82 protein-coding genes, 1 tRNA gene and 2 pseudogenes (1 of these 85 only partly in view) are annotated in these 88,045 nt (G+C 72.6%); 45 read left to right on the top strand and 40 right to left on the bottom strand.

Annotation, left to right across the window (positions count from 1 at the left end):
* The 4 genes in view from ACZ6S4_RS25740 to ACZ6S4_RS25755 are tightly spaced (at most 54 nt apart) and all read left to right on the top strand, a layout consistent with a single transcriptional unit that may run on beyond the window.
* A protein-coding gene (locus ACZ6S4_RS25740) for an AfsR/SARP family transcriptional regulator (protein ID WP_465477359.1) crosses the window boundary here: on the top strand, positions 1 to 2,349 show its 3' portion. The gene continues 615 nt to the left of window position 1, outside the view; only the last 2,349 of its 2,964 coding nucleotides appear in the window; the start codon falls outside the window, past its left edge; the stop codon is at positions 2,347 to 2,349.
* Positions 2,342 to 2,911, top strand: coding sequence for a hypothetical protein (locus tag ACZ6S4_RS25745; protein ID WP_465477360.1), 570 nt, complete (start codon positions 2,342 to 2,344; stop codon positions 2,909 to 2,911). The genes ACZ6S4_RS25740 and ACZ6S4_RS25745 overlap by 8 nt, the downstream gene beginning before the upstream one ends.
* Positions 2,912 to 2,965: 54 nt before the next feature.
* A complete protein-coding gene (locus tag ACZ6S4_RS25750) occupies positions 2,966 to 3,592 on the top strand; it encodes a bifunctional 4-hydroxy-2-oxoglutarate aldolase/2-dehydro-3-deoxy-phosphogluconate aldolase (protein WP_465477361.1) in 627 nt (208 codons plus the stop codon).
* Positions 3,589 to 4,605, top strand: a complete 1,017-nt coding sequence (locus ACZ6S4_RS25755; RefSeq protein ID WP_465477362.1) for a sugar kinase — start codon at positions 3,589 to 3,591, stop codon at positions 4,603 to 4,605. The genes ACZ6S4_RS25750 and ACZ6S4_RS25755 overlap by 4 nt, the downstream gene beginning before the upstream one ends.
* A 66-nt stretch (positions 4,606 to 4,671) precedes the next feature.
* Here ACZ6S4_RS25755 and ACZ6S4_RS25760 read toward each other — a convergent pair whose 3' ends face one another.
* Positions 4,672 to 5,805 (bottom strand): PQQ-binding-like beta-propeller repeat protein, encoded by a 1,134-nt coding sequence (locus ACZ6S4_RS25760; protein WP_465477363.1) that lies wholly within the window; start codon positions 5,803 to 5,805, stop codon positions 4,672 to 4,674.
* Between the two features lie 138 nt (positions 5,806 to 5,943).
* Here ACZ6S4_RS25760 and ACZ6S4_RS25765 point away from each other — a divergent pair, with 138 nt between their 5' ends.
* The gene (locus tag ACZ6S4_RS25765; protein WP_465477364.1) at positions 5,944 to 6,858 is read left to right on the top strand and encodes a hypothetical protein; all 915 of its coding nucleotides are present in this window, start codon (positions 5,944 to 5,946) and stop codon (positions 6,856 to 6,858) included.
* Between the two features lie 47 nt (positions 6,859 to 6,905).
* On the opposite strand, the gene ACZ6S4_RS25770 is transcribed toward ACZ6S4_RS25765, so the two are convergent.
* On the bottom strand, positions 6,906 to 7,628 hold the full coding sequence (locus ACZ6S4_RS25770) for an SDR family oxidoreductase (protein WP_465477365.1): 723 nt from the start codon (positions 7,626 to 7,628) through the stop codon (positions 6,906 to 6,908).
* A 118-nt stretch (positions 7,629 to 7,746) separates the two neighbouring features.
* Between ACZ6S4_RS25770 and ACZ6S4_RS25775 the strand changes: the two genes are divergently transcribed.
* Both ACZ6S4_RS25775 and ACZ6S4_RS25780 read left to right on the top strand, forming a co-directional pair.
* On the top strand, positions 7,747 to 8,343 hold the full coding sequence (locus tag ACZ6S4_RS25775) for a cysteine hydrolase family protein (RefSeq protein ID WP_465477366.1): 597 nt from the start codon (positions 7,747 to 7,749) through the stop codon (positions 8,341 to 8,343).
* Positions 8,340 to 9,248, top strand: coding sequence for a GlxA family transcriptional regulator (locus ACZ6S4_RS25780; RefSeq protein ID WP_465477367.1), 909 nt, complete (start codon positions 8,340 to 8,342; stop codon positions 9,246 to 9,248). Before ACZ6S4_RS25775 ends, ACZ6S4_RS25780 begins: the two co-directional genes overlap by 4 nt.
* 96 nt (positions 9,249 to 9,344) lie before the next feature.
* Here ACZ6S4_RS25780 and ACZ6S4_RS25785 read toward each other — a convergent pair whose 3' ends face one another.
* A complete protein-coding gene (locus ACZ6S4_RS25785) occupies positions 9,345 to 10,217 on the bottom strand; it encodes a pyridoxal-phosphate dependent enzyme (protein WP_465477368.1) in 873 nt (290 codons plus the stop codon).
* Between the two features lie 23 nt (positions 10,218 to 10,240).
* Here ACZ6S4_RS25785 and ACZ6S4_RS25790 point away from each other — a divergent pair, with 23 nt between their 5' ends.
* Positions 10,241 to 10,921 (top strand): HAD family hydrolase, encoded by a 681-nt coding sequence (locus ACZ6S4_RS25790; protein WP_465477369.1) that lies wholly within the window; start codon positions 10,241 to 10,243, stop codon positions 10,919 to 10,921.
* Here ACZ6S4_RS25790 and ACZ6S4_RS25795 read toward each other — a convergent pair.
* The 6 genes from ACZ6S4_RS25795 to ACZ6S4_RS25820 all read right to left on the bottom strand — a co-directional run bounded on the left by ACZ6S4_RS25795 (position 10,908) and on the right by ACZ6S4_RS25820 (position 18,843).
* A complete protein-coding gene (locus ACZ6S4_RS25795; RefSeq protein ID WP_465477370.1) occupies positions 10,908 to 12,692 on the bottom strand; it encodes a vWA domain-containing protein in 1,785 nt (594 codons plus the stop codon). The genes ACZ6S4_RS25790 and ACZ6S4_RS25795 overlap by 14 nt on opposite strands.
* A 1-nt stretch (position 12,693) precedes the next feature.
* Entirely contained in the window at positions 12,694 to 13,737 is a 1,044-nt protein-coding gene (locus tag ACZ6S4_RS25800; protein ID WP_465477437.1) for an ATP-binding protein, read from the bottom strand.
* A gap of 88 nt (positions 13,738 to 13,825) precedes the next feature.
* The gene (locus ACZ6S4_RS25805) at positions 13,826 to 16,111 is read right to left on the bottom strand and encodes an N-acetylmuramoyl-L-alanine amidase (protein WP_465477371.1); all 2,286 of its coding nucleotides are present in this window, start codon (positions 16,109 to 16,111) and stop codon (positions 13,826 to 13,828) included.
* Between the two features lie 135 nt (positions 16,112 to 16,246).
* Complete coding sequence (locus ACZ6S4_RS25810; protein ID WP_465477372.1) at positions 16,247 to 17,164, bottom strand: DUF389 domain-containing protein; 918 nt, start codon at positions 17,162 to 17,164, stop codon at positions 16,247 to 16,249.
* A 19-nt stretch (positions 17,165 to 17,183) separates the two neighbouring features.
* On the bottom strand, positions 17,184 to 18,284 hold the full coding sequence (locus tag ACZ6S4_RS25815) for an XdhC family protein (protein ID WP_465477373.1): 1,101 nt from the start codon (positions 18,282 to 18,284) through the stop codon (positions 17,184 to 17,186).
* Positions 18,277 to 18,843, bottom strand: coding sequence for a nucleotidyltransferase family protein (locus ACZ6S4_RS25820; protein WP_465477374.1), 567 nt, complete (start codon positions 18,841 to 18,843; stop codon positions 18,277 to 18,279). The genes ACZ6S4_RS25815 and ACZ6S4_RS25820 overlap by 8 nt, the downstream gene beginning before the upstream one ends.
* A gap of 76 nt (positions 18,844 to 18,919) precedes the next feature.
* On the opposite strand from ACZ6S4_RS25820, the gene ACZ6S4_RS25825 reads away from it, so the two are divergent.
* Positions 18,920 to 20,251 carry an FAD-dependent oxidoreductase gene (locus ACZ6S4_RS25825; protein ID WP_465477375.1) on the top strand — a complete coding sequence of 444 codons (1,332 nt, stop codon included), beginning with the start codon at positions 18,920 to 18,922 and terminating at the stop codon, positions 20,249 to 20,251.
* Here ACZ6S4_RS25825 and ACZ6S4_RS25830 read toward each other — a convergent pair.
* Positions 20,232 to 21,665, bottom strand: a complete 1,434-nt coding sequence (locus ACZ6S4_RS25830; RefSeq protein ID WP_465477376.1) for a hypothetical protein — start codon at positions 21,663 to 21,665, stop codon at positions 20,232 to 20,234. The two genes, ACZ6S4_RS25825 and ACZ6S4_RS25830, sit on opposite strands and share 20 nt — an antisense overlap.
* A 112-nt stretch (positions 21,666 to 21,777) precedes the next feature.
* On the opposite strand from ACZ6S4_RS25830, the gene ACZ6S4_RS25835 reads away from it, so the two are divergent.
* From ACZ6S4_RS25835 to ACZ6S4_RS25850, 4 genes are read left to right on the top strand one after another with little or no spacing between them, the layout of a single operon-like run.
* Positions 21,778 to 22,659 (top strand): hypothetical protein, encoded by an 882-nt coding sequence (locus tag ACZ6S4_RS25835; protein WP_465477377.1) that lies wholly within the window; start codon positions 21,778 to 21,780, stop codon positions 22,657 to 22,659.
* Between the two features lie 55 nt (positions 22,660 to 22,714).
* Positions 22,715 to 23,143 carry an ABA4-like family protein gene (locus ACZ6S4_RS25840; RefSeq protein ID WP_465477378.1) on the top strand — a complete coding sequence of 143 codons (429 nt, stop codon included), beginning with the start codon at positions 22,715 to 22,717 and terminating at the stop codon, positions 23,141 to 23,143.
* A 10-nt stretch (positions 23,144 to 23,153) separates the two neighbouring features.
* The gene (locus ACZ6S4_RS25845) at positions 23,154 to 24,314 is read left to right on the top strand and encodes a sensor histidine kinase (RefSeq protein WP_465477379.1); all 1,161 of its coding nucleotides are present in this window, start codon (positions 23,154 to 23,156) and stop codon (positions 24,312 to 24,314) included.
* Entirely contained in the window at positions 24,311 to 24,937 is a 627-nt protein-coding gene (locus ACZ6S4_RS25850) for a response regulator (protein WP_465477380.1), read from the top strand. The genes ACZ6S4_RS25845 and ACZ6S4_RS25850 overlap by 4 nt, the downstream gene beginning before the upstream one ends.
* Before the next feature lie 200 nt (positions 24,938 to 25,137).
* Here ACZ6S4_RS25850 and ACZ6S4_RS25855 read toward each other — a convergent pair whose 3' ends face one another.
* Both ACZ6S4_RS25855 and ACZ6S4_RS25860 read right to left on the bottom strand, forming a co-directional pair.
* Entirely contained in the window at positions 25,138 to 25,974 is an 837-nt protein-coding gene (locus ACZ6S4_RS25855; RefSeq protein WP_465477381.1) for an alpha/beta fold hydrolase, read from the bottom strand.
* Positions 25,975 to 26,090: 116 nt separating this feature from the next.
* Positions 26,091 to 26,213, bottom strand: a complete 123-nt coding sequence (locus tag ACZ6S4_RS25860; RefSeq protein ID WP_015624451.1) for a ribosomal protein bL36 — start codon at positions 26,211 to 26,213, stop codon at positions 26,091 to 26,093.
* A 69-nt stretch (positions 26,214 to 26,282) separates the two neighbouring features.
* On the opposite strand from ACZ6S4_RS25860, the gene ACZ6S4_RS25865 reads away from it, so the two are divergent.
* Together ACZ6S4_RS25865 and ACZ6S4_RS25870 are read left to right on the top strand one after the other, a co-directional pair.
* Positions 26,283 to 26,669, top strand: a complete 387-nt coding sequence (locus ACZ6S4_RS25865; protein ID WP_465477382.1) for a hypothetical protein — start codon at positions 26,283 to 26,285, stop codon at positions 26,667 to 26,669.
* A complete protein-coding gene (locus ACZ6S4_RS25870) occupies positions 26,669 to 29,119 on the top strand; it encodes a DUF4132 domain-containing protein (RefSeq protein ID WP_465477383.1) in 2,451 nt (816 codons plus the stop codon). Before ACZ6S4_RS25865 ends, ACZ6S4_RS25870 begins: the two co-directional genes overlap by 1 nt.
* Before the next feature lie 153 nt (positions 29,120 to 29,272).
* Here the strand turns inward: ACZ6S4_RS25870 and ACZ6S4_RS25875 are convergent, their stop codons facing one another.
* Genes ACZ6S4_RS25875 through ACZ6S4_RS25885 form a run of 3 tightly spaced genes read right to left on the bottom strand, consistent with a single transcriptional unit; the run spans position 29,273 to position 31,100 of the window.
* Positions 29,273 to 29,749 carry a hypothetical protein gene (locus ACZ6S4_RS25875; protein WP_465477384.1) on the bottom strand — a complete coding sequence of 159 codons (477 nt, stop codon included), beginning with the start codon at positions 29,747 to 29,749 and terminating at the stop codon, positions 29,273 to 29,275.
* Positions 29,750 to 29,796: 47 nt separating this feature from the next.
* On the bottom strand, positions 29,797 to 30,435 hold the full coding sequence (locus ACZ6S4_RS25880; protein WP_465477385.1) for a LysE family translocator: 639 nt from the start codon (positions 30,433 to 30,435) through the stop codon (positions 29,797 to 29,799).
* Positions 30,432 to 31,100 carry a DUF2238 domain-containing protein gene (locus ACZ6S4_RS25885; RefSeq protein ID WP_465477386.1) on the bottom strand — a complete coding sequence of 223 codons (669 nt, stop codon included), beginning with the start codon at positions 31,098 to 31,100 and terminating at the stop codon, positions 30,432 to 30,434. Before ACZ6S4_RS25885 ends, ACZ6S4_RS25880 begins: the two co-directional genes overlap by 4 nt.
* A 72-nt stretch (positions 31,101 to 31,172) precedes the next feature.
* On the opposite strand from ACZ6S4_RS25885, the gene ACZ6S4_RS25890 reads away from it, so the two are divergent.
* A complete protein-coding gene (locus ACZ6S4_RS25890; RefSeq protein WP_465477387.1) occupies positions 31,173 to 31,601 on the top strand; it encodes a hypothetical protein in 429 nt (142 codons plus the stop codon).
* A complete protein-coding gene (locus ACZ6S4_RS25895) occupies positions 31,598 to 32,311 on the top strand; it encodes a hypothetical protein (protein WP_465477388.1) in 714 nt (237 codons plus the stop codon). Before ACZ6S4_RS25890 ends, ACZ6S4_RS25895 begins: the two co-directional genes overlap by 4 nt.
* On the opposite strand, the gene ACZ6S4_RS25900 is transcribed toward ACZ6S4_RS25895, so the two are convergent.
* Genes ACZ6S4_RS25900 through ACZ6S4_RS25925 form a run of 6 tightly spaced genes read right to left on the bottom strand, consistent with a single transcriptional unit; the run spans position 32,286 to position 36,939 of the window.
* Entirely contained in the window at positions 32,286 to 32,600 is a 315-nt protein-coding gene (locus tag ACZ6S4_RS25900) for a hypothetical protein (protein WP_465477389.1), read from the bottom strand. The two genes, ACZ6S4_RS25895 and ACZ6S4_RS25900, sit on opposite strands and share 26 nt — an antisense overlap.
* Positions 32,601 to 32,627: 27 nt before the next feature.
* Entirely contained in the window at positions 32,628 to 33,092 is a 465-nt protein-coding gene (locus ACZ6S4_RS25905) for an NADPH-dependent FMN reductase (RefSeq protein ID WP_465477390.1), read from the bottom strand.
* Positions 33,089 to 34,150, bottom strand: a complete 1,062-nt coding sequence (locus tag ACZ6S4_RS25910; RefSeq protein WP_465477391.1) for an LLM class flavin-dependent oxidoreductase — start codon at positions 34,148 to 34,150, stop codon at positions 33,089 to 33,091. The genes ACZ6S4_RS25905 and ACZ6S4_RS25910 overlap by 4 nt, the downstream gene beginning before the upstream one ends.
* A complete protein-coding gene (locus tag ACZ6S4_RS25915) occupies positions 34,151 to 34,666 on the bottom strand; it encodes a flavin reductase family protein (RefSeq protein WP_451908768.1) in 516 nt (171 codons plus the stop codon).
* Positions 34,667 to 34,675: 9 nt separating this feature from the next.
* Positions 34,676 to 35,776: an LLM class flavin-dependent oxidoreductase gene (locus tag ACZ6S4_RS25920; RefSeq protein ID WP_465477392.1), complete on the bottom strand. Its 1,101-nt coding sequence runs from the start codon at positions 35,774 to 35,776 to the stop codon at positions 34,676 to 34,678.
* A complete protein-coding gene (locus ACZ6S4_RS25925) occupies positions 35,776 to 36,939 on the bottom strand; it encodes an acyl-CoA dehydrogenase family protein (RefSeq protein WP_465477393.1) in 1,164 nt (387 codons plus the stop codon). Before ACZ6S4_RS25925 ends, ACZ6S4_RS25920 begins: the two co-directional genes overlap by 1 nt.
* Positions 36,940 to 37,050: 111 nt before the next feature.
* On the opposite strand from ACZ6S4_RS25925, the gene ACZ6S4_RS25930 reads away from it, so the two are divergent.
* The 10 genes from ACZ6S4_RS25930 to ACZ6S4_RS25975 all read left to right on the top strand — a co-directional run bounded on the left by ACZ6S4_RS25930 (position 37,051) and on the right by ACZ6S4_RS25975 (position 48,181).
* On the top strand, positions 37,051 to 37,902 hold the full coding sequence (locus ACZ6S4_RS25930) for an ABC transporter permease subunit (RefSeq protein ID WP_433720587.1): 852 nt from the start codon (positions 37,051 to 37,053) through the stop codon (positions 37,900 to 37,902).
* Complete coding sequence (locus ACZ6S4_RS25935) at positions 37,899 to 38,858, top strand: aliphatic sulfonate ABC transporter substrate-binding protein (protein ID WP_360823875.1); 960 nt, start codon at positions 37,899 to 37,901, stop codon at positions 38,856 to 38,858. Before ACZ6S4_RS25930 ends, ACZ6S4_RS25935 begins: the two co-directional genes overlap by 4 nt.
* Entirely contained in the window at positions 38,855 to 39,565 is a 711-nt protein-coding gene (locus tag ACZ6S4_RS25940; RefSeq protein ID WP_465477394.1) for an ABC transporter ATP-binding protein, read from the top strand. The genes ACZ6S4_RS25935 and ACZ6S4_RS25940 overlap by 4 nt, the downstream gene beginning before the upstream one ends.
* On the top strand, positions 39,562 to 41,766 hold the full coding sequence (locus ACZ6S4_RS25945; RefSeq protein WP_465477395.1) for a molybdopterin-dependent oxidoreductase: 2,205 nt from the start codon (positions 39,562 to 39,564) through the stop codon (positions 41,764 to 41,766). Before ACZ6S4_RS25940 ends, ACZ6S4_RS25945 begins: the two co-directional genes overlap by 4 nt.
* Positions 41,763 to 42,185, top strand: a complete 423-nt coding sequence (locus tag ACZ6S4_RS25950; RefSeq protein WP_465477396.1) for a cupin domain-containing protein — start codon at positions 41,763 to 41,765, stop codon at positions 42,183 to 42,185. The genes ACZ6S4_RS25945 and ACZ6S4_RS25950 overlap by 4 nt, the downstream gene beginning before the upstream one ends.
* Positions 42,186 to 42,199: 14 nt before the next feature.
* Complete coding sequence (locus tag ACZ6S4_RS25955) at positions 42,200 to 43,285, top strand: LLM class flavin-dependent oxidoreductase (RefSeq protein WP_465477397.1); 1,086 nt, start codon at positions 42,200 to 42,202, stop codon at positions 43,283 to 43,285.
* Between the two features lie 353 nt (positions 43,286 to 43,638).
* Positions 43,639 to 44,196 (top strand): winged helix-turn-helix domain-containing protein, encoded by a 558-nt coding sequence (locus ACZ6S4_RS25960; RefSeq protein ID WP_465477398.1) that lies wholly within the window; start codon positions 43,639 to 43,641, stop codon positions 44,194 to 44,196.
* Between the two features lie 205 nt (positions 44,197 to 44,401).
* The gene (locus ACZ6S4_RS25965) at positions 44,402 to 45,670 is read left to right on the top strand and encodes an FAD/NAD(P)-binding protein (RefSeq protein WP_465477399.1); all 1,269 of its coding nucleotides are present in this window, start codon (positions 44,402 to 44,404) and stop codon (positions 45,668 to 45,670) included.
* A 211-nt stretch (positions 45,671 to 45,881) separates the two neighbouring features.
* On the top strand, positions 45,882 to 46,925 hold the full coding sequence (locus ACZ6S4_RS25970; protein ID WP_465477400.1) for a S1 family peptidase: 1,044 nt from the start codon (positions 45,882 to 45,884) through the stop codon (positions 46,923 to 46,925).
* Positions 46,926 to 47,005: 80 nt separating this feature from the next.
* Positions 47,006 to 48,181 (top strand): cytochrome P450, encoded by a 1,176-nt coding sequence (locus ACZ6S4_RS25975; protein WP_465477401.1) that lies wholly within the window; start codon positions 47,006 to 47,008, stop codon positions 48,179 to 48,181.
* A gap of 46 nt (positions 48,182 to 48,227) precedes the next feature.
* Here ACZ6S4_RS25975 and ACZ6S4_RS25980 read toward each other — a convergent pair whose 3' ends face one another.
* Positions 48,228 to 50,075, bottom strand: coding sequence for a lectin (locus ACZ6S4_RS25980; RefSeq protein ID WP_465477402.1), 1,848 nt, complete (start codon positions 50,073 to 50,075; stop codon positions 48,228 to 48,230).
* Positions 50,076 to 50,306: 231 nt separating this feature from the next.
* Between ACZ6S4_RS25980 and ACZ6S4_RS25985 the strand changes: the two genes are divergently transcribed.
* Positions 50,307 to 51,470, top strand: a complete 1,164-nt coding sequence (locus tag ACZ6S4_RS25985; protein WP_465477403.1) for an outer membrane protein assembly factor BamB family protein — start codon at positions 50,307 to 50,309, stop codon at positions 51,468 to 51,470.
* A gap of 510 nt (positions 51,471 to 51,980) precedes the next feature.
* Entirely contained in the window at positions 51,981 to 52,409 is a 429-nt protein-coding gene (locus tag ACZ6S4_RS25990) for a hypothetical protein (RefSeq protein ID WP_465477404.1), read from the top strand.
* Here the strand turns inward: ACZ6S4_RS25990 and bla are convergent.
* The 3 genes from bla to ACZ6S4_RS26005 all read right to left on the bottom strand — a co-directional run bounded on the left by bla (position 52,360) and on the right by ACZ6S4_RS26005 (position 57,301).
* Positions 52,360 to 53,241: a class A beta-lactamase gene (gene bla / locus ACZ6S4_RS25995; RefSeq protein ID WP_465477405.1), complete on the bottom strand. Its 882-nt coding sequence runs from the start codon at positions 53,239 to 53,241 to the stop codon at positions 52,360 to 52,362. The genes ACZ6S4_RS25990 and bla overlap by 50 nt on opposite strands.
* 61 nt (positions 53,242 to 53,302) lie before the next feature.
* Positions 53,303 to 56,368 (bottom strand): glycosyl hydrolase, encoded by a 3,066-nt coding sequence (locus tag ACZ6S4_RS26000; RefSeq protein ID WP_465477406.1) that lies wholly within the window; start codon positions 56,366 to 56,368, stop codon positions 53,303 to 53,305.
* A 195-nt stretch (positions 56,369 to 56,563) separates the two neighbouring features.
* The gene (locus ACZ6S4_RS26005) at positions 56,564 to 57,301 is read right to left on the bottom strand and encodes a hypothetical protein (RefSeq protein WP_465477407.1); all 738 of its coding nucleotides are present in this window, start codon (positions 57,299 to 57,301) and stop codon (positions 56,564 to 56,566) included.
* A gap of 101 nt (positions 57,302 to 57,402) precedes the next feature.
* Here ACZ6S4_RS26005 and ACZ6S4_RS26010 point away from each other — a divergent pair, with 101 nt between their 5' ends.
* A complete protein-coding gene (locus tag ACZ6S4_RS26010; RefSeq protein ID WP_465477408.1) occupies positions 57,403 to 58,335 on the top strand; it encodes a serine hydrolase in 933 nt (310 codons plus the stop codon).
* On the opposite strand, the gene ACZ6S4_RS26015 is transcribed toward ACZ6S4_RS26010, so the two are convergent.
* Genes ACZ6S4_RS26015 through ACZ6S4_RS26030 form a run of 4 tightly spaced genes read right to left on the bottom strand, consistent with a single transcriptional unit; the run spans position 58,332 to position 61,076 of the window.
* Entirely contained in the window at positions 58,332 to 58,925 is a 594-nt protein-coding gene (locus tag ACZ6S4_RS26015) for a DedA family protein (RefSeq protein WP_465477409.1), read from the bottom strand. The genes ACZ6S4_RS26010 and ACZ6S4_RS26015 overlap by 4 nt on opposite strands.
* Entirely contained in the window at positions 58,922 to 59,698 is a 777-nt protein-coding gene (locus ACZ6S4_RS26020) for an MBL fold metallo-hydrolase (RefSeq protein ID WP_465477410.1), read from the bottom strand. Before ACZ6S4_RS26020 ends, ACZ6S4_RS26015 begins: the two co-directional genes overlap by 4 nt.
* Positions 59,695 to 60,201: a DUF1990 family protein gene (locus ACZ6S4_RS26025; protein WP_465477411.1), complete on the bottom strand. Its 507-nt coding sequence runs from the start codon at positions 60,199 to 60,201 to the stop codon at positions 59,695 to 59,697. Before ACZ6S4_RS26025 ends, ACZ6S4_RS26020 begins: the two co-directional genes overlap by 4 nt.
* Positions 60,198 to 61,076, bottom strand: a complete 879-nt coding sequence (locus ACZ6S4_RS26030; protein WP_465477412.1) for a YndJ family protein — start codon at positions 61,074 to 61,076, stop codon at positions 60,198 to 60,200. The genes ACZ6S4_RS26025 and ACZ6S4_RS26030 overlap by 4 nt, the downstream gene beginning before the upstream one ends.
* A 102-nt stretch (positions 61,077 to 61,178) precedes the next feature.
* Here ACZ6S4_RS26030 and ACZ6S4_RS26035 point away from each other — a divergent pair, with 102 nt between their 5' ends.
* Genes ACZ6S4_RS26035 through ACZ6S4_RS26050 form a run of 4 tightly spaced genes read left to right on the top strand, consistent with a single transcriptional unit; the run spans position 61,179 to position 65,569 of the window.
* Positions 61,179 to 62,150 carry a diacylglycerol/lipid kinase family protein gene (locus ACZ6S4_RS26035; protein WP_465477413.1) on the top strand — a complete coding sequence of 324 codons (972 nt, stop codon included), beginning with the start codon at positions 61,179 to 61,181 and terminating at the stop codon, positions 62,148 to 62,150.
* Positions 62,147 to 63,220: a YihY/virulence factor BrkB family protein gene (locus ACZ6S4_RS26040; protein ID WP_465477414.1), complete on the top strand. Its 1,074-nt coding sequence runs from the start codon at positions 62,147 to 62,149 to the stop codon at positions 63,218 to 63,220. The genes ACZ6S4_RS26035 and ACZ6S4_RS26040 overlap by 4 nt, the downstream gene beginning before the upstream one ends.
* A gap of 46 nt (positions 63,221 to 63,266) precedes the next feature.
* Positions 63,267 to 64,793, top strand: a complete 1,527-nt coding sequence (locus ACZ6S4_RS26045) for a phosphatase PAP2 family protein (protein ID WP_465477415.1) — start codon at positions 63,267 to 63,269, stop codon at positions 64,791 to 64,793.
* Positions 64,790 to 65,569 carry an endonuclease/exonuclease/phosphatase family protein gene (locus ACZ6S4_RS26050; protein ID WP_465477416.1) on the top strand — a complete coding sequence of 260 codons (780 nt, stop codon included), beginning with the start codon at positions 64,790 to 64,792 and terminating at the stop codon, positions 65,567 to 65,569. The genes ACZ6S4_RS26045 and ACZ6S4_RS26050 overlap by 4 nt, the downstream gene beginning before the upstream one ends.
* Here the strand turns inward: ACZ6S4_RS26050 and ACZ6S4_RS26055 are convergent.
* Positions 65,564 to 67,150, bottom strand: coding sequence for a diguanylate cyclase (locus ACZ6S4_RS26055; protein WP_465477417.1), 1,587 nt, complete (start codon positions 67,148 to 67,150; stop codon positions 65,564 to 65,566). The genes ACZ6S4_RS26050 and ACZ6S4_RS26055 overlap by 6 nt on opposite strands.
* A 105-nt stretch (positions 67,151 to 67,255) precedes the next feature.
* Entirely contained in the window at positions 67,256 to 69,709 is a 2,454-nt protein-coding gene (locus tag ACZ6S4_RS26060) for a hypothetical protein (protein WP_465477418.1), read from the bottom strand.
* 96 nt (positions 69,710 to 69,805) lie between these two features.
* Here ACZ6S4_RS26060 and ACZ6S4_RS26065 point away from each other — a divergent pair, with 96 nt between their 5' ends.
* A complete protein-coding gene (locus tag ACZ6S4_RS26065) occupies positions 69,806 to 70,726 on the top strand; it encodes a hypothetical protein (RefSeq protein WP_465477419.1) in 921 nt (306 codons plus the stop codon).
* Positions 70,727 to 70,741: 15 nt separating this feature from the next.
* On the opposite strand, the gene ACZ6S4_RS26070 is transcribed toward ACZ6S4_RS26065, so the two are convergent.
* The 4 genes from ACZ6S4_RS26070 to ACZ6S4_RS26085 all read right to left on the bottom strand — a co-directional run bounded on the left by ACZ6S4_RS26070 (position 70,742) and on the right by ACZ6S4_RS26085 (position 73,119).
* Positions 70,742 to 70,915 carry a DUF4236 domain-containing protein gene (locus ACZ6S4_RS26070; RefSeq protein ID WP_212988815.1) on the bottom strand — a complete coding sequence of 58 codons (174 nt, stop codon included), beginning with the start codon at positions 70,913 to 70,915 and terminating at the stop codon, positions 70,742 to 70,744.
* A gap of 66 nt (positions 70,916 to 70,981) precedes the next feature.
* Positions 70,982 to 71,437, bottom strand: a complete 456-nt coding sequence (locus ACZ6S4_RS26075) for an RrF2 family transcriptional regulator (RefSeq protein WP_212988814.1) — start codon at positions 71,435 to 71,437, stop codon at positions 70,982 to 70,984.
* Positions 71,438 to 71,509: 72 nt separating this feature from the next.
* Positions 71,510 to 72,442: a helix-turn-helix domain-containing protein gene (locus ACZ6S4_RS26080; RefSeq protein ID WP_465477420.1), complete on the bottom strand. Its 933-nt coding sequence runs from the start codon at positions 72,440 to 72,442 to the stop codon at positions 71,510 to 71,512.
* 245 nt (positions 72,443 to 72,687) lie between these two features.
* Positions 72,688 to 73,119, bottom strand: a complete 432-nt coding sequence (locus ACZ6S4_RS26085; RefSeq protein WP_014446635.1) for an SsgA family sporulation/cell division regulator — start codon at positions 73,117 to 73,119, stop codon at positions 72,688 to 72,690.
* 317 nt (positions 73,120 to 73,436) lie between these two features.
* Here ACZ6S4_RS26085 and ACZ6S4_RS26090 point away from each other — a divergent pair, with 317 nt between their 5' ends.
* Positions 73,437 to 73,862, top strand: coding sequence for a TIGR02611 family protein (locus tag ACZ6S4_RS26090; RefSeq protein WP_465477421.1), 426 nt, complete (start codon positions 73,437 to 73,439; stop codon positions 73,860 to 73,862).
* Between the two features lie 60 nt (positions 73,863 to 73,922).
* A tRNA-Val gene (locus ACZ6S4_RS26095) sits at positions 73,923 to 73,994 on the top strand.
* A gap of 50 nt (positions 73,995 to 74,044) precedes the next feature.
* On the opposite strand, the gene ACZ6S4_RS26100 is transcribed toward ACZ6S4_RS26095, so the two are convergent.
* On the bottom strand, positions 74,045 to 74,497 hold the full coding sequence (locus tag ACZ6S4_RS26100) for a response regulator transcription factor (protein ID WP_465477422.1): 453 nt from the start codon (positions 74,495 to 74,497) through the stop codon (positions 74,045 to 74,047).
* A gap of 204 nt (positions 74,498 to 74,701) precedes the next feature.
* On the opposite strand from ACZ6S4_RS26100, the gene ACZ6S4_RS26105 reads away from it, so the two are divergent.
* Together ACZ6S4_RS26105 and ACZ6S4_RS26110 are read left to right on the top strand one after the other, a co-directional pair.
* The gene (locus ACZ6S4_RS26105; RefSeq protein WP_465477423.1) at positions 74,702 to 75,469 is read left to right on the top strand and encodes an SMODS-associated NUDIX domain-containing protein; all 768 of its coding nucleotides are present in this window, start codon (positions 74,702 to 74,704) and stop codon (positions 75,467 to 75,469) included.
* Positions 75,470 to 75,491: 22 nt separating this feature from the next.
* Complete coding sequence (locus tag ACZ6S4_RS26110; RefSeq protein ID WP_465477424.1) at positions 75,492 to 79,781, top strand: tetratricopeptide repeat protein; 4,290 nt, start codon at positions 75,492 to 75,494, stop codon at positions 79,779 to 79,781.
* Positions 79,782 to 79,787: 6 nt separating this feature from the next.
* On the opposite strand, the gene ACZ6S4_RS26115 is transcribed toward ACZ6S4_RS26110, so the two are convergent.
* Entirely contained in the window at positions 79,788 to 80,012 is a 225-nt protein-coding gene (locus tag ACZ6S4_RS26115; protein ID WP_465477425.1) for a hypothetical protein, read from the bottom strand.
* Between the two features lie 392 nt (positions 80,013 to 80,404).
* Here ACZ6S4_RS26115 and ACZ6S4_RS26120 point away from each other — a divergent pair, with 392 nt between their 5' ends.
* Both ACZ6S4_RS26120 and ACZ6S4_RS26125 read left to right on the top strand, forming a co-directional pair.
* Positions 80,405 to 80,944: a DNA-binding response regulator gene (locus ACZ6S4_RS26120; protein ID WP_465477426.1), complete on the top strand. Its 540-nt coding sequence runs from the start codon at positions 80,405 to 80,407 to the stop codon at positions 80,942 to 80,944.
* Between the two features lie 208 nt (positions 80,945 to 81,152).
* A pseudogene (locus ACZ6S4_RS26125) lies at positions 81,153 to 81,335 on the top strand (peptidoglycan-binding domain-containing protein); the annotation flags it as partial.
* A 261-nt stretch (positions 81,336 to 81,596) separates the two neighbouring features.
* On the opposite strand, the gene ACZ6S4_RS26130 reads toward ACZ6S4_RS26125, so the two are convergent.
* Both ACZ6S4_RS26130 and ACZ6S4_RS26135 read right to left on the bottom strand, forming a co-directional pair.
* Positions 81,597 to 82,628, bottom strand: coding sequence for a lytic polysaccharide monooxygenase (locus ACZ6S4_RS26130; RefSeq protein ID WP_465477427.1), 1,032 nt, complete (start codon positions 82,626 to 82,628; stop codon positions 81,597 to 81,599).
* A gap of 102 nt (positions 82,629 to 82,730) precedes the next feature.
* Positions 82,731 to 83,243, bottom strand: a complete 513-nt coding sequence (locus ACZ6S4_RS26135; RefSeq protein ID WP_465477428.1) for an SMI1/KNR4 family protein — start codon at positions 83,241 to 83,243, stop codon at positions 82,731 to 82,733.
* Positions 83,244 to 83,492: 249 nt separating this feature from the next.
* Here ACZ6S4_RS26135 and ACZ6S4_RS26140 point away from each other — a divergent pair.
* The 3 genes and pseudogenes from ACZ6S4_RS26140 to ACZ6S4_RS26150 form a co-directional block, all read left to right on the top strand.
* A pseudogene (locus tag ACZ6S4_RS26140) lies at positions 83,493 to 84,356 on the top strand (RNA polymerase subunit sigma-70); the annotation flags it as partial.
* Between the two features lie 22 nt (positions 84,357 to 84,378).
* Positions 84,379 to 85,149 carry an isocitrate lyase/PEP mutase family protein gene (locus ACZ6S4_RS26145; protein ID WP_465477429.1) on the top strand — a complete coding sequence of 257 codons (771 nt, stop codon included), beginning with the start codon at positions 84,379 to 84,381 and terminating at the stop codon, positions 85,147 to 85,149.
* Positions 85,150 to 85,348: 199 nt separating this feature from the next.
* Positions 85,349 to 85,753: a DUF6223 family protein gene (locus tag ACZ6S4_RS26150; RefSeq protein ID WP_465477430.1), complete on the top strand. Its 405-nt coding sequence runs from the start codon at positions 85,349 to 85,351 to the stop codon at positions 85,751 to 85,753.
* Here the strand turns inward: ACZ6S4_RS26150 and ACZ6S4_RS26155 are convergent.
* Positions 85,750 to 86,034 carry a hypothetical protein gene (locus tag ACZ6S4_RS26155; RefSeq protein ID WP_465477431.1) on the bottom strand — a complete coding sequence of 95 codons (285 nt, stop codon included), beginning with the start codon at positions 86,032 to 86,034 and terminating at the stop codon, positions 85,750 to 85,752. The genes ACZ6S4_RS26150 and ACZ6S4_RS26155 overlap by 4 nt on opposite strands.
* A 286-nt stretch (positions 86,035 to 86,320) precedes the next feature.
* Between ACZ6S4_RS26155 and ACZ6S4_RS26160 the strand changes: the two genes are divergently transcribed.
* Positions 86,321 to 87,901 carry a DHA2 family efflux MFS transporter permease subunit gene (locus ACZ6S4_RS26160; protein ID WP_465477432.1) on the top strand — a complete coding sequence of 527 codons (1,581 nt, stop codon included), beginning with the start codon at positions 86,321 to 86,323 and terminating at the stop codon, positions 87,899 to 87,901.
* The last annotated feature ends 144 nt before the right edge of the window (positions 87,902 to 88,045 follow it).

Here is an 88,045-nt window from a genome sequence, read left to right on the forward strand (position 1 = left end):
GAAACGCTCGGACTCGACCCGTCACCCGCGGTCCGCGAGCTCCAGGCCGAGCTCGCCCGCGGCGGCCGTCGGCCCGCCACCCAAGCGGTGGGCGTGGGCGCCGGGAGACCGGGTGCTGGTGCTGCCGGCGTCGCGGGCACGGGCGGTGGAGATCGGGACGCGGCGGCCGGGACGGGCTTCAGCCCGGCGGGGGCGCAACGGCCTCGGCCTGGTCCGGAGGCCGCCTTGCCGGGGCGGGACGTGGCTGTGGGCGTACCCCGGTATGCCTCATCCTTCCTCGGTCGCGACCGTGAGCGGGCCGCGTTGGTCGCCGCCGGCGGGTTGGTCACCGTGGCCGGGCCGGGAGGGGTCGGCAAGACCCGGTTGGTCGCCGAGGCCGTGCGCGGGCTGGCCGTCGCGTGGGTCGACGCGGCCGCGGTCCGGGGCCGGGACGATTTCCTGCAAGCTGTCGCCGCCGGTACGGGCGCCCGGCCGGCCCCCGGCGACGACGTCGTGCGGGCCATCGCCGCCGGCTTCCCGGGTCGGTCCGGGAGCGACGTGCTGGTCCTGGACAACTGCGAACACGTTCTCGCGCCCGCCGCCGACGTCGTCGAGGCCATTCTCGCCGCCGCGCCCGCCACCCGGATCGTCGTGACCAGTCAGGAGCGGCTGCGGATCGACGGCGAGCGGGTCCTCGTCCTGCCTCCGCTGCCCGCGGGCGCGGCCGCCGCGCTCTTCGCCGACCGGGCCGGTGGCGCGGTCGACCTCGGCGATCCGGCCCAGGCCGAGGCCGTCGGCGCGGTCGTCGCCGCCCTCGACGCCCTGCCGCTGGCCATCGAGCTGGCCGCCACCCAGGCCCCCGCGCTCGGCGTTGCCACTCTGCGTGACCGGCTCGACGACCGGCTCGACCTGCTGACCCGCGGCCGGCGCACGGGCGCGCCCCGGCAGCGGACCCTGCGGTCGGTCGTCGACTGGTCGTTCGGGCTGCTCGGCGACGACGAGCAGCAGGTGCTGGTGCGGCTCGGGGTGTTCGCGGGCCCGTTCACCGTGGCGCTGGCCGAGGCCGTCGTCGCGGATGCCGAGCTGCCGCGTTCGCAGGTCGCGCCGGCCCTGGCCGCGCTGGTCGACCGCTCGCTGGTGAGCCGGGCCGGTGCCGGGCGCTTCCGGCTGCTGGAGACCGTGCGGGCCTATGTCCGGCAGCAGCCGGCGAGTGCCGACCTGCGCCGGCGGCATGCCGAGGCCGTCGTCGCGGCGGCCGAGGAGCTCGACCTCGCGCTGCGCGGACCGCGGGAGGCCGAGGCCGCGCGGGACCTGGACGCTCTGCTGCCCGACCTGCGGCAGGCGGTCGAGATCGCCCGCGACGATCCCGCGCTGATCGCCCGGCTGGCCGCCGCCGTCTACCGGTACGGTTACCTCGGTCAGCGCTACGAACTGCTGGCCTGGGGTTACGCCGCCAGATCGACCGGCTCGGCGGGCGCCCTGGCCGCGGCCGCGACCCACGCGTGGGGGCGCGGGGACCTGACCGCCGCCCGTAAGCTGCTCGCGGCCGCCCCGCCGCATCCCGCCGCTCACGAAGTCCTCGGCGACATCGCGCTCGTCGCCTGCGACGGTGCCGCAGCGCTCAGCCACTACCGGGCCATGACCGCGCTGGCCACGGACGCTGCTGTTCGTGCCTCCGGCCTGGCCAGCCAAGCGCTGGCGCTGGCCTGGACCGAGCAGCCGGAGGAGGCCGTCGCGACCGGTGAGGCCGCGGTGGACGTGGCCGACCTGACCGGCAATCCGACCGCCCGCGCGATCGCCCGGTACGCGCTCGGCGAGGCGCTCGGTGATCTCGACCCGTCCCGGGCCGTCACCCTGCTCGACGAGTCCGCCGCGCTGGCCCGCAGCGTCGACAGCCGGCTCTTCATGGGCGCGTCCATGGCTGCCGCCGTCGCCATCCGGTCCCGGCACGCCGACCCGGCGGAGGCCCTGCGGAGCTTCCGCGAGGTGCTCACTCTGTGGCGCGAGGCGGGTAACGACACTCTCCAGGTGGCCGCGCTGCGCAACCTGGTCGTGCTGCTCGCCCGGATCGGTGCCGACGACACCGCCGCCCTCGTCGATGCGGCGCTGCCCGACGCCCAGGTCTATCCGGCCGAGGCCACCCGCCTGCTCCGGGCCCGGACCGCCGTCGCCGAACGGCTGGGCCCGGACGGGCTCGCGGCCGCCCGGCGCCGGGCCGCGGTGCTGACCAGTGGCCAGGTGGTCGAGGCGGCGCTGGCCGCGATCGACGCCGACCTGGCCCATCGGCCGGAACCGGCGGACGCGAGGTCACGATCCGGCCCTCGCCCGGGACCCGGCGGACCGGCATCGCTACCGTTGGCGGGTGTCTGAGATCCCCTGGTGGGCGTTACCCCTGGTCGCCGTCGTGTTTGCGCTGGCCGGGGCCGGTGTGACCCTGCTCGTGTCGGCCCGCGACGAGTACGCCCGCAGCCGCGCCAAGCGCACCAAACGGTGGTACGCCGAGCGCAAGGAGGCCTACATAGCCCTGATGACGGAGTTCGAACGGGCGGCCTACCGGCTGCGCGCGGCGTACGACAGCGGTCAGTCCCCACCCGGACCGTTCACCTACGTCGACGCCGTCGGACCCGCCCTCATGCAGGTCCGGTTACTGGCCTCGGGGCAGGTCCGCAGCGCCGCGCTGGCCGTGCACCTGCTGATCGAGAAGCTGTACGGCGAGCGTCCCACCCCGCCGATGGGCGTCGACCCACAGAAGTCGGTCCGGGAGATGCTCGGGCACGTGCCGCTGGTGATGCAGCAGTTCGAGGCGGCGGTCCGCGAGGAACTCGGCATCGAGGCCACACCGCCTCCGCCGCCGGTGGAGCCACCGTCGCGGGGACTGCGCTCGTACATCCGCCGCGACGCGACGCCGGCGGAGTCCCGCGTCACTGGTTGATCTTGCCTGACCCGGGGAGTATGGAGCCAACGGCGGATCCTGGGGAGGCGTCCAATGTCAGACTCGGTCACCGAGGCGGTTGTCCGGAGCGGTGTCGTGGCCGTGCTGCGCGCGCCCACCGCGGATGCCTTCGCCGCGGTCAGTGATGTGCTCGTCGAGGCTGGCATCACCGCCCTCGAAGTGACCCTCACCTCCCGCGGCGCCCTCGAAGCGATCGCCGGGCTGCGCCGCCAGCTGCCGGCCTCGGTCGCGGTGGGGGCCGGGACGGTGCTCACCCTCGACGACGCGAAGGCGGCCGTGGACGCGGGTGCCGCCTTTCTGGTGTCCCCGGTGTGGGTGGCAGCGCTCGACGGTTTCCCGGTGCCGGTCTACCCGGGGGCGTTCACTCCGACTGAGATCTTCAACGCCAGCCGGGGTGGGGCGCCGCTGGTCAAGCTCTTCCCGGCGGGGGCGGTCGGGCCTCGCTTCCTCAAGGATCTGCGGGGGCCGCTGCCCGACGTACGGATCATGCCTACCGGGGGGATCGAGATCGCCGACATCGCCACGTGGTTGACGGCCGGGGCGTCGGCGGTCGGGCTCGGTGGTCCGCTCATCGGGGACGCGGCCAGTGGTGGCAGTTTGGCTCAGCTGGCGGTGCGTGCTCGGCGGGCCGTTGACGCGGTTGCGTTCGCCCGCTCATGAACGGCGGCTCGCTCAACGACGGCGGCCGGGTGCCGGGCCGCGAGACCGGCGGCGGTCTGGTTCCGGGCGGCGAGACCGGCGGCGGCCTTGTCACGCTCGGGGAGACCATGGGGCTGGTCGCCGCTGAGGGGGTCGGCCCGCTGGAGCATGCGCGCGGCTTCCGGTTCGGCATCGGCGGCGCGGAGAGCAACGTGGCGATCGGCGTGGCCCGCCTCGGCGGCCGGGCCACCTGGGTGGGCCGGATCGGCCCCGACGCGACCGGCGACCTGATCGAGCGCCGTCTGCGGGCCGAGGGTGTGCACACCGTGGCCGTTCGCAACCAGGCCTACACCGGCCTGATGGTCCGGCACCGCCGCACGGGCGCGCTGACGACCGTCGACTACCACCGCGCGGGCAGCGCGGGCTCGCGGCTCGGCCCCACCGACGTCCCCGTCGACCTCGTGCGGTCGGCCGGGATCCTGCACGTCACCGGCATCACCCCGGCGCTGAGCGACACGGCCCGGGCGGCGGTCTTCCAGTCGGTCGAGACGGCCCGCGCGGCCGGGGTGACGGTAGCTGTCGACATCAACTACCGGGCCAAGCTCTGGTCCCGGTACGACGCCGCGCCCGTCCTGCGCGACCTGGTCTCGCGAGCGGATGTGGTCTTCGCGGGCCCGGACGAGGCAGCCCTGGTGCTGGGAGCGAGCGAGGCAGTGGCCGACGGGCTGGCGGCGCTCGGTCCCGGTGAGGTGGTGATCAAGGACGGTCCGCGCGGCTGCACAGGGTTGATCGACGGGGAGCGGTATGCGCTCAAGGCCCTCGACGTGACGGTGGTGGACCCGGTGGGGGCGGGGGACGCGTTCGTCGCGGGATATCTGGCGGACCGGCTCGCCGGGGCGGCGCCGGCTCAGCGGCTGGCCACGGCTGTGGCGGTGGGCGGGTTCGCGGTCACGGTCCCGGGGGATTGCGAGGGGCTGCCGTCCCGGGCTGATCTCGCTGCTCTGCTGTCGGCCACCGACGACGTGGCGCGTTAGACGGGCCGTCTCGCGCCGGCCAGCCATCAACCGCCGGGCCGGAGATCCGGCCCGGCGGCGCGACGGTCAGTTGAAGAGAGCGAAGCGTTCCCGCCCCGCACCCCCGATCCGCGTAAAGGCCCCACCAGCAGCAATACGATGCCTCGGCGGATAGGTAGTCAGCACGTGCGTCCCGATCGTGCCGTTGGCCCGCGGGTTCCACCCGGTCAGCCGCCCGCGCCCGTCCAGCGCAGCCAGCTTCACCCGCGCCGTGTAACCCCCGAGGCAGCCGAGCTGACGCACCGTGCTGGTCCGCCGGCAAGCCCGGTCGAAATGCCCCCCGACGTAGGCGATCCCGCCCATCACGGCGATCGTGTGCACATCGCCGTCGAAGAGGTGGGTCCAGCGGATCGCCCCGGAGGACGAGTATCCGACCGCCCGGCCGCCCGGTCCGCCGGTCGCCGTGTAGACCCCGCGGGCGTCGGCGGCCACGTCCATCACGTTCGCGGGTGCGTGCGGCCGGAAGCCGCGTACCAGCGAGCCGCTGGACGGGTGCACGGCCGCCAGTCGGTCCGCCGAGCGAGAGCCGTTGACCTGGTGGAACTCCCCGCCGAGGTAGATCCGGCCGCGGGTGACCGCCAGCGACCGGACCCGGCCGCCGGTGCTCGGCCGCCACGACCGGTCCAGGGCGCCGCTGCTGTGCGAGAAGGCGGCGACGTTGCGCCGGGTGACGCCGTCGACGGTGGAGAAGCTGCCGCCGATGTACACGCGTCCGTTGCCGATCGCGAGCGTGGCCACCTCGCCGGTCACGCGGTGGGCGAAGCGGGTGGGCCGGCCGGTCGAGGCGTCGATCCGGGCGACCGCGTCGCGGCTCTGCCCGGAGATGGTGTCGAAGTCGCCGGCGGCGTAGACCGCCGGGCCGGCGACCGCGAGGGCGCGGACGGTGCCGTCCGCGGCGGGCTGCCAGCGCAGGACCGCACCGGTACGGGCATCGAGCGCTGCGAGCCGCCGGCGTTCGAAGCTGCGGCCCCGATAGGTCACCGCGGTGAACGACCCTCCGACGTAGACGACGTCGCCTCGGAACGCGATCGCCCAGACCGTGCCGTTGAACGAGGGTGCCGCCTGGGCGCGCGCACCGACAGCGGCCGCTGGTGTCGCAGCCGGGACAGCGCCGCCGACGAACGCGCAGACCAGTGCCAGAAAGACCGACAACTTTCGCATACCGTGATCAACTGAGCGGCGCGCAGAAAGTGTCGGCAGGGGAACCGGCGTACGTTCGGCACCGTCGCAGGAAAGGGTGAAGACGCGGCGCGGAGGTGCGCGATGGGTCGTTGTGGTGTGTCATTTGTGGTCGTAACAGTGCTTCTCGGGGCGGTCGCCGGGTGCGCGGGCCAGGCGGCTGAACCGGGGAAGCCGAAGGTCGAACCGGCCTGGATCTCGTGTGCGGCAGCGGGCGCGGCGTCGTCCGGTCCCGCCTCGGGCGGCGGCGACCTTGCCGAGCTCCCGCCGCTCGACGACAGCTTCCAGCCGGTGGCGGCGGTGGTGTGCAACTCGGCGCCGCTGCGCCGGGCCGACGGTGGCGAGGACCTGACCGCCACGGAGAGCCGCGCCGACGACGTGACGGCGCTGGTCGCCGCGCTGCGGCTGCCGGACGAGCCGCTGTCCGGCGGCGCCTGCACCCTCGAGCTGTACCTTCCGCCGTTCTTCGCCCTGCTCGACGCGCAGGGCCGCTGGATACGTCCCGGCGTTCCCCACGACAGCTGCGGCAAGGTCCGCTCGGAGGTTCGCGAGGCTCTCGGCGGGCTGCGGCTGACGCCGGTCTCGTCGCGGCCGATCCGGGAGATCGAGTCGTCGGAGGCGGCGGCGGCCGGTTGCACCCAGCAGTGGGCGGACATGGTCTGGGTCTCGGCGCAGTGGGGGACCAAGGGTGAGCCGGCCGTCGTCCCCGCGGGCTTCGACGGCCCGGTGCAGGTCCGGCTCTGCGCCTACCGCGTGCCGGCCGATCAGCAGCGCACCGGCAAGCCGGCCGGTGAGTTCGTCTCCGGCCGTTACCTCAGCGAGCAGCAATGGGCCGCCGTCCGGAAAGAGGTCGAGGCCGCCGCGCCCGCACCCGCGTGCACGAGCCCGGCGAGCGAGTTCGTCGTGCTGCACCTGGGGTCCGGGCAGATCTATGTGGAGCGGGACGGCTGCCGCCGGCTGCTGGCCCAGGCGGCGGACGGGCGCGACACCATCCGCCAGGCCTCGCCGGCACTGCTCGCATCGCTAGCCGGCTGACCGTAGGGCCTGTCCTGCCGCTCAAGACGGCCTGCACCGGAGAGGCCCTAGGCCAGTCCACCGCCGGCGTGGATGTTCTGGCCGGTGATCCAGCGGCCGTCCGGGCCCGCGAGGAACGCGACCACGTCAGCGATGTCCGCCGGCTGGCCGAGCCGGCCCAGCGGCGTCATCCCCGCCGCCATCTCCAGCGCCTCGGCGCTGTTGGTCGAGCGCAGCAGCTCGGTGTCCGTGGCGCCGGGCGAGACCGTGTTCACCGTGATGCCACGGGCGCCCAGCTCCCGGGACGCCACCGCGCTGAACTGTTCCACCGCACCCTTGCTGCCCACGTAGAGGCTGCCGCCCGGGGCGGGGGACGTTGTGTTCAGAGTGGAGATGGTGATGATGCGGCCGTTGTCGCGCATGTGCCGGGCCGCGTACCGGATGGCCTGGAATGTTGCCTTGGCGTTGACCGCGAAAATGCGGTCGTAGTCCTCGTCGCTCACCTCGGCGATCGGCGCCGGTGCGAAGCTCGCCGCCGCGTTGGCGACCAGGATGTCCAGGTGGTCGGCGCATTCGAGCAGCTCGCGGACCGCCCCGGGCTCGGCCAGGTCGGCCCGGAAGCCGCGCGCCGTGGGGACCGCGTCCTCGACCGCCTTGGCCTCGTCGTCGCGGCTGCGGTAGCCGAAGATCACCGTGGCGCCGTCGCGCGCCAGCCGTTCGACGATCGCCCGGCCGATGCCCCGGGAGCCGCCCGTCACCACTGCCGTCTTCCCCGTCAGAGGCCCTGTCATGCCTGCCGACCTTACCGGCCGGAACCGATCTCCGTCCGGCCTCGCGTGACCGGATCGTTCCGGTCCGGGGCGGGTCGGTGCCTTGGCCCGGTGCCGTCCCGGCCGCCACGATGGCAGCATGACCAACGCACTCGTCGTGATCGACGTCCAGGAGTCCTTCCGGGTCCGGCCGCTCTGGCAGGCCGTCTCCAACCCCGCCGTCGTGGAGCGGGTCGGTGTCCTCGTCGACGCCGCCCGCGCGGCCGGCGACCTCGTCGTCTGGGTGCTGCACGCCGAACCGGGCAGCGGCGGCGAGTTCGACCCGGCGCGCGGGCACGTGCGGGTCATGGCCGGGCTCGAGCCGGCGCCCGAGGAGCCGATCATCACAAAGACCTCGCACAACGCGTTCACCACGACCAATCTGCAGCAGGTCCTGACCGAGCGCGGGATCCGCGACCTGACGGTCTGCGGGATCCGGACCGAGCAGTGCGTCGAGACCACGGCGCGGGTCGGGTCCGATCTGGGGTACGCCGTCACGTTCGTCACGGACGCAACGGCGACCTTCCCGATCCCGCACTGGGAGGCCCCGGCCGGCCAGACCGTCGCCGAGTTGCTGGCCGACCCGCGTACGCTGGCCGCCGAGGACGTGGTGACCCGGACCGAGTACGCGCTGGCCGGCCGGTTCGCCACCGTCCGGACCGTCGCCGAGCTGACCGGGAGCTTGACCGGATCGTGAACCAGGTGGTCTTCGTCCTCGTGCCGCGGCTGCACCTGCTGGACCTCGCCGGCGCCGCCCAGGTCTTCTCGACCGCGGCGGACCACGGGCACCCCTACCGGCTGTCCTACGTCGCCGAGCAGCCCGACGTGCCGACGCATCAGGGCGTCACCCTGCGCGCCGAGCTGAGCTGGCCGGAGCTCGCTCCGGGCGATCTGGTGGTGGTGCCCGGCTGGCGCGCGGAGAGGCTGGCCGGCACCGGGCTGCTCACCGAGGAGACGCTGGGCCGGCTCACCGCGCACCACGCGGCGGGCGGCACGGTGGCCAGCGTCTGCGCGGGGGCCGACGCGCTCGGCCGGGCCGGCCTGCTCGACGGCCGGCGCTGCACCACCCACCACGACGTGCAGGACGAGCTGGCCCGGCGCTATCCGGCGGCGACCGTGGTCCGCGACGTGCTCTACGTCTCCGACGACCGGGTGGTGACCTCGGCGGGCATCGCCAGCGGCATCGACCTGGCGCTGCACCTGGTGGCGGTGCGGCACGGTCCGGCGGTGGCCGCGCAGGTGGCCCGGCAGATGGTCGTCTACGCCCGGCGCAACGGGGACCAGCAGCAGACCAGTGCGATGCTGCGGCACCGGGCGCATCTCAGCGACGCGGTGCACCGGGTGCAGGACCGGATCGACGAGAGCTTCGCCGAGCCGCTGCCACTGGCCGAGCTGGCCCGTTCGGCCGGGGTCAGCGAGCGCACGCTGACCCGGCGCTTCGAGGCCGCGACCGGCCGGACGCCGCTGCGCTACCAGCAGCTGCTGCGGGTCGAGCGGGCCGAATATCTGATCGGGCACGGCGCGACGGTCGAGGCGGCCGCCCACGCGGTCGGCTTCGTGGACGCCCGCATGCTGCGCCGCCTGCGCGCCCGATCGGCCTGAGCCGGGCCCGGAGGGGCGGGTGGCCGGAGCGCCCGGTCGGCCTGAGCCGGTCTCAGCGCGCGGGCGGCCGAAGAGCCCGGTCGGCCTGAGCGGGTCTCAGAGGGCCGGGTGGCCGAAGAGGCCGGGCAGGCCGCCGCTGTGCAGGAAGACGACCTTGCCGTCCGGTGGGCTGGCGCGCAGCCCGGCCAGCGCCCGCCCGGTGTAGGTCGGGTCGAGGAAGAGGCCCTCCGTGCGCGCGGCCAGGCTCAGCGCCTCCTGGACCGGACGGGTCAGTGCCGCGTACCCGGCGCCCACGTGCGAGTGGTCGATCTGCAACTCGTCGGGCTTCACCGGCACACCCATGGCGTCGAGCAGCGCGGCGACGGTGCCGCGCGCGTCCGGCAGCGCCCCGGTGTCCACGCCGAAGACCCGGCCCGGGCCCAGCCCGGCCACCAGCCCGGCCATCGTGCCGCCCGAGCCCACCGCCACCACTACGGTGCTCATATCGGGCAGCTGCGCGGTCAGCTCACGGGCACAGTCCACATAGCCCAGCGCGGAGAACGCCGACGTGCCGCCGAACGGGATGACGAAGCCCTGCTGCGCGGCCGCCACCTCGTCGAGCGGGGCGTCGCCGGCCCACACGATGCGCGCGCCGGCCAGCTGGTCCAGGATCAGGTTGCCGCGTACGGCCGGCGGCTCGTCCCCGCGCAGCACCAGCACGCACTCCAGCCCCAGCCGGGCGGCTGCCGCAGCGGTCAGCCGGGCGTGGTTGGACTGCGGCGCACCGGTGGTGACCAGCGTCGTCGCGCCCGCTTGAAGAGCCTGGGCGCAGGTGTACTGCAGCTTGCGCACCTTGTTGCCGCCGCCGCCGAGGCCGGTCAGGTCGTCGCGTTTGAGCCACAGCTCGTCCAGCCCGAGGGCGGTGCCGAGCCGGGGTGCCGGCTCGAGCGGGGTCGGCCAGGTGCCCAGGGCGATCGGCGTGATGTCCACCCGGGAAGTCTAGGATCCCCGGCGTGAATCCGCGTGGTGTCCTGCTCGACCTCGACGGCACGCTCGTCGACCACGAGGGCGCCGCCGCCGCCGGTCTGCGCGGCTGGCTGCCGAGCATCGGCCTGGTGCCGACGGACGAGGCGATCGCCCGCTGGGCCGCGGTGCAGGAGCCGCACCTCGCGGCCTGGCGCGACGGCCGGATCACCTTCGCCGAGCAGCGCCGCCGCCGGGTCCGCGACTTTCTGGGTACGGACGGCAGCGACGCCGAGCTGGACGAGATCTTCGCGGGTTACCTGACCCACTACGAGAGCGCCTGGTGCGCGTACGACGACGTGGCCGACGCCCTGACCGCGCTCGCCGCCGCCGGCCTGCCCACCGCCGTGCTGACCAACGGCTCCCGCGGCCAGCAGCTCAGGAAGCTGGGCCGGACCGGCCTGGGCGACCGGGTCGGGCCGGTCTTCACGGTCGACGACCTCGGGGTGGCCAAGCCGCACGCGGAGGCGTTCCGCCGGGCCTGCGCGCGCTGGGGGTTCCCGCCGGGCGACGTGCTCAGCGTCGGCGACGACCACGCGCTGGACGTGCTCGGGGCCCGCGCGGCCGGGCTGTCCGCCGTTCACCTGGACCGCCACGACCGCGGCCCGGCCGGCGAGGCGCACCGGATCACCTCGCTGCGCGAGCTGCCGGCCCACCTCAGCGCAGGCTGAAGACCGGACCGCGGGCCGGGAACGGCAGCCGGCCGTCACGCGGCATCAGGTACGCGTGCGCCCGCCGGATCCGCAGCACGTCACAGTGCCCGTCGGTGATCACCAGCAGCGGGCCGGCCGGCGGGAAGTCCGGGGCCCGTTCCAGCAGGTCGATGCCCGGCTGGAGGACCGTGCCGCCGCGTCCGCGGACCCGTACCCGGCCGGCGATCTCGTGCACCGGCAGGTAGCCGGCGTCGTAGGCGGCCGCGTCGCAGAAGACCACCCGGGCCGCGGGTACGTCGCGGGCGGCGGCGTACGACGCGATCGCGCCCAGGGCCTTGCCCATCAGCTCGTGGCTCATCGACCCGGAGGTGTCCAGCAGCACCCCGAACGTGTGCCGCCGTACGACCTCCTCCGGCAGGTGCCGGCCCGGCCGCGGGATGCCCGGCGTGGCAGCCTGCCGCCGTGACGGCCGTGCGTACGTCCGCTGCCGTTCCGGGCCGGGGACGTGCTCGTCGAACCAGCGGGCCAGCTGCACGTCCCAGGGTGGCGGCGGCTGCTCGAGCACCCGGATCTCCTCGGCCAGCCCGGTGGGCAGCAGGCCGCGCCCGTCCCGCTGGTGGTACCGGTAGCCGGTGAGCAGCGCCCGCCGGTAGAAGTCGTCCAGGTCCACGCCCCCGGAACGCGAACCGTGCCAGGGCAGCGGCTCACCCAGCATGTCGCCGAGGCCCCGGCCCCGCAGGGTCGCGAGCTTGCGCAGGCGGCGCAGGTCGGTGGCGATCCGGTCGTACACCTCCTCGGCGGAGGCCCCGGCCAGGGCGGGGTCGAGCAGCAGACCGTCGGGCAGCTCGCCGACGCCCATCTCGACGAGCCAGCCGTTGACCACGTAGTCGCAGGCGACGTTCCACAGGTACGGGTCCCGCGGCCCGACCCGGTCGGCGTGCCGCAGCGCGACGTGCAGCATCTCGTGGGCCAGCACGAACCGCCACTGCGCCTCGCTCAGCTCACGCAGCGGGTTGACGTAGATCTCGCCGGCCGCGCTCGACACCGCCGCGAGGGTGATGTCCCAGCCCCGGGCCAGGTCGGTGTCGGCGACCAGGGTGAACCCGGCGGCCAGCCCGCCCAGCAGCGGGTACGAGCCGACGAACCAGCTCAGTGCCCGCTCCCACGGCTTGCGCGGGGCACGCGGATCGGTCAGCGACGTCCGGGCGCCACCGGCCACGTCGACAGCGGCGGTCGCGGCGGCGGACAGGCCCAGCGCGAAGCGGTCCGGCCAGGCCGGCTCGTGGCCGGGCTCGACCGGATCGGCCCGCACCACCAGGTCGGGGGCGCCCGCGCCGCAGCCGGCGAACTCCGCCGGTACGCCGTCCAGCCGCCACTGGCGCACCAGCGCGGCCTCGTCGGCCTTGGGCAGCACGACGGGGAACAGCTCCGGCTCACTGCCCAGCTTCACCGCCCGCTGGAACCGGGTCACCGCCACACAGGCCGCGTCACGGAACGCCGCGTCGTGGCCGTGCCGCGGGTCCAGGTGGCCGAAACCGAGGTGCAGCAGACAGTGCGCCAGCACCCAGGTCCACTGTGCCTGGTCGAGACGCCGGCCGCGGTTGGCCCGGATCCGGCCGTCGGTCGACACCTCGGCGTACCCCAGGTCCGAGCTGTCCACCAGCACCACGCCGGCGCTGGGCCGCGGCCACGCGTTCGCGGTCAGTGGGCGGAACATCGGGTGGGCCGACAGCTCCTGCCACGCCGCCGCGAACGCCAGTGCGTTCGGGTCCTGCTGGGTCTGGCCCATTTCAGGCGCGGGCCGCGACCAGGCGCGGCAGGTCGCGGCTCACCTCGACCAGGAACCAGGCGGGCAGCACCGGGGCGCCGTCGGCGTCGGCGGCGATCACCAGCCGGCCGCACTCGAGGGACAGCTCGGCCAGCTCCACGAGCAGACCCTTGGCCCGGTGGGCGAAACGGCGTACCGCGGCGGGCGCCTTGTCCTTGTCGGCCGGCAGGTCCTTGACCAGCCGGGCCCGGAAGGTCTCGGCGAGGAAGTAGAGCAGGTCCCGGTCGTCGCTGCCCTGCGGCCAGCCGGCGTCGCCGCGCAGGATGGCCTCCAGGCCGTACCGGTGGCGCACGACCTTGAGGTAACCGCAGAAGGCCGCCGCGTGCGCGGGGCTCAGCGTGCCGGCCGCCAGCAGCCGCAGCGTCTCCTCGGCGATGTCGTCGCCGTAGGAGCGCAGCGCGTCGCTGAGCATGTGCCAGCTGCGCGGGGTGGAGAAGACCTCCTCGGTCTTCGGCGGCGCGGCCCACAGGTGGTCCGGGCGCTCGTCCAGGTACGCCAGGATCCACGGGTGGATGCCGGCGCCCAGCGCCCAGTTGAGCCAGTCGGTGTGCGAGGCCCGCAGGTGGACGTGGACCAGCCGGTTGATCAGCGCCGAGGCCATCGGCCGGGCCAGCGCGTTGTCGCCGGCCCGGTTGCCGGCACCGATCACGATCGAGCCGGCCGGCAGCTCGTACCCGCCGATCCGGCGGTCCAGGATCAGCGAGTAGAACGCCTTCTGCACCTCGGGGCTGGACGAGTTGAGCTCGTCCAGGAACAGGCAGTACGGCTCGTCACGGGCGATCGACTCCGGCGGGGCGAAGCGGCTGCGGCCGTCGCGCAGCTCGGGCACGCCGATCAGGTCCTCGGCGGCGAGCTGGGTGCCGACCAGCGTGACGCAGTCCAGCCCGAGCGACTCGGCGAACGCGCGCACCAGCGAGCTCTTGCCGATGCCCGGCGCGCCCCACACGAAGACCGGCCGCACGACCGCCACGTGCAGCAGCAGGTCGGGCAGCTGGGCCGGGGTCACCGTGACAGCGGAGTGCACGCCGGGAAGTGTGCTCCGCCGCCCGCCGCGGGCGCACGCGAATAATCGATCAGCGCGCCCACGGCGGCGGTCACTTCAGGTAGACGATGCCGTCCGTGGTGACCTTCGGTCGGCCCTTGGTGCCGACCACGACGATCTTCACGGTGTGCTTCTTGGCGCTGGTCCACGACTTGGTCCAGACGGCCTGGCGATACGTGTTCTTGCTCGCCCGCAGATCGATCGTGCCGACCTTCTTGCCGTCGAGGTAGACGTAGGCCTGGCCGGCCGTCTTGCCCTTCATCGCCAGCAGCGCCACCGAGCGGCCGGTGAAGCTCCAGCTCAGCGAGGCCTTCTTGGTCGAGCTGGCGAGCGCCGCCCTACCGAGGTGCGCGCTGCCCGACGCCTTGGCCCACTTGCCGGAGCGACCGGCCTTGGTCTCGGCCACCAGCACGGGGGTGCGGGTCACCGGGGCGGTGGCCACGTTGGCGGCGAGGTCGGTGGCCTGCAGGCGCCAGGTGGTCGCCGCGCCGGGCCGGGCCGTGGTGTTCCAGCTGCGGGCGCTGGTCGCGAAGGTCGTGCGGCCGGGCGCGGTGAGCTGCACGGCGGACAGTCCGACGGCGTCGGCCGCCTGCCACTTGAGGGTCACCGGCGCGGCGGTGGGGTTGACCGTGCCGGTGCGCAGCACCACGTCCGGCCGGCCGGGGAACGTCGGCTTGGTGAGGTCGGCGATGACCGTGCGGGTGTCGCTGACCGACGTCGGCCCGCCGACCCGGTTCATCTGCACCTGCACGGTGTGCCGGCCGGCGGCCAGCTTCACGGTGGCGGACCGGGCGGCTGCGGGGGCGCTGCCGGCCGTACGGCCGTCGATGCGCACGTCGAAGCCACCGATCTCACCGCCGGGCGTGCTGACCGACCAGGAGACCGTGAGGCTGTCGCGGACCACGCCCTTGCGACCGCTGAGCCCGGTGATTTTCAGCCCGGAGAGCACCCCGGCGGCCTCGGTGCGCAACGCGGGGAGCTTGCCGTAGAGAGTGTCGCCGGGGCACTGGGTCGCCTGGACGTCGCGGTGCCCGGCGATCCGGCCCATGGTGACCTGGTCGCCGACCGAGACCTTGTCGTTGCTGCCCTGCGCGGTGGTGGTGAACCGGTCGAGCGGGTCGTGTCCGTACCGGCCGAGCTTGAACGCCGCCAGCTGCGCGATCTTGGTGGTGACCGAGGCGGGCACGGCGGTGGTGCCGTACTCGCCGAGGACGGCGACGGCGGCGTAGTTGGTGTTGAACGGCGGCGTGTGCGCCCCGACGACCGGTTTGTCCACGCCACCCTTGCGGCCCTCGTAGAGCGTGCCGCACTTGTCGACGAGGAAGTTGTATTCCATGTCGTTGAGGCCCTTGCCCGTCACCGCGTACGTGTAGATGCTGCGGATCACCTTGCCGGCGTCGGCGCACGTGTAGTCGTTGGACCGGCTGCCGCTCTGCGCGGTGTGGTGCACGAAGAGGGCGTTGATCGTGGTGCCGTAAACCGGGGGGTCCTTGACCAGCGACTCGTCGGCGCTCCAGCCCTTGCGGCTCACGTAGGCCGGCATCGCGCTCTGCGCCGGGACGGTGGGCACCGGGGTGGCGGCCGTCGTCGTGGGCGGAGCGGCCGTGGTGGTGGCCGGGGCTGAGGGGGTGGCACTGCTCGAGCTCTCGTCGGCGGGGTCGGGCTGCGCCGGCGGCTGCTCGGGCTCGGGCTCCGGGTCGGGCAGCGGCTCGGTGCCGGTGGCCGGCGGGTCGGCCGGCGTGGACTCCTCCGGATCGGCGAGCGGCATCCCGCCGCCCTGGCCGCCGCTGGTCGCGGGGCCGGGGTCGACCAGGGTGAGCCGCAGGCCCGCGGGCAGCCGGCTCGAGGCGCGTCCGGCGGGCGAGACCACCTTCACCTCGACGCCGTTCGAGACCCCGACCCACAGGCCGGTGCTGCCACCGCGGGTGCGGCCGGCCACGAGATCCGGGTCGCCGGCCGCGACCGCGTGCTCCAGATCCAGGCTCTGCCAGGAGGACCAGTCGCCGGACGCGGCCGACCGGGTGCGCACGGCGGCGTCACCCTGGAACGAGAGCAGGGCGTCCGTCCAGGTCACGCCGAGCAGGCTGAACCGGGAGACGGAGCGCCTGGCCAGCCGCAGGGTCTCCCGGCCGTCCTCGATCGTCGGCTTGCCGTCCAGCTCCAGCGACTGCGTGGTGACCGGCGCCGGCGGCGGGCCGGAGGGCAGCGGGGCGGCAGCGGCCTCGGCCGCCGTCGCGGCGAGGGGCGCCGCGGCCGGGTCGGCGGACGACCGGGTCAGCACGACGCCGGTCACCGTCAGTGCCGTTGCGGTGACTGCCGCGGCGGTCCCCGCCACCATTCGTGACCTGCTGATCCTCACGCCCGAAGCCCCCGTGTCCTTGCGGTGACCACGATCCAGATCACCGGCGGAAGCGCCACCATACCGGTCCGCGGGCCCGCCGTGTGTCCGTCCACAGTAGGAGGTGGACAGGGGTCACCGGCGGCGTCCGGCGAACCGCTGCACGAGCAGCGTCAGCACGCCGGCCGCGACGATCGCGGCGACGTTGATGAGCAGTTGCAGCGCCGAGCCGGCCGCCTCGTCCATCACGCCGTAGGCGAGCGCCACCGCGACGTTCGCGGCCGCCGGCACGGTGGTCACCGAGATCAGCACCCCGACCAGGGTGCCGGCCTTGGCCGAGGTCAGCGACAGCATCCCGGCCACCCCGGCGAGGAAGCCGACCACCCAGCTCAGCGCGTCCGGCTGCCAGATGAACTCGGTCAGCGGGCGATCGCCGAGCAGCATGCCCTTGTTCACCAGATCCAGTGCGGTCAGCACCCAGGTGGTCACCACGGTGACCACCATGCCGACGGAGAAGCCGACGCCCAGGGCCAGCAGCGCCCGGCGGACCAGCCGGGGCCGGCGGCGCACCAGGCCGACGCAGAGCGCGGCCAGCGGGCCGAACTCGGGACCGACGACCATCGCCCCGACGATGAGGATCGGCAGGTCGAGCAGGACACCGATGCCGGCGATCACCGTCGCCACGATCATGAAGGTCAGGAACGCACCGGACAGCTCCGACTCGGCCGCGGTGGCGTGCTCCACCTCCTCCCAGACCACGGCGTCCACGCCGAGCCCCGGCACCCGCCGCTCGGCCCGGTCGGCCGCCGCCGACAGCGTGGTGTCGACCTTCTCCAGCATGATCGAGCCGTCCCGCTCGACGTCCAGCTCACGCAGCCGTTCGATGATCGCGCTGGCACCCTCCCGGACGACATCGCAGAAAAGCAGGTCACCGACCGGTTCGACGGCCGCACCGGGCAGCACGACCACGTGGGTCACGGCGTCGTTACCGGTCAGCAGCTCCTGGACGGCGGCCCGGCGGTCGGGCGGGACGATGATCCTCAAGTGCAGCACGCGGTCATCAAACCACCGCTCAGGAGTGGATCGGCCCCGCGGTGCCGGTGAGCCGCCCGCCGGTGCCGTGCCAGCGCACGGCGACGATCTCGGCCGCGATGCTCACCGCGGTCTCCTCCGGGGTGCGCGCGCCCAGGTCGAGCCCGATCGGCGAGGCCAGCCGGGCGATCGCGGCCGGGGCCAGCCCGGTCTCGCGCAACCGCTTGAGCCGGTCGTCGTGGGTGCGGCGGGAGCCCATCGCGCCCACGTACGCCACCGGCAGCCCGAGCGCCACCTCCAGCACCGGCACGTCGAACTTCGGGTCGTGGGTCAGCACGCACAGCACGGTGCGCGGGTCGATCCGCCCGGCCGCGGCCTCGGCCGCCAGGTAGCGGTGGGGCCAGTCGACGACGACCTCGTCCGCCTCGGGGAAGCGCCGGGCGGTGGCGAAGGCCGGCCGGGCGTCGCAGACCGTCACCCGATAACCGAGGAACGCGCCGATCCGGGCCACCGCGGCGGCATGGTCGGTGGCTCCGAACACGATCATGCGGGCGGCCGGCGCGAACGAGGTGACCAGCACGGTGAGCCCGGTGCCGCGGCGCTCACCGGCCGGGCCGTAGTGCAGCAGCCCGGTGCGTCCGGCGGCGAGCAGCCCCCGGCCGTCGTCCGTGACCGCGTCGTCCAGCCGGTCACCACCCAGCGAGCCGTGCCGGGCGTCGCCGGTGACGACCAGGTGCCGGCCCAGCGCCTCCGGCGGGCCCTCGACACACGTGAGCAGCGCGACCGGCTGGTCCACGGCGACCGCCTCGGCGAGCACGGGCAGCTCGGGGAAGCCCGCCCGTTCAACGAAGAGCTCGATCGTGCCGCCGCAGGGCAGCCCGACCTCGAACGCGTCGTCGTCGCTGATGCCGTACCGCACGGTCTGCGGGGTGCCGGACCCGGCCACCTCGCGGCACAGCTCGTAGACCGCGCCCTCGACGCAGCCGCCGGAGACGCTGCCGACGGCGGTCCCGCCGGCGCTGACGAGCATCGCCGCGCCCGGCTGCCGGGGTGCGCTGGACCAGGTGGCGGTGACGGTGGCCAGCCCGGCGGGCTCACCCGCGCGCCACCAGCGCAGCAGATCGTCCAGGACGTCACGCACTGCTCGCCTCCGGTACGTCGAGGTCGGTGTCGTCGGCGAGGTGGCCGACCGGGACGACGCGGACCTGGCCGGCGTGCGCGCGCAGATAGTCGCGGGCGCCGCGGTCGCCGGCGGCACTGCGCGCGACCCCGTCCCAGTGCTCACGGCCGAGCAGGACCGGATGGGACCGGCGCTCGCCGTAGCCGCCCATGACCAGGGAGTCCGGGGTCGCGTCGGCGGCGATGGCGCGTACCGCCGCGGGTGTGACGCCGGGCATGTCGACCAGCAGGACCACTGCCGCGCCGGCCGGGCCGGCGGCGACCGCCGCCAGGCCGGTGCGCAACGACGAGGCCATACCACTCGCCCAGTCCGGATTCTCGACATAGGTCAGTGCGGGCGCGACGGTGCGGACCTGGGCCGCCTGCGCACCGATCACGATCACCGGCTCGGCCACGCCGGCCTCACGCAGGATGCCGGCCGCGCGCTCCACGAGCAGGCTGCCTCGGTGCGTCACGAGGGCCTTGGGCATCCCGTAGCGGCGACCGGCGCCCGCGGCGAGAACCAGACCGGCGATCTCCATCACCAGAGCCTAGCCGCGGTGACGGGATCCCGACTGAGAGCGAGCACCAACCGCCGGCCGTATCTAGGCTCGGCGGATGAAGGTAGCCATCGCCGGCGCCGGACCCACCGGCCTGTACGCCGCGACCGCCCTGGCCCGCCGCGGTCATGAGGTCACCGTCGTGGACCGCGACCCCGGTCCGGCACCCGGCGGCGACTGGCCGCGCAAAGGCGTCATGCAGTTCCACCACCCGCACGGGCTGCGCCGGCAGATCCTCACAGCCCTCGACGCGGAGCTGCCCGACGCGCGCGACGCGCTGCTGGCCGCCGGCGCCGAGCTGTGCATCATGCCCGCCGAGGGGTCCCGGCCGGAGACGGTGGTCGGGATGGCCTGCCGCCGGGAAGTCTTCGAGCTCGTGTTGCGGAGGATCGCGGCGGCCGAGCCCGGCGTGACGCTGCGGTGCGGGCACGTCGACGACGTGCTGCGCTACCACGGCCGCGCGGCGGGACTGCGCGTCGACGGTGCCGAGGTGACCGCCGACCTGGTGCTGGACGCCTCCGGCCGGGCCGGGCGGATCGGCGACGACCTGCGCGCGCCCGGCACCGGCCAGGACTGCGGACTGTCCTATGTCTCCCGGCAGTACGAGCTGCTGCCGGGCGCCGAACCCGGCCCGGTCAACGCGCCGGTCGGCCTGATCTCCCGGATGCCGGGCTACTTCTTCGCCGTGTTCCTGCAGGACAACCGCACGCTGAGCACCACGTTCTGCCGGCTCAGCACCGACCGGGAGCTGGCCGGCCTGCGGGTCACCGGGGCGTTCGAGACGGCCGCGCGGGCGGTGCCCGGATTCGCGGAATGGACCGACCCGGCGCGAACGCGGCCGATCACCGCCGTCCTGCCCGGCGGTCACCTGCACAACGCCTACCGGGGCCAGCTGGACGAGGACGGCCGGGTGGCGCTGCCCGGGCTCATCCACGTCGGCGACGCGGTCTGCACCACGAACCCGACCGCCGGACGTGGCATCGCGACCTCCCTGCTGCAGGCCCAGCACCTGGTCTCGCTGATCGGCGGTCCCGGCGGCGCCGACCTGGAGACCGTGACGCTGGCGTTCGACCGGTGGTGCACCGAGCAGATCAAACCCTGGTTCGACGACCACCTGAGCTGGGACGCCGAGCAGGTACGCCAGTGGGCGGGCGCGGACATCGACCTGTCCCGTCCGCTGGCCTCCGGCTACATCGTCGAGGCGGCCGGGGCGGACCCGTCGCTGATGCGCCACGTGGGGCCGTACCTGTCGATGGAAGCCCTGCCCGCGACGCTGGCCGCGGCCGAACCGCGGGCCCGGGAGATCTATGCGGGCGGCTGGCGGGCCCCGCTGCCGGCCGGCCCCAGCCGGGACGACCTGGTGTCGCTGATCAGCCGCGTGGCGGTCTAGGCAGGGCGGCCGGCAGCCCGCGTACGGCGGCCAGCCCGAGCACCGTCCGAGGCTGGTAGGCGACCCGCCACAGCCCGCCGTGCGCCGCGCCGATGGTCTCGTCGATCCAGGCGTTCGTGGCCGCGGGCCGCGGCTTGCGCAGCTGGTGCACGAGCAGCGCCGCCATCAGCCGGTTGCTGGTCGCCGGTTCGAAGATCTCCGCGCCGAACACGTGCGCGCCCGCGTAGGCCGCGGCGAGCAGCCGGTTGCTCAGCACCGACCGGGTCCGGGTCGGCGGGGCCACCGAGAAGCTCACCGTCGTGCCGTCGTGCCGGGCCACCGACGCCCGCCAGCGCTGGATGCGTTTGGCCAGGGCGTAGTTCGGGCCCTGCTGGGGCACCAGGCAGTCGGCGATGCCGGGGTCGGCGCCGGACGGGTAGTTCGGCTGGAGCAGCCGGCCACCGGACATCGCGGCGAGCACCTTGGCCGCCGCCGGCCGGTCCCGGAACCGTGCCGCGGCCTGCGCGACGGCGCCGGCCGGCACCGCGAAGGCATCCGTCGGCGTGGCCAGGAAGGCCAGGGCGGTGCCGGGTCGCTGGCGGCGCACATGCTCGGTCAGGGCGTCGACCGCGGCCGAGAGCCGGGGGTACGCCGCCCCGGGCGCGTACACATAGTTACCGAGCACCAGCCGGCCCTCGATGCCGAGCAGCCACCGCGCCGCCGCCGGCAGCCCGGTCAGCAGGTCCACGCCGGCACCCTCGATCGTGGCACCCGGCGCGATCAGCGTGCCCGCGCTCTGCCGGGCGGTGGCCGCCACCCGCTCCCAGACCCGCGGCCGGGGCAGGTCGACGCCGATCACCGTGCCACCCCACGCCAGTACGGCGGGCAGCGGTCCCATCTCGGCGCCGGCGCCCAGCACCACCAGCCGCTGATCGGACAGGTCCAGCCAGTCCGGCTCGGCGGCCACCTCACGGACCGCCTCGGCGCACGACTCCTCGATCGTGCCCTCCCGCACCCAGGCGTCGAGCCGGCGCAGCAGGGCGTCCCCGCGCAGCAGCTCACCCCGGTACGGCAGGATCAGTTCCTGCTCGGGCTTGCCATCACCGTGGATCGTGACGGTGTCCAGCGGCTCGGCGGCTTCGCTCTTTGTGGTGAACGCCTGATCGAGCGGCACCTCGTCCGCGCCGCTGGTGATCCGCATCCGGCTGTGCACCGACGCCAGCCCGGCCCGCGCGATGTCGTAGCCGCCGTCCAGCCCCGCCTCGACCAGGGCCCGGAAGTGCCGCAGGTAGCCCGTACGCCAGTCGCTCTCCCGCTCGGCCGCCGCGGCCGCCGCCGGATCCGCCACCCGCAGAGCGTCCGCGACCACCGCCCGGCCCAGCGCCGAACCGCTGCGCCGGCCGTCCTCGGCCCAGGGAAACACGACCTCGTTCACGCGGACAGTATGGCGACCTCCTACCCAGGGAGGAGAAGGCCTCCGACCGCCGGCCGCGGGACCGGCCCGCGGATGGGCGAAAGCGCCCGCCGGCACCGAAAGCATCAAGGGCATGACAAATGTGCTGCGCTGGCACCGCCCGCTGATGATCTTCGCCGCCGCGATGGCCGTCCTGGCCCTCGTCGCGGCGGTCGGCACCCTCGCCGACCCGCGCGTCCTGACCGGCGCGCCGATCTGGCTCAAGCCGTTCAAGTTCGCGGTGTCCTTCGTCCTCTACACCTCCACCCTGGCCTGGATGCTCTCGCTGCTCCCGCGACGCAGCCGTCTCGCCGAACGGGCCGCCACCGTGGTGGTCGCCATGTCCGTCGCCGAGATGGTCGTGATCGTGACGCAGGTGCTGCGCGGTCAGACCAGCCACTACAACGAGACCTCCACGCTGAACTCCGCGCTGTGGCAGGTCATGGGCAGCGCGATCATGGTGCTGTTCATCGCGCACTTCGTGATCGGCGTCGTGGTACTCCGGCAGCGGATCGCCGACCGGGTGTCCGCCCACGCCGTCCGCTGGGGCCTGGGACTGTCCCTGCTCGGCCTGGCGGCGGCGATCCCGATGGTGCAGCCGGCCCAGATGGGGCACAGTGTCGGCGTGAGCGACGGCGGACCGGGACTGCCGGTGGTCGGCTGGAGCACCACCGGCGGCGACCTGCGGATCGGCCACTTCATCGGGCTGCACGCGTTGCAGGCGCTGCCGCTGCTCGCCCTGCTGCTCGGCAACCGGCTCGACGAGCTCACCCGGATCCGGCTGCTGGCGGTCGGCGGCGTCGCGTACGGCATCCTCACCGCCCTGCTGACCTGGCAGGCCCTGCGCGGCCAGCCGCTGCTGCAGCCGGACGCCCTGACCCTGACCGCCTGGGCCGCCCTCGCCGCCGCGACCGCGACCGCCACCCTCGCGGTGGTGGCCCGCCGCCGGCGCCCGGCTCTGGAGCTGGCGGCATGACGGCCTGCACCGAGCGGCACCTGGCCGCGGCGGCCGACGGCATGGGAGGGGCGGCATGACCGGCGCTCTGTTCGGGTTGACGTTTGCGGTCGCTGCGCCGTTCTGGGCGCTCATGATCCTGCTGCCCGGCTGGTCCTGGACCCGGCGGATCATCGCCTCGCCGCTGATCGTGCTGCCGGTCGTGGTGATCTACGCGGTGCTGGTCATCCCGGCCTTCGGCGAGGTGCTGCCGGCCGTCGCCTCGCCCACCCTCGGCGGCGTCCGCGAACTGCTCGGCACGGCCGACGGCGCGGCGGCGGCCTGGGCGCACATGCTCGCCTTCGACCTCTTCGTCGGCCGCTGGTCCTGGCTCGACAGCCGGACCCGCGGGATCCCCGCGCTGATCATGTCGCCGGTGCTGCTGCTCACGATCCTGCTCGGCCCGCTGGGCCTGCTGGTCTACCTCCTGGTACGGGCCCGCTACCGCCCCGCCGAGAGCGCCTAGGGTGGTCCTCGTGGGATGGGTGGCACGGCTCTTCGACGCGCGGGACACGTTCGTCCGGATGGTGCTGCTGGACCTCAGCGGCCTGAGCTACCTGTTCTTCGGCACCCAGGCCGGCCCGGCGCCCACCCCGACGCAATGGCTGCTCGCGGTGGCCGCGTTCACCCTGGCCCTGCTCCTGCACCGCCGGCAGCTGCCCGGCCTGCTGGCCCAGACCGCCCTGCTGGTCGTGGCGTTCTGGCTCATCGACGACACGACGATCAACCAGGTCGGCACCAGCTGGCTGCTGCTGGAAGTGGCGCTGTGGGCCCCCCGGCCGCGCATCCTCTGGTCCTGCGCGGGCCTGGTCGCGGCGGTCTACCTGGCCTTCACCCTGGGCCGGGACCCGTCGCAGGTCTCCGGGCCGGTCTTCGGGCTGTTCATCGTGATCGGCGTCCCGGTGCTGCTCGGCCTGGTCATCCGGACCACCCGCGAGCTGGGCGTGCAGGCCCGGCGCCGGGACGAGTCGGAGAGCCGGGCGGCCCGCGCGGACGAACGCTCGGCGATCGCCCGCGAACTGCACGACGTGGTCGCGCATCACGTCGCGTCGATGGTGCTGCGGGTCGGCGTGGCCCGGCACGTGCTGCCGGACGTGGACCCGCGGGTGACGGAGGTGTTCGACGACGTGCACAGCACCGGTACGGCCGCGCTGGCCGATCTGCGGCAGCTGGTCGCGGTGCTGCGGGACCCGTCCCGGCGTACGGATGCGGCGCTCACCGCGATCGAGCCCGGCGCGTTGCCGGCCGCCCTCGAAGCCGCGGTCGAAACGGCGCGGCGGGCGGGACTGACGGTGGACGCGACCATCGCACCGGAGGCCGGATCGCTGGACGTGGTCCGCGGCCTGGCCGTGCTGCGGCTGACCCAGGAGGCGCTGACCAACGTGGCCAAGCACGCCGGACCGGCCGCCCGCGCGAGCCTGCGGGTCGAGGTGACGGACGGGGACGTGCTCTGGTCGGTGACCGACGACGGCGGCGGCGTGGTGCCCGGGCTGCCGTCCGGCGGCGGCGGCCACGGGCTGACCGGGATGCGCGAACGGGTCGAGGTGCTGGGCGGCCGGCTGACGGCCGGACCGGCGGCGGGCGGCTGGCGGGTCGAGACGGTGCTGCCGGCGCGCCGGTCCACGGAGCCGGTGTGATCCGCGTCCTGCTGGTGGACGACCAGCCGCTGATCCGCGCCGGCCTGCGGATGCTCTGCGACGCCGAAGCCGACCTGACGGTGGTGGGCGAAGCGGAGAACGGCCGCGACGCGGTGACGCTCGCCGCCCGCCTCGCCCCGGACGTCATTGTCATGGACCTGCGCATGCCGGGCGTCGACGGCATCACGGCGACCGGCCGCATCCTGGCGGAACGCCCGGGCGCCCGGATCGTCGTGCTGACCACCTTCGGCGACGACGACCACCTCTATCCGGCGCTGACCGCCGGGGCCTGCGGCTTCTTGCTGAAGGACGCGCCGCCGGTCGAGCTGCTGGACGGGATCCGGCGGGCCGCGGCGGGGGACAGCCCGTTCAGCCAGGACGTGCTGCAGCGGCTGGTGCGGCGGGCGGTCGCGGCCCGGGTGGAGCAGCCGCGGCCGGTGGCGGGGCTGACCGCCCGGGAGCGGGATGTGCTGGAGCTGGTGGCCGAAGGGCTGTCCAACACGGAGATCGCCGACCGGCTGCACATCGGCGTGACGACGGTGAAGACGCACATCACCAGTCTGATGACCAAGACCGACAGCCCGAACCGGGTGCGGTTGGCGCTCTTCGCCCGCGGCGGCTGATCCCGCGGCGGGATCGCCCGCGGCGCCTGTTTGCCCGCGGCGCCTGTTTGCCCGCGGCACCTAATTGCCGGTGGCGACGGCCGTTCGGCCGCCTCGGCCGCTGTCCGCTGTCGGCTCGCGGTGGCCGCTGTCGGCTCGCGGTGGCCGCTGTCGGCTCGCGGTGGCCGCTGTCGGCTCGCGGTGGCCGCTGCTCGGCCGGGTCAGAGACCGCGGGTGGTGAGCCAGCTCTCGACGCGGGTGATGACCTTCTCCGGGGTGCGGCGGGCCCACAGGAAGTGGTCCGGGACCGCGTCGATCGTGGCCCGGTCGACGTCGGAGGGGAGCCGGGCCGCCAGATGGTCGACCGCGGCGCGCGGGATCATCCGGTCGCCGGCGATGTCGACGAGCAACGCGGGCACGGGCAGTTCGGCCAGCGCGGCCTCGTAGTCGGTGCGGTCGCCGCGCAGGCGGTAGCGGCCGTAGCGGGCCTCGTAACCCCAGTCGTTCATCAGCGTGCGGGGCTGGCGGCCCGCGAAGCCGAGCCGGTGCCCCGGCCAGTAGCCCAGCGAACAGGTCACCGCGCCGACGAAGCGGACCCCGGCGGCGCGCTGGGCCCGGGCGAGCCGGCCGCTGCGGGCGAACGGGGAACTCGTACCCGTGGCCAGGGTGACGACGGCGTCCGGGCGTACCGTGCCGGCGGCGCCCGACAGCAGCGCGAGCTGACCGCCCAGGCTGTGGCCCACCAGCACGACCTTGGCCGCGCCGGCGACGGCCGGGTCGGTGAAGACCGCGGGCAGGTCGTCGCGGACGAGATGGGCGTAGCCGAACGAGTCGCGGCGCAGGTCGGCGACCGGGCTCTGGGGCATGCCGCGCAGCTCCACGCCGACGACGTGCCGGCCGGCGGCCGCCCAGGCGCGGAACAGGGGGCCGTAGTAGGCCACCGGCACCCCGAGCGCGGGCAGGAAGACCACGGAGGCGGCGCGGCCGGGCTCGCCGTATTCCTCGACGGTCAGGGTGACGCCGTCGGTGGAGGGCACCGGATGCACGCGAGGTTCCATCGGGACAGTGTCCGGGTGGACGGTCACCTGCGGCGATGTGATCTGCCACACGCAAAAGACCGGGAACCCGTGGCGGCGGGTTCCCGGCCTTGTTGCCTTGTCACGGTATCGCGGGATCAGCCCTGACGGCCGTTCCAGCGGGGGTTCTTGCGATTGATGACGACCATCCGGCCCCGCCGGCGGGTGACAACCGAACCCGGCTTGCTCTTGAGCGACCGGAGCGAGTTGCGAACCTTCATGATGCCTCCTCGGTGCTGCCAACGCCGCCGGTCACCGCGGCATTCCGAAAACTGTCGGAGGCTGCCGCCATGATGACCGGGCCGAAGGAAGGGGCGGGTGTGGCCGAGGTGATGGTGCGCGATGAGACCATGGCGGGCCGGGCGATCGACGAGTGGGTCCTGCCGGACCTTCCCGACGAGATCACCGCCCGCGAGCTGCTGCGCCTGCGGGTCCGCGAGGAGGTGGCCCGCTTCCACGCAACGGCGGGCGACGTCTTCCGCGGCCTGGTGCGGCCGGTCGCGGGACAGCGCCTCGACTGGGTCGCGCAAGCTGACGCGGCGTGCCAGGCGTTCACCCGCAACGGCTTCGTGATGATCGTCGGCCGGCACCAGGTCGACGACCTCGACCAGCTCATCGACCTGCGCGGCGATCCGACGGTCGCGTTCGTCCGCCTGGTCCCGCTGGTGGGTGGCTGATGGAGCCGATCCTGCTCGACCTGACCCCGATGGTCGACCCCGACCCACGCCTGCACGAGGTGCGGACGACGGACGCCGACCCGGCGCTGCCCGCGGAGCACCGCCGGCTGATCTGTCTCCGCCTGCACTGGGAAGCGGCCCGCGACGACGCCCCCTTCGTGCACCCGGCCGAGGTCATCGCCGCGCTCGCGACCGATGACGTGCGCTGGACCCGGGATGACCTGATCTGGAGCCTGCGGGTGCTGGCCGGCGAGACCGGACGCGACGACGGCTCGCCGTGGCGCCTGCCCGCCATCATCGGTGCCGCGCTGCCGCCGGAGGAGCTGCGTGACCTCGTTCCGGCCTTCGAAGCGGTGCTGGACGCGGTGAAGACCAGCTATCTGGCTGCGCGGGTGCGTCATTCGCTGTCCCAGGCGTACGGCGCTGTGCTGGACCGGATCGATCCCGGTGGGCTCGGCCACGTGTTGCCGGCGGACGACGTCTTCGACGCGGCGGTGCAGGAGTCGTTGCGGCCGTTGCTGACCGATTCCGGGGTGCTTGCCGTGCTGCGGCACGCCGAGTCGCTGACCAAGCCGGTGCCGGCCAAGGGCTGGCTGCGCCGGGCGGATGATCTGCTCGGCGGGGCAGGCGTGATCACCCCTCTGCTGGAGCGGTTCTGTGCCTATCAAGGGTCGGTCGGTGAGGACACCGACCTGCTGTTGCGGGGGCTGATCTGGTTCGCCGCCAGGGATCCAGGGGAGGAAACGACTGCGTTGCTGGCCCGGGTCGCGGTGCGGGCGGCCACGGCATCTTCGGAGGTGCGGGCGCCGCGGACAGCGGCGGCCGCGGTGGAGATCTTGGCGGATCGCGGGGGTGATGCGCCGGTGCGGGCGCTGGTGCGGCTGGCGCTTGCGGTGCGGAGCAAACCGTTGCTGGCGCGGGTTCGCGGTGCGATCGAGCGGATCGAGAACGCGCGTGGCTGGGCGGCCGGCGAGGCGCTGGAGCTCGGGATCGACGACCACGGCCTGGATGCGGAAGGACGGCGCTGGCCGGTGCCCGGCCGCGTCCAGGTGGAGGTCGTTGACGGCAGGGCGCGATCGGTGGTCATGCGGGACGGCAGGCCGCTCAAGCGAGTGCCCGCCGATGTGGACGTCACGGAGGCTCGGGCGCTGGTCAAGGAGATCACCAGAACGCTGGCTGCGGAACGCGGTCGGATCGAGTCGCTGCTGTCCCAGGAGCGAAGCTGGGCGTGGGCTGATTGGGTGGCGCGCTATCTGGATCATCCGATCACGCGATCTGTGGCCGGCCGACTCGTCTGGCAATCGTCGGTGGACGGCAGGTCGTGGCGAGCCGGCATTCCGCGTCGTGAGGCCGACGGCGGCTGGAAGCTGGTGGACGAGGCGGGCGACGACTTCGAGGCGGTCGGCGGGCGGGTGCGGCTCTGGCATCCGGCGTTGGCCGGCCCGGGGGAGGCGGCGCGCTGGCGTGACCACATCGGAGTGAGCGAGGTGCGGCAGCCGTTCAAGCAGGCGTTCCGGGAGGTCTATCCGCTGACTTCGGCGGAGGCGTCGAGCCGTACTTCGTCGCGGCGTTTCGCGGGGCACATCCTGCGCTATCGCCAAGCCAACGCTTTGATGCGGACCCGGGGCTGGGCGGCGAGCTACCTCGGCACATGGGATCAGGGTCACCGCACGGAAGCGGCGAAGGATCTCGGTGGCGGCGAGTGGCGGGCGCTGCTGGTCCACGAAGCGGCCGGGGAGGCGGACCATCAGGTGGTGTACTGCATGCTCGGCGAGGTCCGCTTCACCCGCCGCGCCGGCGGAGCGTGGCAGGATGCGCCGCTGACCGAGGTGCCGGTACGGGTGTTCAGCGAGGCGATGCGCGACGTGGATCTGTTCGTCGGCGTCACGTCGATCGCCGCCGACGAGGCGTGGCAGGACCGGGGAACCGAGCGTTTCCGCGCCTACCGGGAGTCGGCCGGCTTCGGTGCTCTGACCGCCTCGGCCGAGGTACGCCGCGACGTGCTGGCCCGCCTCTTGCCGCGGTTGTCGATCGGGCCGCGCTGCGAACTGACGGACAGATACCTCCGGGTCCGCGGAAACCGTGGCACGTACCGGATCCACCTCGGCTCGGCCAACATCCTGATCGAACCCGACGACACCTACCTGTGCATCGTCCCCGAACACAAGCGCAAGGAGGCGGTCCACCTGCCCTTCGACGACGACCGGGTGCTGTCCTTGATCCTGTCCAAGGCGATTTTGCTGGCGGCCGACGACACGATTACCGACCCCACGATCGTGCCGCAGCTCCCGGTCGGCCGCGGGCCCGACGATCCTGAGCAGTGTCAGAGTCCGCCGATGCCGATGCCGATGCCGATGCCGATGCCGATGCCGATGCCGATGCCGATGCCGATGGCGGCACCGGCATTGGCGAGGGCCTGGCGGTGGCGGTGGCGGCAGCGGCGGCGGTAACAGCAGCGGCAGCGGCGGCGGTAACAGCAGCGGCAGCGGCGGCGGTAACAGCAGCGGCAGCGGCGGCAGTAACAGCAGCGGCAGCGGCGGCAGTAACAGCAGCGGGAGCGGCGGCGGTGGGCGTAGTGGCGCGCGGGCGGGGAGGCGGTGGGCTCAGGCCGGGTCGTGCGGGATGGTTCCGACGCGGATCTGGGTGTGGTCCGTGCGCCACTGGTGCCGGGATCCCGGCGGCGGCATCTCCACGCCCGCGATCCCGGCGGGGGCAGAGAATTCCTGGCGCAGGTGCTCGATCAGCTCCCGCGCTTCGCGGCGCTTGGCCGGGGAGTTGCCGGGATCGTCGATGCTCAGGCCCAGCACGGCCGCGTCGTCCTCGGTGATGGTGATCATCGCCCAGGGGTGGCTGCGGCCGTGCAGGTACAGCGTGAACGCCGAACTGCCGTCAGGCGAGCGGAGCTCGTCCAGCGTCGCGGCATCCGCCTCGGTCGGCGTGCCCGTGACGTAGGTGCGCAGGAACGACGGCAGCCGGTCGTCGCCGGGTGCTTCGGTGTCGACGTAGCGGTCGACGAACGCCTGCAGAAGCCCAGGTGTCCGCTCCGGCAGCCACACGTAGACATCCCAGCAGAACGACATCAGCCGAGACTAGGCGCCGGTAACGGCCACCACCTGGCCGGATTGCGTCAGGCCGGGCGGGCGCGGTCCGTGGCCAGGTGCACGGCGAGCGCGCCGAGCACCGTACCCATCAGGTAGCGCTGCATCCGCAGCCAGGCCGGCCGCCGGGCCAGGAAGACCGCGATGCCTCCCGCCGCCGCCACGATCAGCAGGTTGACCGTCAGGCTGACCAGGATCTGCACGCCGCCGAGCACGAAGCCCTGGGCCAGCACGTGCCCGGCTTCCGGGCGGACGAACTGCGGGATCAGCGACAGGTACATGATCGCGGCCTTCGGGTTGAGCAGGTTGGTGAGCAGGCCCATGGTGAACAGCCGCCGCGTCGAGTCGATCGGCAGGTCACCCGGCGCGAAGACCGACGTGCCGCCCGGGCGCAGCGTCTTGACGGCGAGCCAGCCCAGGTAGGCTGCACCGGCCAGCTTGAGAGTCGTGTACGCCTCCGGGACGTGCACGAAGATCACCGAGAGGCCGAGGTTCGCGGCGGTCAGGTAGACCAGGAAGCCGATCACCACGCCGCCGAGCGAGACGATGCCGGCCCGCCGGCCCTGGGTGATGCTGCGCGAGACCAGATACATCATGTTCGGGCCCGGGGTGAGCACCATGCCGAGGGCGACGGCCGTGACGCCGAGCAGGGACGCGAGACTGATCATCCGTCCAGCGTCGCCGCCGGCTGCGGGATCCGGCGAGAGCCAAAACCCGATCGGTGGTACGCGATCAGCCCGGCAACCGCCACCGCGACGATCGCCCCGCCCGTCGCCAGCGTCATGTCCTTGTGGGCGTCCCACAGGTCACCCTGCTGGCCGTTGTAGGCCTCGGCCGCCCCGGGCGCGAGCGTCATCGCGATGGCCCACTCGAACAGCTCGTACACCGCGCTCGTGGACAGCACCACGTCCACCGCCACCAGCGCCGCCCAGCGGATGCCGCGCCCGGCCTCCCGGAACCGGGCGAACAGCACCGGACCGAAGCAGAGCCCGTACGACAGGTGCACCAGCCGGTCGAAGTTGTTGCGCTGCCACCCGAAGAGCTCGTTGAGGCGTACGCCGAACAGCGCGTCCGTCCAGTCGTCGTACGGGACGAAGGAGTAGATCCACCGGGCCGCCACCGAGTGCAGGGTCAGGAAGATCAGGATCAGCAGGAACGACGTGTACGGCAATGGGCGGCGGCGCTGCACGAGCAGCAGCGCCACCAGTCCGAGCACGGTGAGCGAGTGGTGCATGGCTTGCTCGACCGGATGCTCCGGGCGCCACCAGGTGGCGGCGACCACGATCAGGAAGACGCCCAGCGTCCACCGGTACGCGAGGGGGAACGGGGGCACAGCCGCACTCTAGGCGCCCCGGTCCAGTCTGGAGGGTTGACAGTCACCCCGGGGGTGACACATGCTCTGACCATGAGCAGTCAACCCGGGGGTGACAAAAGCTGGGACGTCGTCCTGGCGCACCGTACCCCCGACACCCGCGCGCCGGTCCGCGAGCGCTTCGAGTCGGCCGGGGTGGCCCCGGAGCTGGTGCGCTCGGCCCTGGCCGACGGGGGCGACAAGATGTTCGCCGCGGCCGCCGACGGTGCGGCCGACTGGGCCGAGCCGTTCGGCGGTCCGCTTGCCGTCGCGCTGATCGCGGCCGAGGTCAGTGCCCTCACCGCCCACCTGACCTCCCGGGCCTCCGCGGTCCGGGCGCTCGCCGTCGAGGCTCTGCTCGACGACTTCAGCGCGGTGACGGTCGCCGCCCGGCTCGGCGTCTCCCGGCAGAAGGTCTACGACATCGCCCGGCCCAACCCCACCAGCTCCTTCATCGACCACGCGCCCTGGAGGCTGCCGTGACAACCCTGGAAGAGGCACCGACCGCCATGGAAGAGCTCGTCGACCTGCCCGACCCCGAGACCCAGCCGCTGGTCCACCCGCTGGACCTGCCCGCGGCCCGCACCGACTTCCGCAACGGCTGGCTGGTCGGCGCGGCCACCAGCCTGCCGGTCGCCGCCCTGGTCGCCGGCATCATCGCCTACCTGACCCGCAGCGTTGTCCCGCCGATCGTCGCCTTTCTCGCGCTGAGCGTCTTCGGGGCGCTGGCGAGCCGCTTCGCCATCAACCGGGCCTGGGATTACATCCCGCGCAAGCGCCAGGACCGGGAGCGGCCGCTGCCGCGCAGCTGGGACCTCGGCGCCGCGGCCATCCTGGCCCTGGCCCTGGGCGTCGCCCTGCTGCTCATCGTCTACCGCCTCGACGACGCGGACGTGCCGCTCGACGTGCGGTCGTTCACCTTCGGCATGAGTGCCGTGGCCGCGCTGCTGGTGGTGGCGGACGCGCTGGTCGGCCTGGTGCGGCCGGCCGGGCGGAACCGGGCGCTGGCGAGCCTGCCCGGGGTCCTGGTGGTCGCGGTCGCGACCGTGCTGGCCTACACGGCCTGGTTCGACAGCAACGCCGAGGGCTCGCTGGTGTTCTGGGGAGCGGTCTCGATGGCCGCCGCGGGTTTGCTGGCCGGTGCCGGGAGGCTGCGGGAGCGCCGCGTCAGCGCCCGTGCCGCGCAGCGATAGCGTCGACCGCGTTCTTCGCTTCCAGCAGGGTGGCGCCGGTCTCGTCGCGGTAGGCCTTGATCGCCGCCACCCGCTGGTCCGCGAAGATCAGCCGGAGCACCTCGGGCAGCTCCCGCTCGCGGACGGTGATGCCCAGGTGCCCGACCACCGCGTCGAGCTTCTGCTCGATCGCGGTGAGCCGGGCAGCCGTCCGCAGTTGTTCCCGCCGGGAGTTCGCCGAGGAGGCCAGGCCCAGCAGGATCAGGCCGACCAGCAGCACGACGAGCGCGACGGTCACGAGGATTTCCATGGCGTCATCGTGGCAAGCCGCCGCCAATCACCCGCCGTGCAACGCCGCGTACTTCTCCGCGATCGTCGCCGACTCGGGCAGGTCGGCCTCGACCACCGGCAGCGCGGGCGCGACCTCGGCGCCCAGTTCGGCGAGCAGCTGCGCCAGCAGGGCCGCGGCCGCTGCGGCCTGCGGGGCCACACCCGCGGTCACCACCGGTACGGCCCGTTTGCCGGCCAGCGCATTGGCGGGCAGCTGGTCGAGCAGCACCTTCAGCACCCCGGTGTAGCTGCCCTTGTAGGTCGGCGTGGCGACCACGAGCACATCAGCCTCGCGGATCGCCGTCACCGCGGCCGCCGTGGCGGTGTCTCCCGGGGTCAGCAGCCCCGCACCGAGCGCGCCGACCTCCACCACGGCGGCGGCACCGCCCAGGGCCTCCCCGACGGCCGAGGCCAGCACGGAGGTTCGCGATCCGGGCCGCGGGTTACCCGAGACGACGACGATTCCGCTCATGCGTTTGCTCCCAGTTTCAGCAGGGGGAGGACGCCCTCGCCGAAGCGGTAGGCCTCCTCCAGGTGTGGTTGTCCGGACAGGATGAAGTGGTCGATGCCCAGCGCGTGATACTCGGTGAGCCGCTCGGCGACCTCGGCGTGGCTGCCGACCAGCGCGGTGCCCGCGCCCGGCCGGACCAGGCCGAAGCCGGCCCACAGGTTGGGGGAGACCTCGAGCGAGTCGCCGCCGGCCAGCTGCGCCATCCGGCGCTGACCCTCCGATTCGGTACGGGCGAAGCGCTCGCGGGCCGCGGTGACGGCGGCCTCCGGCACCCGGTCGAGCAGGGCGCGCGCCGCCGCCCAGGCCTCGTCGGCGGTGTCCCTGGTGATGACGTGCAGCCTGATCCCGTACGTGAGCCGGCGATCGGTCAGCGCGCGCACCGCGGCCAGCTTGGCGGCGACCGCGTCCGGCGGTTCACCCCAGGTCAGGTACGTGTCGACGTGCTCGGCCGCCACCCGCAACGCCGGCGGCGACGACCCGCCGAAGAAGATCGGGGGTACGGGATCCGGCGGCTGCCGCGTCGTCGCCCCCTCGATCCGGTAGTGCTCGCCGGTGAAGTCGAACGGCTCGCCCGACCAGGCGCCGCGCAGCACCTGGACGAACTCGGCGGTCCGGGCGTACCGCTGGTCGTGGTCCAGCCAGTCGCCGAAGCGGCGCTGCTCGGTGGACTCCCCGCCGGTGACCACGTTGAGCATCAGCCGCCCGCCGGAGATGCGCTGGTACGTCGAGGCCATCTGGGCGGCCAGCGTCGGCGACACCAGCCCGGGCCGGAACGCGACCAGGAACCGCAGCGTGGACGTCTCGGTGAGCAGCCCGGCGGTGGTGAGCCACGCGTCCTCGCAGAACGTGCCGGTCGGGGTGAGCACGCCGGTGAAGCCGAGGCGCTCGGCCGCGCGGGCCACCAGCGCCAGGTAGCCCAGTTCGGGCGGGCGCTCGGTGGTCACGGTGGCGGCCGCCTGCCCGCCGCTGGTGATGCCGTGGCTGTCCCCGGCGGTCGGCAGGAACCAGTGGAACTCCATCTACGCCGACCGCTTGAGGTGCGCGTACGTGCCGTCGTGGTAGACGAGCGGGGTGACCGTCGTGTCCTCGTGGTGCTCGCCCAGCTCCGGCGCGGCCAGCACGATGGTGTGGTCGCCGGCCTCCACCCGCTGGGTCACCCGGCACACGATGCGGGCCAGCACGCCGTCGAGCAGCGGCACACCGTCCGGTCCGGGCCGCCAGGCGCCGTGCGCGGCGAAGCGGTCGATGCCCCGGGTCGCGAACGTGCGGGCGACGTGCTCCTGCTCCAGGGTCAGCACGTGTACGGCGATGGTGCTCGCCGACTCCACGGCCGGCCACGCCGAGGCGGTCTTGGCCAGGCAGAACGAGACCAGCGGGGGGTCGAGCGAGACAGAGGTGAACGAGGTGGCGGTGAAGCCGGCCGGGGGCTCACCGGGGGCGGTGATCACGACGACGGCGGCGGCATGGCGGCGCAGCAGCGCCCGGAAGAGGTCGGCGTCCACGGCACGGTCCTGGTGGAGAGGGGTGACGGTCATGGTGGTCCCCTAAGCAGCGACGAGGGAGCGGTGAGCTAGTTCCTGCCTGACGAGCGGGATGAGGTGCCGGCCGTAGTCGACCGCGTCGTCGACGGGGTCGTAGCCGCGGATCAGGATCGTGGTGACGCCGAGGTCGATGTAGTCCAGCAGGGCGCGGGCCACGGTCTCGGGCGAGCCGACCAGGGCGGTCGAGTTGCCCTGGGCGCCGCTGGCCCGGGCCGTGGCCGTCCACAGTGCCCGGTCGTGCCGGTCGCCCTTGGCGGCGGCCGCGAGCAGGCGCTGCGAGCCGACGTTCTCGGGGTGCGGCCCGCCCAGCACGCGGGTCTTGTCGCCGGTGAAGGAGCCCTTGCCGCCCTTGCTCTCGGTGATGGTGGCCAGGATGCGCTCGGCCCGTTCCCAGGCCAGCTCGTCGGTCGCGGCCAGGATCGGCCGGAACGAGACGCTGATGCCCAGCGGGCCGCGCCCGGCCGCGGCCGCCGAGGCCTGCACGGCGGCGATCTGCTCGGCGGTCTCCTTCAGCGGCTCGCCCCAGAGGGCGAAGACGTCGGCGACCGCCCCGCCGGTGCGGTACGCCGCCGGGGACGAGCCGCCGAAGTACAGCGGGATCCGGTGCGCCGGCTGGGCCTGCAGCGAGAAGTTCTCGAAGCGGTAGAAGCGGCCCTCGTGCGAGAACGGCTCCGGCGACGACCAGGCGCGGCGCAGGATCCGCAGGTACTCCTCGGTGCGGGCGTACCGGTCCTCCTTGCCCAGGTAGTCGCCGTCGCGGCGTTGCTCGGCGTCCGAGCCGCCGGTGATGGTGTGCACGGCGACCCGGCCGCCGGAGAGCTGGTCCAGCGTCGCGAAGGTGCGCGCGGCGGTGGTCGGGGCGACGAAGCCGGGCCGGTGGGCGATGAGCAGCCCGAGGCGTTCGGTGTGCGCGGCGGCGTACGCGGCGACCTGCGTCCCGTCCGGCGTGGACGAGCCGTAGCCGATCAGCACCCGGTCGAAGCCGCCGTCCTCGTGCGCCCGGCTGAAGCGCCGTACGTAGCCGGGGTCGATCGGTGGTCCGCTGGGCGCGCGGGTCTCGGACACGTCCCGGGTGCCGATCATGCCGACGAACTCGACGGTCATCAGGAATTCCTCTCGAGCTGGGCGCGACCGGCGGCGGTGAGGACGACGTCGTCCTGCGGGGTGTGGATGCGCCCGCAGAGCACGTCGCGCAGATGGCGCTCGAGCGGGTGCCGGCGGCTGAGCCCGGCGTTGCCGATGAGAGCGACACCGCGCTGCACGGCGTCGATGGCGGCGGTGGTGGCGACGGTCTTGGCCAGGCCCGGCTGGGCCGCGTCGACCGGCTCGCCGCGGTCGATCGCCTGGGCGATGCTGTCGACCAGCGTCGTCGCGGTGAGCAGCCCGGCGGAGATCAGGCCGACTTCACTCTGGAAGCGGGGGAGCGAGGCCAGCGGCTTGCCGAGGTTGGTGGGCACGCGTTCGCGCAGGTAGCCGGTGAGCCAGCCGACGGCCGCGGCGGCCACCCCGAGGTAGATGCCGGCGATGCCGAGGGCGTTCCAGGCGCGCAGGCCGCCGGGGTCCGCGCCGGGCGCTCCCGGTTCGGCCAGCTCCAGCGTCGCCCCGAGCGGTACGGGGACCCGGTCGAAGGTCACGTCGTCACTGCGGGAGGCACGCAGGCCCAGGTGGTCCCAGATGCGCTCGACGGTGATGCCGGGGGAGTCGGTGCGGATCAGGAACGCTCCTGTGCGTACCGGATCCTCGTCGGTCCGGGCCCAGACCTGCATCCAGCGCAACCCGACCGCCCCGGTGGAGAAGATCTTGTGACCGGTGAGCTCCCAGCCGTCCGCCGTCCGCCGGGCGGTGGTGGCCGGCAGGCCGCCGCGGGCCGGGGTGCCGAGGTCGGGCTCGACGCGCAGGGCGTTGATCAGGGTGGGCCGCCGGGCCGACTCGGCCAGCACCTCGGCGTAGAGGCCGGCGGGCCAGGCGGCCGAGGCGGCGTGCGCGAAGAGCGTCATCGCGCTGATCAGGGCGACCGACGGGTCACCGCGGCCCAGGGCGGTGAGGACGCGCACGGTGTCGGCCAGGCCACCGCCCGGGCCGCCGTGCTCGGCGCCGACGGTGAGGGTGAGCAGGCCGGCCTCGTGCACCACGGCCAGGCCGGCGTGCGGCAGGTCGGCGGTGCGGTCGTGCTGCTCGGCGTGGGCAGCCAGGGCCGCGGTCACGTCCACCAGATGGGAAAGGCGGGGCGTCGGCAGAGCCTGAGCATCCGCAGCGGGGGTGGGCATGGCCCCAACCGTGCCCTCCTTGCTGCATGGGTGTCAACGGTGATCCCATATCCTAGTAAACCTATGGGGTTCAGTTGACATGCAGAACTTGGATGAGTCAGAGTTCCGGCCATGTCCACTCCCACCATCGCCGCCCCGGTCAGCCCACCGGCGGCGACCACGAGCACACCGGCCCCCGGCGGGGCGCGCCGGAGAGGGCTGCCGTACCGGGTGATCTCCTGGGTCGTTCCGCTGTTGCTGCTGCTCACGTGGGAGCTGCTGGCCCGGGCCGGGATCATCGCCCCCAACGTCCTGCCGGCCCCGAGCTCGGTCGGGGTCACCGCCTGGCGGCTGACCGAGACCGGCGAGCTGCCCACCCACCTGTGGGAGAGCCTCAAACGCGCCGCCATCGGCCTGGCCATCGGCGGCAGCATCGGCCTGGTGCTCGGCGTGCTGACCGGCTTCTCCCGGCTGGCCGAGGCCATCGTGGACCGCAACATCCAGATCGTCCGGGCCATCCCCTTCCTGGCGATCCTGCCGCTGGTCATGGTGTGGTTCGGCGTCGGCGAGAGCGGGCGCTACTTCCTGGTGGCGCTCGGCACCCTCTTCCCGATCTACCTCAACACCGTGCTCGGCATCCGCCAGGTCGACCCGAAGCTGCTGGAGATGGGCCGGGTCATCGGCCTGCCCCGGCTCCGGCTGGTCCGCACGGTGATCCTGCCCGGCGCGCTGCCGTCCGTCCTGCTGGGCGTGCGGCTGGCGCTGACCAACGCGTGGCTGGCCCTGGTCATCGCCGAGACCGTCGGCGCGCCCGCCGGCATCGGCTTCATGGCCACCAACGCCCGCGAGTTCCTCCAGACCGACGTGATCGTCCTGGTCATCGTCCTGTACGCGCTCATCGGTCTGAGCACCGATCTCATCGCCCGGGCCCTGGAGCGCCGTCTCCTGGCCTGGCACCCGAACTACTCCGGAGGTAAGAAGTGACACTGTCCCGCCGCTCACTGCTGGGAGCCGCACTCGCTCTACCCGTGCTCGCGGCCTGCGGCGACAACGCGGCGGAGGCCAACGGCCGCAAGAAGGTCCGGCTGACCTACGGCGCGATCTCGGTGCCCAAGACCCGTGGCGTGTTCGAGCAGACGCTCAAGGACCAGGGCATCGACGTCGAGTGGGTCGGCCCGTTCCCGAACCACGCCCCCACCCTGCAGGCCGTCGCCACCGGCACCGCCGACTTCAGCTTCGGCGGCAGCTCCACCCCGGCCGACCAGGCGCTGTTGTCCGGCAACAAGCTCAAGTACGTCGCCTGGGCCACCGCCAAGCCCCGGCTGTCGTCGATCCTGGCCCTGCCGAACTCGGGCATCACCAAGGTCGCGGACCTGGCCGGCAAGAACGTCGCCGTGAACAAGGCCGGGCTGGGCGAATTCCTGCTCGTCGCGGCGCTGGAGAAGTACAACGTGCCGCGGGACTCGGTGACTTTCACTTATCTGAACCCGCCGGACGCCGCACCCGCCTTCGGCAGTGGCAAGGTGGACGCGTGGGGCATCTGGTCCGGCCCGATGGAGCTGGCCGAGGTGCAGTACGGCGCCAAGCGCATCTTCACCGACGGCGACGAGCTGGACAAGCAGATCGACTTCTCGACGTACCTGGTCCGCGAGGACTACGCGAAGAAGGAGGCGGACACCATCCGCAAGGTCATCGCCGCGTACAAGGCCGAGGCCGACTGGGTGAACGCCAACCAGGCCGAGGCGCAGAAGATCGGCAACGCCGTCTCCAAGTACCCCGACGCCGTGGTGCAGAAGATCGTGGCCGGCAACGTGCAGACCACCTGGAGCCTGATCAACGACGACGGCATCGCCCAGCTGCAGGCCGGTGCCGACTGGCTGAGCGAGCGGAAGGTGCTCAGCGGCAAGATCAATATCGCGGACCACGCGGTGAAGCTGTGACCACGGCGGTGGACGCGCCCGCGGTGCGGGCCAGTGCGGTCACCCGGCGGTACGGCGACCGCACCGTCCTGCACGAGCTCGACCTCGAGATCCGCCGGGGCGAGTTCGTGGCCCTGCTCGGCAAGAGCGGGTGCGGCAAGACGACGCTGCTGCGTACCCTCGCGGGCCTGGACCCGCTCGACGGCGGTGACCTCGTCGTGCCCTCCTCGTCCACCGTGGTCTTCCAGGAGCACCGGCTCCTGCCCTGGGAGAAGGTCTGGCGCAACGTGGCCCTGAACCTGCCGCGCGCGACAGCCCGGTCCCGCGCCCAGTCCGCGCTGGAGGAGGTCGGTCTCGGCGACCACGCCGACGCCTGGCCGCTGACCCTGTCCGGCGGCGAGGCCCAACGGGTCGCCCTGGCCCGGGCCCTGGTCCGCGAGCCCGAGCTGCTGCTGCTGGACGAGCCGTTCGCGGCCCTGGACGCGCTCACCCGGATCCGGATGCACGGGCTGGTCCGGGACCTGATCTCCCGGCACCGGCCGGCGGTGCTGCTGGTCACGCACGACGTCGACGAGGCCGTGCTGCTGGCCGACCGGGTGCTGACCATGCGCGACGGCCGGATCGCCGCGGACCACCAGGTGTCGGCGCAGGCCCGTTCCCGGGGCCACGCGGAGTTCGTCGCGCTGCGCGCCGACCTGCTCGCCGAGCTGGGCGTCGTCGAGCAGTGAGCAGCACCGGCAGCTCGCACTGGGGAGCCTTCCGGGTCTCTCGCGCCGGCGCGACCCTCGAGGTCACGCCGCGCCGCGGGGATCCGGACCCCACGCCGCTGCTGGGCAACATCGCGGGCGCGCACCGGCACGGCTCCCGGGTCGCGCGCCCCGCGCTGCGCCGCCCGCGGGCCGGTCGCGGCTACGACTCCTTCGAGGAGGTCTCCTGGGACACGGCTCTCGACCGGGTGGCCGAGGCGCTGACCCGGGCCCGGGAGCACGGCGACAACACGATCTTCGGCGGCTCGTACGGATGGGCCAGCGCCGGCCGCTTGCATCACGCGCAGTCCCAGCTGCACCGGTTCCTCGCCCTCGGCGGCGGCTACACCGACGCGCGCGACAACTACAGCTTCGCCGCCTCCAACGTGGTTCTGCCGCACCTGGTCGGCCACCGCGGCACGCACGCGATCATCCGGGGCGGCACCGACTGGCCGGTCATCGCCGCACACACCGACCTGGTGGTCGCCTTCGGCGGCATCCGGGCCGCGACCAGCTACGTCACGCCCGGTGGCCGCGCCACGCACGATCTCCGCGAGCACCTGCGCACCGCCACGGCCCGCGGGCTGCGGGTCGCCTCGGTGTCACCGCTGCGGGACGACCTCGCCGCCGACCTGACCGGCGACCGGCTGGCCGTCCGCCCCGGCACCGACGTGGCGGTGATGTTCGCCCTGGCCCACCAGCTCGTCGCCGACGGTCACGCGGACCTCGACTTCCTGGACCGGCACACGGTCGGCGGACGGCAGTTCGTCAGCGACGTGGCGGACAAGACCCCGGCGTGGGCCGCGGAGATCTCCGGGCTGGACGAGGCGGCGATCGTCGCGCTGGCCCGGCGGATGGCGGCCGGCCGCACGCTGATCACGGTCAGCTGGTCGCTGCAGCGCACCCGGCACGGCGAGCAGCCGCTGTGGGCCGGGCTCGCCCTCGCGGCGGTGCTGGGACAGATCGGACTACCCGGCGGTGGTTTCGGCCACGGCTACGGCTCGGTGGGCGAGGTGGGCGGGGGCAAGCTGCCGTACGGGCTCCCGACGTTCCCGCGCGCCCGCAACCCGGTGCCGGACTTCATCCCGTGCGCCCGGATCGCCGACCTGCTGCTGCACCCCGGCGAGCAATTCGACTACGACGGCGGCCGGTACGCCCACCCGGACACGAAGCTCGTCTACTGGGCCGGCGGCAATCCGTTCCACCACCACCAGGACCTGAACCGGCTGCGCCGCGCCTTCGCCCGGCCGGAGACGGTGATCGTGCACGAGCCGTACTGGACGGCGACCGCGCGGCACGCCGACGTGGTGCTGCCGGTCACCACCACGCTGGAACGCGACGACCTGGGCGCCGGTCGCGGCGACACCCACCTGATCGCCATGCAGCGCGCCGACGAGCCGTACGCCGAGGCCCGCGACGAGTACGACATCTTCGCCGACCTGGCCCAGCGGCTGGGCTACCGCGCGGCGTTCACCGAGGGACGCACCAGCGGCGAGTGGCTGCGGCACCTGTACGAGGACTGGGCCGCCGACCTGGACCTGCCGGGATTCGACGACTTCTGGGCGGCCGGCGAGGTGGAGCTGCCGGGCCGGCGCGCGGACACCGTGCTGTTCGCGGGCTTCCGGGACGGGCGGCCGCTGGACACCCCGAGCGGCAAGATCGAGCTCTACTCGGCGACCGTGGCCGGTTTCGGCTACGACGAGTGCCCCGGCCGTCCCGTGTTCCACGAGCCGGAGCTGTCGCCGTACCCGATCGTTTTGATCTGCAATCAGCCGGCCTCGCGCCTGCACTCGCAGCTCGACATGGGCGAGGTCTCCCAGCAGGCCAAGATCGCCGGGCGCGAGCCGCTGCGGTTGCACCCCGCCGACGCGGCGGCGCGGGGCATCGCCGACGGTGACGTCGTACGGGTCCACAACGACCTCGGCAGCCTGCTGGCCGGCGCGCGGTTGTCCGAGGCGTGCGCGCCCGGCGTCGCCCAGCTCTCCACCGGCGCCTGGTTCGACCCCTCCGCGCCCGAGGTGGCCACGTGCATCCACGGCAACCCCAACGTGCTGACCCGCGACGTGGGCACCTCCCGGCTGGCGCAGGGCTGCACCGGCCAGCAGGCCCGCGTCGAGATCTCCCGCCACGACGGACCGGTCCCACCGGTCCGTGCCTACGACCCACCCCTGGAGCATCAGTGACCGACGATTTCCACCAGAGGCTGCACCACGTCGCGCCGGTCGCGCTGTCCGGTGACACCGCCCAGACCCAGGGGATGACCCGGGTCGAGGCGATCAGCGGCAAGACCGTGGGCAGCAAGGACCTGTGGATGGGCGAGACCCACGTCTCCGCGGCGACGGCCAGCGACAACCACCACCACGGCGAGTCCGAGACGGCGATCTACGTGGTGCGCGGCAACCCGGTCTTCGTCTTCTACTCGGCCGAGGAGGGCGCCGAGACGCGGATCGAGACCAAGCCGGGCGACTACATCTTCGTCCCGCCGTGGGTGCCGCACCGCGAGGAGAACCCGGATCCCGACAACGAGGCGGTCGTGGTGATCGCGCGGACCACGCAGGAGGCCATCGTCGTCAACCTGCCCTCGCTCAAGCCTCAGTCCTGACAGGGAGAGACGTCATGCCCGTCGAGTTCATCGGACTCATCGCCACCCAGGACGGCTCGGAGAGCAGCCCGGCCACGGTGCCCTTCATCGACCCCGGCTACGCGGGCCGGATCGCCCGCGCGCACGAGGACTCCGGCTTCGACCAGGTGCTGATCGGCTACAGCTCGGCGTACCCGGACGGTGCGCAGCTGGCGGCGTACGCGGCGGCGCACACCGAGACGCTGCGGTTCATGGTCGCGCACCGGCCCGGCTTCGTCGCCCCGACGCTGGCCGCGCGCACCTTCGCCACGCTCGACCACTTCACCGGCGGCCGGGTGACACTCAACATCATCACCGGCGGCCACGACGTGGAACAGCGCCGCGACGGCGACTACCTGGCCAAGGACGACCGGTACGCCCGCACCGACGAGTACCTGTCGATCCTGCGCCGGGCGTGGACGGCCACCACGCCGTTCTCCCACGAGGGCCGGTTCTACCGCTTCGAGGACTTCGTCTCGCAGGTCCGGCCGGTGCACGGCACCATCCCGCTGTACTTCTCGGGTTCGTCGCCGGCCGCGTACGCGACGGGGGTGAAGCACGCGGAGACGTACATGTTCTGGGGTGAGCCGCTGGCCCAGATCGCCGAGCAGATCGCCGCCGTACGGGCCGCGGCCGCGGTGGCGGGACAGCCCGCGCCGCGCTTCTCCGTCTCGTTCCGGCCCATCCTCGGCGCCACCGAGGACCTCGCCTGGGAGCGGGCCCACGCCATCCTGGACCGGATCAGCCCGTCCCGCTTCTTCGGCGACGCCGGCAAGGGGCCGGCCAACGTGGGCTCGCAACGGCTGCTCGCGGCGGCGGCGACCCAGGACCGGCACGACCGGGCACTGTGGACCGCCACGGCCCGGGCCAGCGGTGCGGCGGGCAACTCCACCGCCCTGGTCGGCACGCCGGACACGGTCACCCGGGCCCTGCTCGACTATCACGAACTCGGCGTGACGACCTTCCTGATCCGCGGCTACGACCCGCTGGACGACGCGATCGACTACGGCCGTGAGCTCATTCCCGCCGTTCGCGCGGAAATAGCACGACGGGACACCGCCGCATTACCGGTGCCCGCCTGAATGCAATGTGCCGACCGTCACTGAATTGAACACTCCCGCATCCTGGATTTGTTTTGACCCGCCGCCGCCGAGTGTGAAGGATGGTCACCATGCAGTTGCGCGACGTAAGACTCACGTCCCGCCTCGCCATCGATCTCCTCCGGTGCGCGAGCGCACGCTGTCGCCTTCACTGATCCACCGGCGATCCCTGTGCCCCGCCGCGACCGCGCGGTGCGAGAGCCGCGGTAGCCCGAAGGAATGATCCCTCGACGCCGTTCCGCGTCTATAAACCTATCCCACACATGGGAAAAGTATTGTTCAGGCGCCGGTCGAGACCCGAGCGGCCGCCACACCCTCCTCAAAGGGGCAAAATGATGTCCGTTCTCGCCGTCGCCGATCTGCCTCTCGCCCGCCCCGCCCCGGTCCGCCGGGCCGGCCGTCCGCGCGCCGCCCGGCTGCGCTCGATCGCCACCCCCGACTCCTCGGTCACCGTCACGATCACCCTGGGCCGGCCCGGCTCGGAGGAGAGCGAACGGGTCCTGTCGGCGCTGCGTGACCTGGTCGCCGCCGCCGGTCCTGGCGCGGACATCGACCTCGGGCCGGCCGGGTCACCGCCGGTCCTGGCTGAGGCCGTCCCCGGCCTGCGGCTCGACACCCGCGCGCGCACGGTCGTCCAGGACGGTCGCCGGCTCGATCTGAGCCGCCTCGAGTACGAACTGCTGCTCTTCCTGTCCCGGCACCCCCGTCAGGTGTTCAGCCGCAACCAGCTCCTCGGGCACGTCTGGGGGCACACGCACACCACGGTCCGCACGGTGGACGTCCACGTGAGCCGGCTGCGCACCAAGCTCGGCGACCCGGAGATCGTGACCACGGTCTACGGCGTCGGATACCGCCTGGCCGACGAGGCCAACATCACGATCGCCGACGCCTGACCCGGTCGCTCTTCGGCTTCCCGCCGGCGCGGCACACCCCTCTCGGGTGCGCCGCGCCGGCGTTTCTGTCGGTCCTGCCGGCTGGGATCGGGCGTATGCCAGCCACTCTGTCCCGGATGTCCTCGTCAAGGCGGTTCCGCTGCGGCGCGTCACTGGCGCTCATAACCTGTTTTGCCTATCGTGTTGATAGGAGATAGGGGGCCTCATGGGGCGTGTGGTGGCAGTGGTCGGGGGAGGGTGTTCGGGGGTCCTGGTGACCCGCGAGCTTCTGCGCGGCGGCGATGACGACGTGGTGCTGATCGAGCCCGGTGAGCCCGGCGGCGGGGTCGCGTACGGCTCCGCGCAACCGTGGCACCTGCTGAACTCGCGGGCCGGGGCGATGAGCGCCGACCCGGACGACCCGGAGCACTTCGTCCGCTGGGCCGGCACCACCGCGGCGGCCTTCCGTCCCCGCGCCGAGTACGGGCGCTACCTGCGTTCGGTGCTCGAGGAGGCGGACCGCGCCCACCCCGGCCGGCTGCGGGTGCACCGGGCCCGGGTGGCGGCGCTGGCCCCGGACGGCACCGTCGCGCTGGACGACGGCGGTGCAGTCCACGCCGACCACGTGGTGCTCGCCACCGGTGGCCCGGCCGCCGCCCGCCAGCAGATCGACCACCCCCGGTACGTGACCGACCCGTGGCGTCCGGGCGTGCTCGACGGGCTGCCCACCGACCGGCCGGTGCTGTTGATCGGCACCGGGCTCACCGCCGTCGACGTGGCGCTGACCTTGACCGCCGACGAGCGCCGGACCGCTCCCGTGGTGGCGGTCAGCCGGCGCGGGCTGTTGCCGCTGACCCACACCGCGGATGCGATCCCGCCGGCCGTGCCGTCGCTCGATGACTGCGCCACGTTGCGCGATGTGGTCCGCGCCGTACGCGCGGCCGCCGGTGAGGCGGGGGACTGGCGGCCGGTCGTGGACGGTCTGCGTCCCCTGCTCGACCAGCTGTGGACCGCGTTGACGCCGGGTGAGCAGGACGCCTTCCTGCGGCATCTGGCCCGCCCGTGGGAGTGTCACCGGCACCGGATGGCGCCGGTGGTCGCGGCCCGGGTGGTGGAGCTGCGCAACGCCGGCCTGCTGGAGATCCGCGCCGGTGGTGTCGCGGCGTGGCCCGGGCTGGCGGATTTCGCCGCGGTGGTCAACTGTGCCGGTCCCGGGCGGCTCCCGGGCTCGGCCGGCCCGCTGGTCGGCGGTCTGCTGGCCGCCGGGCTGGCCCGGGTGGGGCCGCACGGCCTCGGTCTCGACATCGACGAGGCGGGGCGGCTGGTCGATGTCGACGGCCGGGCGCACGACCGGCTCTGGGTCATCGGGCCGCTGCGCCGGGGCGCGCGCTGGGAGACCACCGCGGTCCCGGAGATCCGGGCCCAGGCGCGGCGGCTGGTCACCGATCTGCGGGCCGGAATGCGCATCGGGGCCGCGCTCCCGGCCGCCGCGTAGCTCGCGGACCGGCCCGGCGGCATCCCGAAACGGGCATAGCCCGATGATATGACGAGAGTGTTTCGGCAGCTCAGAGTCGGTTTGACGGGTGTCTACTTCACATTGTGGAAACAATGACCGACCTTGAGTCCACATCGAAACAGCTCAATACTCAGGGAGGCACCGGTACACCGGAGACCCGGCGTACCCCCCGTCCCCCTGGGAGGAACCTGTGCGTAACCTCGGCTCGAAGCTCGGCCGACCGATCGTCGGCCTGGCCGCCGTGCTGCTGGTGGGCAGTGCGTTCGCGTCACCCGCGTCCGCCGCCCCGACCGGCCCCGCCGCCGACCCGTCCTTCGCCCCCTCCGCCCTCGCTGCCAAGCTGGACACCCAGTTCGGTACGGCCGCCGCCGGCTCCTACATCGACTCGGCCGGCAAGCTGGTGGTCAACGTGACCGACGCCGCCACCGCCAAGTCGGTGTCCGCCGCCGGCGCGACCCCGCGCTTCGTCTCCCACAGCGGCGCCGCGATGGCCGCCGCCGACTCCGCCCTGAAGGCCGAGCTCAAGACGCCCGGCACCTCGTTCGGCCTGGACCCGGTCAGCAACAAGATCGTGGTGACCGCCGACGAGACGGTCACCGGGGCCAAGCTGGCCGCCGTCAAGGCCATCGTGGCCAAGCTCGGCGACAAGGCCACCCTCGAGTCGGTGCCCGGCAAGCTCCAGCCGACGATCTCCGGCGGCGACGCGATCTACGCCGGCGGCGGCCGCTGCTCACTGGGCTTCAACGTGCGCAGCGGCTCCACCAACTACTTCCTGACCGCCGGGCACTGCACCAACATCGGTGCGACCTGGACGAACGGCTCGACGACGCTCGGCACCCGGGCCGGCTCCAGCTTCCCCGGCAACGACTACGGCATCGTGCGCTACACCAACACCACGATCACCAAGTCGGGCGCGGTGGGCTCGCAGGACATCACCTCGGCCGGCACCCCGGCCGTCGGGGCGACCGTCTACCGCCGCGGCAGCACCACGGGCACGCACTCCGGCCGGGTCACCGCGCTGAACACCACGGTCAACTACGCCGAGGGTGCGGTCAGCGGCATGATCCGGACCACCGTCTGCGCCCAGCCGGGTGACAGCGGCGGCCCGCTCTACTCCGGCACCACCGCGCTGGGCCTCACCTCGGGCGGCAGCGGCAACTGCTCCTCCGGCGGCACCACGTACTTCCAGCCGGTCACCGAGGCCCTGAACGCGTACGGCGTCTCGGTCTTCTGATCCGGCTCCACCCCGAGAAAGGCCTCACCCGAGACGGGTGGGGCCTTTCCCGTGAGCCGGGCAACGACGAGAATCAATGCATGTCAGCTGAGACCCCGGTCGAGTCCGCACGCAAGATCGCACGAGGGGAATTGGCCCCCGGCTGCCCCGTCCACGCCGGCGCCGACGAGGTCTGGCACGTCCAGGACTTCGCCGGCGCCCGGTCGGTGCTGCGCAGCACCGAGACCCGGCAGGCCGGCTTCGGCGTGGAGAACGCCGTCAAGCTCGAGGGCCGGATGCGCATGCCCGTGCTCTACCGCGACGGCCCCGAGCACCGCGAGCACCGCCGGCAGACCGCGAAGTACTTCACCCCGAGACGCGTCGAGACGGCGTACGCGTCCCTGATGGACCGCCTGGCCGAGGAGCAGTGCGAGACGCTGCGCCGCCGCGGCACCGTGGATCTTTCGCAGTTGTCCTTCCGGCTGGCGGTGGCGGTGGCCGCCGAGGTGATCGGGCTGACCGAGAGCGGTCCGGGCATGGCGCGCCGGCTGGACCGCTTCTTCGAGGAGAAGGAGAGCCCGAACCGCCTGGTCAGGTCCTGGAAGGAGCTCCGCTCCAACGCCAACATGGCGCTGTTCTTCTGGCGGGACGTCCGCCCGGCGATCAGGTCCCGCAAGCAGCACAGCCGCGACGACCTGATCAGCCACCTGCTGAGCGAGGGTTGCAACAGCGAGGAAATCCTCGGTGAGTGCGTCACCTTCGCGGCGGCCGGCATGATCACCACCCGCGAGTTCATCACCCTGGTGGCCTGGCACCTGTTCACCGACGACGAACTGCGCGCGGCGTACACCCAGGGCGACGAGAAGCAGCGGGTGGCGATCCTGCACGAGATCCTGCGCCTGGAGCCGGTGGTGGCCAACCTGGCCCGCTGGACGACGGCGGAGCTGCGGACCGGCGACGCGACCATCCCCGCCGGGGCGCGGGTCGACGTCGGCGTGGCGGCGGCCAATCTGGATCCGGCGGCGGTGGGCGCCGATGCGGGAGCGGTCTGCCCGGGCCGGTCACTGGCCGACGGGGTGGGGGACGCGGGGCTGTCGTTCGGCGACGGGCCGCACCGCTGCCCGGGGGCTTACATCGCCATCCAGGAGACGGACATCTTCCTCAGCAAGCTGTTCGCGCTGCCGGGCCTGCGCATGGTGCGGCCACCGAAGGTCGGGATCCGCAAGGAGATCGCCTCCTACGAGCTGACCGGCCTGATGATCACCACCGCCGGCTGATCCGGCGGGTGTGCGCGCCCCGGCCGGCGCGCACACCCGCCGCCGGTCACGCCGGCAGGGTCCAGCGCTGGTTCGTGGCGCCGGTGCAGGACCAGATCTGCAGCTTGGCGCCGTCCGCCGTGCTGTTGTCCTTGATGTCCAGACACTTGCCGGAGGCGGCGTTCACCAGCGTGCCGCCGGAGGTGGAGCTCCACCGCTGGTTGGCTCCGCCGGCGCAGTCCCACAGCTGCACGGCGGAACCGTCCGCCGTGCCGTTGTCCTTGACGTCGAGGCACTTGCCCAGCCCGCGGATCGTGCCGTCGGCGGCGACGGTCCAGCGCTGGTTCGGCCCGGCGGTGCAGGCCCACATCTGCGGCAGGTTGCCGTTGGCGGTGGAGCCGTCGGTGACGTCCAGGCACTTGCCGTTGGCGCTGGTGACGGCCCCGGTCCGGCCGGTCGGCGGGGTGGTCGCGGGAGGCGTGGTGGTGCCGCCACCCGTGCCCGGCCAGGTGAAGGTGGCCATGGCCCCCGCGGGCAGCCGGTAGCCGAACGACGCGCCCTGATACGAGACCTGGAAGTCCTGGTCGCCGCCGGTGTTGACGGCCACGAGCGCGATGCTGCCGTCCGGGTTGCGGAACGCGACGTTCTCGATGCCGCCCTGGCCGTACCCGGTGGAGTCGATCCGGACCGCGCCCGGCTTGACGAACTTGCTCAGGTGGCCGAGGACGTAGTACTCGGCGTTGTAGGTGACGCTGCCGCCGTTGACGGTGACGACGCCCATGCAGTTGGTGCAGCTGCCGATGACCGGTCCGTGGTTGGCGTCCAGGGCGAGGTTCCAGAGCGAGACCGCCCGGGCCCAGTTGCGCGTGGCGCCGACGGCCAGGTTGCGGCCCTGCCACCGCAATGAGTCGGCGAAGGTGTTGGCCGACTCGATGCCGGAGCACTCGGTGAAGAAGACGTCCTTGGCCGGCTGGGCGTTGTGCACGACCGACTGGGCGCTGGGGTCACCGGCGTAGCAGTGCCAGGCCGAGCCGGCCACGTTGCTGCCGGCGGCGTTGTTCACGGTCTGCGGGTACGACGTGTTGTCCCAGTTGTGGTCCCAGCCGAGGATGCGGGTGCTCAGCCCGGCGGCGCGCAGCTTCGGGGCGAGCAGGTTGATGATGCGGGCCTGCTGCTCGGCGGACATCAGCATGCCCGGGTAGCCGGGCGGGGAGAACTGCGGCTCGTTCTGCACGCTCAGGTAGCCGATGGGGACTCCGGCTGCCTGGTACGCCTGCACGAACCTGACCAGATAGTCGGCGTAGACACCCTCGTTGGCCTGGGCCAGCGACCCGCCGATGAGGTTGTTGTTGGTCTTCATCCACGCCGGCGCGCTCCACGGCGCACCCTTGAAGGTGAGCTGCGGATTGAGCTGCCGGGCCTGTTGCAGCAGCGGCAGGATGTACGCGTTGTCGTGCGCGGTCGAGAAGCGCGACAGCGACGGATCGGCGGCACCGTCGTCGTAGGTGTAGAACGACCGGGAGAAGTCGCTGGCGCCGATCGGCTGCCGGACGAAGCTCAGGCCGATGCCGCTGCCGGTGCCGAACAACGCGTTCATGATGGCGTTGCGCTGCGACGAGTTGTAGACGTTGTGAGCGGCCGCGTCGGTGAACGACGCCCCGAAGCCCACCATGGACTGGTAGGTGGTGCCGGGGTTGACCGTGATCGTCGAGCCGCTGCCGGCCGTGCCGAACGTGACGGCGGCCTTCTGGGTGAGCAGGTTGCCGCGGTCCGGCGTGGTGAGCCAGACGTTGGCGCTCGTCGCGGCGAAGGAGGCCGTGTCGGCCGCGACCACATAGGCGGCGGCACCCACGGTCATGACCCCGGATGCCGCCAGGGCCAGCAGCCGTCGCCGAGGGCTGGATCGTTCTGCCATGAGATGTCCTTTCGGGGGAGGGGACAGCTGTAACAGGATGAAACAGTTTCGTAACACCGCTGTTTCTCAGAACACCGGCCCCTGGCCTCGTTGTCAACCACTTGGCATGGGTAGATGTCGATGAAACAAATGAAACGCGATGCGGGTGATCATCGAGTAAAGACGCCTCCCGGCGGCATTCCGCCCGTTTACGTTCACAGCGTTCGTGCCGCTCGAATCCCTGGAGGACCGTTGCCCGTCCTACCCGCTCTCGGCGTCGCCCTGGTGGCCGCCGGTGTGCTCGCTGTGCCCGTTCCCGTTCAGGCTGCCGTCGCGGCGGAGTGGACCGAGCCCGGCTACGGCGCCGGGGACACGTACTACAACCCCGGCGAGTCGGTGATCAACGCGGGCAGCATCAACGCGGTGCGGCGCCGGTGGACCGTCGCGCTGCCGGAGGCCCGGGAACGGTGTGCACGGGCAGCCGCGCCTGTGGTTGCCGGTGGGCGGGTCTTCGTCGCTCAGGAGACCGGCGTCTCGGCGTACCAGGCCGGGACCGGGCGGCTGTCGTGGCGTTTCAGCTGGCCGGCGCCCGAGGACGAGAGCACCCCGTACCTGGCGGTCTCCGGTGGCCTGCTCATCGTGGCCAACCAGGGTTGCCAGTCGCAGAGCGACCCGGACGGCACGGTCCGCGCGCTGGACACCGTTTCCGGCCGGCTGGTCTGGACCGAGCAGGTGTCGGCGCCGGTGGAGTCACTGGTCGTCGACCGGGGGATCGCCGTGGTCTCCGGGGAGTCGATGTCCGACACCCCGGCCGTGATCGGCCTGGCGGTCAGCGACGGCACGCAGCGTTGGCAACTCGCCGACCACTCCTCCGCCGGGGTGTCGGCCGGTGGCCGGGTGCTGGTCGGCCGGGTCGGCGGGGTGGGCACGTCCGCGCTGTCCGTGACGACCGGCGCGGCGTTGTGGACCCGGAAGGTCGCGTGGGCCGGGCAGGCGGCGAGCCCGGCCGGGGACAGTTTCCTCGCCTCGGGCAGCCGCAACGAGATGGTCTGCGTGGACGCCGCCACCGGCACTGTCCGGTGGACTGCCGCGCGCAAGGCCAGCCCGCTCATCGCCACCGACGGCCGGCGCGTCTACCGGTCCATGGCGAAGGGCATCGAGGCCCTGGACGCCGGCACGGGCGCGCGCCGGTGGACCGTGTCCCTGCCGGGCAACGCCGGCCAGCCGGTCCGCGCGGGCGGCCTGCTCTACGCCACCGTGGACGGTGGCCGGCCGCTCGGCATCCTGCACGCGGCAAGCGGCGCCCGGGCCTCCGCCGGCACCCAGATCGGCGCGGTCGTCGGGGGTAATGTGATCGTGACCGGCGGATGGCTCTACGCGATCAAGGGCAACACCCTCTCCGGGTACGCGCGCTGACCCAGTTGACCCGTTCCCCACGTACCCCCAAGATCGCGGGGTGGCAGCACCTCGACCGGCACCGGGCCGTCGCCGCCGCACTGACCGGGCTGGACGACGACGAGCTGGCGGCCCGGGTCGACGCCGCGACGCCGCTGGGCGTGGGGATCGGCGGGCGGACGGCCCGGCTGGACGTGGCCGGGTTGCCGGTGTTCGTGAAGCGGATCCCGCTGACCGACCTGGAACGCCGCCCCGGGCACGTCGGCTCCACCGCCAACGTCTTCGGCCTGCCGACCTGCTACCAGTGCGGGTCGGCTCCACCGGCTTCGGCGCCTGGCGGGAACTGGCCACCCACCACACCACCACGCAGTGGGTCCGCAGCGGGGTGTCGGCCCGGTTCCCGCTGTTGCACCACTGGCGTGTCCTGCCGTCCCTGCCCGCCCCGCTGCCCGACTTCGGTGACTGGGACGGGAACCCGGCCGTCGCCCGCCGCCTCGCCGCGATCGAGGCCGCGACCGCGCCGTCACCGACGTGCTGCGGGCGCACGGGATGGTGCACTTCGACGCCCACCCGGGCAACCTGCTCACCGACGGCCGCCGGCTCTACCTCTCGGACTTCGGGCTCGCCCTCGACGGCGCGTTCGCCCTGTCGGACGCCGAAGCGGCTTTCCTCGACCTGCACCGCGACCGGGACCGCTGGGACACCCGGCGGTACCTGGTCAACTGGCTCTGCCACCGGCTCGCGCCCGAGACCGGCCGACGGGCGCTGATCCGCGACGGAGGGCCCGGCCTGCCGGCCTGGGCCCGCGCGGTCGTCCGGCGGTACGGGCCCACCGTCACGCTGCTCAACGACTTCTACGACCGGCTGCTCGACGGGCCGGCGACCGCCCGTTGTCCGGCGGCGGAGCTGCTCACAGCCGGCCGAGAGCGGACGCCAGCAGCGTCGCCGCCGAGGCGATGACCGCGTCGTCGCGGGTACCGTCCGGCGCGGCGCGATTGGTGTAGATCGCCAGGATCAGCGGGGCGCCCGTCGGTGGGTGGACGATCGCGATGTCGTTCGCCGCGCCGTACGCGTCGGCGGAGCCGGTCTTGTCGCCGACCGTCCAGGATGCCGGCAGGCCGGCCCGGATCCGGGCGCCGCCCGTGGTGTTGGCGCGCAGCCAGCCGACCAGGCGGTCGCGGTCCTCGGGGTGCAGCTCGTGGCCGACGGTGAGGTTGCGCAGATTGGCGGCCATGGCCGCAGGGGTGGTGGTGTCCCGCGGGGACGCCGGCGACCAGTCGTTCAGCTCGGTCTCCCAGCGGTCCAGCCGGGTAACCGGGTCGCCGAGGCAGCGGGCGTAGCGGGTCAGCCCGGCCGGCCCGCCGATCCGCTCCAGCAGCAGGTTGCCGGCCGTGTTGTCGCTGTACGCGATCGCCGCGTGGCACAGCTCCGCCACGGTCATGCCGTCCGCGGTGCGCGGCTTGGTGATGGGGGAGTAGTCGACCAGGTCCGCCTCGGTCCAGCGGATGACCCGGTCCAGCAGGCCCGGTTCGCGGCCCCGGGCCCGGTCCAGGACCGCCGCCGCGGCCAGGGCCTTGAAGGTGGACAGCAGCGGAAAACGCTCGTTCGCGCGGTGCCCGACGGTCCGGCCGGTGCCCGTGTCGATCCCGACGGCCCCGATCCGGCCGTCGTAGTCCCGTTCCAGCCGGCGCAGGCCGGTGGCGGCCTGCGCCGGAGTGCCGGGCAGGAGCAGCAACGCCGCCGTCGCGGCGCCGCCGGTGAGCAAGGTACGTCGAGTCAGGTGATCACTCATGCGACCCACCCTGCCGTTTCGTCCGTGAAAGGGACGTGAAACGGCAGAGTGGGTCACACCGTCAGACGGTCGCCCAGAGCGCCGGCACGTTCGACGGCTCCCAGCCCACCAGCGATGTGTGCGCTTGCAGGCAGCGGTACCGCACGCCGTTGTAGGTGACGATCGCGCCCACCGGGTAGGCGGTGTTGGCCGCCCACGCGGTGCCGGCCGGCTGGGTGGTCGGCGGGGTCGTCGGCGGCGTCGTGGTGGGCGGGGTGGTCGGCGGGGTGGTGGTGGGCGGGGTCGTGGTCCCGCAGGTGCCGAACACCTTGAACTCGAACAGCGAGTAGCCGTACGGCGTGCCGCGCTCGGTGCCGGACATGCGCACGTAGCGGGCGGTGCCGGAGATCGCGTGGGTGACGTTGCCGCCGGTCCCGGCGGTCACCGTCGCGGCGGCGGTCCAGCTCGTGCCGTTCGCCGAGGTCTGGATCTGGTACGCCTTGCCGTACGCGGCCTCCCAGCTCAGCTCGACGCGGCCCAGCGGCTGCGCCGTGCCCAGGTCGACCTGCAGCCACTGCGGGTCCGCGAACGCACTGGACCAGCGGGTGGCCGCGTCACCGTCCACCGCGAGGTTAGCGGGGTAGCCGGCCTCGACCGACGACGAGGTAGCCGTCTTGGCCTGCGAGAGCAGCGGTCCGGTGGTGCAGGCGGGCGGGGTCGTGGTCGGCGGGGTGGTCGGCGGCGTGGTCACCGTTCCGCCGCCGTTGGCGTTGCCGCCGCTCCAGTTGGTCGCGCCGCTGGCCACGGTCTTGCCGGCCGGGACGCTGAGCGACCTGCCGTCCGAGTAGGTCACCGTCAGCGCGGTGTTGGTGATGTTCGACGCGACGTACGTCTTCGCGCCGTTCTTGCTGAACACCTTGGCCAGCGGGTGGTTGGCCGTCACCCCGGTGTCGACCTGGCCGAGCGCCGCGAGGTTGCGCAGCCAGTGGAACGTGTGCGCCTTGCTCTCGCCCTCTTCGGAGGTGTACGAGCTGTTCGCCCGGAACTTGGCCAGCGCCGCGTCCGGATCACCGAGCGCGAGGTATTGCCACAGCATGTCGCGCCACAGTGTCGGTTCACCGCCGTTGTTGCGCACCAGTTCGGCGTACGTGCTCTTCACCGACTCGGGGTAGTCGCCCAGGTAGAGCTGGCCGCCGGTCATCGGCAGCATGTTGATGCCGACCACCAGGGCGTGCTCACCGGAGAACCAGGTCGCGTACGCGCCGCCGGAGCCCCAGACGATGGCCGAGTAGTTGTGCCCCCAGTTCGCCGGGAAGTTCTCGTTGCGCACGTCGAACCAGTACTCGTTGATCGCGGCGGCCTGGGTGGTGTGGATCCAGATGCCGGCGTCGCGCACCGCGGTGTTGCCGGTGGCCTGACCCCACTGGATCAGCGCGTTGGCGAAGTTCTGGCCCTCCGAGGAGGACTCCTGGTTGTTGCCCGCGCCGAACGCGCCGTGCCCGGAGGCCCAGTCGTGGCCCGCGTAGATGTCGAAGTCGCGCAGGTACGGGAACCGGGTGTCGGTGCGGTCGTAGTTGTTGGCGTCCCGGATGAGCAGGTCGACCATGCCGCCGTAGCGGCCGGCCGAGGCCCACTGCGGGTCGAACTTGGCCAGGGTGGCGGCCGCGGCGATGAAGTAGCCGTAGTGGAAGTGGTGGTCGTTGAGGTCCTCGTCGGAGGCGTACGAGGCGGGGTAGCCGATCAGCGTGCCCCACTTGTTGTCGTAGTAGAAGACCCGCGAGGTCTTGCCGGGCGACGCGGTGAACCAGTCGGTGATCCGGGTGCGGATGACGTTGAGCGCCGAGTCGCGTACCGCGGTGAGGTTGAGCTGGTCGGCGATCTCCGCGATGCGGGCGGCTCGGCCCAGGCCCTTGCCGGTCCAGTACGTGTCGTCGCCGCGGAAATCGGCCGGGTTGTTGAGCTCGTTGTTGAGGAACGTGGTGACCTGCGACAGGTCCGCGCCGGAGGAGTCGCCGACGGCGGGCACCTCGGGCAGCACGCCGGTGTACTTCATGGACGTCTGGAACGACGTGCCGATGACGGTCTTCATGGCGCCGCGCGGCGAGACGTACGTCTGGGCGAGCGGGGAGCCGCCGGACAGGTAACGCCACTGGTGCGGGTAGAGCGAGATGACCGTGCCCGAGCCGCTGCCCTCGCGGGCGGTGGTGGTGAAGCCGTACGTGGTGTTCACCGTCCCGCCGGCCTGGTTGTAGGTGTACGAGACCCGGGTGCCGGTGACGTGGTTGTGCGCGACCGCGCCGTACCGGTCGGCCAGCGACGTCTTGTCAGCCGTGCTGGTGCCCGAGGTGGTCGGCAGCACCGCGACCGAGAAGTAGCCGCGACCGGCCAGGCTGGACCGGAAGGTGTTCCCGCTCAGCGCCCAGGTGGAGCCGGCCGGCCCGTACGCGACGTAGTCGTGCCCGCCGATCGACCAGCCGATCCGGTTGCCGCTGTTCTGCCACACGGTCGGCGGCCCGACCACGGAGATCAGCGCGTCGCCCCCGGTCACCTGGTAGTACGACATCGGCAGGCCGTGCCCGATGGTCGCCTTCATGGTCCGGGTGCCGTCGCTCCAGGACGGCGTGACGGTCCAGTCGCTCCAGCCGTCCACCAGCGCCCGCGGCGCGTTCAGCCCGGCGACCCCGACCACCACGTGCTGCGCGTACGGGAAGTGGTACTCACCCAGGCCGGTCGGGCTGCCGCTGATCGCGGCATCGGTCTGGTACGAGATCCCGAGCCCGCTCGCCACCGGCTTGTACGCGGCCGGGTGGGCGAACAGGGGCTGGGAGAAGTTGCACTCGTCGCCCTTCTTGAACACCAGCGAGGACCACCAGTCGTTGGTGGGCACCGCACCGGCCGGCGCGCTCGCGGTCAGGAACTGCCGCGGGTTGGTCGCGATGTCGCCGCAGCCGGTCGGCAGTTTCGCGCCGGCCGGGAGGGTCTCGGTGTAGCTGCCGGCACCGACGGTCCCGGCCTCGGCGGAGCCGGTGACGGCGACCGCGAGGGCGCCGGAGCCGAGGGCGACCACGACGGCGGTGGCGAGACCGGCGAGCCGGCCGGACCGGCGCCGCCGATGGGAGACAGGGGAAGGGGGGAGCGGGGATGTCATAGCCAGGTGCCTCCGATGGGGACGGGGGTCGCCGGAGCCGCGGCGGTGGACCACGGGCGAGTGTGAGAGCGCTCTCACGGTGCCGCGAGATTAACCGTCACCCTGTGTTTCGTCAATGTTTACAAACGTGAATAGGTCCTGGTCAGCCCGGATTTGCTGGCATTTGCGCGAGCGGGCGGTCAAGCAGAGCCGGACCTAGCGGCCGTTGGTGGCGTCGTCCTCGGCCACGCGCTCCTCGCCGCGGCGGCGCAGCATCTTGAGCCCCGGCAGGCCGATGATCGCCAGGTGCAGGTCGTTGGTGACCTCCAGCAGCGAGTGCAGGTCCGGACCGACCTGGTCGAGCTTGCCGAGCAGCGGCATCACGTCCTCGGTGAGATGCTTGCGCAGCTGCGGCAGCTCGTCGATCATCCGGATCGCCGCGGTGACCTCCTCGGGCGTCAGCTCCTCGATGAAACGCACCGCCAGCGGGGCTGCCCGGCGCAGCGCGGGTGCGTACCCGTCGAGCAGCGTGCGGGCCTCGGCCGAGGTCGCCGACGCCTGCTGGACCACCCCGGACGCCGCGTCGGTGATCCGACCGGCGTCGCTCACGAGCGCGGACGCTCCGGTCACGGCAGCGCCGGCGCCGTCCACGACCAGCGCCGCCCGGGCCGCCACGGCGGTGGCCTCGTCGACGGCCAGCGCGGCCGCGGCCATGATCACCTTGGTGTCGCGCAGGGTCTGCTCGATGTCGCCCACCACGCCGTCGACCCGGCCGATCAGGCCCTCGGCCCGCTCGGCCAGCAGGGTCATCCGGCTGACCAGCAGCTCGGTCTGCCCGAGCAGGCCGAGCAGGCGGAACGGGATGGTGGCCGCCGAAGCTGCCGTCTCCACCACCTGACCGACCGCGTACCGGGTGAGCTGGACGAGGGCGACAGGTGACGGGAGCAGGGCCATGAGCCCATTGTGCCCACCGAGGCCAGTGACAAACCGTGAGGGCGATCAAGCACGCGGTAGTAGGTTTTGGCATCCCGCGCCGGGCACGGCACTATGCATGGGTGCGACGAACCCGGCTCTGGATCTTCGCGATGGCGGCACTGGTGATCGTGGGCGGCGCGTCCCTGATCGGCCTCGGCATGCGCGACGACAGCGGCGGCGGCGCCGGCGGCGGCGTGCTGCCCCGCTCGCTCACCTTCGGTGACGACCCGTCGCCGAAGCCCTCGCCGACCCCGACCGGCCCCAGCCCGGAGGAGCTCGCCGCCCAGCAGCGTGCCAAACGCGTCAAGGCGCTCGACGCGGCCCTGAAGAAGCTCGACGCCACCTCCCCGGAGTTCTCCGTCGCCGTGCTCGACAAGAAGACGGGCCAGCGCTATTCGTACCGGGGATCCGAGCGGTACGACACCGCCAGCATCGTGAAGGTGCAGGTGCTCGCCTGCGCTCTGCTGCAGGCCCAGGACGCCGGCCGCAAGCTGTCGGCCAGTGAGCTGGCCCTGGCCAAGCCGATGATCCGGCTCAGCGACAACAACGCGACCACGTCGCTGTTCACCAAGCTCGGCAAGGTCTCGGCGGTCAGCAAGTGCAACAAGCGGCTGGGCCTGAAGCAGACCGCGGTCAACAGCGCCTGGGGCCTGACCAAGACCACGGTCGACGACCAGGTGAAACTGCTGTCCGAACTGGTCGACACCAAGGGACCGCTGGACGCCGGCTCCCGCAAGCAGGCGTTCACGCTGATGAGCACGGTCGACCCGGCGCAGGACTGGGGCGTGCCCGCGGTGGCCAAGGCCGGCGAGACCACCACGGTCAAGAACGGCTGGGACACCCGATCGGCGGACGGCGGCCTGTGGGCGGTCAACACTGTCGGCCGGGTGACCTCGGACGACGACGTGGACGTGTCGGTGGCGGTGCTCTCGCACAACAACAAGTCCATGGACGGCGGCATCACCCTGGTGCAGAAGGTCGCCAAGCTGACCCGCCAGCACCTGAAGTACTAAGCGGTCTCTGCTTCCGCCTCGGCGTCGACCTGGCGGGCGGCGCGGCGTTTGCTGATCAGGCTCACGATCTGGCTGATGATCAGGACCAGCAGGATCGCGGCGACCACGCCCTCCCACGGCTCCGGGAAGATCGAGCCGCCCACCACCCCGATGGCCGCGTAGACCGCCGACCACAGCGCGCACGCCGGTACGTTCGCCACCACGAAGGTGCGCCAGCTCAGGCCCAGGAACGCCGCCGCCAGCAGCACCGGCACCCGGCCGCCGGGCAGCAGCCGGGAGACCAGCAGCACCGGGATCTGGCTCTTCTCCAGCCGTACCTTGACCGCCGCCAGGTGCTCCTCGTCGCGCAGCCAGCGCAGCCGGCGGGCCAGTTGCTCGCCGCCGGCCCGGCACATCGCATACATCACCAGGTCGCCCACGTACGCGCCGGTCGCGCCGGCCGCGATGGTCAGCAGGATCAGCAGCGGGTGGTCGTGGAAGGCCAGCGCCGCGGCTCCGCTCACCGCCGCGCCGGTGGGGATGATCGGCACGATGGCGCCGAAGGCGACCACCAGCGCCAGCCAGCCCATGGCTCCGAGCTCGGAGATCACGTGGCCGGCTCGAAACTGAGCGTCTCGCCCTGGGCGAGGACCCGCACGTGGGTGTCCGGGGCCGCGGCGGCGGCGCGCCGGGCGAACTCCGTGCCCGGGTCGTGGAACATGTGCGCCCGGAAGCGGCCCATACCGGCCGGCCAGAACGTGCCGTAGTGCACCGGGACGGCCCAGGCCGCCTTCACCCGGCGCAGCGCCTCGGCACCGTCGACCGGGTCCAGGTGGCCGTGCGCCCCGAGGGTCGGCCCCCAGCCGCCGACCGGGACCAGGGCCAGGTCCAGGGGACCCAGCGAGGCCATGCCGTCGAACAGGCCGGTGTCGCCGCCGTACCAGGTGCGGGCCGCGCCCTCGACGACGAAGCCCATCGCGACCGAGCGCAGCTTGGACCAGGGGCCGCGGCCGCCGTCGTGGGCCGCGGGCACCGCGCGCACGGTGACCGCCCCGACCGTGGTCTGCTCGCCCGGCTCGAGCTCGACGCAGCGTTGCGCCCACTCGCGGCCCAGGCCCTTGGCGACGAAGCCGGTGGCACCGCGCGGCAGGATGAGCAGCGGCTCGCCGGGCACCGCGCGCAGCGACGGCAGGTGGAAGTGGTCCGCGTGCAGGTGCGACACCAGCACCGCGTCGGGCGGGCCGGGCAGCCGCGGCGTGGGCCCGGCCATCCGGCGCAGGTGGATCAGCCGGTCGGTGAGCAACGGGTCGGTGAGCAGGGAGACACCGGAGTCGGCCAGCCACATCGTGCTGTGCCCCCACCAGGTGACGCTCGTGTCGCTCACGATCCAACCGTACGGGACCGGGCACAGAGCCGTTTGAGGGCACGACCGCACAGCCGGGCGTACCCGTGCTGGGCCAGCACCGCGACCGGACCGCCCAGCCGCATCGGCAGCCGGGCCGGGACGCTGAACGCGGTCACCGCGAACCAGACCCGGCCGTCGGCGTCCCGTTCGACGGTGAAGGCCTCCTCGCCGCGGGCCTGGTGGCCGGGCAGCGTGCCGTAGCCGAAGCCGGCCCGGTCGCCGTCGTCCGCGGCCCACACCACCTGGCACGGCACGACCAGCGGTCCGAGCCCGACGGTGACGCCGACGCCGGGCGCGGCGCGGTCGGCGGTCGCGCGGATCCGGGCCCCGGTCGCGCGGTGCATGCGGAAGGTCAGGATCGCGTCGGCCGCCGCGGCGAAGTCGTCACGGTCCAGCTCCGTGCGGTAGTGCAGGTGCCGGTAACCCGGGGGCAGCGGCTCGTGCCGGGTCGCGCCGACCTCGGCGTAGGTGAACTCACTCATGACGTCCCTTCCTCAGATTCCAGATATGCCCCGGCGCGGTGCCGGCCCACCATGGCGCAGACCGCGAATCCGAGGGCGTTCGCCACTCCGTGCGTCGCGGCCATCCAGGCCAGCGACGGATGCGGCAGTCCGGTGGCCTCACCCAGCGCCCAGCTCACCGCGAGGGCCATGGACGCCACCAGCACGACGGCCGAGCAGCCCAGCAGCAGCGCGGTGAGCCGGTCCGGCGCGGTGCGCGCGTAGCGCCAGGTCAGCCAGCCGACGGTCCACATGCCCGCGGTGAGCACGAGCGCCCCGGCCAGCTCGACCGCCTCGGCGGTGAAGTAGCCGAGCAGCACGAGCAGCGTCCCGGCCGGGACGGTGAGCGCGGCGGCGTCGGCAGCCCGCCCCGGCGTCAGGCGGCTTTTCCCGTCCGACCACCCCGCCGCCACCCTTGACCGGATTGAAGACTCCAACCCGGCGATCAGTGCGGCCGCGAAGCCGGCGAAGTGGAAGTGCGCCACGGTCAGCGTGAGGATGCCCAGTTCGAAGCCGAACAGGTGGTAGCCGGCCCGCTCGGCGATCAGCGCGCTCGCCGCGATGGCCGGGCTGATCAGGGCGGTGAGCACGGCGGCCTCGGTGGGCCACTCGCGGCGGGGGCGGACCGGGCGGCTGAGCGCGTACGCACACAGCACGGCCGCCGCGACGGCGTACACCGTCGCCAGGCTGGTGGCCACCGTGCCGCGGGGCAGCCACAGGCTCACCGCCCCGGCGACCGCTCCGAACGGCCAGCACCGCCGGGCGAAGGCCACGGCCGGGTCACGGATGAGCCGCAGCCCGGCCGGCACGACCACCAGCATGCCGACGGCGACGAGCAGGTTGACGAGCACCCGCACCGACCTCACCTCCATTCTTGAACGTGTTCAAGTAACTGATTTCACTCTAACGCACCCGCACCCGGGTCGCCGTTGTGATGTGCGTCCTGCACACTGACGGCCGTGACAGGACTTCGCTCTGCCGTGATCTACAACCCCGTCAAGGTCGGCGACCTCGACCTGCTGCGCCGCATCGTCAGCGAAGGCGTCGCGAGTGTCGGCTGGCCCGAACCCACCTGGCACGAGACGACCCCGGAGGACGCCGGCCGCGGTCAGACGGCTCAGGCGGTCAAGGACGGCGCCGAGCTGGTGTTCGTCTGCGGTGGCGACGGCACGGTGATGGCCGCGGTGACCGCGCTGGCCGGCACGGACGTCGCCCTGGCGGTGCTGCCCGCCGGCACCGGCAACCTGCTCGCGGCGAACCTCGGCCTGGGCACCGACGCCGCCACCGGCGTGGAGGTCGCGATCGAGGGCGGCCGCAAACGCATCGACGTCGGCGCCGTCGGCGACCAGTGCTTCGCCGTGATGGCCGGCATGGGCTTCGACGCGCAGATGCTCGAGGGCACCTCGGACACGGCCAAGAAGCACATCGGCTGGCTGGCGTACGTCGGTGGCGCCGCCAAGCACCTGCGGGACCGCCCGATGCGGGTGCGCATCGTCATCGACGGCGGCGCGCCCATGCCCCGGCGCCCGCGCTCGGTCATCGTCGGCAACGTGGGCCGGCTGCAGGGCGGCGTCCGGCTGCTCAGCGAGGCCGAGCCCGACGACGGCAAGCTCGACGTGGCCATCCTGAGCCCGCGCAGCCTGCGGCACTGGGCCGAGCTCGGCTGGGCCGTGGTGCGCCGGCGCAAACGCGTGCCGCTGATGGAGACGTATTCCGCCGAGCGGGTCGAGATCTTCAGCAACCGGGCCCAGCCCCGCCAGCTCGACGGCGACCTGATCGACCCGGGCAAGACCCTCAAGGTCCACATCCGGCACCGGGCGTTGCTGCTCTGCGTGCCGCAGCCCGCCGGCGACCCCGACCTGGCGTACGACAGCAGCGCGGCGAAGCGGGCCGCCGAGGGGGTGCGCGCCGCGGCTGAAGAGAAAGCATGAGCAGCACGGAGCCGGTCCCCGAGACCAGGATGATGCCGGGGGACGAACTCTCCGCCGACGACGCGTTCCTCGCCCTGCGCCACTACGGGCGCTGGCCGCTGGTGCGCGACGCGTTCGTCCGGTTCCGCTACGGCGACGGCTTCAGCCACTCCCGGGCCTTCGCGCTACAGCTCTGCCTGGCCATCGTGCCGTTCCTCATCGCCCTGTCCGGTCTGGCCACCGACCTCGGCGTCGAGGAGGGCGGCCAGGTGGTCGCCGACACGGTCATCGCGCTGACCCCGGGCGCCAGCGAGCCGCTGGTCACGGAGCTGCTCGAGGACGACGAGCGCACCGAGGAGGCCGGCGAGCTGGCCCTGGCCCTGGGTCTGATCACCGGGCTGTTCGCGCTCACCACCGCCATGGCCCAGATCGAACGCGGCGCCAACCGCATCTACGGCGTCGAACGCGACCGTCCCGCCCTGCCCAAGTACCTCCGGGCGGCGGTGCTGGCGCTGATCGCCGGCCTGCCCGCGCTCTTCGGCTTCCTGCTGCTGGTCGCCGGGCACTCGGCGGGCAAGTCCCTGGCCCGGCAGTTCGGCTGGGGCGACGGCGCCATGGCGGCCTGGAACCTGGTGCGCTGGCCGCTGAGCCTGCTGCTGATCATCTTCGCGGTGGGGCTGCTCTTCCGGCACTCGCCGCGGCGCAACCAGCCGGCGCTGACCTGGCTGCTGTTCGGGGCCGCACTGTCCACCATCCTGTGGTGGGTGGCCAGCCTGCTGCTGGCCGGCTACGTCAACGTCAGTGACGGCTTCGGCGCGACCTACGGCCCGCTGACCGCGATCATGGCGCTGCTGCTCTGGGCCAACCTCACCGGCATCTCGCTGTTCCTCGGGCTGTCCTTCGCCGCGCAGCTGGAGGCGCAGCGGGTCGGGGTGGTCCGGCCGGCCCAGCACGACCAGTGGGAGCCGGGCCCGGACACCGACCTGAAGGGCTTCGACCCGCCGGCGCGGGACGCGGCCGACGGGGACACGGCGGAGGGGGAACTGCCCCGTCAGCGCGACGCCGGTGTGAGCGCGGAGCCGAGAGGGTAAGTCCCGCCGCACCACCGCGTGACCCCCGAACGAGCAGGAGCCGAAGATGTCCACCGACGAAGGCAGGATCCACAAACGGGTCGGCTGGGCGCCGTTGCGGCACTTCACCGAGCGCAGCGTCCTGGGCCTGCTCGCGGTGATCGCGGTCGGGCTGGGCTTCGGCCTGCTCCTGCTGCTGGTCCGGCTGCACTGGGCACCCCTGCAGAGCCTCGACCGGGGCGTGGCCGACGGGCTGAACGGGCTGGTCGCGCCGCACCCGCCGGTGGTCACCGTGCTGGAGGCGCTGACCGACCTCGGCGGCCGGCCGGTGATGATGTGGCTGGTGTCGGTGGCCGTCGTGCTGCTGCTGATCCGCCGCCGGACCCGCCTGGCGGCGTACCTGGTCGTCACCGGGGTCGGTGCGCTGCTGCTCGACCCGTCCCTCAAGACGCTGGTGGGCCGGCTGCGCCCGGTCGTCGACGTGCCGGTCTCCGGGGCGCCGGGCAACAGCTTCCCGAGCGGGCACGCGCTGGGCTCGTTCGTCGCGTACGGCGCCCTGCTGCTGGTCTTCCTGCCCGCGGTGGCGCCGCGCTGGCGCAAGGCGGTGATCGCCCTGATCGGGCTGGTCATCGTGACCGTCGGCGTCACCCGGATGGCGCTCGGCGTGCACTTTCTCTCCGACGTGCTGGCCGGCTGGCTGCTCGGCGCGGCCTGGCTGGGCGTGACCGCGTACGCGTTCCGGCTCTGGCGCCGCGAGGTCGGCCAGCCCGTCCGCCCGCTGGAGGAGGGACTCGAGCCGGAGGCGGCCCACGACGTCACCCCGGCGCCGGACGAGGAGCAGCTGCTGCCGCACCCCTGGGCCAAGGCGGCCGAGCTCGTCGTCGGCTGGGTTTTCATCTTCGGCGTGCTCTACCTGCTGGGCTGGACCGTCACCAACCACACCGAGGGCACCTGGATCCGGTCCGCCGACGAGGGCTTCGTCCGCTGGCTGCAGACCTTCCGCACCCCGTCGCTGGACGACCTCAGCTACCTGTGGAGCAAGGCCGGCGACACCCACATGATCCTGCTGGTCTCGCTGGTGTTCTGCCCGCTGGTGCTGGCCCTGTGGCGGCGCTGGCGCCCGGTGCTGTTCGTGGTGCTGGCCATGTTCGGCGAGCTGAGCCTGTTCCTGACCACGGCCGCCGCGGTGGGCCGCCCCCGCCCGCCGGTCGAGCAGCTCGACGGGCAGATGCCCACCTCGTCGTTCCCGTCCGGGCACATCGCCGCCACCATGTGCCTCTACGCCGCCATCGCCATCCTGCTGGTGCCGCGGATCCGGGCCTGGTGGCGCTGGGTCTTCGTGGCCCTCGCGGTGATCATGCCGGCCGGCGTCGCGCTGTCCCGGATGTACCGCGGCATGCACCACCCGACCGACTTCCTCGGCGCCGGTGTGCTGGCCGCCTGCTGGCTGACCCTGCTCTACTTCGTGCTGCGGCCCAACGCCGACGTGGCCGAGGGCAACCGGGCCGACGCCGGCGAGCTCACCGAACGCGACGCGCACCGCGACCTGACCGAGACGACGGTGCCCGCCGGCACGCCCGAGGCGGTGCGGTGACAGTCCGCTTCCTGACCTGGAACATCCGCACCGGGGGCAGCGGTGGCCGGCTGGACGCCGTGGTGAGCCTGCTGCGGCGGGAGAGGCCCGACATCCTGGCGCTGCAGGAGCTGCGCGGCTTCCCGGGCCGGCGGATGCGGGAGGTGGCCGGCGCGCTGGGCATGACGCCGTTCCTGGCCCGCTCGGTGTTCGGGCAGAGCGTCGCGGTGCTGGTCCGGCCGCCGCTGCGGATCGTCGACTGGTCCGGTGTCCGGTGGCGGCTGCACCACGCCGCCGCGGCGGTCCGGGTGCCGACGACCGCCGGGCAGCTCACGGTGGTCAGCACGCACCTCAACGCGCTCTCGCCGTACCGGCGGCTGCGCGAGGCGCGCTTCCTGGCCGCGCGGCACCGGCCCGGCAAGGGGCCTGTGCTGCTCGCCGGTGATCTCAACTCCCTGGACCCGGACACCGACCACACCGAGCGGCTGGCGGCCCTCAGCGGGCCGTACCGCCGCCGGCACACGACCCCGGAGGGTACGGCGGACACCCGGGCCATCGCGGCCTTCACCGCCGCGGGCTTCGTGGACCTGTGGCCGAGAGCCGGAGAGGGCGACGGGCACACGGTGCCCACGACCCGCGGTGGTGGGCACGAGTTCTCCCCCACCGGGATGCGGCTGGACTACCTGATGGCCGCCCCGCCGATCGCCGCCCGGGCCACGAACGCGCGGGTGCTGCGCGGCGCCGAGGCCGAGTACGCCTCCGACCACTACCCGCTCGCCGTCGACCTGGAGCTATAGGTCCGCCACCACGCGGTCGCGGCCTTCGCGCTTGGCCACGTACAGGTTGCGGTCCGCCAGCGACAGCAGCGTCGACGGCGTCGCCCGACCCTCCGGCGCGGTCGTGACGCCGATGCTCGTGGTCACCGGCATCGTCCCGGTGACCGGCTCCCAGGCGTGCGCCCGGATCCGCAGCCGGAGCCGCTCGCAGCAGTCGGCCGCCTCCTCGGCGTCCAGGCCCGGCAGCACCAGCAGGAACTCCTCGCCACCGATCCGCGCCGCGATCATCGGTCCGGTGACCGTGTCGGTCAGCAGCCGGGACACCTCCTGCAGCACGGTGTCGCCGGTGCTGTGCGACAGCGTGTCGTTGATCCGCTTGAAGTGGTCCAGGTCGAGGATCGCCAGCGACAACGGCGTGCGCCGCGCGACGGCCTCGCTGAGCAGGGCGGGCAGCCGCTCGTTGACGTACCGGCGGTTCCACAGGCCGGTCAGCGCGTCGCGGTGGGCCATCTCCCGGAAGTGCTCGCTGGCCCGGCGCGCCTCGGTGGCCTCGAAGACCGCCTGCAGCGCCCGGGCCTGCGCCTCCCGCTGCCTCGAGTTCAGGGCGTTGGCCGCGGCGTAGAAGGCGCGGTGCTCGTCGTAGGCCTCCTGATACCGGCCGGTGGCGGCGTACAGGGCCGCCTGCTCCTCGCGGATCTGGGCCCGTACCCGGTCCAGACCGCGCTCCTCGGCCAGCGCCACCGCCGCGTCCAGGGCCTCCTGGGCGGCCGCATAGCGGCGGCTGAGCCGGCGCGCCTCGGCCAGGGTGAGCATGCAGACCGCCGGGGCGTCGCCCTCGTGGCTGAGCAGCGCGGAGGTCGCGTCGTCGAGGATGATGTGCAGAGCCTGCTCGGCGGCGTCGTAGTTGCCGCTCATCATCTCGATCCGGGCGATCGTGTCGATCTCCAGCGCCCCGAAGTCGCGGCCGCCGCGTTCCCGGACCTCGTGCATGTGCCGGACGAGCTCTCGGGCACCGGGCTCGTCGCCGTTCTCGAAGGCCGTGTAGGCCATGTTGTTGAGGATGTTCATCGTCAGGTCGAGGTCGCCGATCTCGGTGGCGATGGTGAGCGCCTCGCGGAACCGGCGGTTCCCCTCCTCGGTCGAGCCGCTCTCGTCCAGCGCCACGGCGAGCCGCATCAGGTGCAGCGCCCGGACGTTCTGCGGCTCGTCGTCGGTGAGGTTGGCGACGCACTGCACCGCGTGGCTGAGCCCCTCGGACAGGTCACCGATCTGCCGGTAGAACAGCGACAGCACCCGGTGCGCGCGGGCGAGCAGGAACGGGTGGTCGTGCTGCTGGGCCCAGGCCAGCACCTGGTGCGCGCGCCGGCCGCCCTGCTCGGACCGGCCCTCCCGGACCAGCGACATGGCACGCAGCAGCCGCGCCCGCATGGCGAGATCCCCGGCGCCGAGCTCGTCGGCCCGGCGCTCGATCAGCGCGGCGGGCGTCGCCAGCGAACGGAACTGGGACGGCGGACGGTCCTCGAGCTCCGCCAGGGTGGCCTCGAGCGTCTTCCGCTCGTCCACGGCCACGGCGCCGGCTGTCTCTGCCGCCTCCGTCGTCACCCGCGTTCCCGCTTTCCCCGTTGAGTCCCCGGTGGGTCCTCGGCAACCGTTGCGATCGGACGCGGGCGGTGATTGCTGAGGTGTTGCCGGGTTGCAAGTCGGTTACTACCGCCTCGTGCACACCGCCTCGGAAGCCGCGACCTGGTCGACGGTATAAACGACGGCCACGGAGAAGCAGTAGTTGTTCTGCCGGTTGAGCCCGTACACGACGTAGTCGGTGGTGCCGGCGGGCAGCTGCTGGAACGCCCGCTGCTCCTGCCCGGTCCGGCCGCCGGAGATCAGCACAGGCCCCTCGGAACCCTTCGGATACCGCCAGGTCAGCGCCACGCTGTCCCGGTTGTCCTGCAACGTGACCCGGGTGGGGGCGACGGCGGCGTTGCTCGGCCGGGCGGAGGCCGAAGCGGCCGGTGGGGCGGCGGACACCGGTGCGGAGGCCGAGGCGGTCGGGCCGGCCGCGGGCTGGGCGTCCTCGCGGGGCCAGGTCGCGATGACGATCGCGGCCGCGGCCGCGATGCCGGCCACGAGCACGGCGGCGAGGACGAGGGGCTGCCGGTTCCGCTTCTCCACCGGTACGGGCAGACGACGGTCCGCCCCGGGCGCGGGGGGCTCGTCGACCGGGAGCCGCGGGCCGGGCGGATAGGTGTCGGGCGGGTACGCGGCCGGTGGGAACGAGTCGGGTGGCCAGGGGCCGGGCGGCTCCACGGCCCAGCCCCGCGGTGGCTGCTCGACCGGCTGCTCGACTGGCCTTTCTGCTGGCCTGTCGGTTGGCCTGTCGGCTGGCCTTTCTGCTGGCCTTTCTGCTGGCCTTTCTGCTGGCCTTTCTGCTGGCCTTTCTGCTGGCCGGTAGGTCGGCGGGGCCGGCGCGGCCATGGCCATGTGCGGCTGGGGTGCCGTCTCGGGCCAGGACTGCTGCGGCTGGACCGGGATCGGCGGGGGCGGCGTCACCCAGGCGCCCGGAGCGGCCTCGGCGGGCGCTTCGTCTTGCAGCGGGGCGGCGTCGGGGCGCCGAGGGGTGAAACCGTGCGCCTGCGGCGGTGGGGTCACCTCCAGCTGCGGCGGATCGGTCTCGGCTGCGGTCTCGGCCCAGGGGGTGCGTCCCACCCAGGGGACTGGGCCGCCGGTCTCCGCCGCTGGCGCTGTGTCAACCGGCGGCACAGCCGCGGCCGGGTGGGCCGTCTGAGCGAGATGGGCGCTCTCGGGTAGCACAACGGTCTCGTCGGGGTGGACGCTGTCGAGGGCCAGAGCGGTCTCGGCCGGTGGGGCGCTGTCAGCCTGATAGGCGCTCTCGGTCCGCGGGGTGCTTTCGCCCGGTGGGGCGCTGTCAGTTCGGTAGGCGCTTTCGGTCCGCGGAGCACTTTCGCCTGGCTGGGCGCTGGCGGGCGGCAAGCCAGCATCGGTTGGGGTGGCCTCGGCGGGCTGCGCGTTACCCGCCTGATAGGCGCTTTCGGCCCGCGGGGCACTTTCGTCCGGCTGGGCGCTGGCGGGCGGCAAGCCAGTATTGGCTGTGGTTGCCTCGGCGGACTGGGCGCTACCGGCCCGATAGGCCCTATTGGTCCACGGGGCGCTCTCGGCGGCCAGGACGCCCGCAGGCGGCGGAGCAGTGTCGGCCGGCCGGGTGGCCTCGGGTGGTGGGGCGGTATCTATCGGCAAGGCGGCCTGGGGCAGTGGGGTGGGCTCGGGTGGTGGCGCCGGGGAGATCAGGGGGAGGGGGACCGGTGGCTCGGGGCGGGCGTGGCGGCCGGTCGGGTCGCCCGGTGCCGGGGGCTCCTGGCGTACCGGATGGATTCCCGGGGTTTTCGCCGGCACGCGGGTGACGCCCGCCGCCGGGCCGTCCGGCGCCGGACCCGTGGAGCGTTGCACCTGGCCGCACGTGTGCCGGCCCGAGGGCTGCGCCCCGGCCAGGCGGGCGACCTGCCGGCCCAGCGGATGGTCCGGCGGCAGGTAGCGGGCGCACAGCTCCTGGGCCCGGCTGAAGTGCTGGTGCGCGTCGCGTTCGTGGCCGCACTCACGTTCCATCGCCGCCAGCCGGGCCAGCATCTTGATGCCCGCCGGGGCGTCCTCGCCGTGGGCCTGGTTGTGCCGGGCCCAGGCGTCGGCGAGCCTGTTCCGCGCTGCTGTGCACTGCCCGGACGCGTGCTCGGCGGTGGCCAGGTCGGCCTCGGCGGCCAGCACCCGCGCCGACAGTCGGCCGTCCACAGCGGTCAGTTCGGCGACCAGGTCGTGGTAGAGCTGGGCCGCCCGGCCGTGGTTGCCCACCCGGTGCAGCACCGCCGCGTGGGTGGCCGCCGCCGCGATCGTGCGTTCGTCGTGCGGGCCGTTCAGGCGTTCCTCCGCGGCGTGCGCGAAGCCGGCCCAGGTGCGGGCGGCGTGCGGGTCGCCGAGGGCGATCAGGATCCGGGCCTGCAGGGCCGCGGCCAGCGCCAGGTCGGGGGAGGCGCGCTGCGGATCGGCGTCGGCCGGGTCGAGCGCGTCGGCGAGCACGTCCCTGGCCCCGGCGAGGTCGCCCGCGGAGGTGAGGATCTGGGCCTGGGCGGTGAGGTCGGCGAGCGGAGGTGCCACGTGCCTCATAGTGTCTGCTCGGACACCCTCGGTACAAGACCCGGCTTGCGGTGACCCGGCCCGCCGCGTTCCGGCGCGACGCCGTATAACGAGGTCATGACCGCCGACAGCGTCGCCGACGTCAAGCGTGAGATCCTCGTCCGCCACCTCGAGGCGTGGGCGCCCGCCGCGTTGCACCGGGCCCGCCGCGCCACCTATGTGCACGGTTACGCCGATGCCGGGCCCGAGCTGGCGCAGGCCGCGCTGCGGGTCTTCGTGGACCAGTCCGACCTGGTCCGGGGCAGGGAGCTGACGATGCTCGCGCTGGGCGAGGACGTCGGTGAGGTGGGTGCGCGGCTCACCGCGATCCAGCAGGAGGCCGGCGCGGGTGCGGGGCTGACCGTGCAGGCTGTGTCCGGTGGCACGGACACGCGGCTGGCGGTGGCGTTGAAGGCGGTCGGGGCTGGTCGCGTACCGCTGCTTGCTTGTCTGGATGCGACTGCCGCGGGCGGGCCGCCGCTGCCGGCGACCGTCGCGGCGCTGACCGCGGGTAAGCCCGCGGAGGCGGTGATCGTGGTCCCGGCCCCGGGGTTCGTGGCCGACGACTACCGCGCCGAGCTGCGGGCGGCCGGCTTCCCGCTGGTGGCGGCGGTGGAGCTGGCGACCGGGGAGGAGCCCGGGCAGGTGCTGGTGTTCGCCACCCAGTCCGGCAAGAACCTCGAGGGCTTCAAGGACGCGCTCTGGGCGGTCGACGAGTATGCGGGGGTGCGCTACCGCGACCCCGGTGATCCCGAGCGCCACCTCATCGACATCTCGCTCAGCCCGCATCCCGGGCCGCTGCGCCGCGAGCTGCTGGCGCACCTCGCCGGGGTGGGCGAGGCCACGGTGACCGACCTGCGGACCTTCGCGCTGACCGAGACCGTCTACCGGGCCGCGGACGCGACCCGGGTGCTGCAGGCGCTGCTGACCGCCGGGTCGGTGACCCGGCGGCCGGAGCACGGCAGGCTCGGCGGCGACGTGGTGATCGCCGCGGCGTGAGCTGTCAGCGACGAGCTACGACTTGTCCTGCTTCCACGACAGCGGGCCGGGCAGGTCCACGCGGTGCGCCTTGGCCTTGGAGTTCCAGGACCAGCGTCCGATCTTGATGGACCAGGAGGAGAATCCCCGCTGCGTGAAGTTCAGGATGAACGGCCCGAACTTCTTACGACTGCGGTATTGAATGCCCATCGGGGGAGTCCTTCCGTGGAGAGCCAGGTGGCCGGAAGATTCCCGATGGTGGATTTCCGCAAACCCTCAGCGCGGCTGCCACGCGTCGGGCCTGGTCGTCAGCTTGCGGACGTGGGCCGGCATCCGGCCGCTGATCAGCTCGGCGAGGCTCACCTCGTCGACCACCTCGCGGACCGCGGAGCGTACGGCGACCCAAAGGTTGGGCAGGTTTTCCGCCGCCCCCGAATACTGGGTCTCCTCGGGGCGCAGGCCGCGGACTCCCGCGAGTGGACCGTCCACAGCCCGCAGAATCTGACCGATCGTCACGTCCCGGGGACTCTGTGACAGGGTGTAGCCACCTTCGGCGCCGCGCTGAGCTCTGACCACCCCGGCGCGGCGCAGGTCGGCCAGTACTGCCTCGAGGAACTTCCGGGGCATGTTCTGGTCCTGGGCAATGGCCTGGGCGGACATCAGGGCCGGGTAGGCGTGGGCCAAGCTCAGCGCCGCCCGTACCGCGTAGTCGCCGCGCGCGGAGATCTGCACCCCTCCATCATGCCGCGTCGAAGCCCGCGACCCTCGCGCACCCCGGGAATAATGGGAATTCGGGCATCACGCTCAGTCAGCGGCCAGTCGCTGGGCCGGGACCCGGGCCCCGATGTCGGCCACGTCGTCGGCCACCTGGGTGGGCATCGCCGCTGCCGCGCCGGCCCGGAAGGCACCCGGGCTCAGGCCCGCCTCGCGATGGAAGAAGCGCCCGAAGTTGGTCGGTTCGCCGAAGCCGAGCCGGCGGCCGATCTCCGCCACCGACAGCTCGGTGCAGGCCAGCAGCCGGCGCGCCTCCAGCGCGACCCGGTCGTCGACGACCTGTTTCGCGGTGCGGCCGGTGACCGCCAGGCAGGCCCGGGTCAGCGTGCGCACCGAGCAGCCGAGCCGGGCGGCGTAGTCCTCGACCCGCCGGCTGTGCGGGTGGCCGTCCTCCAGCTCGCGGCGGAACCTCGCGAACGTGCGGCTCTCGGCGCTCGTGGTCCCGGTGCGCCGGTCGTCGCCGCTGGTCAGCAGGGCGATGCGCAGCAGCAGGACGGCGAGCTGATGCTGCAGCAGCGCGGCCGCGACCGGTCCGGAGGTGTGCCGGGCGCAGTCGACCCCGAGCTGCGCGACCTCGGTGATCACCGCGTCCTCGTCCTCGCCGGCCAGCTGCCAGCGGTTCGGCCCGGGCAGATCATCCACCGGTACGCCGGTGACGTCGGCGGCCGAGAGCAGATCCCGGTCCCAGGAGACCAGGGAGGCGTCCAGCCCCGGCTCGATGCCGAAGCGCAGCGCCTGACCGGGCCGGATCCAGAGCAGGGTGCCGGGCCGGCAGCGCTGCAGGACGAAGTCGATCTCCACGGTGCCGTGCCCGGCGGTGGTCAGCGCGAGCAGGTGGTACGGCAACCGGCGCGGTGCCGGGCGCGGCGTCGCCAGGTCGGTCTCGGGCAGCGTGCAGGTGCCCACGCCCGCCCAGTTCGGGGCGGGTGCGGACCTGCTCGGACGCGCGGTGGAGGTGACCATCGAGCCGACCGTATCGGGCCGTGACCAGGGACGCACGTGTGAGTGCCGGCGACGCCTGATATCGGTGTCACGGGTCAGAAATCAAGGGTCAAATCGGACATTAAGTACGGTCGGTCGTGCTATTCGCTTTGTGCCCGGGATTCGGCGACAATCCGCCGACTGTCCGTTTCCCGGACCCGGGCGGCAAAAAGGCGACCCGCGCGGACCGGCAGTGTCCGCGCGGGTCGCCCCGGTAATTCCTGTCGCTATCGACCGGCGAGCAGCCGGTTGACCGCCGCGTCCACGTCCAGGTGATCGGACTCCCGGCCCCGCGGCACCACCACATAGGTGCGCCGTAGGAACCGGACCAGGACACTGCGCGGCACTTCGAACAATGCGTTGCCGTCTGGCGACGACAGCGCGAGGGCCACGAAGTCGCCCCGCGGCGTGGCCCACGGCCACACCCGGACGTCCCCGATACCCGCCGGCTCATCGAGCCCGGTCACGAGCAGTTCACGCGCGAAGGACCAGCTAACGGCTTCCCCACCGGCTGATTCCGCGTGGAACAACACGTGCACGGCATACGGGTCGGCTGGGTCGTACCGCAGACTGGCGCGCACGGGCAGAGCCGTGGCATCTGGCGCTACGAGCCGCAGCGAGGTTTCGACCTCGACGGTCGTTGGACGAATGGTACTCATGGACGGACTCCCCCCGGCACCGCTGCGAGGCTGGTGAACCCCGCGTTTCCCATACTCAGGTGATCCCTGTCATTACGCTCCGCCATACGCTGATCTCACCCAGTAGTGGGAAGGCGCTTCCGATAAGCTCTCCGGAGGAGGCGTTAAACGGTATCTTGACCTGTTCTGCCCATGTACTCGGTTTCGCCCGGCGTCGGGTGGCCCAGCAGTTGACTCACTCCGGTAACGTCCATTCCTCCCGGGTAGTGACGGGGGCGGGGAACACTGGGGGATGAAATGACCGGGAGCCCGCGATCTTTGCCGCGAAAGTGAACGAGATGTCCCAATCGGAACCCCTGACCGAATCCCCACCCGAGGAACACTCACCTCCGGGGATCCTGGACCGGATCCGCGCCAAACCCACCGGCCGGCTCGCCCTGAAGATCGGCGTCGGCGTCCTGGGGACCGTCGTGGTCGCGGTCGGCATCGTGCTGATCCCGTTCCCCGGACCCGGCTGGGCCATCGTGATCCTCGGCCTGGCGATCCTGGCCGTCGAGTTCGCCTGGGCCCGCAGACTGCTGCACTTCACCAAGAAGCACGTCCAGGCCTGGACCCACTGGGTGCTGAAACAGTCGCTGCCGATGCGCGCCCTGATCGGCCTGGCCGGCTTCATCTTCATCTCGGCCGTGGTCTGGCTGTCGGTCAAACTCACCATGGGCATCGACCTGGCCGCGGTGATCTGGAAGTTCATCACCGGAGGCTGACGCGCCGGGACCCTGGTTCGCGCGCGCGGCCCGGGTTCCGGTACAGTCTGACTCCGTTGAGGGCGATTAGCTCAGCGGGAGAGCGCTCCGTTCACACCGGAGAGGTCACTGGTTCGATCCCAGTATCGCCCACGAGTCCCAGGTGCCTCCTGTCCGCGGAAAGCGCGGACCGGGGGCACTCGTCATTTCTGCTCCGGGGGCCGAGCCCCCGGATGCCCCGCGTTGCGGTGGGCGCCGTTGTGCGTGCGGGCCGGCGTTGCGGTTGTCGGCCACCGCGGGCGCTTCGCTGCGCGTTGCGGTGGGCGCTGTTTGTGCGTGCGGGCCGTCCTCGGGCTCACGACCAACGTTCGGTGATCTCCTTGGTCGACAGGCCGTGGCCACGGAGTGATCTCGCGCTCCCGGTCGGTCAGCGTCGCCCAGTGAGCCTTGCGGCAGCTCGCGGACGCCGGGACCGGACAGGCAGCGGCCAGCCCGTCGACGACCGGCATCCAGATGTCCATCAGCGCCATGTCCGGCCGGTGCAGCCGGGCCAGGGTGGCCGCTTCCTCGCCGTTCACGGCTTCAGCGGCGACCGTCATGTCGTCGCAGGAGTCGATGAGCATGCGGAACGTCGAGCGCAGCAGCGGCCTTGCCACCTGACGGCGAGCAGCGCCACCACACCGAGCGCGAGCAGCCACACCGCGACGACCAACCACCGCCAGCGATAGGAAGCGCGGTCCCGGCGTGCGGAAGTCCGCCGATAAGGCGTGTTGACGGAAGTCAATCTCACCGGCAGCATCGAGCTTGTCGCGTTCCGTAGCCGCGGCGGGCTGATGCCCGCGCCGCCCAGGAGGTGTCGCGTGCTCGTCAACATCGTCGCCGGCCTGATCACCGCTGGTCTGCTCGCCGTCGGCGGGCTGATCTGGCGGCATCGGCGCCACCTCGCACTGCTGCGCGTCACCCTGTTTCCGTTCGGACGGCTGCGGGTGTCGGTCGCGGCGTTGCTACGGGTCAAGGACGACGACGGTTACGTGCTGATCCACCAGCCTTTCCGGCCCGATGCGTACGGACCGCCGGGCGGGGTGGTCAAGTACACGAACGGGGCTGCCGCGGCTCTGGACGCGGTGGGGTTCGTCGAGCAGCGCCCGGCCGGCCGTGACGCGACGATGAGTCGTGATCTGCGCGGGTTCGTGCCGGCGCGACACGGCATCGGCTTTCTGCGCTGGTACGACGGCGGCACCTCCCGCGAGTCCGGGCCCGAGTGTCTTCGCCGCGAGCTGCGTGAGGAACTAGCTGAGGCGGGACACCCGGAGCTCGTACCGCTGGTCGCGAACCTGCGCTTCGAGAAGGTCCGCGCCGTCCTCGACGGGCCGCGGCCGACGCCGGGTAAGCCGTACCGGACGGTGCGGTCCTTCGAGGTGTACGACGTGGTCGCCGACTCCCCGGAGGCCGCGCAGCTGTTGCGCCGCCTGTTCGAACTGGGGCGGGACCCAGCAGAGACCGCGATTGTGCTGGTCCGGTCCACCGACATCGAGGAGGGGCGCTGCGATCGGTACCTGATCAGCCCGCAGTCGGCGTTCCTGCTGGGCGATCGGCGTATCCACGAAGATCTACCGGCCCTGCGCTGACGGCAGAGGGAGGCAGCGATCGATGGCACCCACGGCGGCCTCGGGTAGAGATGCCCCGGATGAACTCGCCTCGCTGCTGGATCCGCAGGTCGCGGCGGCGCTGCGACAGTGGGCGCGGGCCGACTACGGCTTCGTGCGCCTACCGCAGCAGAAGTGGAGTGCGTCCGGCTACACCGGCGCTGTCGTGACGGCCGTTCTCTTCGAGGCGTCGCACCCCAGTGGGGGTCTGCGGTCCGAGAAGTTGATTGTCAAGGTCGTCCCCGCTGGTGACGAGCGCGAGACCGGCCTGCACGCGGAGGCTTGGCGGCGGAACGAGGACTTCGCGAAACGATATCTGGTGCGGCAGAGGGGGCAGCCCTGGCCGGTCGGTGACGGTCGCTTCATCATGTTCCAGGACATCGCCGGAGACCTGGTCGATTATCGTCCGGTCGACAAATACGGCGATGACGTGCAAGCGGTCTGCTGCGCGGCCGTGGCGCGCCTCGTTCTGACCGAATGGAACGGCGATCGGTGGCCGGACGCCCCGACACTTTCCCGGGACATCGTCCGGGGTTACCTGCGGCTGGAACTGCGCAAGTCGATCGACAAGATCGAGGATTGGGCGGTCGGCAACGGCCTGGCCCAGCGGGGCGCGGAGTGGATCGGCGCGCCGACGGCAGACGACGGCGAGCGGCTGCCCAACCCCATCGCGATGGTCCGCTCGGGGCTGTCCGCAGGGCGTGTACTGGTCGAGTACCTGTACGGCTTGAGCCACGGCGACCTGCATCGGGGAAACATCCTCGTCCCTCATCGGGAGCCGGTGTACGGCGAGCCGTTCGTGCCCCCGGCACCGGAGGACATCAGGATCGTCGACCTGGCGGCTTTCGACCCCGCGGCGCCGCTGACGCGGGACCTGGTGGCGCTGTCCCTTTCGGTTGCCGCGGCCGAGTTGGAGACCATCTCCAGCGCGGACGAGGCGGAAGTCCTGCTTCGGATGCTCCTCGATGGTGCCGGCCGGTTCGGGCCCGGACCAGTGGCGACCGGTGAAACCCTTCGTGCGGTCCAGCGCGCGGCCGGACCGCCCCGGCGCTTCCTTGCCGAATGGCGTATCCAGTACCTGCTCTCCTTGCTGGCCGGCGCGCTGCGGAACACCAGCTACAAGAATCACCCGGATCCCGCGCGGCGTTGGTTCTTCCGCGTCGCGGCGCGGGCCGCGGCGGAATTCTTGCGGATCGCGGAGAAGGACGAGCTCATCCCGCCTCAGCCGGCAGCGGAGGAAGCGCCGGACCAGGTGATCGCCTCGCTGATCTCGGCCCCGGCCGACCGGGCGGACGCCTACGAGCTGCGCCAGCGGCTGACGAAATACGCCGACGACGGCGAACTGAGCTGGACCGTCCACGTCCTGCTGCACGAGGAGGAGCGCCGTAAGTCGCACGACGACAGCCTGCACATTCCCGACGTGTTCGTTTACCTCGTTTCCGAGCGCAGCCTGCAGGATTTCGGTTGCCGACGCCGCATCGACGCCGCGAAGACCGGCGGCATTCCGGTGATCCACGTTCAGATCGACGCCATGGCCCTGTCGCTGGGTGAGCTGCCGGACATGGTGGAGGCGGGCGACGCCGGCTTCACCGAGCTCACCAGCCGGATCACCGAGATCTCGTTGCCGAAACAGGTTCGGCGGCAGATCACCGAGAGGCTGTCGCAGACCGAGCCGGAGGCGGAACAGGCGGCCGAGCCACTGCGGCGAAGGCTCGACAAATACAACCGTGATCTACGCGTGCGGTTGGAGGAAGAGACGCGCCGGACCACCCGCACCAGCGCCCATCGCGACCGGCCGGAGCCGTCGGACCGTACTGGGGAGACCATCTCGTCCCGCGACATTCGGTTGGTCAACGAGGCACCGGCCGCTCCGGAGGGCGAGTTCCACGACCGGGTGCCCGAGATGCAGGACGTGGAGGACGCGATCGCCGAGGTCTCGACCCGGGTGGTCGTGGTGCACGGAGCGGTCGGCGCCGGCAAGACGGCGTTCGCGGCGGAGCTCCGGCGCCGGCTCGCCGGGCCCGGAGCGCGTGCCGAGGTGGACGCCGTCGTATACCTCTCGGCGGACGGATACCGGCCGATCAACGTGGCGGCGCTCCTGCTGGACCTCGTGCGGACCCTCCCGGACGGCGATGATCGGGCGCGGCTCACCGAACGCCTGACGGACCCGATCGAGTGGCGGGAGAAGCTCACCGAAGTGCTCACGGCCTTGACCGGCACGGCGGTCGTGGTCGTCCTCGACGCCGCGGAACACCTGCTGAACGCCGAGGGAGATATTCGGGATCGCGACCTGGGCGCGTTCGTCCGGGAGTTGGCCGGCCGCTCCGGCCACGGTGTCACGCTGGTCCTCACCGTCGCCGACGGACCGCCACTGCGGATCCGTCGCGAGCTGCCGGCGAACGTCCGGTTCATCCCGCTCGATCGCGGTCTTCCGTTCGACGACACCATCAAGTTCCTGACCGCCATGGACCGCACCGCGGTGCTGGGGCTTTCCGCGCTGGCGCAGGAAAGCCAGGAGTACCGGCAGTGGATGTTCGAAGTGAGCCAGGGGCACCCGCGCACCCTCGAGCTGTTCGTCGGCCTGCTGCGACTGGAGCCCGGCAGGTCCGTGTTCCGCCTCCTCGACGAGCTCGGCCGGGTCGCATCCGAGGACGTGGCAATGACACTGTTCGATCGGACCTTCGGCAAACTCGACCGGACCGAGCAGCGGGTCGTGCAGGCACTCGCGGCCTTCGGCCGGCCTGTGCCACCCGCGGCGGTCGATTTCCTGCTGAACCCGTCCGTGAAGGGCGTCGACAGCGGTCCCGTGCTGCGTGGCCTGCACGACCGACGCATCGCACGCCACGACCACGGGCACTATTTCCTGCCGCTCACGGAAAGCGCCCGGGTGCTTGCCGGCATGCCGCCCGGCGAGCTCAACGATCACCGTCGTCCGCGGCCCCCGCTCACCCGCTTCGCGCTGTTGTATCGCGCCGCCGAGTTTTTCGAGCGGGAACAGCGGGCCGAAGTCACCGACCTGCTCGACCTCCGCCCGCACTTCAGCGAGATCGACCTGCGCATCCGGGCATGGGACTATCACCGCGCGGTGGAGGTCATGAATCACATCGAGGACGAGTATCTCCGTCCCTGGGGACAGAGTGACGCCCTGCTGGAGTGGCGGCGCGCCGTCCAAGGCGGCGTGGGAACAGACGCCGAGGAAGCGGACAACCGCCGGCGCATGGTGGCGGCGCTGCAGCAGCAGGAAAACGTCACGGCTGCCCTGACCGAGCTCAGAGAGGCCCGCCGACAGTGCTCCTGGCTTTCCCCGCGGGCCCGCACCACCCTCGACATCCAGATGGCCACCGTCCAGTTCGAAGCGGGAAGGTTCACTCTTGCCCGCCGGCTGTTCCGTCGTCACGTGTGGCAGTGCCGGCTGGTCGGCGGCACACCGCGCAATCTGGTCGCCGCCCAAGCGGGTCTCGCGCTCAGCCTCGGCCGGACCGGCCGCCACGCGCAGTCTCTGCGCGCGTTCACCGAGGCGCGGAGTTCGGCAGGCGCTTTGTCCAAGGCCGACCGCGAGCAGATCCTGCCCACGCTCCTCGCCAACAACGCCTGGGTCCTCGGTCAGGTTGACGAACCGGAGGCGGCGCTTGAGCTGCTTCGCGAAGGCGGCTCGGTGGCGTCCGTCGCCACCAACCGGAACGAACTCGGCCTCGGGCTCTGCCTCAACGGCGAGGCTGCCGTTCTCATCGACTCCGGAGCGGCCGAGGAAGCCATCGAGCCCGCGCGGCAGGCCGCCGAGATCGGGGTGCTCACCCGGGACCCGCGCCTGATCCGGCAGGCCAATCTCAACCTCGGTCTCGCTTACCTTTGTCTCGACCGGGACGGTGACGCTCTCGACACCGCGGAGATCAGTGCCCGGCTGGACCGTGGGCCACGGGCGGTCGGGGCGAACGGGCTGCTGGGCATCGCCGCATTCCGTCGAGATGATCGGGTCCGGGCCCGGCTCGCCTTCTTGACCGCCGAGGACGTGGCCGGCGATCAGGTGAACCGGGAGCGGAACGACTATCTGGCATGGGATGCCCGGGGTCTGGCCTATTTCGGGCTGGCCCTGATTGAGGTGGAACAGCAGGCGAGGCGCCTTGCGCAGGCCGGACGAGCATTCGAGTGCGCGCGCCGGATCACCGACGCCCCGGGTGCCGTGAATCGGAACACGATCCTCCTCGCCGGTTTCGGGGATCAGGCCGACGACGACCTGGTTGCCGCGATGACGGAGGTGGCCCGCGGCTCACGATCGACGTTCGGCCCGGCCTAGCCGGCGTCAGCGCAGGCGCCGCACTGATCGCGCGGACACGTTGCTGATGGAGCCGTCCGTCCAGCGCACCCTGAGCTTGCGTACACCCACCCGGTTGACGTGGATCACGACGCCGGTCAGCGCCTGATCCCGCTTGGGTCGGCGCCGCTCGACATGGACGCCACGCCGCCAGCCCTTTCCGCTCGTGGGCACGTCACCGGGGTCAATGCGCCCGAAGTTCTCATTGACCACAGTAATCACTCCTCGGTCAAGTGATTGGGCGTCGGACTGAGGAATCCGCCGCAATTGAAAGAGGCCGCCGTCCGCATCGGATTCGCGCGCCGGATAGGCGCGACAGATAGCTTCGACACGGACGGAAAATGGCGACGCCGAGTTACTTGCACTTCAAGTTACGGCGTCGACACTCTGCGCGTCTATGACGTCGTCGATGTCAGGGCGCCGTGGTCGATGGCGGTACCCTGTCGCAGCTATGCCGCGTCCGCTGCCGCCTTCTGGCACCGTCCGTGCCGGTGTAGGACGGTAGGAGCAGCTTGCAGAATCGTGCTGTGGAGGCATCCCGGATGCCGTCTCGGATCGCCGTCTCGGATCCGCTTCCGATGTTCGGCAACGGAGTCGCGGAGGCAATGAGAAGCGTCGGCTACGACGTCGAGTCGCCCGATGACCTGTTGGCCTGGACCGCAAAAGCCGGCCAGCACCTGATCCTGCTGACCCTGCTCGTCCCGGCCGACTGGACCCTCCTCGCCAAGCTGCACGACGCCCGGCCGCAGGCCACGTTGATTGCCGTGATCGAGAACGGGGACGTGACGCGATCCGTGCGAGCGCTCACCGCCGGGGCCGTGGGCGTGCTGGCCCGCGAGGCGGACTCCGAGACCGTGCGCAGCGTGCTGTCGGCGGCCGTTCGCGGTCGCATCGTGCTGCCGGTCGACGTGGTACGCGAACTGGCGTCTCCGCGGCGCCGGCCGCCGATGGAACATGTGCCCACCGAGACCGAGATCGCTTGGATCCGCCAGCTCGCCCACGGCTTCACCGTCGCCCGGCTGGCCCAGCACGCCGGCTACTCCGAGAGGATGATGTTCCGAGTTCTGCGCGCGCTCTATCGGCGCTGGGGCGTCGCGAACCGCACGGAGGCCATCATCCACGCGCGGGGCAACGGCTGGCTCTGAGAATCGCGAGAAGCCACCGCGCCCGCGCCGTCCGCACCATCCGTGTCGGCGGGACGATTGACCAGACATCCATGGACGCCGATGATGGGACGGCGTTCATCGGCACACGAGGCCATTCTTCCCGCGCTCCGTCGCCCATTCTCCACCGGGGCATCGACCTGCAGGAACACCACTCCGCCAGGCGAGGAGCAGCATGACCAACGGGGGAATGTCGACGGTCGGTCCGGGCGACACCGGCGACACAGTGAGTCAGGCGCAACGTGCACTGCGGCGTACCCCGAACACCGCACTCGTCGTGGACGGCAAGTTCGGGCCCGGGACGGAAGCCGCGACGAAGGGCTTCCAGACGGCGGAGGGTCTGCCGGTCACCGGCGCCGTCGATGCCGCGACGTGGAAGGCGCTTCCGGACGGCAATGCGATGCCGACGCTGCGACAGGGGTCGAAGGGTGATGTGGTCCGCAGCCTCCAGCAGGTCCTGACATCGGAACCCGAGGCATCGAGGTCATCGGAGCGAGCCATACCGAGCGGATCGAGTTGGCGGCCGCGGACGAGGGCACGCCACCCGGGACGTGATTCAGGAGGTCCGGACGAGCAACGCGGTCCCCGCCGAGAGGGAACTCGGCGGGGACCGCGATGTGCTGAGTGCCTGGTGTCAGGACGCGGTGCAGGTGGCCGTTGCCGGTGGCGTTCCGGTGCCGAGGAAGCCGAAGGTCGCCGTGCCGTTGGCGGCCAGCGTGCCGTTGTGGCCGGCGTTGCTGGCGACCGTGGACGATCCGCTGGTGCTGAAGCTGGCGTTCCAGCCGTTCTGGACCGTGGCGGTGAAGGAGACCGCCCAGCCCCGGGTGCCGTTGGCGCCCGCGCGCACCTGGCCCTCGGCCTGGTAGCCGCCCTGCCACTGGCTGATCGTCCGGATGGTCGCGTCGCAGCCGCTCGGGCCCGGGTTGCTCGGCGGGGGAGTGGTCGGCGCCGGGCTGGTCGGGGCCGGGCTCGTCGGCGTGGGACCGCTGGGGGTGGGGCCCGGGTCGGTGCCGCCGCCGAACACGACGTCGCTGCATGCGTAGTACGACTGGTCGAGGTGGCTGGCCTGCCAGATCGTGTAGACGATGTGCCGGCCGGTGCGGTTGCCGGCGTTGACCTGTGCCGTGTACGTCTGGCTGGGGGCCTGCCGCCCGGTTTCGGTGACCAGCTCCAGCGCACCCCAGGTGAGCTTCTGGGTGAGCGGGTCGAAGCCCTGCCTGGTGATGTAGATCCGCAGGTAGTCGGCGCCGTGGCTGGACGGGTCGTTCAGTTTCAGGGTGAAGCTGTTCGGCTTGCTGGTGGCGTTCCACCGGCCCGGCACGTCCAGCGCGGCGTACCGGCCGCCGGCGGTCAGGCCGCCGCTGCACAGGGTGCCGTCGGGGATGGCGGCCTGGTGGCGGCCGGCGACGCCCTCGCGGAACAGTCCGTTCCAGTTGTACATGGCGTTCGGGTCGGCCTGGTACGCCTGGTAACACATCGGGTCCTGCGACTGCATGCCCGGATCGCTCGGGCTCTGCCACCGCTGGTTGCAGTCGTAGGCTCGGGTGACGGGGTCCGAAACCGCGCCGTGCGCGCTCGCTGAATGTGTCGTGAGCGCGCTGCCGGCGGCGGTCAGCACGCCGGTGAGGAGTGCGGCCGCAGCGATGCGGAGAGTTCGTGACGTCATGCGCTTCCTTCAGGGGGACGGTGTCGTGGGAGCGCTCCCATCATGACAAGAAAACGTGCTGAAGGATAGTCGGAGGTCGATGGGTGAGGCCGGTCGGCCGGTCTAGAGCTCGATTCTCGGGTTCGGGCCCGGCACGGACGCCGGCAGGCCCCAGTGCTCGACCGAGCCGTCGATGAGACCGACCAGCAGCGACAGCATGCCGCCCTCCTGCTCCCACCACTCAAGGTTCGACGAGAAGACGACGGCCGGCCACCGGTCGGGATCCGCGCCGGTCGGGCGCCAGAAGAAGAAGTCGCCCTGGTTGGAGCTGCCCCAGGGAATCAGGCCCTGCTCCGCCGGATGGAACGTGTAGTCCTCGGTGAGGTCGGCAAGGATGTCGTTGATGCTGGCCACGCCGCTGACGTACTGGTGCTCGTGGCCGGGGTCGGGCACCCGGATGGTCAGGTAGTCGTCGATCGACAGAGCCGGATAATGGTCCGCGAACTCCCGGAAGTCCGTGGGAAAAGTGATCCCCAGGGCGCCTTGCAGCAGGTCCCAGTCGATCGGCCGGGCGGTGGCGGACCGGTACGGAAGCAGCGCCGGTGCGACGCGTTCCAGGTGGCTCAGTGTCAGCATTTTGCTCTCCGTGGACGCGGTCATGCGGATGCCGCAGGGGCGGGCCGGTCGGTGAGGCCCGCCCACTTTCCGCGGCGGCTGGTGTCTGTACGAGTAGACGACGAATGCGAGGGTAACGTGACGGCGGAACTCATCCGGCGGGCGCGGGCGGGCAACCATGACGCCTTCACCGAGCTGGTCGCCCCGTACCGGGCGGAGCTGCAGGCGCACTGCTACCGGATGCTCGGTTCCTTGTAGGACTCCGAGGATCTCCTGCAGGAGACGCTGCTTGCCGCCTGGCTCGGCCTCGAGGGGTTCGAGCAACGTTCCTCCGTGCGCACCTGGCTGTACCGGATCGCGTCCAACCGCTGTCTCAATCACCTGCGGTCCGCGAAGCGCCGGCCCGCGCCGCCCGTCGCGCTTCCGGCGGCGGTGCCCGAGCCGACGCGTACGGGTGAGGTCTTCTGGTTGCAGCCTTGTCCCGACACCCTGCTGGAGGGTTTCGCCGACCGGGCCCCCGGGCCCGAGGCCCGCTACGAATCGCGGGAAGCGATCTCGCTGGCCTTCGTCACCGCGGTCCAGCTGCTGCCGCCCAATCAGCGTGCCGTGCTGCTGCTGCGTGACGTGCTCGGTTACCGCGCCGCCGAGACCGCCGACCTGCTGGGTCTCACGCCGGACGCCGTCACCAGCGCGCTGAAGCGGGCCCGGGCGACGATGGCGGGGACCAGGCCGGATCGGCCCGCGCCGCCGGCGCCGGACGGCCCGCGGGAGCGTGAGCTGCTCGAAAAGTTCGTCTCGGCGTTCACCGCCTTCGACGTCGACCGGCTCGTCGCGCTGATGACCGACGACGTGTGGCTGCGGATGCCGCCGGCGCCGTTCGAATATCACGGCGCGGACGCCGCGCGGGCCTTCTTCACGGCGGTCGGCGCGCGCCGGCCGGAGACCGACCGCTTGATTCCGGTACGCGCGAACGGCCAGCCCGCCTGGGGTGAGTACCGTCGCGACCCGGTCACCGGCATCTCCCGCCTCGCGGGCATCGAGGTCATCGGCCTCGCCGGGGACCGTATCTGTGAGATCACCCGTTCCGAGGCCACGGTGGCGCCGTACCTCGGCCTGCCGCGCACCCTCGGCTGAACCCCGAACCTGGAGGACTTCCATGCCTGCTGATCTGCCCGCCCGGCAAGCCCGCGCCCAGCGGCTCCGCGAGCTCCACAGCGGAGAGCTGCTCGTCCTGCCCAACGCCTGGGACGCGGCCAGCGCCGCCGTCGTGGTCGAGGCCGGCTTCCCGGTCGTCGCCACCGCCAGCAACGCCGTCGCGTCCATGCTCGGCTATCCCGACGGCGAGGGGGCGCCCTGGCCGGAGATGTTCGCCGCGGCCGAACGCATCATCCGGACCGTGCCGGTCCCGGTCACGGTGGACGCCGAAGCGGGGTACGGCATGCAGCCGCACGAGCTCGTCGGCCGCCTGCTGGACATCGGCGCCGCCGGCTGCAACCTGGAGGACACCGACCACCGGGCCGGTGGGTTGAAGGAAGCCGGCGCCCACGCCGAATGGCTCGCGGCCGTCCGGTCCGCCGCCGACGACGCCGGAGTCCCGCTGGTCATCAACGCCCGGGTCGACACCTTCCTGCCCACCGCCGGCATCCCCCAGCCGGACCGGCTGACGGAAACCATCCGGCGGGGCACGCTCTACCGGGACGCGGGCGCCGACTGCGTCTACCCCATCGGGGTACGCGACCAGGACGCCGTCGCCACCCTGGTCACCGAACTGGCGTGCCCGGTCAACGGCAACACCGGTGAACACCTCGACCTGGCGACGCTGCGAAAGCTCGGCGTGGCCCGCGTCTCGTACGGGCCCAGCTTCCACCGCGCGGCGCTGGCCGGAATGGCAACCGCTGTCCGCGCCCTGCGCGCCGAGGCCGAGTAGGCACCGTCCACATCGTCATGGCCCGGCAACTACCGCGCCGGCAGTAGATCGCCGTCGACTGCGGCGTCCGCGGCAGCCGGGTACGCCGGCGACAGCAGCCTGAAGTGCGTCTTCCCGCGGGATGACCCGCGGTGCGTCCGGCGACATGATCGGGCTCAACCCGGAATCCGGGGACGGGACACATCGGAAGGACGCTGTCATGAAGGTGCTGAAGTCGATCGCCGGGGCCGGAATGTTCCTGTTGGTGGCTCTCGTCCCGGCCGCCCCCGCGGCGGCGCACCCGATGGCCGCCGACGTCACGTCCATGAGTTCCGGGCGGCTCGGGGCGAGCGCGGGCGCCGTGCTGGGACTCGTGGGAGTGGTCATCGGCTGGCTGGCTCTCACCCGTCCCGCCGGTCGCACCAGGGCTGTTGCCGCCCTGGTGGCCGGACTGCTGGGTGGCGCGCTCGGCGGGCTCGTCATCGCCACGTCCGACGGTGGTGTCGGCACCGGCAACGGACTCGGGGGCGCCATCGTGGCGGTGGCGGTGGGGCTGATCGCCGTTGTCCTCGGTGGGCTCGCGATGGTTCGCTCCCGCCGTACCGGTCGGCCGCGGTCGGGTTAATGCCCCGGGCCGCGATCGCGGGCCGCGATGGCGTCCGCGATGAAGGCGCGGAACCCGGCGAACTGCTCGGCGGTCATCTTCCACCGGCGCCCGCCCATGATGTCGTCGTCGCCGTACGCCCGTCCCAGGCGCACCTTGAAGCCGTCGCCGTTCGGGGTGGCGCTGATCCGCAGATGAGCCACGTGCAGCCGCAGGCTCTCCTCCGTGCCGCTGTGGAAGATCTCCAGCACCCGGCCGTCCAGCACCATGATCTCGTTGTCGAGCGCGAACTCGGTCGCCATGCACGCCACCCTGATTTCGGTCGCCGGCCCCGGTGGCCCGGCCCGACGGTAGACCGGGCCGGCGAATGTGAAGACGTGGCGGGCTTCACGTCTTCAAGTAGCACGACTTCCCCGCCCGCCGGCGCGCCACAGGGCAGAATAACCCCGGTAGCTCGGCCCCGGCTCCGGAAAAGCGGATGCCGGCCGCCGGGGACAGTGGCACCATCGTCGCTTTGCGCACGGCCCGCGCCCCGACGTGCAGCACGTTGACGCCGGCCGCACTGCCCGACACAACCTGGAGCTCTCCGTGACTGGTCAAGCCGCCGCGACGCCCGACAGGCTGGACGCCGCCGTGCTGAAGATCGCCGGCGTGGTGGTCCTCGGTGCCATCATGTCGATCCTCGACATCACCGTCGTCAGTGTGGCGCTGCCGACCTTCCAGACCCAGTTCGACGCCACGTACGCCCAGGTCGCCTGGACCATGACCGGCTACACCCTGGCGCTCGCCACGGTGATCCCGCTCAGTGGCTGGGCCGCCGACCGGTTCGGCACCAAGCGCCTCTACATGCTCGCGCTGCTGCTGTTCACGCTCGGCTCGGTGCTCTGCGCCACCGCCGACTCGATCGAGCAGCTCGTCGCGTACCGGGTGCTCCAGGGCCTCGGCGGCGGCATGCTCATGCCGCTCGGCATGACGATCATGACCCGGGCCGCCGGCCCGGAACGCATCGGCCGGCTGATGGCCGTCCTCGGCATCCCGATGCTGCTCGGCCCGATCGGCGGCCCGATCCTCGGCGGCTGGCTGATCGAGGCGGCCAGCTGGCACTGGGTCTTCCTGATCAACCTGCCGATCGGCGCGATCGCGCTCGTCTACGCCTTCTTCGCGCTGCCCAAGGACAACGCCGAGTCGTCGGAGTCGTTCGACTTCGTCGGCATGCTGATGCTGTCGCCGGGTCTGGCCCTTTTCCTGTACGGCGTCTCGTCACTGCCGGAGACCGGCACGATCACAGCCACCAAGGTCTGGTCCACGATGCTGGTCGGCGCCCTGCTGGTGATCGGCTTCGTGCTGTACTCGTTCAAGCCGCGGCACCCGCTGCTCGACCTGCGGCTGTTCCGCAACCGCAACCTGACCGTCTCGTCGATCTCGCTGTTCGTGTTCATCATCGCGTTCATGGGCGCCGGCCTGCTGTTCCCGAGCTACTTCCTGCAGGTGCGCGGCGAATCCACGCTGAACGCGGGTCTGCTGATGGCGCCGCAGGGCATCGGCGCGATGCTCACGATGCCGATCGCCGGCATGCTGGCCGACAAGATCCCGGTGGGCCGGACAGTGCCGTTCGCGATGGCGCTCATCGCAGCGGGCTTCTTCACCTTCACCCAGGTCGGCACAGACACGTCGTACTGGCTGCTGTGCGGTTCCCTGTTCGTGATGGGCCTCGGCATGGGCGGCACGATGATGCCGATCATGACGTCGGCCTTGCGCACGCTGACCAGCCATGAAGTGGCGCGCGGCTCCACCCTGGTGAACATCCTCCAGCAGATCGGCGGCTCGATCGGCTCCGCGATCATGTCGGTGATCCTGACCAGCCGGCTCAACGGCTCGGAGCCGATCCCGGGCCTGAACAACCCGCGCACCGGCGAGCCGATCACCGAGGCCGGGGCGGCGATCGCCAGCCAGCACGGCCAGCAGATGCCGGTCGAACCCTCGGTCATCCAGCGCGGCCTGGAATTCGTGGCCGACTCGTTCGCCACCACGTTCTGGGTGGGCTTCGGCCTGGTGCTGCTGACGTTCATCCCGATCGCATTCCTGCCCCGCAAGCGCCAGCCGGCGAAGCTGGGCGGCCCGGCCGAGGAGGGCGACGGCCGCCTCGACACGCCGGTGATGATCCACTGAGGTAGTGGCGGGGGGGGGGGGGTTTCCCCCCCCCCCCCCCCCCCCTCCCCCCCCCCCCCCCCGGCCACCCCGGGACCTTGTGGGCGGCCAACCGAGAGCGTTGTTGGCGACCGTCCGGGAGGCTTCGTGCGGAATGGTGGAGGT

It is taken from the genome of Actinoplanes sp. NPDC051405 (assembly GCF_055586185.1).

What these genes read in the sequence shown, in the direction of transcription:
- ACZ6S4_RS26090 (WP_465477421.1), top strand. Translation starts at nt 73,437, where the DNA reads ATGTCCCAATCGGAACCCCTGACCGAATCCCCACCCGAGGAACACTCA.
- ACZ6S4_RS26145 (WP_465477429.1), top strand. Translation starts at nt 84,379, where the DNA reads ATGCCTGCTGATCTGCCCGCCCGGCAAGCCCGCGCCCAGCGGCTCCGC.
- ACZ6S4_RS25825 (WP_465477375.1), top strand. Translation starts at nt 18,920, where the DNA reads ATGAAGGTAGCCATCGCCGGCGCCGGACCCACCGGCCTGTACGCCGCG.
- ACZ6S4_RS25875 (WP_465477384.1), bottom strand. Translation starts at nt 29,749, where the DNA reads ATGTCGTTCTGCTGGGATGTCTACGTGTGGCTGCCGGAGCGGACACCT.
- ACZ6S4_RS26080 (WP_465477420.1), bottom strand. Translation starts at nt 72,442, where the DNA reads ATGGTCACCTCCACCGCGCGTCCGAGCAGGTCCGCACCCGCCCCGAAC.
- bla (WP_465477405.1), bottom strand. Translation starts at nt 53,241, where the DNA reads ATGAGTGATCACCTGACTCGACGTACCTTGCTCACCGGCGGCGCCGCG.
- ACZ6S4_RS25930 (WP_433720587.1), top strand. Translation starts at nt 37,051, where the DNA reads ATGTCCACTCCCACCATCGCCGCCCCGGTCAGCCCACCGGCGGCGACC.
- ACZ6S4_RS25860 (WP_015624451.1), bottom strand. Translation starts at nt 26,213, where the DNA reads ATGAAGGTTCGCAACTCGCTCCGGTCGCTCAAGAGCAAGCCGGGTTCG.
- ACZ6S4_RS25865 (WP_465477382.1), top strand. Translation starts at nt 26,283, where the DNA reads ATGATGACCGGGCCGAAGGAAGGGGCGGGTGTGGCCGAGGTGATGGTG.
- ACZ6S4_RS25925 (WP_465477393.1), bottom strand. Translation starts at nt 36,939, where the DNA reads ATGCCCACCCCCGCTGCGGATGCTCAGGCTCTGCCGACGCCCCGCCTT.
- ACZ6S4_RS26070 (WP_212988815.1), bottom strand. Translation starts at nt 70,915, where the DNA reads ATGGGCATTCAATACCGCAGTCGTAAGAAGTTCGGGCCGTTCATCCTG.
- ACZ6S4_RS25870 (WP_465477383.1), top strand. Translation starts at nt 26,669, where the DNA reads ATGGAGCCGATCCTGCTCGACCTGACCCCGATGGTCGACCCCGACCCA.
- ACZ6S4_RS26045 (WP_465477415.1), top strand. Translation starts at nt 63,267, where the DNA reads ATGTCCACCGACGAAGGCAGGATCCACAAACGGGTCGGCTGGGCGCCG.
- ACZ6S4_RS25890 (WP_465477387.1), top strand. Translation starts at nt 31,173, where the DNA reads ATGAGCAGTCAACCCGGGGGTGACAAAAGCTGGGACGTCGTCCTGGCG.
- ACZ6S4_RS25760 (WP_465477363.1), bottom strand. Translation starts at nt 5,805, where the DNA reads ATGCGAAAGTTGTCGGTCTTTCTGGCACTGGTCTGCGCGTTCGTCGGC.
- ACZ6S4_RS26155 (WP_465477431.1), bottom strand. Translation starts at nt 86,034, where the DNA reads ATGGCGACCGAGTTCGCGCTCGACAACGAGATCATGGTGCTGGACGGC.
- ACZ6S4_RS25915 (WP_451908768.1), bottom strand. Translation starts at nt 34,666, where the DNA reads ATGACCGTCACCCCTCTCCACCAGGACCGTGCCGTGGACGCCGACCTC.
- ACZ6S4_RS26005 (WP_465477407.1), bottom strand. Translation starts at nt 57,301, where the DNA reads ATGGCCCTGCTCCCGTCACCTGTCGCCCTCGTCCAGCTCACCCGGTAC.
- ACZ6S4_RS26110 (WP_465477424.1), top strand. Translation starts at nt 75,492, where the DNA reads ATGGCACCCACGGCGGCCTCGGGTAGAGATGCCCCGGATGAACTCGCC.
- ACZ6S4_RS25855 (WP_465477381.1), bottom strand. Translation starts at nt 25,974, where the DNA reads ATGGAACCTCGCGTGCATCCGGTGCCCTCCACCGACGGCGTCACCCTG.
- ACZ6S4_RS25880 (WP_465477385.1), bottom strand. Translation starts at nt 30,435, where the DNA reads ATGATCAGTCTCGCGTCCCTGCTCGGCGTCACGGCCGTCGCCCTCGGC.
- ACZ6S4_RS25980 (WP_465477402.1), bottom strand. Translation starts at nt 50,075, where the DNA reads ATGGCAGAACGATCCAGCCCTCGGCGACGGCTGCTGGCCCTGGCGGCA.
- ACZ6S4_RS26150 (WP_465477430.1), top strand. Translation starts at nt 85,349, where the DNA reads ATGAAGGTGCTGAAGTCGATCGCCGGGGCCGGAATGTTCCTGTTGGTG.
- ACZ6S4_RS25920 (WP_465477392.1), bottom strand. Translation starts at nt 35,776, where the DNA reads ATGACCGTCGAGTTCGTCGGCATGATCGGCACCCGGGACGTGTCCGAG.
- ACZ6S4_RS26085 (WP_014446635.1), bottom strand. Translation starts at nt 73,119, where the DNA reads ATGAGTACCATTCGTCCAACGACCGTCGAGGTCGAAACCTCGCTGCGG.
- ACZ6S4_RS25805 (WP_465477371.1), bottom strand. Translation starts at nt 16,111, where the DNA reads ATGGTGGCGGGGACCGCCGCGGCAGTCACCGCAACGGCACTGACGGTG.
- ACZ6S4_RS25835 (WP_465477377.1), top strand. Translation starts at nt 21,778, where the DNA reads ATGACAAATGTGCTGCGCTGGCACCGCCCGCTGATGATCTTCGCCGCC.
- ACZ6S4_RS25820 (WP_465477374.1), bottom strand. Translation starts at nt 18,843, where the DNA reads ATGGAGATCGCCGGTCTGGTTCTCGCCGCGGGCGCCGGTCGCCGCTAC.
- ACZ6S4_RS25965 (WP_465477399.1), top strand. Translation starts at nt 44,402, where the DNA reads ATGGGGCGTGTGGTGGCAGTGGTCGGGGGAGGGTGTTCGGGGGTCCTG.
- ACZ6S4_RS26135 (WP_465477428.1), bottom strand. Translation starts at nt 83,243, where the DNA reads ATGCTGACACTGAGCCACCTGGAACGCGTCGCACCGGCGCTGCTTCCG.
- ACZ6S4_RS25975 (WP_465477401.1), top strand. Translation starts at nt 47,006, where the DNA reads ATGTCAGCTGAGACCCCGGTCGAGTCCGCACGCAAGATCGCACGAGGG.
- ACZ6S4_RS25910 (WP_465477391.1), bottom strand. Translation starts at nt 34,150, where the DNA reads ATGGAGTTCCACTGGTTCCTGCCGACCGCCGGGGACAGCCACGGCATC.
- ACZ6S4_RS25795 (WP_465477370.1), bottom strand. Translation starts at nt 12,692, where the DNA reads ATGGGCCAGACCCAGCAGGACCCGAACGCACTGGCGTTCGCGGCGGCG.
- ACZ6S4_RS25775 (WP_465477366.1), top strand. Translation starts at nt 7,747, where the DNA reads ATGACCAACGCACTCGTCGTGATCGACGTCCAGGAGTCCTTCCGGGTC.
- ACZ6S4_RS25905 (WP_465477390.1), bottom strand. Translation starts at nt 33,092, where the DNA reads ATGAGCGGAATCGTCGTCGTCTCGGGTAACCCGCGGCCCGGATCGCGA.
- ACZ6S4_RS25840 (WP_465477378.1), top strand. Translation starts at nt 22,715, where the DNA reads ATGACCGGCGCTCTGTTCGGGTTGACGTTTGCGGTCGCTGCGCCGTTC.
- ACZ6S4_RS25955 (WP_465477397.1), top strand. Translation starts at nt 42,200, where the DNA reads ATGCCCGTCGAGTTCATCGGACTCATCGCCACCCAGGACGGCTCGGAG.
- ACZ6S4_RS25960 (WP_465477398.1), top strand. Translation starts at nt 43,639, where the DNA reads ATGTCCGTTCTCGCCGTCGCCGATCTGCCTCTCGCCCGCCCCGCCCCG.
- ACZ6S4_RS26065 (WP_465477419.1), top strand. Translation starts at nt 69,806, where the DNA reads ATGACCGCCGACAGCGTCGCCGACGTCAAGCGTGAGATCCTCGTCCGC.
- ACZ6S4_RS26000 (WP_465477406.1), bottom strand. Translation starts at nt 56,368, where the DNA reads ATGACATCCCCGCTCCCCCCTTCCCCTGTCTCCCATCGGCGGCGCCGG.
- ACZ6S4_RS25750 (WP_465477361.1), top strand. Translation starts at nt 2,966, where the DNA reads ATGTCAGACTCGGTCACCGAGGCGGTTGTCCGGAGCGGTGTCGTGGCC.
- ACZ6S4_RS26040 (WP_465477414.1), top strand. Translation starts at nt 62,147, where the DNA reads ATGAGCAGCACGGAGCCGGTCCCCGAGACCAGGATGATGCCGGGGGAC.
- ACZ6S4_RS25770 (WP_465477365.1), bottom strand. Translation starts at nt 7,628, where the DNA reads ATGACAGGGCCTCTGACGGGGAAGACGGCAGTGGTGACGGGCGGCTCC.
- ACZ6S4_RS25755 (WP_465477362.1), top strand. Translation starts at nt 3,589, where the DNA reads ATGAACGGCGGCTCGCTCAACGACGGCGGCCGGGTGCCGGGCCGCGAG.
- ACZ6S4_RS26130 (WP_465477427.1), bottom strand. Translation starts at nt 82,628, where the DNA reads ATGACGTCACGAACTCTCCGCATCGCTGCGGCCGCACTCCTCACCGGC.
- ACZ6S4_RS25900 (WP_465477389.1), bottom strand. Translation starts at nt 32,600, where the DNA reads ATGGAAATCCTCGTGACCGTCGCGCTCGTCGTGCTGCTGGTCGGCCTG.
- ACZ6S4_RS26120 (WP_465477426.1), top strand. Translation starts at nt 80,405, where the DNA reads ATGAGAAGCGTCGGCTACGACGTCGAGTCGCCCGATGACCTGTTGGCC.
- ACZ6S4_RS26025 (WP_465477411.1), bottom strand. Translation starts at nt 60,201, where the DNA reads ATGAGTGAGTTCACCTACGCCGAGGTCGGCGCGACCCGGCACGAGCCG.